Origin of the sequence: Mesonia phycicola (assembly GCF_900141885.1) — a bacterium.
In the GTDB taxonomy this organism is placed as follows: Bacteria; Bacteroidota; Bacteroidia; order Flavobacteriales; family Flavobacteriaceae; genus Mesonia; species Mesonia phycicola.
The window spans coordinates 57,672-173,014 of sequence record NZ_FQYY01000009.1 but is presented as its reverse complement, the minus strand read 5'-3'; the positions used below and the strand labels follow the sequence as shown (position 1 = coordinate 173,014).

Genomic DNA, 115,343 nt, shown 5'->3' with positions numbered 1-115,343 from the left:
TTCATGAAGCGGTAGTAAATTCTAATTTTGAACCTATACTTTACTCGTTTCCAATAAAAGCATTTCATAAAGACTCTACAGCCAATGCTAGTGTAATTGATGTAACAAGTTTATTTGAAAAAGATATACAAGCATTAGGCTTAAGAAACTCTAGAAGAAAAGCTTATAAAATATCTAAAGTAGACAATAACCGTTCTTACGTAGATACTATTAAAAGTTTTCCGGAAAATATTGAAGTAAGACACGTAAAAACATACAATGCTGGCAACCCTCCTTCTAATCAAAGTACAGGCTCTATCTCTTTAGAGTTTAGTAATTCTATGATTTTACTACCAAGCAACCCTATGAAAAGAAGGTATTTTGATGAGCGTGTAGGCTGGTTTGCTAGAAGTCAAACAGATTACGGTCTAGATGCACAAAAGAGTAAGGATGTTAAATTTTTAGATAGATGGAGGCTAGAAGTAAAAGATGAAGATATTGAGAAATATAATAACGGAGAGTTAGTTGAACCTAAAAAACAAATCGTTTATTATATAGATCGTGCTACTCCAGACAAATGGAAAAAATACATCAAACAAGGTATAGAAGATTGGCAAGTTGCTTTTGAAGCAGCAGGTTTTAAAAACGCCATTATTGCAAAAGATGCTCCTACTATAGAAGAAGATCCAGACTGGAGTCCAGAAGATGTGCGTTATTCTGTAGTTAGATATTTAGCATCTCCTATACCAAATGCAAATGGCCCTCACGTAAGTGACCCTAGAACTGGTGAGATTTTAGAGTCTGATATTAACTGGTATCATAATGTAATGACCTTATTAAGAAACTGGTATTTCGTGCAAACTGCCGCTATAAATGAAGAAGCTAGAGGTGTGGAGTTTAAAGACGAGATTATGGGTAGACTTATTAGGTTTGTTTCTTCTCACGAAGTTGGTCATACACTTGGTTTACCACACAATATGGGTAGTAGTGTTGCTTATGATGTAGAAGATTTAAGAGACCCAGAGTTTACCAAAAAATATAGCACAGCTCCATCTATTATGGATTATGCTAGATTTAATTACGTAGCACAACCTGGTGATGGTGATGTTGCTTTAATGCCAAACATTGGACCTTATGATAAGTATGCTATTAAATGGGGATACAAGCCTATTTTAGATAAATCTGCTGAAAAAGAAAAATCTACTTTAGACGCTTGGATATTAGAGCACGCTGGTGACCCTCTTTACCGTTTTGGCTCTCAACAAAGAACTGTAATAGATCCTACTTCTCAAACAGAAGATTTAGGTAGCGACTCTATGAAGGCAAGTGCTTATGGAATTGAAAACTTAAAGAGAATTGTGCCTAATTTAATTGAATGGACAGCAGAAGATGGTAAAGACTACCAAGATTTAGAAGATTTATATGTACAAGTTCTATCTCAATACAACAGATATATGGGTCACGTTACTGCTAATATTGGTGGAGTTGTAGAAACTTATAAAACTTACGATCAAGAAGGTGCGGTTTATGAGCATACCAGTACAGATAAGCAAGAAAGAGCAATGGAGTTTTTACAAGAAAATCTTTTTGAAACGCCAGAATGGTTATTAAATAAAGATATTTTTAATAAAATTGAATTTGACGGTAGCGTAGAAAGAATTAGTGACTACCAATCTAGAACACTTAATAACCTTTTAGACTACGGCAGAATGGCTCGTTTAATTGAAAACACAGAGTTAAACGGAGATAAAGCTTATGGCTTAACAGATATGATGTCTGAGCTTAGACAAGGAGTTTTTAGTGAATTATCTAGTCGTAAAAAAATAGATCTTTATAGAAGAAACCTACAAAGAGCTTACGTAGAAAGATTAGAGTATTTAATGACAAATGAGCAAAAAAGAAGTTCAGGAAGAAGAAATTCTGGTAGTAAGATTAATGTAAATAGAAGTGATATTAAAGCTGTGGTAAGAGCAGAATTAACCACACTACAAAGTGCATTAAAATCTTCTCAATATAGTTTTTCAGATACCATGAGTAAAATTCATATTAAAGATTTAATAGAAAGAGTAGACCTTATATTAAACCCTATTAAATAAATTACCTACCCTTTTACAAAAGCCGGCTTTTTAGTCGGCTTTTTTTATGTTCTGTTGGTAGTAAAAAGCAGGAATTAATAATAAAATTAATAAAGGCTGAATTAAAAATCTGCGTACATAAAACAGTATAAAGTACAAATCTGTACTCATAGAATAAAGCAATAATAAAAATATTGGTAGTAAAACTAACAGTAAAATACCGTAAATAGTTACAGAAAATTTTAAAACACTTTTAGAAAACAACAAAACAATAATTGTAATAGAAATAGAAGAGTTCAATAAATATCGTAATACAGTATGTAAGGTTAATTTCCAATAATTAAAATCTGGTGCCAATGCTCCGCTATAATTTCCTTTAAAAAATTTAATTAAAGGATCGTAAAATAATTCTTCTTGAAAAGACCTAACAGAAGCTAAAGCCAATAAACCTAGTAGAGCCAAAAAATATTTTAAATACCTATTCATCTACATTTTTCTTTTCTGCAGTCGCCATTCTTACCCAAATAATCCATAAAACAAACAAAATACCATAAATCACTAACGGAAAAACAGTGTCATGTAAAAACTCTTGACTCTCCGGATATTCATAAATCCCTATTGCTAGTAAAGCCACACGTACCACATTTAGTGCGTAAATTAAAATACATCCTGCAAGCATATATAATAATGTATCTCTAAAATTGGTATGAAAAGCAATAATAAAACTAACAAAAAGCACTAACACACTTATAGCATTACACCCCTCTACCACTCTAGCTAAATAATCTCCTTCTACATAAAGTTTCATAGAAGCATCATTAGGGTGTGGTTCTATATGAGATTGATATCCAAAAGCTTCAATTACAGCTTCTGTTTGCTGAGATACCAAATGAGTAATATAATCTGGGTAGTAAACCTCTGAACTTCCATAAAACAAATACACTTTATACAAGCCAGCTAATACTAAGTAACAACCAATAAACAACACCAAAAAACGGATTACCGCTTTATTTTTTTCAAAAATTTCTTTCAACACAGCAGATTTAACTAGCACAAAGTTATGTAAATAAGTATTCTTTTTTCTTAAATATTAAATACTTTTGCCTAAAAAATATAGCAATGAATCTTGAAAAATTAAAACCAGAAGTAATTAAAATTTTAGCGCAAGAGCAACTTTCTGTAGAACACCGTTTAGAAGAAATTTGCAATACCCTACGTAATAATATAGAATACTACAATTGGGTAGGTTTCTATTTTAAAAACGGAGATAAAAACGAATTAAAACTTAGCTCTTACGCAGGTGAACCAACAGACCACACCATTATCCCTTTTGGAAAAGGTATTTGCGGACAAGTAGCTGAGTCTAACGCCAATTTTGTAGTACCAGATGTAAAAGCACAAGACAATTACATTGCGTGCAGCATTACTGTAAAAGCAGAAATTGTAATTCCGTTATTTGTAAATGGAGAAAATATTGGCCAAATAGATATTGACTCTAACACCATAGATCCCTTTACAGCAGAAGACGAGCAATTTTTAGAGTTTGTAAATGCAGAAGTAGCTAAAATTTTAGAAAAATAATTTGGGCGTTCCCTGCCGGGACGGGCTCTCGGCAGTCGCTTTTTTATTTTACTTTTACATAACGAGAAAAGTAAAATAAAAAGAGCTTCAACAAATGCCTCCATCCCTAACGCGTTGATGAGTAAATATCAAACACAGCTTACTAAAAAACTAACAAACTCCCAACTAAAAAACTATTCTACATAAAACAAATCTGCAGCAATACCATCACTTAAAAACTTTCCTTTTTTAGTTATTAAAATCTTGTGGTTTTCTTCTTGTAATAATTCTTTATCATAAAAAACTTGCGCTTCTTTCTTAAAATAAGTCGCTAATTTTTTTCCAAATAGATTTTCAATTTCGGCTAAATTTACTCCAAACTGCGTGCGTAACCTTGTCATTACATATTCATTATACCTATCTACTACACTCAACTCTTCTACTTGAGAAGGGAGCTCTTCTTGAAAAATACTTTTTATATACTTTGCATTATTACTTATATTCCAACTACGGTGCTCTCCATTAAAACTATGTGCAGAAGGACCAATGCCTAAATATGGTTTCCCTAACCAATATGCTGTATTATTCTTAGAAAAATAATTCGGTTTCCCAAAGTTTGAAAATTCATAATTTATAAAACCAGCCTCTTCTAGGGTTGTTATCAGTATTTCAAAATGAGATTTAGCTAAATCTTCTTCAACAGGTTTTACTTTACCTGTTTCAATCATTTTTTTAAGAGCAGTTTTAGGCTCTACAGTTAAGGCGTAACTAGAAATGTGCGGCACACCTAAACCTAAAGCAATGGTTAAATTCTCTCGCCACCGCTCATTACTCATGTCTGGTATACCGTAAATTAAATCTATAGAAATATTGTTGAAGTACTGCGTTGCTAACTCTATAGATACTAAAGCTTCTTCTGCATTATGAGCACGATTCATTAACTTTAAATCTTCTTCAAAAAAAGATTGCACACCAATACTTAATCTATTAATTCTAGATGCAGCTAAATTTTTAATTACCTCTTCTGTTAAATCATCTGGATTTGCTTCTAATGTAATTTCTGGATTATCTATAACGGGATAAAGATGAAAAACTTCATTTAAAATTGTATTTATTTCTTCTAAAGAAAGTAAACTAGGGGTACCTCCTCCAAAATAAATAGTTGCTACTTCTCCTACATTTTCTTTCTTTCGAAGCTTAAGTTCTATAAGCAAAGCCTCTACTAACTCTTCTTTCTTTTTTAAAGAGGTAGAAAAATGAAAATCACAGTAATGACAAGCTTGTTTACAAAACGGAATGTGTATATAAATACCAGACATACTATTAATCTTTCAGTTTGTTTTTAGTTTCTATCCACATAGACATATATTTTGTACTTTTTAATGTGTGATGCATTAACATAGCACCAATAAAATTTTGACTTCTATGTTTTTTTAGGTTCTCTTTTACCTCTGTTACTTTATCCCAAAAAGCGGAAGAAAAATGTTCTTTTTGAAATCTACGCTCTAAAATAGAAAACCCGTTTTGCTGGGCGAGCTTCCATCGTTTAGGTTTTTCATAAATTTTCACAGCTTCTTTAGCTATACACTCATCTTTGTTTGCAATTTCTCCTGCCCAAGGGTAAGTTCCACAAATACCTTCTGCACCAATAGTTGTGGTAATACTTGGCGTACCAACAAGCATTGCATCTATAAATTTACCTTTAATACCAGCACCAAACCTTAACGGAGCTAATAATACTCGTGCTTTTTGTAATTCGTCTTTGGCATTTACAGCTCTACCTTTAATTAAAAATCCCTCTTTTTGGTTATGTAACTGCTCTACTTTTTGAGAGGCATACGCTCCGTATATATTTAAATTTGCTTGCGGCAGTTGTTTTTTAATAAGTGGCCAAACTTTACTTTTTAAATAAAGAACAGCATCCCAATTGGGCTGATGCAAAAAATTACCTATAAATATAAAGTCTTTTCTTTCTTCAAAAGTCTTCAAGCTTTCCTGCTCTTTTTCACTTAAAGTTGGTGTTAGTAACGGGATATAATGTAATAAATTAGAATTTACCTGAAAAGTGTTGGTTAACAATTGATGCTCTGCTTCAGAAATAATTAAAGACATATCACACCTTAATATACTTGCAATTTCTCTTTTTGCTTCATCTGTGTGTAAATCTTCTTTTTGTAAATCTCTATTTTTCTTTACCGCTTCGTGACGTGCTTTTCTAAAAAAATGAAGATCTTCTGTATCTAAAATTCTAATTGCATCTGGGCAATTTTCTGCCACTCTCCAACCAAATTGTTCTTCCATCATAAACCTATCAAACATTACTGCTTGTGGCTGTAGCTCTTTTATAAAATCATCAAATGTTGCGCTATTGGTTTTTATCTTTTTAACCTCAACGCCATAATCTTTTAAATCTATAGCAAATTCGCTTTCTTTTGCAGGACTAGCATAAGTAATTTTCCATTGTTTTTGCAAAAATAACTCTATAAGTTGTAGCATTCTACTGCCGGCTGCAGATGAATTTGGCTCAGGCCAAACGTAACCAATAATTAATAGCTGATTCATTTTAAGATTTTTTTCACATTTAATAAAAAGAGAAGCTTGTGTATTATTTGTAATTTTATCGCAAACTTACGTTTATTCATGGCAGAAAACACACATCAAATTAATCCAGATAAATGGGTAGACTCTTATTCTCATTATCTATTTAATTATGCCATAGTTAGAGTAAACGATAGAGAGGTTGCAAAAGATCTTATCTCTGAAACTTTTTTAGCTGGCTTACGCTCTATGAAATATTTTAAAGGCGAAGCTACAGAACGTACATGGCTTATTTCTATTTTAAAAAGAAAAATTATTGATCATTACAGAAAAATAAATTCTAAAAAAGGGCAAGCAGAAGTTAAAATAAATTACACAGATGGAGATCACGAAGGAGAATGGCTAGAAGAAAAGGTAGCAGATAACTTTGAGCAGTCTGCAGAAGACGAACTGGTAAACAATGAATTAGGGGCAGCTATATATAATTGTCTTGATAAAATAAACCCCAAACACGCCCAAATTTTTAAGATGAAAACAATAGATAACTTTGATACAGAAGTTATTTGTAATGAATTTGGTATCTCTGCGTCTAATCTATGGGTAATTATTCACCGTGCAAGAACTGCTTTGGCAGAATGTATGGAAGAAAAATGGTTAAAATAATATGAGTTTTGAGAAATATAATAAACCTTTAAGCAAATGTCTTGAGGTTAACTGCCTTTGCGATAAAGCTCAATATAATGAAGCTGAAAAATGGGAAGAGCAAGAGATAGCAGAGCATTTAGAAAAATGCCCTAAATGCAGAGAATATTCTTTACGTAATACAAAACTTACAGAGCTTTGTAAAAAAGCTAAATTAGAAACTCTAAAAGAAGAAGAAATTATAGAGTTTAAAAAACTACTGAAAGAAAATTTAAAATCTTAAAACAAACTCCCTATCCACAAAAAAAACAACCAATAAATTGGTACTGCTTCTACCCAAAATGAAGCATAATATTTAGATTGTTTTTTATTTCCGTAGTAAATAAATCCTCCTAAAACAATTGTTATAAATAACGTTGGCATTACTACAGTTGCACTACTATTTAAAAAAAGCCCCAACAACATAAAAAGAACAAGTAAAAAATAACCTATTTTTTTCGTGTTATTCTCCCCTATTAATTGCGGTATTGTACCTAACTCTACGTGATCGTAATTTAAATCTCTAATTTCAAAAGGTATCATCACCGCAAGTACAAAAACAAAAATTTGTATAAAATGAAATATTACTCCCCAAGAAAATAACATTTCCCAGTTTTTTAAAGGTAACCAAACCGTGGTACCAGCCCAAACCAATGCTATAATAAAAACTTTAATAGATTTTAAACTTCTTAAATTTTTATGGTTTGGCAAAAAAGGTATTGCATATAATGTAGTAAACAAACCAAGTAGCGCAGTAATTATTAAAACCGTAATTTTTTGATGAATGGTAAAATATACCAACGCTATAAAACACAGTAAAGAAAATAACTGAATAGCTCTTAAATGCTTTGTTAAGCTTATATGATGAAGTCTTGCTATACCTGCATATTTCACGAAATTATAACCTGTAATGGTGCTAAAAAAAATAAAACCTATTAGTATTGGTGTAATATCAGCTTCTAGAAAAAAACCCGTCGTTAAAGTTAATGCACAAACAGCCAGAGCAACATGAATACTGCTATCTAAATAAAATTTTAAAAGATTGGTAAAAACTCGCATGCAATAAAAGTAAAAGAACGTAATAAAGACTTTATTATTCCTTTACTACAAATTAATTCAATTTAAAAAAATTCAATTTAGCATTCAAAATTGATATTTTTTTTGGTGAATATGAAATATCTTATCAAGATGCTATAAAAATTGTCAACAAATCTATTATGAAAGTGAATAACTTCCACAAAAAATCAACTTAAAAATTGTATTTTTGCACACCACAATCACAACAATTTTAAAAGCTAATGAACACAGATTCTTTCGCATTAAGACACATAGGGCCAAGACCTGAGAACATTTCAGAAATGCTTCAAACTATTAAGGTAGATTCACTAGATCAATTGATTTACGAAACCTTACCTGATGACATTAAGCTAGAAAAAGAATTAAATCTTCCAGCAGCCTTAAGTGAGCAAGAATATTTAGAACACATTACTAAATTAGCCAGTAAAAATAAGGTTTTTAAAACCTATATTGGTTTAGGTTACCACCAAGCAATTATCCCTCCAGTTATTCAAAGAAATATTTTTGAAAATCCGGGTTGGTATACCGCATATACTCCTTATCAAGCAGAAATAGCTCAAGGTAGGTTAGAAGCTTTACTTAACTTCCAAACCATGATTGTAGATCTTACTGGTTTAGAGCTTGCTAACGCCTCTTTACTAGATGAGTCTACTGCAGCTGCAGAAGCAATGACGCTTTTATATTCTGTTAGAGATAGAGTTCAAAAGAAAAATAAGGTAGTTAAGTTTTTTGTTTCTGAAGATGTTTTACCACAAACACTTTCTTTATTAGAAACTAGAGCTAATCCATTAGAAATTGAACTAGTTATTGGTAATCACGAAGAATTTGATTTTTCTTCAGACTTTTTTGGAGCATTAGTACAATACCCTGGAGCTTCTGGTAAAGTATATGATTATGCTGGGTTTGTGCAAAAAGCAAAAGATGCAGGAATTAAAACTGCTTTTGCTGCAGATATTTTAAGTTTAGTAAAACTTCGTGCTCCTGGTGAGTTTGGTGCAGATGTAGTAGTAGGTACTACACAACGTTTTGGTATTCCGTTAGGTTACGGCGGACCGCACGCTGCTTATTTTGCAACCAAAGAGGAGTATAAAAGAAACATCCCTGGTAGAATTATTGGAGTTACCAAAGATAAAAATGGAAACTCTGCGTTGAGAATGGCGCTACAAACGCGTGAACAACACATTAAAAGAGATAAAGCTACTTCTAACATTTGTACTGCGCAGGTACTTTTAGCTGTAATGGCAGGTATGTATGCTGTATATCACGGCCCAAAAGGCTTAACTCATATTGCTAATAAAGTACACCGCTCTACCGTAGAGTTAGCAAATGCATTAGAAGAATTAGGCTACTATCAAACTAATGAAACTTATTTTGATACTATTCAAATAAAAGCTAATCCAGAAAAAATTAAAGAAGTTGCAGAAGCTAGTGAAATTAATTTCTACTACCCAGATGCAGAAACTGTTTCTATCTCTATACACGAAGCTACTTCTTTAAACGACCTAAACAATATTATTGCTGTTTTTGCTCACGTAGCAGGTAAAGCTTCTATTAAAATAACAAGTTTAGAGAAAAGTGTATTAGATAACACTTCTGTTTCTAGAGATACAGACTTTTTAACCAACGATGTTTTCAATCTGTACCATTCAGAAACAGAATTGATGCGTTACATTAAAAGATTAGAACGTAAAGATTTATCATTAAACCATTCTATGATTTCTTTAGGTTCTTGTACAATGAAGTTGAATGCAGCTTCAGAAATGCTTCCGTTAAGTTACCCACAATGGGGAAATATTCATCCATTTGTTCCTGTAGAACAAGCAGCAGGATACCAAGAAGTATTAAAAAGACTAGAAGATCAATTAACAGAAATTACTGGTTTTGCAGCAACTTCACTTCAGCCTAACTCTGGAGCGCAAGGAGAATTTGCTGGATTAATGGTAATTAAAGCTTATCACGAATCTAGAGGAGATCACCACAGAAATATTTGTTTAATTCCATCTTCTGCACACGGTACTAACCCTGCAAGTGCAGTAATGGCTGGAATGAAAGTTATTGTAACTAAATCTACCGATAAAGGAAATATAGATTTAGATGATCTTCGAGAAAAAGCAATTAAATATAAAGACAACCTTTCTGCGTTAATGGTTACTTACCCATCTACGCACGGTGTATTTGAGTCTTCTATTAGAGAGATTACTCAAATTATTCATGACAATGGAGGTCAAGTTTATATGGATGGAGCTAATATGAATGCTCAAGTAGGGTTAACCAATCCTGGTAGAATTGGAGCAGATGTTTGTCACCTAAACTTACACAAAACCTTTGCTATACCTCACGGTGGTGGTGGACCAGGTGTAGGACCAATTTGTGTAGCAGAACAACTAGTGCCATTTTTACCAAGTAACCCAGTAATTAAAACAGGGGGAGAAAATGCAATTTCTGCAATTTCTGCAGCTCCTTGGGGTTCTTCTTTAGTATGTTTAATCTCTTACGCTTACATTTCTATGTTAGGCCCTAAAGGATTAAAATCTTCTACAGAACACGCAATTTTAAATGCTAACTATATAAAAGAACGTCTAAGCAATCATTTTGCAACACTTTACTCTGGAGAAAGAGGAAGAGCTGCACACGAAATGATTTTAGATTTAAGACCTTTTAAAGAAAAAGGAATTGAAGTAGTAGATATAGCAAAGCGTTTAATAGATTATGGTTTCCATTCACCAACCGTTTCTTTCCCAGTGGCAGGAACAATGATGATTGAACCAACAGAAAGTGAAAGCAAAGCAGAATTAGATCGTTTTTGTGATGCATTAAACTCTATAAAAGAAGAGATTGATGCTATTGAAGACCAAGAAAACAATCTGCTAAAAAATGCACCACATACTATGGAAATGCTTACTGCTAATGAATGGGATTTACCGTATTCTCGCCAGCAAGCAGCCTTCCCATTACCTTATGTTGCAGATAATAAATTCTGGCCATCGGTAAGACGTGTAGACGATGCTTTTGGTGACCGTAACTTAATGTGTACGTGCGAGCCTATTGAAACTTATATGGATGCGGAATAAAACAGATTTGACAATGTATTAAATTGTCATGCTGAACTTGATTCAGCATCTCATCAAGTTTGAAAATTTATTTTAAAAGCCCAATCGTTTGATTGGGCTTTTTTTATTTTTCTAGTATTATTTTAAATTTTATAAAAGAACTATCTAAATCGTTATTCATTTTCCAACCCACTAATTTTCTACTAAAATTTTTAGTAACAAAAACAGGATCCATTTTGTATATCTGGTCCGAATTTGAGTTTGCTGGGCTTGTTTTATAAGTAATACGATTTTTAGAAAAAATAATTAGACCTAAAAATTTTGTATTAGGATTTAAAACTTTCTCTTCAGACAAATCAAACTTTAACCAACCATTACCATCAAAATTAATTACTTCTTCTTTATTCGCTATAATTTTATTCTCGAATGCAACTACAGATGTGCTATCTAATTTCATCAAACTAATTTCAACAGTTTTTCCTTTAGATTTATTTTTATAACTCCATCCAGGTGTGTTAAATCCTTTAGATATTTTAATTTCTACTCCTACAATTTTTTTAAAATTTATATTATCAATTCTTATTAGATATAAGTTTGCACCTGTGCTTTCAGTTCTTACAATAGAAATACCCTTCGTTTTTATTTCTATAAATTCTTTTTTATGAGATTGAATAAATACTTCTTCATTTTGAAGCTCTGCATTTAATTGATATAAATTATTAATAATCTTAGATTCTTCTAACAATTCTTCATAAAAACTATATTGAATAGTAGGCTGTAAAGTAAAATCTATTTCAGCTTTATTAACGCCACCATGAAGGTTAGGCATTAACACACTTTTATCTGAAAATTGAATTTTATAATCTTTGAGCGTGTCCAAATTTTGAACAAAATAAATTTTATCGTTTTGAGAAACGATAAGTTGATGAAAAAAAAGCATTAGAAAGAAAGAAATTAAATGTTTCAGCATATAATTCATAAATATTAGATTAATCCTCTAATATAAATTTTAAAAAGAAATATACATTCTCGTCATGCTGAACTTGATTCAGCATCTCATCCAGTTGATGTATTGACAAATGAGATATCATAAAAAAGCCCAATCGTTTGATTGGGCTTTTTTTATTGTAAAATTAATTGCATCACAGGAATATTATCTTTAGCTAAATTATACCAATAATTATTTTTTTCATCATAATTAAATCTATAAAGTTTTAAATCACTACTACAATTACCCCCTTTTAAACTAATGTATCCATTTTTAGAATGTATTCCAAAAGCTAAATACTTATATTTATGGTAATTTATATCTTCACTATTAAAACTAAACTCTACCCATTTTCTTATTTTTGGTGGGACTTTAACCGATTTCTGCAACAATAAATCTATACCTTCTATTTTATAATTTTCCGGCAATTTATTGAAACCATATAAATAAACGTCAATATCCTTATTTTTAAGCTTAACATCTTCAAAACCGACAACCTTTTTCTTAAACATCACCCTTATTCCTTTAATTTTTTTCTTATTTAAATCCACTGTATTGATTGATAATAAAATTGGAATATCTAAATAAAATGGATTCGAAAAAATAGAATTTTTAGGCCCCAAAAATATGATTGGCTTATTCGCATTTATAACAACTTCGTCTAATCCTAAATACTTATCTACAAATATTTTACTATTAGAAAAATCTAAAGGCTTTAATTCTATACGATAAAAACTAAAATTTAAAAAAATAGAGTCAGCTTCCCTTATAATACTTTTTTCTATATTAACTTCCCCTTCTTTGTCAGAAAGATAAGAAGAGGAAGTTTGATACTTAAATATTTGTACACTTAAAGACTTATCATTAATAAGCCCTTCATCATCATAAAAACTATATTTCTTTACTTGTGAGTAAGATATAGTTACAAATAATAATAAAAAATATTTAAGCATTCAATGTTAAAATTTAAATTAATCTCTAATTTGCATACCTCCAGCAACCCAATCATTGAAACCACAAGGAACTCCATTAATAGTAGTCTCTGTACGAAATATAAAAAAGCGTACTTTATCAACCTGAACATTATCTCTAGTAAATCCAAGAATATCACCATCACTATCAACTATTGCCTCACAAGGCCCACTAGTCCCTCCAGGAATTTCCTGATAGCACCAAAAGCAATCTGTTACAGGCTCTCCTGTAGTTGGATTAACAGTAATATCACCGTCTTTATTTTCTAGACTATAAAATAGAAAAGCACTTTCTTCTGCTGAAAATACTTCTAATGAAATATCTTCTAACTCCTCAACCTCATAGGTTTCAGGAGTAGCAAAAAAATCTTCCTCAGATACTAATGTTTTAATCTCATTTATTAGTTGAATTTGATTATCTGTAAAACTACCATCAGATTCAGCTAGCAATCTTTTGTATTTATAATCCCATATCAAACTTTTTTCTGCAGCGCTATAATTTTCTTGAAAATCGGTAATCATATCAGTACTTTCTAATAAAGTAAAGTATGCAGATTCTGCATCAAATGCATCAGTAATTGTACTTTGTGTAGAAAGAAGATTACTTCCCTCTATTTCATTAATTTCTGAATTATCTTTCTCACAACTTATAAAAAGTAACTAAACTAACAAAAGGCTAAAAATAAGTTTATTTTTTTCATGTTTTTGGTTTAAAAAAAATTAATTACTAAGATGTGTAGTCTTGAGGCCTCCAGACATTAAGCATCTTTTAAAAAAAGTTTTTAAACCTAAAAAAAAAAATAACAACCTAACTTTTTCGTATAAATTTTAAATTCTCGTCATGCTGAACTTGATTCAGCATCTCATCACGTTTAATAAACACAAACAAAACAGAAGATTGACAATTATCATTTCTTTAAAAAACAAAAAGGTTTATTATTGAATCCTCAAAAAACACATAACACTTCACTTTTTTTTAATGAGTTAAAGAAATAATGCTTAGTTTGGTGTTTTGTTGACATACAATATAAAATTATGAGCATAGAGATAACTGGAGTAGGAAGCTGCATTCCGGAAAAAGTAGTTAAAAATTCAGATTTCTTAAATCATGAATTTTTAAATCAAGATGGAACTCCTATTAAAGGAGAGAATGATGTTATTATCAGAAAGTTTAAAGCCATAACAGGTATAGACGAAAGAAGGTATGTAGAAGATAATTTAACTGCATCTGATTTGGCAGGGATTGCTGCTCAAAATGCAATTAAAGATGCTGGTATAGACAAAGAGACAATAGACTATATTATTGTTGCTCAAAATTTTGGAGATGTAAAGCATAAAAATACACAAAGTGATGCTGTGCCTAGCTTAGCAAGTAGGGTAAAGCATATACTTCAAATTAAAAACCCATCTTGTGTGGGGTATGATTTGGTGTTTGGCTGCCCAGGTTGGCTAGAAGGGGTAATTCATGCCAAAGCATTTATAAAAGCCGGAATGGCAAAAAAATGTTTAGTAATTGGTACTGAAACTTTATCTAGAGTTGTAGATGCGCACGATAGAGATAGTATGATTTTTAGTGATGGTGCTGGTGCTACTATTATTGAAGATACTGGGCGAGATAATGCTGGTATTATAGGTAATAAAAGTGCAACTTATGCTAATGACGAAGCTTATTACTTAGCTTTTGAAGCTTCTTACAACCAAGAATTACAAAGAGAGACTAGGTATATTAAAATGAATGGTAGAATGATTTATAATTTTGCCCTTACTTACGTACCACAAGCCATGAAATCTTGCTTAGAAGAAAGTGGAATTGATATTAAAGATTTGAAGAAAATTTTTATTCATCAAGCAAATGAGAAAATGGATCAAGCTATTTGTGAACGTTTCTACAAACTTTACGACCTAGAAATGCCAGAATATGTAATGCCTATGAGTATTGCAGAATTAGGTAATAGCTCTGTAGCTACCTTACCTACGCTTTTAGATTTAGTAAAAAGAAAACAAATAGAAAATCAAGAAATTAAAAAAGGCGACGTTGTTTTATTTGCAAGTGTTGGAGCAGGAATGAATATTAACGCCTTAACTTATAAAATATAAAATATTTTAATGAATTTCTACATTATCATTCCTGCACATAATGAAGCAGACTGTATTGATAAAACACTTCAATCTCTTGTAAAACAAACTTTTTTACCAAAAAAAATTATTGTGGTAAATGACAATTCTACAGATGAGACGGAAAATGTAGTGCAGAAATTCATAAATCAATATCCCTTTATAGACATTATTAACAATAATTCTTCTGGTGAGCACCTGCCCGGCAGTAAAGTAATTAGAGCTTTTGAAAAAGGATTAGATAAGTTAGATAAAAATTACGATATACTCTGTAAATTTGATGCTGACTTAATTTTCCCTCTAAACTATTTAGAGCGCTTAGCAGAAGAGTTTCAATTAAATAAAAAACTAGGAATGGTTGGTGGTTTTTGCTACATTAAAAAGGAAAACGACTGGCAATTAGAAAGTTTAACTAATAAAGACCATATTAGAGGCGCATTAAAAGCTTATAGAAAAGAATGCTTTAAAGCCATAAACGGACTAAAACCTTCTATGGGTTGGGATACGGTAGATGAACTTCTTTGCCTTTACCACGGTTGGGAAATAAAAACACTACCAGATTTAAAAGTTAAGCATTTAAGACCCACAGGCAACACTTACAACAAAGCTGCTAAGTACAAACAAGGAGAAGCCTTTTATAAACTTGGCTACGGATTTAAAATTACTTTTATAGCTTCTTTAAAGTTAGCCTTAAAAAAGAAAGATATACGCTTATTGAATGATTATTTAATAGGTTTTTATAAAGCGAAACAAAAAAAATTGCCTTCTCTAGTTACACCAGAAGAAGGCAAATGGATAAGAAAATATCGCTGGAAAAAAATAAAAGAAAAACTCTTTTAATTTTCCTGATCTATTATCTTGTGAAGAACTTTTCCTGTCATACCATTAGGGAAAGATATACCTAATAATGCAGAAATTGTTGGAGCAATGTCTATTATTTCTGTTCTCTCTGTAGTTTGTCCATTTTTAATTCCGTTTCCAAAGAAAATAAGTGGTGCGTGCGTATCGTAACTCATAGCACTACCGTGGGTAGAACCTTTTTCTGGATAAGCAATATAAGCAGGGTCAAAAACCACTACCATATCTCCACTTCTTTTTTGGCTAAAACCATTTTGTACTAAAGCTTCTACGCCATTACTAAAACTACTATTTTCTAATGTTTCTCTGGTAAAAACTTTATCTACATGCTCGTAAGTAAGCATAAAAGACTTTAAATTGTTTGCCAAATCTTCCGCAGAAATATTCTCTTCTTTTAAACGCTCATGATTAAAAAAGAATTGATTATTAGAATTGTCTGCAATTAGATCTGTAACTCCGTATTCTTCTCCTATAAAATTATCTATAGCATTTTTAAATGCAGAATTATCAAAATATCCAGCAGGAACACGATGAGACTTTAAATAAGCTGGTACGTTTACCGCCCCGTGGTCTGAAGTTAAAAAAACCGTATACTCGCCCTTCCCTACTTGAGTATCTAAGGCTTCTAAAATTCTTGCAATATCTTGATCTAATCTTAAATAAGTATCTTCTACTTCTTTAGAGTTTACTCCAAAATTATGCCCCACATAGTCTGTACAAGAAAAGCTAACCGTTAACACATCTGTTATTTCATCTTTACCCAAATTTTCACCAATTAAAGCAGCCAAAGCAAAATCTGTAGTAATACTATTACCAAATGGAGTAGATTTAATAATATCATAATTACCATTTTCAATACTAAGCTCTGCTAAGTTATAAGGAAAAGTTGCAGTTTCTTTTCCTTTAAAACCGTGCTCAAAGTTATTTTGATCTGCCCCACTCTCCATATAAGTTTCTATTGGGTAAAGCGTTTCCCAAGTAGTTAAATAACTATCAGCATATTTTTTTGAATTAAAATCTTTTACCCAAGATGGTAAATCTTCTAAATAATAAGAGCTAGAAATAAATTTACCTTCCTCTTTCCCATGAAACCAATAAGCTGCATTTGCTGTATGCCCTGCTGGTAATATAGCTCCACGGTCTTTTACAGAAATACCTATTGTTTTTCCTTTAAATTGAGTATGTAATCTATTTTGATCTGCAAAAGTAGTAGTAAGCATACGATGTGGAGACATTTTTCCTGCGGAAGAATTTGTTCCTACTGGATCTACATTTGAGTCTCCAGCACAATAAACTCCCAAATCTTCAAATTTATCGTACCAATTATTTCCTATAATACCATGATTTTTAGGTGTTGTGCCAGTATAAACTGAAGCGTGACCAGGGCCAGTATAAGTAGGTACGTAGTTAAAATGATTGTTTTTACAATTGTAGCCATCGTTTACTAAACGTTTAATACCATTTTCACCAAACCGATTCCAAAATCTAGTAATATAATCGTAACGCATTTGATCTACCACAATACCTACAACCAGTTTTGGTTGTGCGTGAATTTGTGTAATAGAGTCTTTTTGTTCATTATCTTTAACAGCTATTGTTTCTTGAGTTGATTTACACCCCATAAACAATACGGATAGAAGAAATAAAAATTTAAAATTTTTCATATGATTATCTTTGAGGTGCAAAAATATAAATGTTAGAGATTATAAAGATTAATTGTAAGTTAAATACTTTCCATATTATTTTTTCTATTTTAGCTTTACAAAAACCTATGTGAATGAAGTACCTCCACGATATTGGCGAATATTTTATAATGCTTAAAAAAGTTTTCGGCAGGATGACGAAAACTTCTGTATTAAGAGGTCTCATTTTTAAAGAGGTAGACGATTTAATTATCAGCTCTTTAGGCATTGTTGTTTTTATTTCATTTTTTATTGGAGGAGTAGTCACTATACAAACTGCTCTAAACCTTAACAACCCACTTATACCTAAAAGCCTTATTGCTTTTACAGCAAGACAATCTATTATTTTAGAGTTTTCACCTACATTTATTTCTATAATTATGGCAGGTAAAGTTGGTTCTAACATTACCTCTAGTATTGGTACTATGCGTGTAATGGAGCAAATTGACGCGCTAGAAGTTATGGGTATTAACTCTGCAAACTATCTTATTTTCCCTAAGATTATAGCTATGCTATTATATCCGTTTGTAATTGCTATTTCTATGTTTATGGGTATTATTGGCGCTTATATGGCTGGAGTATTAGGTGGATTTGTAGCGGGAGAACAATTTTTAAATGGTCTGCAAAATGATTTTATATCTTTTCATTTAGTATATGCGTTTATTAAAACATTCATTTTTGCATTAATTCTAGCAACCATCCCTTCTTATCACGGGTATTATATGAAAGGTGGAGCACTAGAAGTAGGGCAAGCAAGCACAACTGCTTTTGTATGGACTAGTGTAGTTTTAATTATTGCTAATTATGTATTAACTCAATTATTATTAAGCTAATGATAGATGTAAAAAATTTACATAAAAGCTTTGGAAGCGAAGAGATTTTAAAAGGAATTGACACTCAATTTTACAAAGGCAAAACCAATTTAATTATTGGGCAATCTGGTGCCGGTAAAACCGTATTTTTAAAATGTTTATTAGGTTTATTTACACCTACAGAAGGCACAATTGAGTATAATGGTTCTGCTTTCTCTGGATTAGATGTAAAAGAACAAAGAGAGTTAAGACAAAAAATGGGAATGGTTTTTCAAGGCGGAGCTTTATTTGACTCTATGACTATTGAAGAGAATGTAATGTTTCCGTTAGAAATGTTTACTAAACAGAAAAAAACAGAAATGATGGACCGCGTGCAAGAAGTTCTTGATCGTGTAAATCTAAAAAATGTAAATCATAAATTCCCTTCAGAAATCAGTGGTGGTATGCAGAAAAGAGTTGCAATAGCAAGAGCTATTGTAAATAAACCAAAATACCTTTTTTGTGATGAACCTAACTCTGGATTAGATCCAAAAACCGCAATTTTAATAGATAATCTTATTCAAGAAATTACACAAGAGTATGACATTACTACCGTGATTAATACGCACGATATGAACTCTGTACTTGAAATTGGAGAAAATATTGTGTACCTAAAAAATGGTAATTTAGCTTGGACTGGCTCTAAAGACGACATTTACAAAACAGACGATAAATCTTTAATTGATTTTGTGTACTCTTCAGATTTGTTTAGAAAAGTTAGAGAAGTTCAGCTAAAAGGTTTGTAAATTACTTATTTAAATAAACCCAACCCTTAATAGGCTTTAAATTTTCTTCTCCCAAATCTATTATGTAATAATATGTAGATGCAGGCAATAACTTTCCATTTAAGGATCTTCCATCCCAAAGCTTATCGTTTTTATCTCCTTTATAAACTAACACACCATACCTAGAAAATATTTTAATTTTAAAATTTGGATAAAAATCTTCTAATTGTAAAATCTGGAAATAATCGTTAATTTGATCATTATTGGGAGAAAAACCTTCTGGAATAAAAAATTCACAACTATTCAGTTGAATATCTACAATGTAAAAGAATGGACATTCAAAAGTATTTTCAAAATACTTTACATAGAGATAATTCCCTTCCTCTAGATTATAATTAGATATATCCAAAATTGGGTCTATAGATAAAGCTGCATTTTCAATTGTATGATAAAAATCATATCCACCATGAAGCCCGAAATCTTTTATGTCATTAACCTTAGCTAAATCAACATATGTACCAAGTGAACTACACTGTTCATAAATTAACGAACCAAGTATCTCTATATCTGAAAAAATAAAATTTACTGGGTATATTGACGCACAGTCTAAATTATTTTTATTAGTTAATTTTATATATAATTTTTGCTCAAAATCTTCAAAAAAATATTCCTGTAAGTTATTTGTATTATATTGAGAGTCTTCTAATGTCTCATAAAAATCTACAAAATAGTTATTTAAATTTTGATTAGACGTAAGACTTAAAAAACTAGAAACAGGAATTGTATTAAAATCTAAATAATTATCACAAAAAATAATATCATCTAAACGACTAATACTGGGCTTTTCTGAAACAATTATATCAAATGAAAATATCTCACTACATTGAGAATTTACTATTTTAACAAAAATAGTTTCACTATTATTTAGCGAATAACTATTTACGTTTTGAATATCATTAATACTATTACTAGCATCATTGTATGTATTATAAAAACCATCTACTATACCCCCATCAATATTTAAAATAGCATTATTCAAATTAACAGTTGTATCTAATCCGTTTTCAACACAAACTTTTAAGGAAGTAAATTCACTTATTATATCGATTAGCATAATATTTGAAGATATTATATTGTTCTCTTCGTGAACCTCTTCTACAAAAGAGTCTCCATTTTGATTCTTGTCAACATTAAATGTGATTGAAAAATTTGTCTGAAAAAAATCAGGAATATTCAACACTAAATTCTCAATATAACTTTCTCCAGCATTTAAGTTTTGAGTGGTATAAAAAATATCGAAGTAACTATTATTTAAGAAGATTGCCACAGGAGTACCAGATGGTATAACACCGTAATTACTTGAATTTAATATTTCAATATCAATTTCGATATTACGATTATCACATAGTTCATTATTACTAATTTGTAAAGAACCAAACTCTGCATCTGGCAGTTCTTTCTCACTTTCTACTGACAAAACAATATTGTGCACAATTACACCATCTTGATTAGTTTCAAGTTCAATATTAGCTGTAGTGTCCCCGTTTTGAATTTCGTTTGTTAAGTAATAAAGATCTAAATCCATGTTATATAGGTTAGTTGAACCACTATAACTATTTGTACCGTTAAACACATTATTTATAGGATTTAAATTAGAGCTCATACTATTCCCATTTATTTTTAAACTTTCCCCTACGGCTAAATTGCTATCTCCATCCCAAACTAAAAAACCTATTTTACTTGTTGCTACATTTTTAGCATTAAAACCTGAAACATTAAAAGAAAGTTTTTTTGATGCCTGATTTACAGTTCTGAAACCATCAAATATACTAATTTGCCTATTCGGTAAATTAACATCTTCATAGACTACCAATATTGACCATCCCGCAAAATTAACTCCAAAATCACAATAGGAAGATAAATTTACACCTAATGCAATATCAGAAAAAGTATAAATCCCACTCCCTGTAGATTTCACCAAGCTTGTTATGTCAGCAAATGCTCCAAAAAAATCTAACCCATTACTTGTCAACGTATTTGTATAAAAAAAACGTTGAGCAGTTATATTACTATTATTAATTTTCACATTAAAGTCTCCATTACCTGACCCTGCCCAATATAAATATGCTGCTTCTATTGTTTGATTCGAAGAGATGTTTAGGTTAGCACTAGACTGTAACATAACATTACACGTCCCTGTTGATCCATTTTCATCAAAATTTAATGTATTACCTATTGCTGTAAAATCATACTTACCCTCGTATTGTCTATGCAGTGAAATGTTTTGAGAAAACATACTCATGCTAATTGTAATAAGTAATAATAATAGCAGTTGACTTTTACATAAGGCTATCATAATAATTAATTTACGTTAAAAATCAGTGTATCTAAATTCAATTTGAATTTTAACCATTCTTGAAGCTTCTTGCTATTCTTTGTTACCTCTGAAGTAGAAATTGAATCTGCCCAAGTTACTCTAAATTCAGGAATTGTATCTAAAGTATTTTGACCTGATATGATTCTATCTGCATAGCTAAACGTTACTAAACCATCATAATTAATTCTAGCTTCTTTACTAATGTTATTAAACGGAATTTGGTGTTCTGCTAATTTTGAAAGTTTAGTAAGCTCTGTTTCTAAATAAGAAATACGTTCATCTTTACTTAAAATACTTAAAGAATCTCTCAGTTTAAACTCCTTCATATATTGAAGCTGATTGTAAGAATCTGTATTTTCATTCTGAAGAATAATTAAAGATGCATCTTTTAGATTTTTATAATTTTTCATTTTTGCTCTCCATAAACCAATCACAGAACTAGGTATTTCTTTTCCTAAAAAAGAAACTTCAATTTTAGGGTCTACCCCTCCATTATAAGTGGCTATAGTTGCATTTTTCTGAATAAATGAGTCTTCATAAATCATTAACTCATTAGTTACAAACTCTTGTGCATCTTGCTTAAAGTAAGACTCTTTCAACATATTATAGAAAAGATAAATACTTGGCACCATTACAATTATTGCAACTAATGATGCAGTTTGCGCAATTACCTTTCTTCGTTTTGAATTTGCGTATTTTACTAACGGAAAACCTAAAAGTTTTGATACCACGAAGGTAGAAAGTGCAATAAATGTTGCATTTATAGAGAATAAATATAATGCACCACCTGCGTCTCTTAAGCTTCCTTGAGCCAAGCCATAACCAACAGTACAAAGTGGCGGCATTAAGGCAGTAGCAATAGCTACTCCAAAAATTACACTTGCAATAGTCCCTTTTTTCGTTTTTGCTACAATTAAAGCAAGACCACCAAATATAGCCACCAATACATCTAAAATTGTAGGGTAAGTTCTTGCCTCTAACTCTGCAGAATTATTTCCTGTTAATGGTGAAACCCAAAAATATAAAAAGGCAGTAAGTACACTTAACACTACCATTACCCCTAAGTTAATTAGAGAACGTTTAAGAGTATCTATATCATTAATTGCTAAAGATAGACCTATACCTACAATTGGCCCCATTAATGGTGAAATAAGCATCGCTCCAATAACTACTGCAGTACTACTTACATTAAGACCTATAGAAGCTACAAAGATGGAGAATATTAAAATCCAAGCATTGTGACCTTTAAAAGTGATATCTTTTTTTACCGCTTCTATTGTAGAGTCTCTGTCTGTATCACTTCTAATATCTAGCAGCTCACTTATAAAACTTTTTAAACTTCCAAAAGTACCTTTAAGCTCATCAGAAAGTTTTTCTGTTTTAGAAGCTGAAAGATTTTCTTGGTTAGAATCTTCTTTATGCTCTTCCATATTAAATTAAATCTTCCCCAAATTTTTCTTTTGCTAAATTTCTTACTTTTTTAATACCCTGCTCATCTCCTCTTGGATAAATAAGTAACACTTCTTCATCTTCTACAATAATGTAATTATGTATATCTTTTAAAACTACTAGTTTATCGCCTAAGGTTCTAACAATATTATTACTAGCATTATCTATTAAACTTTTGGCATTAATAATTACATTATCATGCTCATCACGGTCAAGCTCATCATGCAATGCTCCCCAAGATCCTAAATCATTCCAATCAAAACTTGCAGGAATTACAGCTACGTTATTAGCTTTTTCCATAATCGCATAATCTATAGAAATATTTTCTGCGTCTTCATAATTTTCGTTAATAAATCGCTGCTCTTGAGTTGTATTGTAATATGCTTCTCCTTCAGAAAAAATAGCAAACATTGCTGGCTCATATTTTTCAAACTCTGCAGTAATAGCTTTTGCACTCCAAATAAAAATACCAGCATTCCATAAATAATTTCCTGCAGATAAATAATTTTTAGCGGTTTGGTAATCTGGTTTTTCTTGAAAATTTACCACTTTATTAATATTAGATGCTAAATTTTCTTCAAACTGAATATACCCATAACCTGTATGAGGAAACGTTGGTTGTATACCAAGTGTCATTAACAAATCGTCTTGTGCTTCGCAAGCATCAAAACTACTTTGTAAATCTTTTACAAATGCATCTTCGTCTTCAATCCAATGATCACTAGGTGCTACCACCATTAATGCATCTTCATTTTGTTTTTGAATTTTTAAAGCAGAAAGTAAAATACAAGGAGCTGTATTTCTCATTGCTGGCTCTAATACAATTTGGTTGTCTGTAACAGAAGGTAATTGCTCTTTTACCAAACTATTATACATCCCATTGGTTAAAATAAGAATATTTTCTTCTGGTATTAATTTAGCTAAACGTTTAAATGTAGTTTGTATAAGTGTTTCTCCTGTACCTAAAATATCATGAAACTGCTTTGGCAATTTCTTTTTACTTACAGGCCAAAAACGTGAGCCTACACCACCCGCCATTAGTATAGCGTAATAATTTATATTCATATATTAAACAACTTTAACTAATTCTACCTCTACGTTGGGCTGAAATATATAGACATTTCCTGAAGAAACCTCTCTACACTCATACCGCTTTATTCTTTTCTTTTCTTTTTTAAAAACCTTACCGTTGCTTATTCTAAAAATACTCCCGTAAGGAATTTCAAATATATAATTTTTGTTATTCTCTGCATCAAATTCTTTTAGAGCTACAGAGAGCCTAGCATCTGTATCACTACTTGCCTTAGGATTTTTAAAATGATTAGCAAGCAAGGGTAATAAATGACTTGGAAAAATACTAGGATGAATAAACGGCAACATTAATTGCTGAAAGGTAAACTTCCATTCTTTGCCATGTGGTTTAATAAATCTTCCATATTTTTCAAATGCAACTGCGTGGGCAATTTCATGAATAAGTGTAATTAAAAACTTATAAGAATTAAGATTTGCATTTACTGTTATTTGGTTAACCCCATTTTGCTTTCTATAATCACCGTGCCTTGTTTTTCTTTCATTTACTATTTTTAAATGAATAGCGTTTGCTGTAATTAACTCAAAAGCAGGATCTACTGCTCTCTCAGGAAGGTATTTATTTAAAATTTCTTTCAAACTTATGGTGTTGAGTTAGCAACTTGAAGCATTTTACCGTTATAAAATTCATTTCCGTTTACAGCAAAATCTACAATATAACGAGCCATTGCTTGTGGGGTTGTTGGTGCTTGGTAGCCTGGGAAGGCTTCTTCTAGCATTTCTGTTTGTACAGCTCCCAATGCTAAAACATTAAATGCCGGTCCGTTTTCTTTATACTCTTCTGCCAGTAACTCTGACAATGTAATTACAGCACCTTTACTAGAACTGTATGCTGCTAAGCCAGGAAATTTTAAACTACCTTGTACACCACCCATACTGCTCACCGTCACTACATGCCCATTTTTATCCATAAAAGGGACTACCAATTGAGAAAGTGTAAAAACTCCAAAAACATTTACTTTATACACCTCTTCTAATTCTGTGTAAGAAATTTTAGAAAAAGGTTTATTTACCAATTTACCTGCATTATGTATTAAAACATCTACTGTTTTCCACTCTTGCTCAATAAAGTTTTTTACTTTTTCTTGATCTTCTTCTTTCTGAATATCAAAAGAAAAAGTAGTTACATTATTTAATTGTAATTTTTGTACAGGTTCTTCATTTCTTGAAAGTGCTAAAACATGATGCCCTTTTTGAGCAAAAAGTTTCACCATTTCTAAACCAATACCTCTACTAGTACCTGTAATTATAATTTTTTTCATCACTATTACCTAGTTCAATTTATCAAGTGTAATTTCTTTTACGGCAGAATTTGCCATACCTTCAATTCCAGGGATTACTTCTTCTATCAAATTTTTCATGTGAGAAATATTCATTAAACCAGCCTCATCGTCTACATGGTGATAATATGGAAAGTTAGTAAAATCAAAAGTACAAAGGGTTTGCGATGGTATGTTCATTTCTTTGTAAAAGGCATAATTATCACTTCGCTTAAACAACTGAAAATCTTTAGCTTTCTCAAAAAAACCAAAAACTTTTTTACCTGCATAGCTATTAAATTTAGCCGCCATATTAGATTCTTCAAAACCTGTTAGATATGCTGTATAATTGGTGTTTTTTAGAGGAACACCAATCATTTCAAAATTAAGCATTACATAAACAGGAGCTTTTTCTCTAGCTAATCTTTTTGCAAGATGTTTAGAACCTATTAAACCTTCTTCTTCAGCAGAAAACAACACAAACATAATACTTCTTTTTTGTGGGTTATTAGAAAAGTATTTTGCCAACTCTATTACAGATACGCTTCCGGCTGCATTATCGTTTGCCCCATTAGCAATGGAGTCTCCATTTACTATTTTACTGCCTTTTAGCATCCCTATATGATCGTAGTGAGCTCCAAGAATGATAATTTCTTTTTTAAGTTTAGCGTCTGTACCTTCTTTAAAAGCTATTACATTAAAACCATATTTATTGTTGTGCGCAAAACTGTCACGATAAGTTTTATAATATGGTTTAATATTATTATCTCTAAAGATATTTTCTATGTAATTAGCTGCAATATTAATTTCTTCAGACCCAAATTTTCTTCCTTTTAAGGCGTCAGATGATAAATAATCTAAATTGGTTTTAATAGATTTTTCTGAAATTAGATTTGTTTTTTTTGCAGATTGCGCAAAGCTAAACAGGCCTATTAGACCTATAAAATATATTAGTTTTCTCATAAATTTAAAGATAAAAAAATCCCGCTTAAAAACGGGATTCTTATATATATTATCAAAACCAAAGATTATGCTAACATAGTCACTGGATTTTCTAAATATGTTTTTAATGTTTGTAAAAACTGTGCTCCAGTTGCTCCATCTACAGTTCTATGGTCACAAGCTAAAGTTAGTTTCATTGTATTACCAACTTGAATTGCTCCATTTTTAACTACAGGCTTCTCTACAATTGCACCTACAGATAAAATTGCAGAATTTGGCTGATTAATAATACTTGTAAATTCTGTAATACCAAACATACCTAAGTTAGAAACTGTGAAAGTACTACCTTCCATTTCTTTAGGTTGTAATTTTTTATTACGTGCTTTACCCGCTAATTCTTTTACGTTACCACCAATTTGCGTCATAGACATTTGGTCTGCAAATTTAAGAACTGGCACTACTAAACCTTCATCTACAGCAACAGCAACCCCCATATTAATATGTTTAGCAATTTTCATGCTATCTGCTGTCCATTGAGAATTTACTTGTGGGTGTTTACGTAAAGCCATTGCAGATGCTTTAATTACCATATCATTAAATGATACTCTAACATCTGGCATCTCATTAATTTGTTTTCTTGAAGCAATAGCATTTTCCATATCTACCTCTATCGTTAAATAGTAATGAGGTGCGCTATATTTAGATTCAGAAAGTCTCTTAGCAATGGTTTTACGCATTTGAGAGTTCTTTATCTCATCAAAACTTTCTTCTCCTGCAGGAACGTAAGTTTGGGCAGCTTTTGGAGCTTCTTTCTTAGTTTCTTCTTTTGCAGAAGTAGCAGTACTAGATTTTTCAGAAGGCTTAAAGTTTTCAATATCTTTCTTTACAATTCTTCCGTTTTCACCACTACCTTTTACATTTTGAAGATTAATGCCTTTTTCTTCTGCCATTTTTTTGGCTAAAGGTGAAGCAAAAATTCTGTCTCCTGTATTAGATGTTGTCTCTTCTTGTTGCGCTTCTGTAGTTTCTTCTTTAGAAGAAGACTCTTCTTTTGAAGAGGATGTGCTTTTTGCTTTTGGAGTACCTCCTGACAAAATACCAGAAACATCTGTACCTTCTGGGCCAATAATAGCTAAAAGAGAATCTACAGGTGCACCTTCTCCCTCAGCAATACCGATATGTAAAAGAGTACCAGAATAGAAAGACTCAAACTCCATAGTAGCTTTATCTGTCTCAATTTCTGCTAAAATATCTCCTTCTTCTACTTTATCTCCTTCTTTTTTTAACCAAGAAGCAACAGTACCTTCTTCCATCGTATCAGAAAGACGTGGCATAGTAACTACTTCTACTCCTTCTGGAATTTCAGCAGATGCCTCGCTATTTTCTTCTGAAGAATCTGCACTAGAATCTTCTTTTGGTTCTTCTGTTTCTTCTTCTGAAGAATCTGAAGATTTACCATTACCATTACCATTAATTAAATCTGAAATATCTTCTCCTTCTTCACCAATAATAGCTAAAAGAGAGTCTACAGGAGCTCCTTCTCCTTCTTCAATTCCTATGTATAATAAAGTACCTTCACTAAAAGACTCAAACTCCATTGTGGCTTTATCTGTCTCTATTTCTGCTAAAATATCTCCTTCTTCTACTTTGTCTCCTTTTTGCTTGAGCCATTTAGCAACAACTCCTTCTTCCATCGTGTCGCTAAGGCGCGGCATATTAATTACTTCAGCCATACTAATTATATTTTATGAGGAATAAACGGGTAATCTTCTTGTTCATAAACAATATCATACATTAAGCTAGGGTCTGGGAAATCTGATTCTTCTGCAAATTTCTCACATTCTGACACTCTATCTTTTACACGTTGATCTATCACTTTAATTTCGTCTTCTGTAGCCCAGTTATTTTCTTTAATCTTATCTGCTACTTGAACGATTGGATCTATCTTTTGATATTCTTTAACTTCTTCTTTAGTTCTATATTTTTGAGCATCACTCATAGAGTGACCACGGTAACGGTATGTTTTTAACTCTAAAAACGTTGGACCTTCACCTGCTCTTGCTCTAGAAATTGCCTCGTCCATTGCTTCTGCAACTTTCTCAGGATTCATTGCATCTACAGGGCCACAAGGCATCTCGTACCCTAAACCTAACTTCCAGATATCTTCGTGATTAGCAGTTCTTTTTACAGAAGTACCCATTGCATATCCGTTATTTTCTACACAGAAAACAACAGGAAGTTTCCAGTTCATCGCCATGTTAAAAGCCTCGTGTAAAGTACCTTGACGTGCAGCTCCATCTCCAAAGAAACAAAGGGTTACATTATCTCTTTTGAAATATTTATCTCCAAAAGCCATACCTGCACCTAAAGGAATTTGCCCCCCTACAATACCATGACCACCAAAGAAATTTTTCTCTTTAGAAAAAATATGCATAGAACCACCTAAACCTTGAGATGTTCCTGTTTTTTTACCGTAAAGCTCTGCCATTACTCGTTTAGGGTCTACCCCCATACCAATTGGCTGAACGTGATTACGGTAAGCGGTAATCATACGGTCTTTACCTAATTCCATAGCATGTAGAGAACCTGCTAATATAGCTTCTTGACCATTATATAGGTGTAAAAAACCACGTACTTTTTGTTGAATATATACTTGGGCTAATTTATCTTCAAATTTACGCCAGAATAGCATTTCTTCGTACCAATTAAGGTAGGTGTCTTTAGTTATTTCTTTCATGAATATCGTATTTATTACGCTCAAAAAAATTGCGAATTACAAAAATAAGATAATAAGTTTTAATGAGAAAACACTTTTAAATTTATTAAGGGTAATTTTACAAATACGAACCATTAAATGCTAATGGAAGTATATCTACAAGGGAATTTACCTTAACAACTTTCCCAATTTCTGCCATAAACATTATTTTTATAGGGGTTTCTTGCTTAAATTCATATTCTGCAATAGCTTGACGACATGCTCCACAAGGCGCTGCGGGTATTATTACTTTTTTTCTTTGTGATTTCACAGTAATAGCTATGGCCAATATTTTTTGATCTGGAAATTGCGCCCCCGCTTGGTAAATTGCATTTCTTTCTGCACAAAGCCCTGAGGGGTAAGCTGCATTTTCTTGATTACTACCTGTTACCACCTCACCGTTTTCTAAAAGAATTGCCGCACCTACCATAAATTGAGAATATGGAGCATATGCTTTTTCTCTAATTTCTTGTGCTTTATGCATTAACTGAACATCTTCTGCTTCCATTTCTTCTAAATTATCATATACCTGATAAGAAGTAACTATTTGTTTGTCTATCATTTTTTATGTAATTAGTAGTTCAATATAAAACAAAAAAGCACCGAATTAAAAATTCGATGCTTTGTTTATGTGTTAATTATGCTTTATTTATCTTTCTCTATAATCTTCTCCAAAATTAAAAGTTAAGCTAAACCTTAAACTTCCTTCTAATGGATTACTTACAGATTTTGCAGTAGAGAATAAATAAGATACATCTATAGTAGTAATGTTATATTTAAAACCAGCTCCCATAGTAATGTATTTTCTATATCCTTTTACTTCACTTTCATTAAAATAACCTAAACGGAAAGAAAAACTATCTCTATACCAATACTCTGCCCCTAAAGACAATGTAATTTCTTTTAACTCTTCACTTAAACCATCTGGAGCATCTCCCCAAGAAGAAAAAATTGCTCCAAATGAACTTGTGTTGTTATAATCATCTAATTCTTGCTGACTTTCTTCTGTAAGACCACTCCCATCAGAATAATATGTAAGCTCTGGAGGAGTTGGCACTAATAATTTATTAATTTCTGTATACACTCCCACTGTATTATCTGCATCTAAAATAAAATCAAAACCAGCACCTGCCTTAAAGTTTGTTGGAATAAAACTCTCTGAGCCAGCATCATCATACTTTACTTTAGGACCTATATTAGAAATACTTACACCTGCTCTCCAACGACCATCAAAATCTCTATAAGGAATCTCTTCACTTTGATAAAAAGAAGAAATATCTACTCCAAAAGAATTTACCGCACTAGCATCATTAGTAGAAGTTGGTATTTGTAAACTAGATCTAATATAACGACCTGTAACCGCCATAGAAAAACGTTCACTCAATCTCAACGCATAACTTAAATCTAAACCAAGCTCATTTGGCTCTACAATTTGAGGTTGTTGATCTGGAGAGTCTCTTAATTCTATCTCACCTTGACCAAAATACCTTAAACTTCCAGCAACAGCACTACGCTCATTAAGCCTATTGTAATATGTTAGCACCCCTAAATTTATATCTGTAACAAGCTCTCTTAAATAAGGTACATAAGAAACACCTATACCACTTTGTTTTTCTGCAAAAGCATACTTAGAAGCATTCCATTGTTGAGAGTAAGCATCTACAGGTGTTGCCACCCCTTGATCTCCCAAACCAGAGGCCCTAGCATCTCCAGAAATTAACAAGAATGGAACTGCAGTAGTAATTACCCTATCGTCAATCCCGTTAGTATATGTTTCTGAATCATCTTGAGCATAAACACCACAAGATATATAGCATAATGTAATAAAAGTAAAAATCTTAGTTTTCATATATAAAGTTGAATAGTTGGCAAATATAAATTTTTATTTAAAACTAGAGAATGACCAATTTTTCAAATTTCTCTACCTTTTTATTAGTTAACGTTGATTTTACGGAAAGCTTATAAATATAAACACCTTTTCCTATAGTATCTCCAAAATCATCTTTTCCGTTCCAGGTAATCTCTCTAGACAGAAATCCGTCTGTAGTTATAGTTTGATTTTTTGTCCACACAATTTTACCAGAAACAGTAAACACCTGCACTTGCACCTCTAACGGCTCGTAAGGTCTATTATGATTGAACCAAAATTCTGTATAATTATGAAAAGGATTAGGGTAATTTAAAACTCGATTAATCTCTAAATCATCTTCACCCGCGACAACAAATTGAATTTCTGCAGTGTTAGAATTATTATAAACATCCCAAGCTTTAAAACTTAAAGTATGCAAACCTTCTTCTAAATCTCTTAATTTATAATTAACTGTTCCCGCAGTATAATCATCTAATTCTGTTTCATAATAATCATTAACTACGTACGGGTTAATTTCATCTCCATCTAAAATTGCAACCAAATCATGACCTATACCACTTGCGGTATTTATTCCGTTTTCATCACTTAGCTTCGCTATTAAATAAGGCTCATTATTAGTTATTCCTCCAGAGACAAAATTTTCATCATTCATAAATAATTCAATTTCTGGACCTATATTATCTTCAGGAGCATCTTCATTAATACCACCTATTAATATATCACTACTATACCCTCGCTCATCTTCTAACACATCGTCTCTTTCTGCATAAAAACTAACCCTACCTTCACCAACCGGAACAGTTATATCTTTAGGCACAATAAAATCAAAACTAAATTGCCCGTTTACCACAGACGCTTTTCCTCTAAAAATGATTTCGCCCAATGTTGTAAAATCAAACACGCCATTTCCGTCATTATTTAAGGTATTTCTATCTATTCTTTTATCAAAAATAGTGGTAGATAAATCTCCATTATAGGCTGTTACCAAATTACCGCTAGCATCTTGTACCTCTCCACCTAACTTTATATAACTTAATGCTTTTAAAGTATCGTTTGGCTGAGTAATTGGAACCTCATTAATTGTGGTTAATTTAATTTGCGGGGCCGCCAATTGCAATTTCATAGCAGGATCTCCAAAATAATAAACCACCCTAACATTACTACCACCTATGTCATTTTTTGCTTTTCTAACAGACTCTGCAACAGAGTCATCACTACCATCATAATTAAATAAGTAAGGTGCAAAAAGCTCATTAAAATTGGTTCCTGTACTTACAAATATAGCTCTAGTAGTAGTCACCATAGCCACAGACCCACCTTCACTTTTTTGCAAAACATACTCTCCTGGAGAAAGCTCTGCTGGGTTATCGTATCTTGTAAATTCACAAGTCACCGTAACAAATAAATTGTACTTATCTGTATTTTGCCAGCTTAAAATATCATCTATAGTAACTATCCTTTCTGTAGCCAAACCATTTTCTCCTCCGTGTCCAAAATAATTCACCACAGAAGCTCCTACTTCAATAGCTTCTGTTATAGCTTCATTAACTTCTGGATAGCGAAAACCTCCAGAAGAAGAGATTTGCTGATAAGCATCTGAATGTATTTTTTTTACATTTATAAATGGTTTATTGGCTGATATTTCATCACCAATAGCATCTAAACCTACTTGAAGGTCGTAACCAGAACCACCAGGCTCATCTGCATCGTCTGAGATTAATACAAAATTATTTCTCCAACTACCAAATGAATCTCTACTTTCGTAAGCTATTATCTTGTCTACTAACGTACTCGCCATAGATGGTGTATCTGCTATTATTCTACCAACAGCTATATCTAACAAGCCTGAATTAGAACTCAAGTTACCTTCTGTATCGTCCATCATTCCATAAAAATCATCTGTTGAATAAGCAGAAGGACCTAAACTAAAACTTGACAAAGCGTGGTATGTAGGTACAATGTTGTTATTTTGAGATAATCTATCTTTATAGTCTACAGAAGAATCCCCAAAAAGACAAACATATTTTAATCTTGAAGAAGAATTAATTGCATTATCATAAACATATTTCACAAGATTTCTTATAGCTACAACATCTTGTTTTCCCGAACTAAATTCTTCATAAATATCTTCTATAAGAACCACCTTAACATTTAAGTTATCTTTTTCTGCCCTGTAAACTGCCAACCTAGTAGCTTGCTGGTATAACAATTCTGACGTAATTATTAAATAATCTACATCTTCTTCTGAACCACTGGTAGAAAAAATATCTCCTTTAATATTGATATTAGGAACAGAGGAAACACTTTCTTTTTTGGGAGTGTAGTAATTATTGCCTACCAATGCTATATAATTTCTAACCTCCCCTAAACTTGCTTTAAAAGAAAAATTAGCAGAAGCATCATTATTAGAGATACTATATACTTGCTCAATGTTTGTTATATCCCATACTTCTGTTACATTTTGAGACTCTCTTATCTCGTAAGCCCCTATACCCGAAATAGTAGATACATCTTTATTAGAAAACTCAAATTGATTGCTTCCTGCTATCAATTCTCTTTTAGCCGACACATTAATATAATCTAGATAACCAACACTAGAAGGATTTCCGCTGTTATTATAAGAAATCTCTATATTAATTTCATCTTCATTAGAGTTAAATTGATAAGACCCACTTTTAGCGCTACCATAAATATCATCACTTACGGTATCAAAATCTAAAACCCCTAAAACCTCTTCTCCAGCAGAAAAAGTCATATCTGTACTAGTTTCAGAAACAGCTCCTGCATAAACCTCTACAGTTACAGGCTCGTCAGTAACAATATTTGGAAATTCAAAATCATAATTTTGCTCAACATCTACATCAAATCTATCTGCAAACCATCTTCTTCCTACATTAATAACATTATAATTGTCTACCTCATAATATTGATAATCATCAAAAGTTGTAATTGTTTCAACTACAGTACCACTAGGCTCTGTATAAGAAGAAACTTTATTACCACTACCAGAGTTAATACTTATATAGTAATAAGAACGATCTGCATAAAGATTTAAATTGGTGCCATTTTCTTCACTCCAACTATCATTTACATCTTTTGCATAAAATAATATATAATCATCTGCATCAAAACTACCATCATCTCCGCCTACCACTTTATAAGGTACTTGTGGCGGATCATAATATTCATTTTCATTATTGGTAAGCGGTAGCATATCACCACCATGTCCTACTATTTTAAATTGACTAGAACTCAAAGAAGACACATTTATACCTAAACTAGATAAAAAACTTCTTGTAATTTTATGAACACCCGTATTTTCTACATAGAATTTATACCAATCACCTGTAGCAAAAACAGAATTTGTAATACTATGAGAAGAGTTTATAACATTACCACCTCTATTATTAGTGGGAGAATAACTAACCACAAAAGATGTTACAACATTAATAACCCCATTAACTTTCACCACAGGGTTAAGAGATATGCTAGCATATTTTGTAGATCTTCCAAAATTACTTTTAGATATTAACTGATAATCTTCTGTTACTAAAGACTCATCTAATTGCTGAATAATAGCACGAGAAGCAGGTGTTAATTCTACATTTTTTAGCACTACATTAGTTATATCACTACTTTCTTCCCAATTTACCTGAAAATTAAATAACCTTTTATCAGGGTTATAGTTTAAATTCAAGACACTAGACTCTGCACCATCATCAGAAGTTACTGAAGATTCAATAGACGCATCTACAGCCTGCCAATTAACCGTGAAAGATTTTTGCTGAGCAAAGATTGCGCAGCTACTAATAAAAAAAAATAGAGTAATAATAAACTTCATCAACGGAAATAACGAGAATTAAATAAATGTATTATATTTAGCGCTTCAAAAATACCTTTTTATTTGAAGAAATTAACGAATATGTAAGATTTACATAGACATAAAATAAAAAATATGAAGGTTTAACACTAAATAACAAAACATTATTGTTAATTTAGCGTTAATTACTATATTGCAAACCCAAACTTTACAAACATATTGAGGATTATGAGATTTAATTTTGCTCTTAAAATTATGTTATTTGTTGCGTTTACTACTACTATTGTTAGTTGCAACAAATCAAAAGACTACAAAGACAACTCCAGAGCTACAGGATGGAGACTAGACGGAAGAGATGGCTCTATGAAGTACCAAACAGACTATCAAGGACAAGAAACCGGACCTGGTTTAGTCTTTATTGAAGGTGGTACTTTTACAATGGGGCGTGTTCAAGATGATGTTATGCACGATTGGAACAACAATCCTACACAACAACACGTACAATCATTCTATATGGATGAAACAGAGGTTACTAATAGAATGTACCTACAATACTTAGATTGGTTGAAGTTTACCTTTCCACCAAAAGAGAAAAAATATGCTAACATTTACAAAGGAGCATTACCAGATACATTAGTTTGGAGAAACCGTTTAGGTTACAACGAAACTATGACGAATAACTACTTGCGTCACCCTGCTTACCAAAATTACCCAGTGGTAGGTGTAAACTGGATTCAAGCTACTGAATTTAGCAAATGGAGAACTGACCGTGTTAATGAATTACAGCTAGAAACCAAAGGTTACATTGCTGAAGGTGCTAAGTATGCTGCAGATGCAGAAACTACCTTTAACACAGAAACCTACATCAATGCACCTTCAAACATATACGGAGGAAATGATTCTTTAAATAAAGGTAGAAACAACGAAAGATTAGTACAGGTTATACACGGAGATACAGTACATAACAACGTACAAAGAAAAGACGGTGTTTTATTACCTGCATATAGACTACCTACAGAAGCAGAATGGGAATATGCTGCTCTAGGTTTGGCTGGAATTAGAGAATACAACCAATATAGAGGTAGAAAAAAATACCCTTGGGATGGTCAATACACAAGACAAGGAGGAAGAAGAACAAGAGGAGACCAATTAGCTAACTTTAAACAAGGTAATGGAGATTACGGAGGAATAGCAGGATGGAGTGATGATGGCGCTGACATTACAGCAGAAATTAAAACTTACCCTCCAAACGATTTTGGTTTATACGATATGGCAGGAAATGTTTCTGAATGGGTTGCAGATGTTTATAGACCAATCATCGATAATGAATTTAATGATTTCAACTATTTCCGTGGAAATGTGTACACTAAAAACGCAATCAACCAAGACGGAACAGTAAAAATTGTTACTTCAGATTCTATTATATTTGACACTTTAAGTAACGGAAGCATTATAGCAAGAACATTACCAGGTCAAATACAACAAGAACCTGTAAACTCTGAAGACACTTATTTAAGAACACAGTTTTCTGATAGTGATAACAGAGATTTCAGAGATGGAGATAAAGCTTCTTCAAGAGGATACTTAAGCGGACAAGAGCACAAGAAAATGTACAATTCTCCAGAACATAACGTATCTGCCATCAAAGATTCTACAGGAAGAGCTAAAGGTCTTGACAGACAATACGACCAAAGCTCTAGCAGAACAACGCTTATAAATAACGAAGTTAGAGTATTTAAAGGTGGTTCTTGGAGAGACAGAGCTTATTTCTTAGACCCTGCACAAAGAAGATACTTCCCTCAAGATATGGCAACTGACTATATTGGGTTTAGAAACGCAATGTCTAGAGTTGGTTCTAAATCTCAAAAAGGAAAAAGAGCAAGAGATTAAAAATAATATTATAAAGCAAAAAAGCCCTTTCATATGAAAGGGCTTTTTTTTTATCTTTAATTTATGAAAAACATAGAAAGACTACATAATATATTCTTACAAAGCACAGGCATTTGTACAGACACAAGAAAGCTTAAAGAAGGTAATTTATTTATTGCACTGAAAGGAGATAACTTTGACGGCAACAAATATGTTGATTTTGCTATAAAAAACAACGCCATACATGCAGTAACTGATAATGATAAATCAAAAGATACTAACCATATAACCATTGTAAAAGACGGCTTAAAAACCCTTCAAGATTTAGCCTGTTATCATCGCAAATTTTTAAATATACCTATTGTCGCTATTACTGGCAGTAATGGTAAAACAACCACTAAAGAATTAATTAGAGAAGTACTAAACCAAAAATACCGTACCACCTCAACTATCGGCAATTTAAACAACCATATTGGAGTACCACTTACACTTTTATCTATGAATAACAAAACTGAAATAGGTATTGTAGAAATGGGAGCCAATCACCAGGGAGAAATTAAAATGTTATGTCAGATTGCAAAACCAGATTATGGATACATCACCAATTTTGGTAAAGCACACTTAGAAGGTTTTGGAGGCATAGAAGGTGTTATAAAAGGTAAAAGTGAATTATACAATTATCTAATTGAAAACAACAAAAGAATTTTTATTAATTATGATGACGAATTACAAATCAATAAAACAAAACAAGCCGATGTAATTTCTTTTAGCGAAGGAAATGATGCAACCTACCAAATAACCTTTTTAAAAGCCTCTCCATACATACAAATAGCAACCAAAGACATAAACATTAATTCTCAGTTAATAGGTACCTACAATGCTAAAAATATAGCATCAGCAATATGCATTGGTCTATATTTTAAAGTTAACCCTAAGTCTATTAAAAAAGCTATAGAAAAGTACCAACCAAACAACAATAGATCACAAATTATAAACAAGAATACTAACCAAATAATACTAGATGCTTACAATGCAAACCCCACTAGCATGCAAGCTGCATTAGAAAATATTAAAACAATAGAAGCCAGCAATAAAACTGTAATTTTAGGAGATATGTTTGAAGTAGGCTCAACCTCTAAAGAAGAACACCAAAACATTGTGAATTTACTTGAAAAACTTTCTTTTAAAAATATGTATATCTGCGGAAATCATTTTTACGAATGTAGCACAAATACTGTAAAGAAGTTTAAGGAGTTTTCTCAATTAAGTGAATATATAGACCAGCACAAAATAGAAAACAACACCATATTAATTAAAGGCTCTCGAGGAATGGCTCTAGAAAGAATACTAGACCACCTTTAAAACTAAAAATTTAGGTAATTGCACAAGACGCTTTTACCTAGATTTATTAAAATAACAACTTTAGTTAAGATTGTATAAAACAAAAAATCCTGAAGAAAACTTCAGGATTTTTTTTGGTGGGCAATGAGGGATTCGAACCCCCGACCCCCTCGGTGTAAACGAGGTGCTCTGAACCAACTGAGCTAATTGCCCTTGCTGTTGCAATTCGAGTGCAAATATAAGCCTTTTTTACATTGCACCAAACAAAAAATCATTTTTTTTTAAATTATTTCTGCTACAGTAAATGTACTACCTCCAACAAAGATTAAATCACTACCATTAACAACCTCTAAAGCAGCTAAATACGCGGAGTTGACAGAGAAATAAGCCTCGCCAAAAAGATTATATTTTTTTGAAAATTTTTTCAATTTTTCTGCATCAAGCCCTCTTGGGATATTTGGTTTAGAGAAATAATAAGTAGCATTAGTAGGAAATAACGGTAAAACCGAATCTAAATCTTTATCATTAACTACCCCTAAAACAATATGCAACTCTTTATAGTTTTCTTTTTGAAGTTGATCTAATACAAATTGTAAACCTTCTTTATTATGTGCTGTATCACAAATTACTTTTGGATTAGACTGTAAAATATCCCATCTACCACGCAAACCTGTGTTATTAACAACATTAGCTAGTCCTTTCTTTACAACCTCTTTATTAACTGTGAAACTTTGTGATTTTAAAACTTCAATTACATTTAAAACCGTTCTGATATTATATTTTTGATAACTTCCTTTAAGATCACTTTCTATTTCAGAAAAATTAGTTTCTTCTGCAAAGAAAATAGAACTTTCATTTGTATTGGCCGCAGCTTCAAAAACTACTTTAGTTTCTGGCAATGTTTCTCCTATTACTACAGGTATATTTTTTTTAATAATACCTGCTTTTTCAAATGCTATTTCAGAAAAAGTTTCACCTAAAAACTGTGTGTGATCTAAACCAATATTTGTTATTACAGAAACTTCAGGAATTATGATATTGGTAGAATCTAATCTTCCTCCTAAACCAACTTCTATAACAGCTACATCTACACTTTCTTCTGAAAAGTATTGAAAGGCCATAGCAACACTCATTTCGAAAAAAGAAAGTTGTTCTCTTTCTAAAAAGCTTTTATGTTGCTCTATAAATTCAAGAACAAAACTTTTAGAAACCATCTCCCCATTAATTTTTATACGCTCACGGTAATCTTTTAAATGCGGTGATGTATATAAACCTACTTTATAACCAGCTTCTTGTAATATAGATGCTAACATATGACTAGTAGAACCCTTGCCATTAGTACCACCTACATGAATTGTTTTATAATTTTTATGAGGATGATTTAACCTTTTAGAGAAATTTAAAATATTGGTTAAGTCTTTTTTAAAAGCAGTCTTCCCCTGCCTTTGATACATTGGAAGTTGTTGAAACATCCAATCAAGGGTTTCTTGGTATGAAGCCATGAAATATAAATTAAATACCTATTCAGAAAGTTTAAATTCGTATTCTATGTAACCTGTTTGTTTAACAGGTGCATCAGCATCACTATTAAATTTGGTTGCTAAAGCTGCTCTTCGTGCTGGCTCCATTAAACAACTTGCATTATTTGTAGTTCCTTTAGCTCCTGCTACTGCACTTGTAACTCTTCCTTGTTGATTAACTTCTATTTTAACCACTACAATTCCAGACTCATTACAATCTTGAACAAACTTTTCTTTATTCAAGGCTTTTCTTCCTCCTAAACGGTAATTACCATCACCATCTAATCCTTTTCCTTGACCGTAATAAGAAGTTGCATTAGGGTCTCCATTTGGATTGCCTTTATCTCCAGCTTGACTATCATTACCCTCTCCTCCATTTGCAGTACCATTTTTCTTAGGTCCGTTAATCAAACTATTTAGAGCGTCTGATGTGTTTTTATCTGGTTTTGGGTCTGGTTTTTTCACCTCTTTAGTTTCTTCTACTTTAGCAGGTGTTTTTTTAGTTTCTACTGGTTTTTTTTCTGTTTTTTGCTCTACTTTCTTCTTCTCTTCTTTTTCTTCAATAACAGGTGCATCTTCGGTATCTTGAGTAGTGACCTCATCTGTAATTTCTGGTTGAGTTTCTGTAGGTTGAGGCGGAGTAGCTTCTGCGCTATTTTGTTGTGGTGCAGATTTAATAGGCTCTGTGGGTTGTATATCACCAGAGCCTACATCTGAAGTTCCAAAATTAATAGCAATACCATTTTCTGGAGGTGGATCTAAATAAGTAAAACCAAACAGAAAAAGCAGAATTAATATTAACCCTGAAATGACCGCTGTAATGATAGCAGATTTCTTTTCATATTTAGTTTCAAACATCCCCATAATTAAGGCTTAACAGCCAATACAATTTTATATTTATTTCGCTTAGCAATATCCATTACTGTCACAGCGTCTTGAATAGGCACACTTTGTTCTGCTCTAAGAATAATAGTAGGATCTTCTTCTCCTCTTAATCTTTTTTGAAGCTCTAACTCTAACTGATCTTTGCTTATTTTTTCTGAATTAATAAAAACTTCTAAATCTTTATTAATACTAATAGCTAAATTCTGTTTATTAGTAGTTTTACCTTTTCCTTTAGGCAAAAGTAAATCTAATGCTTCTGGAGTTACGGCCGGAGAGGTAAGCATGAAGAATACCAATAACAGAAATACAATATCTGTCATTGATGACATACTAAACTCTGGACTCACTTTATTTCTTCCTCTTAAATTCATATTAAGCAGGTTCGTTTAAAAGGTCTAAAAAGTCTACAGCAGTAGCTTCCATTTGATGAACCACTTTATCTGTTTTTACTACTAAATGATTATAACCTATATAAGCAATAATACCTACAATTAAACCAGCAACAGTTGTCGTCATTGCTACATAAATACCTTCTGCTAAGCTTCCCATTTCTGCTTGCCCGCTACTTGATGCTAATTCATGAAAAGCTAAAACCATACCAATTACTGTCCCTAAAAAGCCAATCATTGGTCCAGCTCCTGCAATAGTTGCTAAAATAGAAACATTTTTTTCTAGGTTATAAACCTCTAATTTACCTGCATTTTCTATAGCAGTATTAATATCTTCTAAAGGGCTACCTATTCTAGACACTCCTTTAGCAGTTAGTCTAGCTACAGGTGAATTTTCTTGAGCACATCTAATTTTAGCAGCTTCAATATTACCATTAGCTATATTATCTTTTATTTGAGACATAAAGTTTACATCTGTTTTAGATGCTGCTTTGATAGCAAAAAGTCGTTCAAAATAAATATATAATGCTACGACTAACAGCACAAATAAGATGGCAATCACAATGGTTCCTGCCATTCCTCCATCAAAAATTAATTCTATAAAAGAAAGTGTTTTTTCTTCTGGTAATTGCTCGGCTGTTTCTTGAGCCGCTTCTTGCAAAAATGTAGCTAGCATATGTTTAGTTAGTTTATATAGGTAACGTTAAATAATTTCAGAAATTATATTTAAAGTAAAGCTAAGTTATTTATAATTGATTACAAAAAAAACCAAACCCCTAAAAATCCAATTCCTGCTAAAACAATAGTGTATGGCAATGCCATTTTTACCATTTTAAAATACGATAGACTAATAAGCGGAGCCAAAGAAGACGTTAATAAGAATAAAAACGCTGCTTGCCCATTAGGAGTAGCTACACTAGGTAGGTTAGTACCTGTGTTAATAGCTATTGCTAAATTTTCAAACTGCTCTCTAGAGATATCTCCAGCATCAAAAGCAGATTTTACTTCACCGATATAAACTGTTGCTACAAATACATTATCACTAATCATAGACAAAAATCCGTTAGCTACGTAAAAAACAGATGGCTGTGTAGCAGCATCTAAAGAAAGTGCCCAATGAATAATTGGATGAAATAAATGTTGGTCATGAATCATTGCTACAATTACAAAGAATACTACGATTAACCCTGTAAACGGCAATGCTTCTTCAAAAGCTTTACCTATACTATGCTCATCTGTAATACCCATAAATGCAGTTTGTACAATTATTAAGGCTAGACCAATAAAACCTACTGGCGCTAAATGCAATGCTAAACCTATAATTAAAAATACTGCTGATACAGCTTGAACAATTAGCCCATATTTCTGAGATTTTGTTCTTTTCTTATCTTGCTCTTCTGTGTAATTTTCTATAATCTGCCTTGCTACTTTTGGTAGTTTTTGACCAAAACCAAACCAACCTGTTGTTTCTAACACCACTGTTGTTGCCAAGCCTGCAACTAAAACTGGTAAGGTTATAGGTGCCATTTTTACAAAAAAGTCTATAAAATCCCAGCCCATTTTTTCACCAATCAATAGGTTTTGAGGCTCTCCTACCAATGTACAAACTCCACCTAAAGCTGTACCTACAACTCCGTGCATAATTAAGCTTCGTAAAAAAGACTTAAACTCTTCTAAAGTTTCTCCACTTAAATCTTTTCTATCTAAAGTTCCAGACTCATTATAGTCTGTGTCTGCAGATTGAATTTTATGATAAACGCCATAAAAACCAACTGCCACACTTATTAACACTGCAGTTACTGTTAATGCATCTAAAAATGCAGAAAGCAATGCGGCTAATAATAGAAACAATAATGACAGAAAAAGTTTAGATTTTATTTTTGTAAATACTTTACTAAAAATAAACATTAATAGAGGTTTCATAAAGTAAATACCTGCTACCATAAACATTAGCAAGAAAATTACTTCAAAATTCTGTATCACTTCTTCTTTAGCTGCTTCTGGAGAAGTTAGTTTTAAAATTAAAATTTCTAGAGCTAAAAGCCCACCTGTTTGAAGCGGGTAACACTTTAAAGCCATTGCTAAACAAAAAATAAATTCAGCAATAAAAATCCAAGCGGTAACGGTGGGTCCTAATACAAAATTGAATACAATATTTAGAACCAAAAACGATAATATGGTATATTTTAACCATAATGGGCTATTACCCAAAAAATTTTTAAGCATTTTAATATTATGAAAAGGTTAGTATGGGGTTTAAACGAGTTGCTTTAAAGCAATCTCAAAGGCTGTATTACTAATATTAGTTTTACTACTGTTATTGTCAAAAGTATTTTGAATAGCATTTTTAATTGTCATAGAAGTATCGTTAAAAATAGCTTCATCTGTCATTTGCACTCTTCTTTCCATGAAGTAAGCAAAAACTCTCGCCATTCCGCAGTTAGAAATAAAATCTGGAATTAAACTTACACGCTTATCGGTATACTCCATAATACTTCCAAAGAAAATCTCTTTATCGGCAAAAGGCACATTTGCTCCGCAAGAAATTACTTCTAGACCAGAATCTATCATTGTAGAAATTTGTTCTTGTGTAATTAACCTTGAAGCTGCACAAGGTGCAAAAATTTCTGTTTTTAATCCCCAAACTCTTTCATTCACCTCTTCAAAAGGAATCAAATCTTTAGATACTAAAGTATTTCCCTGTTTATCTAAAAATAATTGTTTTATTTCTTCAAAAGAAAAACCATCTTCTTTAATCAACCCTCCAGCACGGTCTATAATCCCAACAACTTTAGCTCCCATTTGTGCTAAATAATAAGCTGCTGCAGAACCTACATTACCAAAACCTTGCACAACTGCACGTTTTCCTTTAATATCCCCTCCGTAAATATCATAATAATGGTGTACTGCTTCTGCTACACCATAACCTGTAATCATGTCTGCAACGGTATATTTTCTAGATATATCTGGAGAATAGGTTGTATTTTCTAACACTTTAATTACACCTTGACGTAATTGCCCTATTCTGTTAATCTTGTCTGCTTCTGTTGGCTGAAAGTGACCTGTAAAAACTCCTTCTTGCGGATGCCATACACCACAATTTTCTGTAATAGGAATCACTTCATGAATTTCGTCTACATTTAAATCTCCACCAGTACCGTAGTAACTTTTTAACAACGGAGAAACTGCTTTATACCAACGCTCTAAAACGCCTTTTTTTCTAGGGTCTTGCGGGTTAAAATTAATTCCTGATTTTGCACCTCCAATATTAGGTCCAGAAACAGTAAATTTCACCTCCATCGTTTTTGCAAGAGAAAGTACTTCATTCATATCTAAACCTTCACGCATACGCGTACCTCCACCAGCTGCACCACCTCTAAGAGAGTTAATTACAGTCCAACCTTCTGCTTCAGTTTCAGAGTCTTTCCAGTTAAAAACAATTTCTGGTTGTTTATTTTCGTATAATTCGAGTAATTCTTTCATAAGTAGGATAATTTTTGCGTCACAAATATAGTTAAACCTAGAGGTGTTTCTCAACGAAATGTTAATTTTTTAATTTCCATAAATTTCTCCTGCAGAATGATCTACAGAAGCCCCCGTTACACTTGATAGCGTGTTTATTTCACCCTCCATTTTTAACACCCCTAACAACCCAAAAATTAAAGCTTCTTTATATTCAACAAGTTCAGAATTTGGTATTACAACTTCTGTTTTAGTTTTTTCCTGAAGTAATTCTATTAAATACTGATTGTAAGCTCCGCCCCCAGTAATTAAAACTTTTTTACCTGAATCTGCTCCTAAATTACTCGCCAACTGCAAAACTATATGCTCTGTAAATGTTGCTATTACTACTTGTGGACTAAGTTGAAACTTCTCTATCAATGGAATTACCGTATTATTTACCCACTCTACCCCTAAAGATTTAGGCGGAATTTCTTGAAAAAACGCCAAACTATTTAATGCTGAAAGTAATTCTGTGTCTGATGAATTATTTCTGGCTATTTCTCCTCCCTCGTCGTAAGGCAAATTTAATTGAGCTGCATACTCATTAAGCACTGTGTTTACAGCACAAATATCGTAAGCCACTCTTTTTTTATTTTCTTCTAGAGAGATATTTGCAAAACCTCCCAAATTCAGGCAAAAATCAAAATCTGAAAATAAAATCTTATCACCAATAGGTACTAAAGGCGCACCTTGACCACCAAATTGCACATCTTGAACTCTAAAATTGCATACTACTTTCTGTTTTAACAAACTGGCTAGCTTAGGTAAATTACCTATTTGAAGGGTTAATTTATTTTCTGGCTGATGCAAAACCGTATGGCCGTGAGAACAAACCGCATCTAAATTCTTAATATTTTTTTTCTGAATAAATTGCTGAATTACTTCTGCTAGAAACACCGTATATTCTTCATCTAAAATAGTTATATCTTTTATAGAAAAGGAAGAAGATTTTTTTAATTTCTGAAACCAATCTTGCGGATAAGCTACTGTCTCTACACAAATAATATCAAATTCCCAATGCTTTGCATACCTAAATTGAATATATGCTAAATCTATACCATCTAAAGAAGTACCAGACATTACGCCTAAAACATAATAACTCTTATTTTTCATATTCTTAAAAACAGCTTATAATTATTGATAATTTCATTACTTAAAGCTATATTTGCGAAGTTTCACTAAAAATTTGACAAACACAAAATATAATGGATTTTAAGCTTACTGAAGAGCATCTAATGATTAGAGATGCCGCTAGAGATTTTGCTAAAGCAGAGTTACTTCCCGGAGTTATAGAAAGAGATAACAAACAACAATTTCCTACAGAACAAGTTAAAAAAATGGGAGAACTTGGTTTTCTTGGAATGATGGTATCTCCAGAGTATGGCGGCGGCGGTATGGATACCATTTCTTACGTGCTAGCTATGGAAGAGCTTTCTAAAATAGATGCTTCTTGCTCTGTAATTGTATCTGTAAACAACTCTTTAGTGTGCTGGGGCTTAGAAACCTACGGTAACGAAGAACAAAAACAAAAATACTTAACCAAATTAGCAACAGGAGAGTCTATTGGTGCTTTTTGTTTAAGTGAACCAGAAGCTGGTAGTGATGCAACCTCACAAAAAACTACAGCAATAGATAAAGGTGACCATTATATATTAAACGGTACTAAAAACTGGATTACTAACGGAGGTAGTGCAGATTATTATTTAGTAATTGCACAAACAGATAGAGAAAAAGGACACAAAGGTATCAATGCTTTTATTGTAGAAAAAGGTTGGGATGGTTTTGAAGTTGGGCCAAAAGAAGACAAATTAGGAATTAGAGGTAGTGATACCCACACCTTAAATTTTAACGATGTAAAAGTTCCTAAAGAAAATAGAATCGGGGAAGATGGCTTTGGTTTTAAATTTGCCATGAAAACACTTTCTGGAGGTAGAATTGGTATTGCTGCCCAAGCCTTAGGTATTGCTTCTGGTGCTTTTGAGTTAGCTAGAGACTATTCTAAAATAAGAAAAGCCTTTGGTACAGAAATTTGCAACCACCAAGCAATTGCTTTTAAATTGGCAGACATGTACACAGAAATTGAAGCTGCTCGTCACTTAGTAATGAAAGCCGCTTGGGATAAAGACCAAGGTCACAACTATGATATGTCTGGAGCCATGGCTAAATTATATGCTTCTAAAACTGCAATGGATGCAACTGTAGAAGCAGTGCAAATTCACGGCGGTAATGGTTTTGTAAAAGAATACCACGTAGAACGTTTAATGCGTGATGCAAAAATCACTCAAATTTACGAAGGAACTTCAGAAATACAGAAAATTGTGATTTCTAGAGGGTTACTTCGCGATTAAGAATCATTATAAATTATTTTAAAACCCAACTTATTGCAAGTTGGGTTTTTTGTTTTTGCAACAATAACTCACTTTTATTCTCATTTCGTGAAATTTCACAACATATATTATTGAATTGTAAATATTTCAAAGTATAGTTAATAAAACTTAAAATAACATATCATTTTAGGAATAATACCTCTTTTTCTGTAACTTATCATTTCGTTTTCACTAATTTTTTAAGTTAAAGAAAAGACTATATGAAACCTAAACAACAAGGACTCTACTCGCCCGAATTTGAACATGATAACTGCGGAGCCGGTTTTATTTGTAATCTAGAAGGAAAACAAACTAACGATATTATACACAAAGCCATAGATATTCTAATACGCTTAGAACATCGTGGCGCAGTGGGAGCAGACGGAAGAACAGGAGATGGCGCAGGAATACTTATTGAAATACCACATCAATTCTTTAAAAAAGTCTGCAGTTTTGAATTACCAGAATTTAAAGAATACGCAGTCGGGATGTTTTTTCTTCCGCAGGCACCTAATCAATTAAAAATTTGTCAAACACTTTTTGAAGAAGAATTACAAAATCAAAAATTAGATTTAATTGGATGGAGAAAAGTACCTATAGACGCTACTTGTTTAGGGAGTATCGCTAAATTATCTGAACCTAAAGTCTACCAAGTATTTATTGCGAAACCAACAAAATGTACTGCAGAAGAATTTAATGGAAAATTATTTGCTGCTCGTAAAATTGCTGAAAACCGCATAAATCAATCAGACCTTTTAGAAAAAGATAATTTTTATGTTTCTAGTCTTTCTACCAACACTATTATCTACAAAGGTTTATTAATGCCAAATGACATTAACACCTATTATCAAGATTTAAATGATGACGATGTAGTTACCAAACTAGCATTAGTTCATCAACGATTCTCTACCAACACCTTCCCGACTTGGGATTTGGCACAACCATTTAGGTATATGTGTCATAATGGAGAAATAAATACGTTACGTGGTAATTTAAGCCGAATGAAAGCCAGAGAAGAACTTTTTAAAAGTGATTTTTTTGGAGAAGACATCAAGAAAATTCTTCCGATTACTATGGAAGGAAAATCTGACTCTGCCTCTATGGATATGGCTTTAGAGTTATTACTACACACAGGAAGATCTTTACCAGAAGCTATGATGATGATGGTACCAGAGGCTTGGGAAAAAAACCCTGTAATGAGTGATGAAAAAAAAGCATTTTATGAATACAACGCATGTATTATGGAGCCTTGGGATGGCCCTGCTTCTATTCCTTTTACAGACGGAAATTATATTGGCGCTCTTTTAGACAGAAACGGATTAAGACCTTCTAGATACACTGTTACAAAAGACGGTTACGTAGTAATGGCTTCAGAAACTGGCGTAATAGATATTAAACCAGGAAATGTGGAGTATCACGGTAGGTTAGAACCAGGAAAAATGTTCTTGGTAGATATGGTAAAAGGAAGAATTATTGAAGATGAAGAAGTAAAATATGAAGTTGTTACCAAAAGACCTTACAGAGAATGGTTAAACAATAATTTACTCCCACTATCTAATATTGCTTATACCGGCAATCAATCTACCATAGAAAAAATAGACCTTAACTCAAGACAAAAACTTTTTGGATATACCTTAGAAGACATCTCTACCATTATTACTCCAATGGCCACATTAGGGAAAGAGGCAATTGGCTCTATGGGTTCAGATATACCTTTAGCTGTACTTTCAGATCAACCACAATTATTATTTAATTATTTTAAACAGTTATTTGCACAAGTTACCAATCCACCATTAGACGGAATTAGAGAAGAAATTATTACAGACATTAGCCTTTCTATAGGAGAAGATCACAATTTATTTGATATTGTTCCCAAGCACTGTAAAAAATTAAGAATCCAAAATCCTGTCATTTCTAACGAAGATTTAGACAAAATAAAATACATAAATCACCCCGATTTTAAGACCGTTAGTATTTCTATTCTCTACGAAGCAGAAAAAGGATTAAACGGATTAGAAAATAGATTAGAAGAAATTATTTCAGAAACAAAAATCGCAGTAGATGAAGGTTGCAATATTCTTATTCTTTCAGACAGAGGAGTTTCAGAAAAACTAGCGCCAATTCCTTGTTTACTAGCCTGCTCGTTTGTGCATCACCGATTAAAAAAACATCACAGAAGATCATCTTTTGGCATCGTGATTGAATCTGCAGAACCACGAGAACCACATCATTTTGCACTTTTATTCGGTTACGGCGCAAGTGCAATTAACCCTTATCTAGTAAATGAAATTATTTATAAACTGGTAGAAGACAGAGATATTAAAATTACAGAACCAGAAGTTGCGGTACAAAATTTTAATAAAGCTATTGGTAAGGGAATTATTAAAATAATGAATAAAATAGGGATCTCTACGCTACTTTCTTACAGAGGTTCTCAAATTTTTGAAATACTTGGTCTTAATCAAAAATTTGTCAACAAATATTTTACAAATACGCCTACCAGAATTGAAGGTATTGGTTTATATGAAATAGAAAAAGAAATTCAAAAAAGATACCACAAAGCATTTAAAACTCAACAAGTAGAAACTGGGTTAGCTTTAGATATAGGAGGAGATTACCGCTGGAGAAGAAATGGAGAACGCCATATGTTTAACCCGGCTAGCGTAGCTAAACTACAACAAGCAGTAAAACAAAATAACCCTACTAGTTACGAAGAATATTCTAAATTAATTAACGAGCAAAACGAACGGTTAATGACGTTAAGAGGTTTGTTTAAATTTAAAGATTTAGACCCTATTTCTATAGACGAAGTAGAACCTTGGACAGAGATTGTAAAAAGGTTTAAAACCGGCGCTATGTCTTTTGGCTCTATTAGCAAAGAAGCCCATGAGAATTTAGCCATCGCCATGAATCGTCTAAGCGGTAAAAGTAACTCAGGTGAAGGTGGTGAAGACCCAGATCGCTTTAACAAAGACCAAAACGGAAATTGGAGAAACAGCGCCATAAAACAAGTAGCATCTGGTAGGTTTGGAGTTTCTATCAATTATTTAAGTAGTGCCAAAGAAATTCAAATTAAAATGGCACAAGGAGCCAAACCTGGTGAAGGTGGGCAATTACCGGGTGCAAAAGTAAATCCAGACATTGCTAAAACAAGAAACTCTACTCCATTTGTTGGGCTTATATCTCCCCCTCCACACCACGATATTTATTCAATTGAAGATTTAGCACAACTTATTTTCGATTTAAAAAATGCAAATAGAGAAGCTAGAATTAATGTGAAACTTGTTTCAAAAGTTGGCGTTGGTACTATTGCTGCAGGAGTTGCAAAAGCAAAAGCAGACGTAGTTCTAATTTCTGGTTTTGATGGTGGTACTGGTGCATCTGCCCTAACCTCACTAAGGCATGCAGGACTACCTTGGGAGTTAGGTATTGCAGAAGCACAACAAACGCTATTGCTTAACAACTTAAGAAATAGAATTACAATTGAATGTGACGGACAATTAAAAACAGGTAGAGATGTAGCTATTGCAGCTCTTTTAGGTGCAGAAGAGTTTGGTTTCTCTACAGCACCATTAGTAGCCACAGGTTGTATTATGATGAGAGCTTGCCATCTAAACACTTGCCCTGTTGGTATTGCTACCCAAGACCCAGAATTAAGAAAGAACTTTAAAGGCACCCCAGAAGATGTAATTAACTACATGTATTTTGTAGCTCAAGAACTTCGACAAATTATGGCAAGTCTAGGTTATCGTACTATGAATGAGATGGTAGGCCAAAGTCAAAAATTAGATATGAATAAAGCCGTTAAACATTATAAAGCGCAAGGCATAGATTTATCTAAAATTTTATACAAACCAAAAATTGATGAAGATATGGCGCTACATAAAACGCAAGACCAAGATCATCAATTAGAAAAAGTGCTAGATTTTAAAATTTTAAGTAAAGCGCACCCAGCAATTTACAGAAAAGAGAAAATGAATCTTAGTTTCCCTATTAATAATATGAATAGAACTACGGGAGCTATTATAAGTAATGAAATTTCTAAAATTCACGGCGCACAAGGCTTACCAGAAAATACACTTACCATTAATTTTACCGGTTCTGCAGGGCAAAGTTTTGGAGCGTTTGCTACTAGAGGCCTTACGCTAAATGTAATTGGTAACACAAATGATTATATAGGTAAAGGTTTATCTGGAGCAACTCTAACAGTAAAAAAACCCACAGCAGCAACCTTTAAATCTCATGAAAATATCATAATTGGTAATGTTGCTTTGTATGGAGCAATTAGCGGAGAAGTTTACATCAACGGAATTGGAGGTGAGCGTTTTTGTGTAAGAAATTCTGGTGCCAAAGCGGTTATAGAAGGGATTGGTGATCATGGCTGTGAGTATATGACTGGAGGTATTGCAGTAATTTTAGGAAAAATAGGAAGAAATTTTGCTGCAGGAATGAGCGGTGGAGTTGCCTATCTCTACAATCCTAATCAAGACCTAGACCACCATAATTTCAACATGGAAATGATTGAACTAGAAGAACCTTCTGAAGAAAATCAAGAAGAAGTAAAACATTTAATTAAAAATCATTTTAAACATACAGAAAGTAAAATTGCTAAAGAAATTATTGAAAACTGGGAAGAACAAAAACATCATTTTATAAAGGTAATGCCTACAGAATTTAAAAAAGCGTTACAAAAAATTGAGGAAGAAAAAAATAACACAACAGCAGAATTAAAAACGGTATAATGGGAGAGTTAAGAGGATTTTTAGCACATGAAAGAAAGACAGAAGAAAACATTTCACCTTCTGAAAGAATTAAAAACTACAAAGAGTTTTCTAAAAAATTAAGTCAACAAACTCTTGAAGAACAAGGTGCGAGATGTATGAATTGTGGTATTCCATTTTGTCACAGCGGTTGCCCATTAGGTAATTTAATTCCAGATTTTAACGATGCTGTTTATCAAAATGAATGGTACAAAGCACTACAAATTTTACACTCTACAAATAATTTTCCTGAATTTACAGGAAGACTTTGCCCTGCCCCTTGTGAATCTTCTTGTGTATTAGGCATTATCGAGCCACCTGTTAGTATTGAGTTAATTGAAAAATATATTGTAGAAAAAGGGTTTGAAGAAGGTTGGATTACCCCTAAAAAGCCTAAAATAGAAACAGGAAAAACTGTAGCAATTATAGGTTCTGGCCCTGCTGGCTTAGCAACTGCGCAACAGTTAAGAAGAGCAGGACATACCGTAACCGTATTTGAAAGAGCTGAAAAAATTGGAGGCTTGCTTCGTTATGGGATTCCTGATTTTAAATTAGACAAAAGCGTTATAGACAGAAGGCTTCAGCAGATGGAAGCAGAAGGTGTAATCTTTAAAACAAATACATACGTAGGTAAAAACTACAATATTAAAGAGTTAAACAATTTTGACGCTATAGTTTTATGCGGTGGAGCAACACAAAGAAGACCACTACCTATTGAAGGCGCAAATGCAGAAGGAGTAATACAAGCTATGGAATTTTTAAGCCATAACAATAAAGTTGTAGATGGCTTAGCTAAAACAGAAGAAAAACTTTCTGCAAAAAACAAACATGTAATTGTTATTGGCGGTGGAGATACTGGATCTGATTGTGTAGGTACTTCTAATAGACACGGCGCAAAATCTGTTACAAATTTTGAAATTATGCCTATGCCTACTACTCATAGAACAAAAGATCACCCTTGGCCTTATTGGCCATTTACGCTTAAAACAAGCTCTTCTCATGAAGAAGGCGTAGACAGAAATTGGAGCATTCTTACTAAAGAATTTATAAAAGATGAAAAAGGAAAACTTAAATCTTTAAAAACAGTAGAAGTAAAATGGATAAAAAACGAAGGAAACAGACCGCAACTAAAAGAAATAGAAGGCTCTGAAAAAGAATGGCCCTGTGATTTAGCTTTATTAGCGCTCGGTTTTACTGGCCCTGAAAAAACATTGAGTGAACAACTAGGTTTAAACACTACAGAAAGATCTAACATTCAGTCTAATAAAAAATACCAAACCAACATTAAAAACATCTTTACAGCAGGAGATATGCGTCGAGGACAATCGTTAATTGTTTGGGCAATTTCTGAAGGCAGAGAAGCTGCACGTGAAGTAGATAAATATTTAATGGGGAAATCTGAATTACCAACTAAAGGCCCAGGGGATTTACCAAATCAATAAACCATAACAAAAAGTTAATAAAGTGTATTCATCGGCATAATAAAGCCTTTAATCGAAAAAAAAAATCATTACGAAATCTATGTACTACATTTGGTGTTCCATAAAATTTTATGGCTAAAATATCAAATTATTTTTCTATGAAAAAAAAGTACACTAGCTACTCAATAATGAAATTTTTAGCACTTTTTGTGTTTTTATTAATTTCATTTAATAATCAAGCTCAAGTTACAGAAATCTATACAGATTACCTAGGTTACTGGAAATCTACCTCTTCAGCAAACAATAGTATTTTACCTGAAGATTCTCATGCAGTATTAGCTTTTACCGCTAACGGTACTACTTATTCTACTGGTGTTAATGATACTAAATTAACCTCTAAAGGAGTTTCTTATACCTCTGCAAATTTTAGAGCATTGCCGGTGTTAGAATTACCTACAACAGGCGGTGGTTCTTATTACATTGGTTTTGGTCAATTAACAGATGGTATTGACAATGGTACTTCTACCTCTTCTTTACCTTTTACAGCTAACCCTACTGGAGCAGAACTTGCATCATATTTAACTGCAGGACCAAATGGCTTAGATTTAGGTACTTATTTTACCAATATTCCTTCAACAAGTACAATTAGATTTGAATTAAGCTCTGCCGGTTTAGACATGATAGATGTTGGAGACGGTATTCCTGATATTTTAGTTTCACAAATTGCTCAAGTTAGTACTACTAAAGACGAATTAAGATTTGTAGATAGTGGAGGTAATACTGTAGGTAACCGAGTAGATGTAACTCTTTCTGCAGCTCCAACCTTAGGAACTTGGCAGACTGATTTATTTAATTTTAACGGTAGTCCTGGACAAGTAAACAATAATAAAACAATCAAGTTTGCTTCAATAGAATTATCTGAGTTTGGAATAACAGCTTCTAACATTACAGATGCTGTAGCATTAATTTACACTCCAAGTGGTAGTACAGATCCTGCATTTATAGCATATAACGAACCATCCATACCTGTTGCTAGTAACTTTAACATAGTTTCTCAACCAACTACATCAAACTGTGATGGTACATTGCCTTCTAGCTTTACAATTCAAGTTACAGATGATGCTGGAAATGCTGTTGCTCAAGCAGGTTTTAATATCACTGCAAATATCAAAACTGGTCCAGGTCAATTATTAGGTACGCTTACAAGAACTACAGATGCTTCTGGACAAGCTGTTTTTGATGATTTATCTTTTGAAGTTGGTGGTGACCACACTATCGCATTTAATAGCTCAAGTCTTAAAGAAGTTATATCTGCTACTATTGCAGATGCAACGAGTTGTGGTGATGCAACGTGGAATGGTAGTGTTGATAACGATTGGAATGATGCCAACAACTGGGACATTGCTGAGGTACCAAATGCTAATTACAATGTAACTATCCCTTCAGGATTAACTAATTATCCTATTTTAGATATTAATACTGGTGCAGATAATTTGATTTTAGGAGATAATACTTCCATTGAATTAAACGGACATTTATTTACTATTCAAGGAACTATTACCACAGGTGTTAACAGCTATATAGATGGTAGTGCAGCAAATTCAGAATTATATATGTCTGGACAAGCACAACAAACTATCCCTTCTGGTTTTATAGATGGTGATTTAGCTAATTTTACTATTGAAAACAATAATGGCGTTGTTGTAAATACTGAAATGAAAATCACAGAGATTTTAACAGTTATTACTGGTCAATTAACAACCAACGGAAATATCACTCTTACTTGTGACTTTACTGGCAACACAGCTCAAATAGGAGAAGTAACTGGTTCAATTTCTGGTGATATTACTGCAGAACAATGTTTTCCTGCAAATAGAGCTTATAGATTTGTATCTTCTTCTATAACAACTACTACATCTATTAGAGCAAACTGGCAAGAAGACGCTGCAACTTATGATGATGCTACAGTTTTACATAATTACGGGACTCACATTACAGGTGTTGGCTCTAACGCTGATGGGTATAATGGTTTTGATTATAACCCTTCTGGTAACCCATCTATGTTTACTCTTAATAACTCTACACAGTCTTGGGAAGCTGCAGCTAATACCACTAGCAATTTAACAGCAGGAGCACCATATAGATTAATAATTAGAGGAGACAGATTTATTGATATTACAGATAATGATACCCCACCTACAGACACAAGACTTAGAGCTACAGGTACTGCAGCTACAGGAAGTGTTACTTTTAACTCTGGTTTTAATTTTACAGAAGGTAGTTTTAACTTCTTTGGTAATCCATACCACGCCATTGTAGATATGGAGCAAGTGATAAATAGTGCGGCAGCATCAAATATTAATCCTTTATACTATTATATATGGGATCCTAACTCAGGTACAAGAGGTGCATATTCTACTATAGAAATATTAACAAACACAGGTACAGTTGGAGATGGAAACAACTTTTTACAACCAATGCAATCTGCTTTCTTTTTAACAAGTAACCTTGGTACTACTCCTTCTATTACATTTGAAGAAAGTTTTAAAACTGTAGAGCAAGAAAGTACTGATATATTTAGAACTGCAAATAATGAACAGAAATATTTACAGTTAAATATTTTTCAAGAAGAACTTTATTACTCTTCAAGCAATTCTTCTGATGGTCTAAAAATAAAGTTTCAAGAAACTGGAGATAATGCATACACTTACAAAGATGCTCCAAAACTATATAACCTAGATGAAAATATTGCTAGAGATGTAAATGGAAACTTAGTATCTATTGAAGTTAGAAATATTCCTACAGATAATGAAACTCTTCAATTATTTACAGACAATTACGTAACTACTAATTATATTTTTAAAGCAGAACTACAAGGTTTAGATGATTACACTGTTTATTTAAAAGATAATTATACTAATAAAAGTACTGTATTAAGCAATGGTTCTATTTATAGCTTTAGAGTAGACGAATCTATTAGCGAGACTTTAAAAACTAATCGATTTATTATAACATTTAATAAATCTACATTAGGAGATGATACGTATGTATCAAATGAAGTACAAGTTTACCCAAATCCAACGCAAGAAATTTTAAACATTTCTACTGAAGACATAGATATTAACGGAGGTACTATTAACATCTACGACACAATGGGAAGAAAAGTAATGAATAAAACTATTAACGAAAACTTTAACAACCAACTTAATATTTCAACATTACCAACTGGGATTTACCTTTTTAACTTACAAACTACCAACGGAAGTATTTTTACACAAAAAATAGTTAAACAATAAGCGTTATGAAAAAGAAAATAAATCAAAGAAAATATATTATTTTATTGATAATACTAATTGCTTCAATTCCTGCAGTTAATGCGCAAATAGGTTTCCCAGATGATGTTGATGATGAAACCGTTGCTGCTCCTATAAATGGTTTAATATGGCTAGCATTAACTTTTGGCGGAGCGTTAGGAATATTAAAATCTAGAAAAAAATAAAATTTAATAATAAAAAGCTGCTGTTAAAAGGTAGCTTTTGTTATATATAGTTACATTATTAATTTAAAATTATTATATGATGAAAAATAAATACTTAAATTATATTTTCACCAGTATAGCAATTGTAATTTTTCACTTACCGTTTATTACAAATGCGCAAAGCGGGCCAGGTGGTGTGGGCTCAGATACAGATAACCGTTTTTGGTTTATTGCTAATTCATTATCTGCAACTACAAATAACGGCGCAACTGTAAATACTGTATTTAATTATGGAGGTAATAGTAATAATGCTACTCAAGGTACTGCTTCACGTAGACCTACTTTTTCTACCAATCAATTAAACGGATTTCCTATTTTAGAATTTGATGGTAGTAACGATTATTTATCTATAGCAGACAATACTGATCTTGATACCGGTGGACCTTGGGCTCAAAGAACATATTCTTTTGTAATAAGAACAGGGGCAGATGTTACAACGAGACAAAACATTTATAATGAAGGAGGGTCTACACGTGGTTTTAATGTATATATAGACAATGGCCTTCTTTATATTGGTGCTTTAAACCTAAATAATGATGGTGCAGATGCTCCATGGGGGTTTACCTCTGCTAACACATCTATCACCGCTAATACCGAGTATATTATTACTTTTACTTTTAACGGTAACACGTCAATGACAGGTACCATAGATACTTACCTAAATGGTGTTTTATTTGGAACATTAACAGGTATTGGTAGAGTTTACAATCATAATCCAGCAAATTTAGGAGCACAAGTAAACGATGGTTATTATCACGATGGTGGAAATAACAACTCCAACCACTTTTTTCAAGGAGGTTTAGCTGAATTTATTTTCTATAATAAAGTATTAAACACTTCAGAACTTAATAGTTTGGAGAACTATTTATCATCAAAATACGATATTAGTATTGGCTCTAAAGATGTGTACACCTATGATAATGCAACTGAAAATTTTGACTATCACTATGTTGCAATTCAAAGAGAAACTTCTTCAGACAATCACCTAGCTACTTCCATAGGAACAGGTATGGTAACAATCACAGAGAATGATGCACTAGCAGATAATGATTTATTAGCTATAGCTACAGATACATTTGATAATTCAGAATTAGAAACATTATCTTATGGTTGTACTGCTACAAATAAATCTCTTTACAAACTTACTAGTAACTGGAGAGCTCAAAAAACAGGAAGCTTTACTACTGCAGACTTTAGCTTATCTTTAGATGATTTTGGAACTACATTTACTTCAGAAGAAGTAATTCTACTAGTAAGTAATGATGCGGCATTTACAAGTCCTACAGAAACTGCAGCTACTAATATTTCTGGGAATATTGCAACTTTTGAAAACATCACTATTAACAATGGAGACTACATTAGTTTTGCTGTATCTCAATTAGAATCTGGAGATTATATCCCAGGAGGTGTAACTTCATTACTAAATACTAGATTCTGGTATCAAGCAAGTAATTTAAGTTTGAGTAATAACACTGCAGTTAGCACCTGGGCAAACCAAGGGCCTAATGGACTTCCATTAGAACAAGCTTCAGCATCAAGACAGCCAATCTATACTGAAAATCAAATGAACGGATTTCCTTCTGTTGTGTTTGATGGAACAAATGATATCTTACAAATTGACGACAATTTAGAGATTAATATTGATGAGCCATATAGTAATAGAACATTTACTATGGTATTTAATTCTGGATCCGATATTACCTCTACACAAATTCTTTATGAAGAAGGTGGTAACACACGAAGCTTACTATTTTTTATCAAAAATGGAAATTTAACTTTTGCTGCCTACAACCAAAGTAATGATGGTGCAGGTTCTCCATGGAACTACACAGATTTAGACACACCTATTTCTGCCAACACCGATTACGTACTTAACTATGTGTATAATGGTAATTCTACTACTACAGGAACTATAGATTGTTATTTAAACGGAGCCTTAGTGGGCACAATTAACAATATTGGTTTATTATATGCACATACTGGAGATATTTCTATAGGAGGAAATGGAAGTAATACCATCATAGTAGACGGATCTTCTCTTACAGCAAATACAAGTTATTTTGAAGGAAGTATTACTGAGTTTACTATGTATGATCTCTCTTTAAATTCTGCTCAAGTAGGAGTTTTACAAAACTACTACTCCGCAAAGTATGATTTAAGCTTAAGTACTAATGATTTATTTGCTTATGACTCTACTACTGAAGGAGATTTTGATCATAATTTAGTAGGGTTGTATAATTCTACTACAGATATCAAAAATCAAAGTTTCGTAGGAACAGGAATTATTAATATCTCTAATCCATCTAATTTAGATGCCGGTGAACATTTATTAATAGCTTCTAATAGAGAAGAAATAGATTTACTAGACACTGATGATATAGATTGTTCTTCTACTCTTGCAGACGACCAAAAACTGGCTACAGTATGGCGTGTTGATGAAGGAGGAGAAACAGGAACAGTAGACCTTAGTCTTTTATTAGATCAAATTAGTTTAAGTAGTTCTATTTATTCTTCTATAGAATTAATAATTAGCTCTTCTTCAAATTTTAGCTCACCTACATTAGTAACAGGTTCTATTGGTTGTAACAAAATTACTTTCAGCGGAATTAACTTTACAGATGGAGACTATTTCACTATAAGATACAACGATGTACAGCCTATTACGTGGGATGGTACAACTTACACCAATGGTTCAGGTACTAATGGAGCACCTAGCGCTATAGATAAAGGTAGAAAATTAGTAATTCTTAATCCTTCTGCAACTTTAACAGAAGATGCATCTGTAGGATGTATACATATTGCTAGCGGAGCAGATGCAACGGTAGATACCGGAGTAGAATTAGCAATACAACAAGATATTTACAACTTAGGTAGTTTTGATGCTTCTCAAGCTCAATTAGTTTTTAATGGTTATTTAAACCAAAGCCTTACAGGTGATAGTATGTCTATAGGTAATTTAGAAATTGACAATCCAAATGGTGTAACTATTGGCTTAAATACAGATGAATACTTATACATTGATGATGTACTTACCGTAACTAACGGAACATTGTCTACAGGAGATCAACTATACTTACGTTGTGATTTCACCAATGGTGCAGCACAAATTGGTGAAGTTGGCGGTATCATTTCAGGTAATGTTATCACAGAACAATGTTTCCCTGCAAAGAGAGCATTTAGATTTATTACCTCTTCTGTAACCACTTCTGCAAATATTAAAGCTAATTGGCAAGAAGGTGCTACAGCATATAACGACGACCCTACTCCTGGTTACGGTACTCATATTACAGGTACAACCATAGATCAAACCGATGGATTTGATGCTACCCCATCAGGAAACCCATCTATGTTTAGTTTTAATAATAGTACAAGTTCTTGGGTTAACATAGCAGATACAGATAATACTAATTTAATAGCAGGAGTCCCTTACCGTTTACTAGTTAGAGGAGACCGCTCAATAGACGTTACATCTAATACTGCAGCTCCAACCAATACCATTATTAGAAATACAGGTTCAGTACTTACTGGAGATGTTACTCAAACTGGATTTAACACAACAGATGGTGTCGCTAATTTCTTCGGAAATCCTTATCACGCAGCTGTAAATATGCAATTAGTAATGAGTAACATTAATACTACTAACGTAGATTCAAATTTCTATTATGTATATGATCCAGATTTAGGAGGTACGCCTGTAACAGGTACTCCAGGAGGACGTGGCGGTTATGTAACGGTAGATTTATCAGACGGTAGTAATAGCAACACTAGCTCTAATGCAAATCAGTATTTACAACCAATGCAAGCTGCTTTCTTCTTAAGCGGATCTGCAGGTACTACTACAAGCTTAGCTTTTACAGAAGCGAACAAAGCGGTACAAGAAGCTGCTACAAGTGTATTTAGAAGTGCAACTACTACAGATACAAAAGAAATTAGATTACAATTATTTACCCAAGATGCATTCACTAACAATCAGACTTCATCAGATGGGTTAAGAATTAAGTTTTCTAATAGTGCTAGTAATGCAGTGAATAATCAAGACGCACCTAAATTCTTCAATTTAGATGAAAATTTAGCTCGTATAGAGCAAGGGAGTTATTTATCTATTGAAAACAGAGAATTACCGCAAGAAGGGGAAGTTTTACAGTTATTTACCAACCAGTATCGTTATACAGATTATACTTTCCAAATAGAAATACCTACTGAATTTGAGAAAGAAGTATATTTAGAAGATGCTTATTTGCAAACCTCTACTCTATTAACTAGCGGTTTACAAACAATAAACTTTCAGGTAGACGAAACTATTGCAGAAAGTATTGCTTCTGATAGATTCTCTATAAGTTTTGGAAAATCTACGCTTGATTTAAATAATTTTGACACTAAATCTATTTCGGTTTATCCTAACCCTGTGGAAGATCAAAGTGTTTACATCTTGCTACCAGAACAATCTGGAAGTAATATTCAAGTTGAAATTTACAATGTATTAGGACAAAAAATTTACAACCGTAAAGCTACTCCAGAATCTAATGGAACACTTCAATTAAATTCTGTTCCATTTGGAGGATCAGGAATATATTTCTTAAAAGTGAAAGACACAGATTCACAACAAGTTTACGAAACGAAACTAATTAAATCTTAATGAAGATTTGTTTCCACAAAAAAAGGTGCTCTATGAGCACCTTTTTTTATTTTATAAATAAACGTTATTAAATTATTTTTGCAGGAACTCCAACTACTGTAGCACCATCTGGGACATCATGAATAACTACAGCACCAGCCCCAATTTTACACCATTTACCAATATTAATTCCCTGAATAACTTTAGCTCCTATTCCTATTTGAGTACCTTCATCTATAGTAACATTACCCGCTAATAAAGCACCAGGAGAAATGTGTACAAAATCACCTAATATACAATCGTGTTCTACCACTGCTGCACTATTAACAATACTATGTTTACCTATTATTGCATTTGCATTAACCACACTGTTTGCAAAAAAAACCGTCCCTACACCTATATTGGCAGATACAGAAACTATTGAAGACTTATGGATAACAGCTTTAGAAAAAACCACCTTATCACTAATTTTAACTGCAACTTTTTTTCTTATTTTATTATCCCCAACACCTATGACAAATTCACTTTGTATAATATCTAAATTAGAAGTATTATGATTAATTGAATAATTCAAACAAGTTTTTTTATTTACATCATCATCCCAAAAATTAACTATACCATTAGGGTAAGAAGACAAAAAACTTTCTGTGATGACTTTGGCATGACCACTAGCGCCGTATATATTTAATCTGCTCATAAATTGCCTTTAAAGGGTTCTGTAGTTGCCTGACCTACTGCACTGATTCCTTCAGAAACAAAAACTTTTTTTATTGTTAAAAATAAAATCTTAATATCTAGCATAAAACTTTGATTCTCTACGTACCAAACATCGAGTTTAAATTTATCCTTCCAAGAAATTGCATTTCTACCATTTACTTGTGCCCAACCTGTAATACCTGGCCTTACTAAATGCCTTTTTTTTTGTTCTTCGCTATATAAAGGTAAATACTCAGGAAGTAATGGTCTTGGTCCAATTAAACTCATATCTCCTTTTAAAACATTGATTAATTGTGGAATTTCATCTAAAGATGTTTTTCTTACAAACTTCCCTATTTTAGTTAGACGTTTTACGTCTGGCAACAAGTTACCTTCACCATCTTTTTTATCAGTCATCGTTTTAAATTTAACGATTTTAAATATCTTTTCCTCCTTGCCTGGTCTTAATTGAAAAAACAAAGGTTTGCCCTGATTAGCTATAAATAACCCAACAAATACAATAAAAAAAACCGGACTTAAAAAGCACAGAAGAGACAATGCAAATAAAAAATCAAAAATTCTTTTAAAAAAGTTTTTATACATAGTGCAAAAGTAGTGAATTAAGCTTTTTCAGAAAGCACTATTTTATAATAAAAAAAATCGTTAGTTTATGACAACAACAAGTTATATTCATCTAACAAAGCTTTCCATACACGTGCTCTTTCATAACGATCTGCAATCATTTTCCTAGAATGCAATTGTAGTTGCCTGTATAACTGTTGTTCTTCTAATAATCGATTCATTGCTTTCTCTAAAAGTTCAATGTTTTTTACGGGGATGATTAAACCATTTACTTGATGGTTTATAATTTCATTACAACCATTAATATCGGTTACTATACTTGGTAACTCCATTGCTCCTGCCTGCATCACTACATTAGGAAAACCTTCTCGATAACTTGGAAAAACTAAAGCTTGACTAATTGCAAAATACGGTCTTACGTCTTCTTGATATCCTACGGACACGATATTAGCATTCTGCTTAATTTCTTGTAAAGTTATGGGTAGTAACGGATCTAATTCTTGTTCTAAAGGGCCAACTAATAAAAGTTTTATTTCTCTATCATCCTCTTGTTCGCTTAAATTTTTAAATGCAGCAACAAGTTCATTTATACCTTTATCCCCTACCAGCCTTCCTACAAATACAAATACAAAATCAGTAGAACTAATAACTAAATCTTCTCGTAATGTTTGTATTTCTTCTTGTCGAAAAAGTTTTGGTTCAAAATAAGAAGTGTCGATACCATTTACATTTCCGTTGGCTAAAATTTTTAGAGGTTTATCTGTAATTTTGTATTTTATTAAATCGTTTTTAACTCCTACTCCTTCTGGGTAAACATTTGTAGCAACTTTGCACAGTAAACGATCCATTTGAATTAGGACAAATTGAAAAAAACCTGTTTTACTAGGAAAGATTAGACCTGTAAATGTATGTAATCTATTAGGTACTCTAGCGATTTTAGCTGCTAGCATACTTAATAATCCTGCTTTAGGTGTTATGCTGTGTACTAAGGTTGGTTTTTCTTTTTTAAATAAAACTACGAGCTTGTACAGAGATTGTAAGTCTTGCAAAAGATGAATTCCTCTTTGCATCTCTACAGGAACAACTTGTACAGATTCTCTAACTCCCACTTTTTTTAAATGATCTCCATTTGCAGAAGAAACCCCTATTACTTGATAATGTTTTGACAAAAAATTTAATTGGCCTTCCAACAATTTATCTAAAGAAATTGGCACCGTTGAAACACGAATTACTTTAGGCAAGAACTTCTTCATACAACTGTATATATTTTTTTACCATAATAGAAATATCATATTCTTCTGCTCGTTCTTGGCATTTTTCTACCACTTCATCATACAAAACTTTATTACCTAACAGCTTTTGGATATGTTCTGCTAACAATTTAGCGTTACCTTGAGGAAATAATAATCCAGCGTCACTCACAATTTCTGATAATCCTGGTACATCTGAGGCTATAAATGGTCTACCGGAAGCCATCCCTTCTATGCTAGACAGAGACATCCCTTCATAGTGAGAAGAAAGCACTATTACATCTGCTGTTTTTAGTAGTTGGGGGATATCGGAACGGTTTCCTAGAAATAATATTCGTTCGGATAGCCCTAACTCTTTTGTGAAAATTTCTAAACCTGATTTTAAAGGTCCATCTCCAGCCAAAAGCAAAATGGTATTTTCTGGTAAATAAGTGAAAGAATTAATTAATGTTTTTTGATCTTTTTGAGGTCGAAATGCTGATACTTGTAAAATTATATTCTGATTTACTTGCTTCAACTCTTGTAATTCTTCAGCTTCGTAAATATTATTTAAATCTACTCCATTTTCAATAACTTTGAAAACAACTTGACTCATTTTAAGTTTTGTATGCCTTTTAATTATTTCATCAATCTCTTTAGAAATAGATACTATTTTATCATATTTTGAATAGAAGTAACGATCTATTACTGCTAAAAATTTATTATTTATTCTTTTATTAGAAGTATTATGTTCTGTAAATATTAACTTGGTTTTTGCCTTACTAAGTTTTTTAGCTAACACTGCCCAATATTGTGCCGGAAATAAATGCACGTGAGCAATGTCATATTTCGGTAAAATTTCAGCAATCTTTAATATATGAATAGGGTGGTAGACAGAACCTCTCCCTAATTTATAAACTTTACAGATATTTAGTTCTTCTAATTGCTGCATAAATGGATAATTTTCATCTCTTAAAACCAAAACATCCGTGGTAATTCCCTGCTCAATATACAAAGGCACGCTATCTAAAATCAATTTCTCTGCTCCTCCTGTACCCAAGCTGTCTATAATTTGTAACACTTTCATTATTGAGAACGTTTATCATTAAAATACATCAAAAGACCTAAAGGAAGAAATGCTCCATAAAAAAGATTTGGTAATTTTTTTAGATTATCTAGAATAGAACTAGAGGAATCATTAAACGAAAACCTCCAAAAATTAATAGTAGCTTTCACCTTTTCTTTTATTGGTATTTTATAAGAAACTAATTCTACATAATGCAACATACTAGCAATTGGAGACTGCATTCTTATTTTAATGATCTTTTGCGTTAATCCTCCCGGTAAATACTCTGTGATATACAAACCTAAATTATAAAATTGTAAATTATAGTACTGTGCTATTCTATTCCAAACTAAAGCTTCAGGGCAAAATTTTTCATTTTCTATTTCTGGAAATTTATATTTTTTTAAAATCTCTGTTTTAAAAATTTCTACTAAATCACCGATTATTTTGTGTTGATAGCGTATGGATACTGAATTTGCTAGAATAGATTTATCAAAGATATTGCCTACAATATTACCATCACTATAAGCTCTTCTTACCGCAACACCTGCTAAATTAGCATTCAACCTACTCTGATCAAGTAACGGATTTAAAACTTCTATAGCTTCTTCTTTTAGATAATCATCCGAATCTAAAATGAGAAAAAAATCTCCTTTTGCCTTTTTCACTCCAAAATTAATGGCTCGATGTTTTCCTCCGTTTTTTTGTTTAAAATAATTAATTGAGAAATCTTGGGTATACTCGATAAATGATTTTACGACTTCTTCTGTATTATCAGTACTACCATCATCTACAATAATCCACTCAAAATTTTTGTAGGTTTGTTTTTGCAAACTAGTAAACACTCTTTTTAAAAGAGACGCTCTATTATAAGTTGGTGTAAAAATAGTAAGTATTTTATTCATAACGATATTCCATATGTTCCCACTGTCCATCCCTATTAAAATCTTGAAAAATACTTTTATACGGCATAAAGTCTCCTCCATCGTACACTAACATTAATCGAAAAAAAATTGCCGTATAATATAAAAAAACAACGGTTTTAAATAGTTTCATTTTTTCTAAAGAAAGTGTTTCTAATATTAAATAAGGTAAGCCAATTACTACAAAAATAAAATAGTACCAAGCAAAACGGATAAAAGTAGCATTGGTCAAACTTAGCAATATAATCAACCCATAAAATAACAATCCATTTAAAATCCATCTCTTATTTTCATCTACATACATTTTGGTTCGATAAGTCAACACTAGAAAAATAACTAAAAAACCTTCTATTAAATAAAAAATATTCACCCCTCCACTTTTATCAGCATAAACCTCTAGCTTTTTATCATCTATATTTTCAATAGCACTCCCTAACAGGAAGTCTCCTATAGGTGATAAACTCACTATACCTGCAATAATACTAATACTAAAAACTTGAAAAAGAGAGAACGCTCTATTTCTAACCAATAAAAAAGGAAGCACCACAATTGCGGTTTTATGCATAAAAACTGCTGCAATTGCTAAAACCCATATCCATATTTTTTTTTCTTTTTTGATAAAAGTAAAGGCTAACCAAACCAACACCATTGCCATCCCTTGCCTTATATATACAAAAGACATCAAATAAAATTTAGCAAAATAGATAAATAAAGAGACGTAAAATAAAGGGCTCAGTTTTTTTATACTATAAAAATGAGTTCCTAAAACAATAATAGAGGAGATTAATAACATCCATTCTCTTGTATCATCTACTTGTTTAATCAAGGCAAAATATGCCATAAATCCAGGGTCAAATATTTGCAACTGAGCAAACTGATCTAGGTCATGCTCAAAAACATCAGAATAGATGTACACATCAAAGCCACCAATCATATCTCTAAAGCCTGCTATTAATATTGCAAAACCAAAAAAAAGATAAATACCAATAGATGGGCTTTGATTATTTTGAAAATAAAAAAAAACAAAACCTACAAATAAAATTAGGTAAACAAGCATAGATTTATTTTAGTTTACACAACCAAAGGAAAGGCCACTTCAAATTGATTAATTGTTCAAAAATAACCAATTTTATAGTTTTATTAGATTTACTTATTGGCAAAAGTTTTTCTTCTTTATATAAAATGAAAATTTTTTTAATATAGTTTAAGGGGTATTTCTCTATATACAAACTATAAAAAAAACCAAGTATTGAATGGGATAAGCGTTCGTGTATTACTTTGTACTCTCTAGAATTTTGTGGATAATTATCTCTAAGTTTTCTTGTATTTAAATGAACATTTATTGAACTCTCTCCTTGTTTTAACAAATGTTCTTTTGACTTTGTTTTCGAAATTGAGTTTTCATTATGTAAATAGCTATAAAAACATTTTTTAATAAATTTCACTTTACTAGCCTTAGAAAAAACTTGTAAATTAAATAAAGAATCTTCGAGACTAACCGATTTTGCTAAAAAAGTAAAATTATTTTCCTGTAAAAATTTTAAGGAATAAATATTATTCCACAGGAATAAACGACCGTCATTTCTATCTAAAAATTCTATTCCATCTACAATTTCCAAATCTTTACCTGGCGGCAAACGATAATCAAAATTTTCATCCTTGTTTTCTTGTCGATAACCTAAATGAAATACATCTACTTCTTCAAAAGCATTAGATAAATTTATAAAAGCATCTTTTGCAATATAATCGTCTGCATCTAACATCCATAAATAGTCTCCTCTCAACTTCTTTAAACCGAAATTTCGTGCTTTATAAACCCCTTGGTTTTTTTGATGATAAACTTTTATGTAGGAATATTTTGCAGCTAAATTATTTATAATATCAGCAGTATTATCTATAGAACCATCGTTTACAATTACCACTTCTAAATCAAACACAGAATTCTGATTTACGATGCTTTTTACACAACGATCTATAAATTTTTCGCAGTTATAGACAGGAATTAAAATGGACAACTTTAATTTATTACTTTGAAGCATCTACTAAAGTTTTATAAAACAAATAATGGTTATTGATAATTTTTTCTCTACTAAAATATGTAAGCACTATTTCTCTGTTGATTTTAATTTCAGTACTTGATAAAAAAGCAGAATTATATGGTAAATTAATGTTAAAAACTTTTATACCTATATCTAAAAAATAATTATAAAGTATATTATCTCCAGAGAGAAAAACTTTTTTTCCTTGCAATAATAGCGGCAAAATATTCCCAACTGCTTGTTGACGTTTATGGTTAAAAAAAGCATAACTACAAGAATTTAGGATATGATTATATTCCTTTAATTTTAAAAAATCAAAGATAGGAACAAATTTATCTCCAAATAAGGATTTCCCAACTTTCACTAACTCTAATTTATATTTTTCATTACCTCCATAACTTAAAGGAACAAATATTTTTTGACCTTCCTCAAGCCCTTCTTTATAAATTTTTCTCATCACTTCTATATGGTTAGATTCATATGTAGAGGAATTACCAATAAAAATATTATTTACATTTTTAGATTCTGGTGAAATAAAATTAGATAATGATTCAATATCCCCATTACCATATGCCAAATACTCTCCCTTAAATGATGGTATTTTTTTAATCAAGTCAAATTCATTTGGAATTATAGGGGAAACAAAATCAACATGTTTGATAACATAAAGAAAAGATTTTTTATACGTTGTACCATATTTCATATAATAAAAAAGTGGCCTTAATATTTTTTTTACATCATATTTAAAAAATTTATGCCTAATATTTTTTGTTTCATTACCATACAATTCTTGTTTATAATAGGGGGAAGAATAAAAATCTACTCCCCACATACTCCAACATACAGATTTAAAATTTTTCATTGAATTATATAAGGCCATGCACTTAAATACTGTCAAGCAATGAATAACTAAAATTTCCACATTAGATTTTTCTATATAACTTTTATATAATTTAAAATTTGGTATAAATGTAACTAAATCTTGATATGCTCTAGATATAAGTTGTGTATCTTCTCCAAGCACCAAAAAATCATGTGAAATTTTAAATTCTATATTAGCTTTAGAACTGATAGCCATCTCAATAGCATAATTAGTAAATTTCTCATTATCAATTAAGTGAAGTATTTTCATTATAAGTTCAAATAAAATTATAATTAAACTTTTGCGCAACTTGTTCCGTGATTGCTTTTATTTCATTGTAATTTTCTTCTCCAAAATATGACACATAATCTTTTACAACCTGCCCCTTAGGTTGAAAATTTTTATCTAAAATATTTGTAATATCATTCTTTTTTTCAAAATCAAATTCATCTAACAAGCCATCAATAAATGTTAGTTTGTCTTCTACAAAATCTTCATACTTAACTAACACACAGTTATCTGAAAAAATATAATTTTCTTGAGAATAAACTTTAACATATAATATTGCAAGATCTCTAACGTATGACTCTCCTGAACTAAAATGAATTTGCCAATCAGGGTGTATAGATTCAATATTAATACTTTTTTTGTTTCCTGGTATATTTAAGCGATTAAGAATAGATCTTATAGTATCTAACGGGTGTCTTGTTATAAAAATGTATTTTTTTAATTTAAATACCTTTTCTATTTGATTAATCATCAACGAAGCTGAAGGTTCTTTAATGATATCTTTAGAAAATGGATAAGAGAACTTATTTATGTGATTATTGAAACATAATTTTTTATTTATAATATCTTTATAATAATCACCCCATAAATATTTAGTATCTAAAGTACAACTCTTTCCAGACCGCGTAGCTAATAAACTTGCTATAGCCGTAGTACCTGTTTTTTGCATACCAAAAACCCACATAGCCTTTTTATTGGGTTTTGTAAATAAATTTAAAACAGGTATTCTCAAACCTAGATATATCATAAGTGAGATTTATAATTACTTTATTTTAATATTAAAAAGACTTAAAAGCGTATGTTTTTCTTCATTGCTCAGTAACAAATTATAAATTATTAAAACATAAGAAATTCCGTAAATTATAGTAAACATTAGTAAGTCTACCCAACTATTTAGGTAGCACAAATCCATTATAAAATAAAAAAAAGAGCCTAAAAATAATGTTACAATAATAAAGGGTAAAAAACTTTCTCTAAAAAATCTCCATATTAAAAAATCAAAAACTTTTTTGTAATAAAGATTCATTAAGATAGAATCAATTACCATTGCTATTAATATGGACATATAAATAGCTTTTAACCCATAGACAGGAGCTAAAAAATACGCTATAATTAATGCTAAACTTGCTGTTACAAAATTTAAAAGAGATTTATATCTATTTTTGTTTTTTGCTTCTAAAATAGACCTTCCATATACTTGAATAATAGGTATAGTTCTTACTAGCATAAATAATATTGCTATATACCAAGCAGGAAGATAGAAATCTCCTACCCATAATTTTATAAATAACTGCCCAAAAAGAAAAAAACCACTTAAAATAAGTAAAAGTATCATTAAAATATAACGAGCTATTTTCACCATATCATTTGTAATTTCCACGGAATTTTTTTTTTGTTCTATCATATTTACAGCTCTTGGCAAAATCATACTATTAATTGCAAAGGCAAAGGCATTATAATACCCCCCCAACATTATCCCTATTGCAAAAACCGCAACAGAAGAAGCTCCTAATTGCCTACCTGCTATAGCTTGCCCACCTTGCCATTGAAACTTTAACACTAAACTTGCTAAAAAAATCCAAAAAGAATAATATAGTATTTCATGCCACAATTTAAAATCTATTTTACTAAACTTCACCTTTACTTTTATTCTTTGTAAACAAAAAAACAATAAACTAGCAGTCATTAATAAATTAAAAAAAGTATCTATTAATACAATTGCAACCGCTTTAAAACCTATATATAAAAAGAAAAAAACGAAAGCTGCCCTCAAAATTGTTTTTAGAAGCATTGTAATTTTTGGAAAAACAAACTTATTATAAGCATGACAGTATGCGGTTAATATAGAAGATGGCAGCACAAGAATTACATTAAAAATAACTAAAGGCACTAATTTACTACCTAACTCAATTTCCTTTACTGTCAAATTTTTACTAAAAAAATTTTCGAAATTTAAACAAATTAAAACCCCTATAATTGAAATAATAATTAGTAAACCTAAGAAATTTAAAGAAATTAGTCCTAAAAAATTAGCTTCACTTTCCTTTTCTGATTTTAATCTATATTTCGTTACATACTTAGCTACTGCGTTATTTAAACCAAAATCTAAAACGGATAAGTATGCTATTATAGAACCAACAAGAACATACACGCCATACTCAGAAGTACCTAATCTTCTTATTATATAAGGTGTTAACAACAACCCTGAAATATTAGTTACAAAAATAGACAAGTAACTAATTAAAGCTCCGGTTTTGAATTGATTCATATAATTAAAATAATTTTATTAAATATATACTTGATTAAATAAAAACTCAAAATTAAAATAATAATTTTAGCATTAGTCTTATTTGTAAATAAACATAATTTAAACCCATTTTTTTCTGTAAAACGATTTTTGTCATATCTTTACACAAAATTTCAGGCGAAGCCCTAGAGGATTAATAAAGAAAAATTATGAAGAAAATTACATTTCTATTATTTTCTGCACTTATTGGATTAACCATGCAGGCACAAGAAGAAGAAAAAGAAACAGGTTACAACAAATGGTCTATTGATGTAGGTGGTGGTCTTAATGAGTCTAGTAGACCTTATGCTGAAGGATACTACTCTCCTACTTTTGGAGCTTGGAATGCAGACCTTGGAGTTAGATATATGTTTAACGATAAATTTGGACTTAAAGCCAATGCTGGAATTAATGATATTTCTGAAGGAGAAGGGGTTCCTGAATTTTCTACACAATTTTACAGAGCTTCTATAGAAGGGGTTTTAAATTTAGGTTCTATTTTAAACTTTAGAGAATGGACTAACAGAATTAACTTACTTGCTCACGGTGGTGGTGGAATGGCGATGATTAAATTTGATGACGCTACATTTGACGACGACTATATGACTATTGTTACTGCTGGTATTACTCCACAAGTAAGATTAAGTAATAGAATTGCTCTATATGCAGATCTTAGTATTGTAGGAAATATTAACCAAAACTATACTTGGGATGGCCAAGAAGAAACTGAAAATTTAGGTTTTGATGGGCTTTTAACTAATGCTTCTATTGGTATTAATGTTTATTTAGGAAAACACAAAACTCACGCTGATTGGGTAGACAAGAGTGAAAATACGGAGTTAAAGAAAGAATTAGACTCCATACAAGATAGAGTTGCCAAACTAGAAGAAGATCTGAGAGATGAAGATCAAGATGGTGTACCTAATTATTTAGATAGAGAACCTAATACAATGAATGGTGTTGCTGTAGACTCTAAAGGTTTCGCGGTTGATAAAAATGAAAATGGTATTCCAGATGAAATTGAGTCTTCTTTAGACCAAAGATATACTTCTAAGCAAGAATTTGCAGAAAGCAAAGAAAACTTTGATATCAAAAAGTTACTTAACGATGGCTACGTAAATGTTTACTTCCCATTAAACAGTGACAAACCACACACATATTCTTTAGAAGCAATTAATTATGTTATTACTTACATGCGAGAAAATCCTTCTGTAAAAGCTGAATTAATTGGTTATGCAGATGAATTAGGAAATGCAGCTTACAATGAAGAATTATCTAATAGAAGAGCAGAACGAGTATACAACATCGTTATTGCTTCTGGTATTGACGCATCAAGATTGAAACACGTTGGTAACGGAGTAGACAGCTCTGTAGATAAAACTTCTGCAGAAGCAAGACAATTAGTTAGAAGAGTTACTTTTAAAATTAAGTAATTATATCAACAACATATTATAATAAAAAAGAGAGCTATAGGCTCTCTTTTTTATTTGTTCTATATTTCAATTAAAGAACATTTACCTACTATATACCCCACAAAGAACAGCAGCAAAAAGTCTAAAATAGACCATACAACAACTGCTTTGTTATCGAAAATTTATATTACTAAGGAAGCCTAAAAGTGTTTAGCAATAGTATCATTAGATATAAAATTTATTATATTGTAATGGAATAGAGTTCTTACTTTTTGTTATTAATTACGTATAAAAAAACCTGAAATATAAATTCAGGTTAATTATAACAAAACAAACTAATATTAGTTTATAAAAAAATTGCTATTTAAACTTAAAGATAGATTTCTTCTTTTGAGTTTCTGTATAAGCGTAACCATAACCATAACCAAAATTAGTATGCCCAGAAACACCATTTAAGGTTATAGATATATTTTTTAGTTTATTTTTAGCATCGATAACTCGAATATGATTCATTAATTTTTTCTCTGTTAAACCTTGCTTAACTACGTAAACCGTAACATCTGCTTCGTTTGCAATTAAAAAAGTATCTGTAACATAAATTGTAGGAGCGGTATCTACCACAATGTAATCGTATTTAGTTTTTAGATATTCTACCATATCTTTAAAGTCCTTACCCATCAGTAATTCTGCTGGATTTGGAGGAACACTTCCTGAAAAAATAATATCTAGATTACTAAACTCTGTTTGAAATTTTTTTATAAAACTTTCTAAAGATTTACTTGGGTTATATAAATAATCTGAAATTCCAGTTATATCTTCTTTCTCCATACCAAAATAAGTATGTAATTGCGGGTTTCTTAAATCGCAACCTAATAGCAGAACTTTTTTACCCGAAGAAGCAATAATTCTAGATAAATTAATTGCTGTAAAAGTTTTCCCTTCTCCTTTTATAGAAGAAGTAACAAAAACAACATTAGAATCACTTTTTAACGTTTTTCCATTAGCCTTATCTATAATTTGCGATAAATTGGTTCTTAATATTCTAAAAGACTCTGCCAAAATACTGTGATCTTGCTGATGTACTAATTTATCATGAGATGAGGGTAACTGAGGAATTTCACCTAAAATATCTATTGCTGGCAATCTACTTTCAATCTCTTCTCTTCGGTATATTTTAGTATTTAAAAGAAACTTCACATACAGAAAAGCAACAGGAATTATTAAGCCTACAAAAAAAGACCCAAACAAAATTAAATTTCTACTAGGCTTAATTGGAGAATTAGAGGTAAAAGCATAATCAACAACTTTCAAAGTAGGAGAAGTAATTGCAAAAGACAATGCTGCTTCTTCTCTTTTCTGAAGCAAGAACAAATAAAGCCTCTCTTTAATTTCTTGCTGTCTTAATATGTTTCGTAAGTCTTTCTCTTTTTGTGGCAAAGTACCTATTTCACCAGTATATTTCCCTTCACGAGATTGAAATTTTTGAAAAGATATTTTCAAACTTGTTAAATGATTGTCTATATTTTTTAACAAATTACCCTTTAGTTGATTTAGTTTTTCATTTAATTGTAAGACCATCGGGTTTTCTTCTGTAGAAGATATTAAAAGCCTCTCTCTATCTAAAATCAAATCATTATAGACACTTGTTAATTGATTTATAGAAGCATTTTCTATACCTAAGTTTGCGGGTAATAATGCAAATTCATCTTGATTTTGCATTAAGTTTTCAAACTCTTCTGCAACAGCAATTTGCGTAGACATCTCAAACCTTTTCTCCTCTGAAACAGATTCTTTAGAAAAAAGCTGTTCTACACTTGACTCTACATCTACCACATCATTAGCCTCTTTAAAACCTACCAAGCCAGATTCTACTGTATCTAACTCACTTTCTAAAAATTGCAAACGATCTATGATAAACTCCATAGTTCGCTTAGATACTAACCTCTTATCTTCGATACCATCTTCATTAAACACTTTTACTAAAGTGTTTAAAATCACCTCATTTCTCTCTTTATTAGGCCCTTGCATACTTGAAGAAAGTATACTACTACTTTTACCCAAAGGGTTAATACTAATCTTGTTAGATAATTCACTAATTTTATTTTCAACAGATGTATTGTAAATAGTATAGACTTGCTTATCATAAGAAGCTAAAGATTCTGTGAAGCCTAGGTTTCTATAAACTACAATAGGATTAGTAAAATTTGAAATTGTATCTCCAAATTTATAGCTATAGCTTTCTCCTTGTTCTAACAATGAAATTTTGAAACTTTGCTCATCTAAAAAAGTAATCTCAAAATTTTGATTTAACGTTAGACTATCATCTACTGGTTTAAGTTTAAAAGGAAGTCCTTTGTTAAAAAGTAACTGTTCTCTAAATCTTAATTGCTTATAATAAGTAGTAGTTAAATCTAATGTACTAATAACTTTATTAATTAAACGTCTAGATTTTAATACTTCAATCTCGTTCTCTAAATTAAGTTTACTATAATTAAATAAAGTTGTAGATTTACTTAAACCCGATAAATCAATTCCGCCCTCATCATCCTTTAAAATTTTAATTTTTGCAGAAGTATTATAAATTGGAGTAGAGTACCTTAAATAGATATATGCACCTGTAAGAAAAGCAAGTACAGATAAGATAAAATATGGCCAATACCTTAAATATTGTAAAATAATATTTTTAATATCTTCACTTTCCTGCAAGGATTTGTCTGAAGCAACATTATTCTCACTCATAAAAATTATTTATCTAAAAATTAAAACAGCACTCGTCAACAAAATAGATATAACGGAGAGTAAGCTTCCTAAATTACCTATAAATCCTGCAGATTTAATTTTTGTTGGGTTAGGCTCCACATAAACCATATCATTTTGTCTTAAATAAAAGTATTCAGAATTCATCCAACTAGTTGTAGTTAAATCTATTCGTTTAGAGGTCAGTTGACCATCAACTTCTCTTAAAACTAAAATTTTTCTACTCCCTTGAATAGTTAAATCTCCAGCCATACCTAAAGCCTGAGTTAAGCTAATTAATTCTTCATCTATAGTATAAGTCCCAGGTATATTTACCTCTCCTAATACTGTAAATTTAAAATTAACTATTCTAACTTTCACTTCCACATCTTTTACATAAACAGATAACTTATCTTTAATTAACTGCTGTACAGCTATAGTTGTTAATCCTTTCACTTCTATATCTCCTAAACCTGGGTAATTAATTGTTCCATTAGTTCTTACTAAATAGCCCTGTAATTTTAATGAAGATCCCTGTATATTATTAGTTTGTGAAATTTGAGTTTTATCAAATCTATATGGCAGTAAGCTTTCTGGCTCTAAAGCTGTTAGATCTATTTTTAAAATATCATTTACCTGAATTTTTGGATGCTGATAAATAGAATCTAAACTAACCTCGCTATCTCCTTGAAAATAAACAATCTCTTTACGGGTTGCACAACTAGCTATAGTAAGAAGTAAAAATAAAAACAAAAGCTTTTTCATAAGCACAAATATAATTAAGTTTCTATCTAATAAAAATATATTAGTCTTTTGAAAAAAGTAACAAAATAATAAAATTGAATTACTGATATAAAGTATTATTTTTGTAAATTATATACCCTACTTAAAAAACATCATTTTCAGTGTCAAATATTGAACTCGTGAAAGAAAAACTGCAGCTAAAAATTTTAGAAATTGGCAAGAAACTTGTAAAAAATTATGTCCCTAGATGGGTGATTTTTTCTATAGATTTATTTCTATGTTTGATTGCTGCCAACTCTGCTTATTTCTTTGTTTCTACTTTGCAACCTGGTGGAATGTCATTTTTCAATTTTAAAATTGAATTGTTAGCTCTTTTACTAATACAGAGTCTCTATTTCTTTGTTTTTAAATCTTATTTTGGCATAGTAAGGTACTCAAGTTTTAAAGATGCCATAAAACAACTGCAAGTAATAGCTTGTTGCGTGTTTACTTTGCTAGTTATTAATCATATTGATTATTATTTATTTGAACATAAAATCATTGTAGATGCAGGGGTATTTATATATGGATTTATAGCTTACTCTTTATTATTCTTTTTTAGAATTGGTGTAAAAAGAGTTTATGAACTTATTAACATATCTAGAAAACCTCTTGACAAAGCTTATATATTGGGAACATCTGTCTCTGACGTTGCAATGGCAGAAGGGCTTATTTCTCAAAATTCTGGCTTTTTTAATGTTGTTGGCTTTATTAATGTAGATGAAAAGAAAACAAATAATAGAATTTTTAACTTACCTATTTTTGATATAAATCAGCTAAAAAGATTCAATAATTATGCTAAATCAATTATTGTTAGCGATAGTAAATTAAAAGAGTTACAACATAGCTCTAACACTATTATTACTGAATTATTAGAGTTGAAAATTAAAATCTATAAACTCCCACAATTACAAGACTGGAATCATACCGATTTTAAAGATTTGAAAGATTTGAAAGAAATTAATATTGAAGACTTGCTGCAAAGAAACCCTATAAAATTAAACAACAAGAAACTTTTTAATAAATACCAAAACAAAACCATTCTAGTTACAGGTGCAGCAGGATCAATTGGAAGTGAAATTGTTAGACAGTTAATCAACTTCAATCCAAAGTTAATATTATTGGTAGATCAGGCAGAAACCCCGTTACACGATTTAAAACTTGAATTAAAAAAGAATCACCCAACACTTAAGTTTGAAAGCGTTATAGCTAATGTTAGAGATAAAAGTAGAATTGAACAAATATTTGATAGATTCTCCCCGCAAATTGTATTTCACGGTGCTGCCTATAAACACGTACCAATGATGGAAGCAAATCCATTAGAGTCTTTAAGTGTAAATTTTAAAGGGACTAAAAACCTTGCCGATTTGTCTATAAAACATAATATTGAACGCTTCGTATTTGTTTCTACAGACAAAGCCGTTAACCCCACAAATATCATGGGAGCAACCAAAAGAGCGGCCGAACTTTATATACAATCGTTAGCTAACAAATTAGATAACAACGTTTTATTTATTACCACTAGATTTGGTAATGTTTTAGGTTCTAATGGCTCTGTAATTCCACATTTTACTAAACAAATTAAAGAAAACGGACCTGTAACTGTAACTCACCCAGACATTACTAGATTTTTTATGACTATAGATGAAGCTTGTCAATTAGTTTTAGAAGCTGGAGCTATGGGGAAAGGTGGAGAAATTTACGTATTTGATATGGGATCTCCAATAAAAATTATTGACCTAGCACATCATATGATTAGATTAACAGGTCTTATACCTAATGAAGACATAAAGATAGAATTTACAGGATTAAGGCCAGGAGAAAAATTATACGAAGAATTATTGGCAGATAAAGAAACTACACTACCTACGCATCATGAAAAAATTATGATTGCTAAGGCTACTCATAATTTTGATACTTCTAAAACTACGTTACTTTTAGAATTGGCTAGTAATATTAAAGCCAATAACATAAATTTATCTTTAAATTGTTTAAAAGATTTAGTGCCTGAATATTCTAACCCTAGTCTGGAATCTAATCCTGTATGCATCATAAAGAAAGCTCAATAAAACTATAAAATACTCTAAAGAGACCAGCCAAAGCTGCTCGTTAAAACTTGTTGTTTCATATGCACTATAACTAAAAATAACCGTAAAAGACCACATCAGCATAAAACGATACTTGGTAAATATAGATATTGCTAATGGTGTAATTAAATACCAAGGATGCACGGTGGTAGACAATAAAAAATACAGTGCAAAAGCAAATAACATACTTGTATATAGCTTTTTTTCTGAGGTATTATTGCAAAACAATGCTAAACCTATTATAAACATAATAATTACCAAAGGAAGAATTTTACCTACGGTACCTATAATATTCCAACCTACGGTTTGAAAACCTACCCATCTAATTAAATAATATACACTAGCGTTAAATTCAAACTTACTAAACCAAAGCACTATAGAACTTGCAAAATTATTTATAAATTCTACCGAAGCAAACGGAGAAAAACTAATAATTACTGTGAGTAAAACAAGAAAATAAAAAAATAATAATTTATAAAAACTTAGTTTTTCTTGTTTTCTAAAGTACTGTAAAAATAGAGGTAATAACATAAGTGGCAGCAACTTTACAGATATAGATAAACCTAATAAAATTGCTGAAAGACACCATTTTTTTTGTAATAGCAAGTACAGAGAAATAACTAAAAACATCACCATTACCCCTTCAAAATGTAGATTACCTGTAAGCTCTATAATTACCAATGGATTTAAAAAATACCAAAAAGCTCTTTGGTTATCTATATTTAATTTCAGAAGTAACTTCCGAAGAAATATAAAAGAAACAACATCTGCTATAATTAAAATTAAACGCATTACCACAACACTTCCTAAAATACTATTAGGACTTATAAATGCCGTAAATACATATATAAATTGAGCTACAGGAGGGTAATTGGTATAATGACTAGCATTAAGACTTTGCATACCTTCTACCAACTCTAAAGATTGATTTACTATACCAAAATTACCAGCATCTATCCATTGTTGTGGTGTAGACATATAAGGATTTAAACCTTGTACAAACAACCTACCATCCCAAATAAAACGGTAAAAATCTTGAGATAGATTAGGGATAGCAACTAGAAAAACTAACCTAAACAATACTCCTAAAGCAAGTAAATATTTCCAATTAAATTTATATAACTGAAGGGTTTTGTAACTTAAAAAAAATAAAGCAGCGTATAACGTAATTAACTTTACAAAATCACTTCTTAATAAATTATAAGCAAAGACGTAATACAACACCAACATAGTAACCAACATAAATATAGTTACCTTATGATGTGATATTATTTTTTTAAACAACTTATTTTCTTTTTTTCAGAAAGTGAAAATTAGACAAAAACGACTCCCAAACCACAAAACCAAAGCCAAAAAACAACATTAAATGAAAAATAATTAAACCAAAATCATCTACCTGAAAAGCACTATAAATAGCAAAAGCAAAGTAAAAAAGCATGCCTAATTCTACAATCTGCGTAAAGCTATAAGTGCTTTTTAAATATTGATTATTTTTCCAACTATCGTTTAAATGAATCACATTGAATTTTGGGGTTCTTACAAAAGATGATTTTTTACCTAAATGACCTTCTAGAATAGCTAAAGTATTGTGTACAGAAAGCCCTAGAGCAATAGAGTAAAAAGAGAAAAACAAAACCAAAAACTTTATAAAACTCATTTTTTCTTTGCCGTGAATTTGCAAAAAAGTAATTAAATAAGCCACAAAGAAGATAAGTGTACTTACTCCCAATGCTGCTAATACATAAAAATAAACACCATATTCTGGGTAAGCTTCTTTAATATATAAAACTGGCACACTCAATACCGCTATTATCAAAACCATTAGAAACATAGAGCTATTAAGCAAATGAAAAAAACCATGAAACTTAGTACTCCAAGATATATTTTTACTCTGAAATAAGAGCTTAAAATTTTTCTGAAAGTTTTCTGCAGCACCTTTATTCCATCTAAATTGTTGTGAACGCGCAGCACTCATAACCATAGGCAACTCTGCAGGTGTTTCTACGTGTTGTAAATACTTAAAATTCCATCCTTTTAACTGTGCACGGTAACTTAAATCTAAATCTTCTGTTAGCGTATCTCCTTGCCAGTTACCTGCGTCTATAATACAATCTTTTCTCCAAACCCCTGCAGTACCATTAAAATTGATAAAATGCTTACCAAAATTTCTCCCTACTTGCTCTAAAACAAAATGAAAATCTAGAGCAAAGGCTTGAACTTTAGTAATAATAGAATAATCTCTGTTTAAATGCCCCCAACGGGTTTGCACCACTCCTATTTTTTTATCTTTAAAATAAGGTATGGTTTGTAATAACCATTCTTTTTGTGGTAAAAAATCTGCATCAAATATAGCTATAAACTCCCCTTTTGCTATTTTTAAACCTTCTTTAAGAGCTCCTGCTTTAAAACCTTTTCGGTTAGTTCTTAAAATATGCTGAATATCTATTCCTTCTGTTTTATAGTTTTCAACCAATTGATGAGTTTGCAAAACAGAATCATCGGTAGAATCGTCTAAAACTTGTATTTCTAACTTGTTTTTTGGGTAATCTAACTGTACAATATTTTTTAATAAACGCTCTACCACATACTTCTCATTATACAAAGGAAGCTGGATGGTAACTACAGGTATTTCTTCTGAATTTTTAAAATTGAATTTTTCTGAAGTATCTTTTACTTTTTTAGACTTAAAGTAATTAAATACCAATTGTAATTGTGCAATAGAATACAGAAAAACGAAAAATAATGCGAATGTATAAAGAGCTAAAACCGTAAGAGCCATATTTATTTAAAACTATATTTAAAAATCCAACTCAAAATTTTTACTCCCGCCATAACTGCCCCTTTTACCGTACCAGAAACTTTAGAAACTCCTATTCTATTTCTATATTTTACAGGTACTTCTGTATACAATAGCTTTTGTTTTATGGCTTTTAATTGCATTTCTACCGTCCAACCGTAGGTTTTATCTTCCATTTTCAAAGCTAATAACTTATCATACTTAATAGCTCTAAACGGACCTAAATCTGTAAATTTAGCACCAAAAAATAATTTCATTAAAAATGTAGCTAACCAATTTCCGAATATTTGCGGAAACGTCATAGAGCCTTCTTCTCGAAGTGCTTTTACCCTAGCCCCAATTACAAAATCTTTCTTGTTTTCTAAAATAGGCTGTACAATATCTAGAAGTTGCTCTGGGTAATCACTATAATCTCCATCTAAAAAAACAATTATATCTGGTTTTTGAGCTTGAGCAGCAACATAGCTCATCCCCTTTAAACAGGCATAACCATAACCTTTTCTATTTTCTTTAAGTACCGTAGCCCCAGCTTTTTTTGCATTAATTTCTGTAGCATCTGTAGAGTTATTGCTTACAACAATTACTTCATTTACCACATTGGGTATATCTTTAATAACTAAAGAAATAGAATCTTCTTCGTTATAAGCGGGGATAATAACTTTAATATTCAATCTAATTATTCTAAGGGGTAAAAATTTTTGAGGTAATTATGTCGAAAATTAAAACAGTACTTACAAAAACTTTATAATTCTACTACTTATTATTTACGTAGTTCATTAAATCTACATCGTTACCTAATAATACATCTTTCGGGTTAATTCTTCCTTTAGGGGTATCATTTTCTAATTTTAAAACTCCACGTGGGCAAACTTCTGCACAAATACCACAACCTACACAAGAAGAACGCACTATATTCTGTCCTTTTTGCGCATAAGCTCTTACATCTATACCCATTTCACAATAAGTAGAACAATTACCACAAGAAATACATTGTCCGCCGTTGGTAGAAATTCTAAATTTTGAAAACAAACGTTGTTGAAATCCTAAAATTGCCGCCATAGGACAACCAAAACGACACCAAGCACGACTTCCAAAAATTGGATAAAAACCTACTCCAATCACACCGCTAAAAACAGAACCTATTAAAAATCCATAGGTGGTTCTAAGTGTTTCTGCTTGAAAAATAAATAACTGACTACCAAACATATAATGAATACCTACTAAACCTAATATAATTACAAAATAACCTATTGCCCCATATTGGGCATCTTTTTGCAACTCTTCTCTTCTGTAAAGCATTGCCCAACCAAACACTAAGGTTAGCAATAAAGCTACTAGACCTAAAAATACATCTTTACTTAACCAATATTTAGATGCATCATAATCTAGGTAAGAATAAATTACTGCTGTTGTCATTAATGTTACAAATACCACTACGCTATGCACAACCCAACGCTCTACCTTCCAAGCCATTTGGCTTTTATCACTTAATTGACGAAAAGGATCTCCAGCAGTTTCTGCTAATCCGCCACAACCACAAACCCAAGAGCAATACCAACGCTTACCATATTTATAAGTAAGAATTGGTGTAATAATAAAGATAGAAATGATTCCGAAGATTAATAAAACAAACCCTATAGTACCAGAGTTTAAAAAACCATCTATTCTGTATTGTTCAAAATTATAGTAATTAAGAGGCCATACATTTTTTAAATCGTAATAAGGCAATTGTAAGCTATCTCCATTTAAGCGAGCCATAAACTCAGGAATAATAAATGCAAATGCTGTTTGAAAAAACATAACAGAAGAAGTTCTTATTATTTCATATCGACTATGGCGATATTTCCAGATAAATTTAATTCCGAAAATTAATATTGAGATGGTGTAAAGCGTACCATACATAAACCATTGGCTAGCAGGATTACCACTTAACATTTTGCTTAATGGATCAAACAAAGCTACTAAGCCTGTATTTTCACCTTCGCTATTTAAACCTATATACTGCGGATAAAAATAAAGTACCACATAAAAAAGAGTCAGAAAAACACCTAAAACCCAACCTAATATTCCTTTTGAGCTTATAGATTTAAACCAAACTCCATCATTTTTTATTCCTGCTTGTTTATCTCCATACAGAGCCCAAGAAAAACCAATTGTACCTACACTAATCCCCCCTAACGATAAGAAAAGCCATAAACCTTTATTAGGAAAATTAACATTAAAAGTAGCTAGTAAAAGAATAGACAAACCTACTAAACCTATAAATACAAAAAACTTTTGCCACATACTTAGCGCCTGTGGCGGTTGCCCCGCTAAAGACATATTATACTGAACTCTACTCATAACTTACAATTGTGGGGATTGTGCTTCTTGAAAAGCTTGTTGAACTTGTTTACTAAACTTTCTTGAAAATTCTTTGTCGAAATTTGCCTCTGGTAATTGCAAAATAACTTGCTGAATTGTCAAATTATTATTTAACCAAGCATCTGCTACCTCATGACGTAAACGAATACCAAAAGAATTAACACCTCTAAATTTCTGTGTTTTAGAATGGTATTGAAAATGAAGAGCTCTTTCTTTTTTAGGGTCTTGCCAATAAAAATCTGAATATTCTTCATCTGGTTTAGAAAAAACCCAACCATAAGTCTGGTATTCTATATCAAAAAATTTAGCTGAATTAAACCAATTACCCGGGTTGTATTTGGTTGGGTTACCACATATAGTTTGTGCTACTGCCTCTCCCATCATTCTGCCAGTATACCAAACTGCCTCTATCGGCTTTCTATTATTAATAGATTGCCTTTGCTGAGCACAATCTCCTATAGCATATACATCTGGCATATTAGTTTCTAGAAATGGATTAACCAATATTCCCATTTCTGTATCTAACTCAGTGTTTTCTAAAAATGAAATACTAGGCTTTACACCTGTAGTAATTCCCACTAATTGGCAATCTATAATATTACCTTGTTTCGTTTTTATTGCTTTAACACGATTATTATCGTCTGCAATAATTTCGTCTAATTCTGTATGGTATAAAATTTTTACTCCGTGACTTTCTATATGATTGCTAATTAACTTCCCTTCTTCTTTAGGTAAAACGCTTCCCCAAAAAACAGATTCTCTAACTAATATAGTTACCTCTATTTTTCTAGAATGTAACATTTCAGCCATTTCTACACCTATTAATCCGCCTCCAACAATTACTGCATGTTGTGTGTTTTTAGAGTTTTTTTCTAGCAATTCTAGATCTTGTTTGCTAACCAATCCCTGAACGCCTTCAAAATGTTGCCCTTTCCAACCTCTAAGATTAGTGATAGAACCAGTTGCTAAAATAAGCTGGTCGTACATTATAGTTTCTCCTTGAGAAGAAGTAAGCTTTTTGTTTTGAAAATCTATTTCTTCAATAAAAGCGTTTTTAAGAGCTATGTTATTCTTCTCCCAAAACCAATTTTCATAAGGCTGTGTATGCTCAAACTTCATATGCCCCATATAGACATACATTAATGCAGTACGCGAAAAGAAATAATCTGTTTCGGCAGAGATTACAGTAATTTTTTTATTTGAATTTTTTCTGATATGCCTTGCAGCAGTAATCCCTGAAATTCCGTTACCTATTATTACAACATGATTCATAGCGCTTTTCCTTAAATTAAATAAGAAGAACTTGTATTAAGACCTTAATATAAAGAAAAGGTTTAAACCTGTTTAATAATACGCTGCTTTTCTATTAGAATCTAGCTTAACAAAGATGAATAGTAAAATAGTGAAGCCCCAAAGACCAGAGCCACCATAACTAAAAAAAGGAAGAGGAATACCTACTGTTGGAAAAATACCAATCACCATCCCTATATTTACTAAAAAATGTATAAAAAATATACCTACAATACTATAACCGTACACTCGGCTAAATTGAGATTTTTGTCTTTCTGCTAAAAAAGTAAGTCTTATTAATAGAGCTACAAAAAGTAAAATCACTGCAGCACTCCCTGCAAAACCCCATTCTTCTCCAACAGTACTAAAAATATAATCTGTATGTTGTTCTGGCACAAAATTACCTTTGGTTTGGGTACCTTGTGTCCAGCCCTTACCTGTCCAGCCACCACTACCAATAGCTATTTCACTTTGATTAGTATTATAGCCAATACCTTTACTATCTACTTCTTTCCCTAATACAATATTGAAACGATCTCGATGACGCTGTTCAAACATATTATGAAAAATATAATTCACTGAGAATGAAAATAAAATGGCTATCGTAGAAACAATAAGATATCTACTATAATGTTTTTTCTTCTTTTTTCTATTGAATAATAGAATAATTAGAGCCAAAACAATAACTCCAATAGTTACCCAAACTGCACTAAAAAGTAGGGTACACACAAATAACACTACTAAAGATAAACCCACTAACAAGTAACCACCAGACAAACCTTCTCTATACAACGGAAAAAAGAAAGCCGCATAAACCAATGCACTCCCAGGATCTGGCTGTGGTACAATTATTAATGCAGGAAGAAATATAATTAAAAAAGCCCCTAATTGATGTTTAAAAGACTTCATGTTTGTTTGAATATCACTCAAGTATTTTGCTAAAGCTAATGCTGTAGCCGCCTTTGCAAACTCTGAGGGTTGCAAACTAAAACTCCCAAATGCATACCATGATGTTGCCCCAGAAATAGTTTTACCAAACACAAAAAGACCTATTAGAGACAGCAAAGAGACTAAATAAATTACACTAGCAAAACGCTCGTAAAATTTAGCTTCTATAGAAAGTATAAATATTATAAGCACTAAACTTAAGCCTATAAACATGGCTTGTCTACCATAGGCTTGTGATAAATCTAAAAAACCTTGAGAAGCTTCATTTAATGAAGCCGAATATATATTAACCCAGCCAAAAAATACTAATAATAGAAATAATAAAATTGTTAGCCAATCAAACCCTATACTTTTATTCATTTACTGATTAATTTTAAAAGGTTTTCCGCTATAAGGTTTTGCATATTCATCTTCTAAACTATGCGATAGTACCCAATTTTCTAAATCTGTTCTAGTTATCTTACCTTTTAAGTATTTTTCAATCATTAAACTTGCTATTTTACCACCATAACCAGAACCAAATCCGCCATTTTCTACAAAAACAGCAATCGCAATTTTAGGATCGTCTTTAGGTGCAAAAGCAATAAAAATAGAATGATCTGTTAGTTGCGTTCTTTCCCCATCTATTTTAGTATAGTTTTCTGCAGTACCCGTTTTTCCACAAATTTCTATTCCTGGAATATTAATATATTTTGCTGTACCATATTTATATACATCATGCATCCCTGCAATAATAGGTTCAAAATTTTCAGCATCAATTGTGGTTATATTTTTAGTGGTATATTTTGGATTTTTTAACGGGTCTTCGTCTATTTTTTTTAGAATATGCGGAGTGTAATACCAACCTCTGTTGGCAATGGCAGCTGTCATGTTTGCTAACTGTATCGGCGTAGTTGCAATTTCTCCTTGTCCAATTCCATTAGATAATGTATAACTAGCTTGCCAACGATCATCTGGATACCACTTATTGTAATATTCTGCATCAGGTATTCTACCAGGCTGCCCAACAGGAAGATCGTTACCTAAAAAATTACCTAAGCCAAAACTAGTTAAATGATCGTGCCAAGCATTCATTCCTGCTTGTGGCGTTTCATATTTCTCTATAATTCTGCGGTAAACTTTACCAAAATAAGCATTACAAGAATGCGCTATTGCAGGTTCCATGCTTAAAGGAGATGCATGTCCGTGACATTTCATTCTAGAAGAACGCCCATAAGAAAAACCGTGATGACACTCAATCCCTTCGGTAGTGCTTATTACATTCTCTTGCAATGCAATTAAAGCTGTCATGGTTTTAAATGGTGAACCTGGCGGGTACATTGCCTGTAAACTTCTATCGTAAAGTGGTCTTGCTATTGTATCGTACCAAAGTTTATTAAAATTTTTACTTCGTTTTCTTCCCACTAGTAAATCAGGATCATAACCAGGAGCGCTTACTAAGCTTAAAATCTCACCTGTTTTAGGTTCTATAGCTACAATTCCGCCCCATTTATGCTTCATTAATTTCTCTCCATAAGCTTGTAATTCTGCGTCTAAAGTAAGAGTGACGTCTTTACCTTTTACAGGTAAAGTATCATAAATACCGTCTTTGTAAGAGCCTATTTCTCTATTAAAATGATCTTTTTGAATATATTTTACCCCTTTGGTACCCCTTAGTAAATCTTCATATTGTTTTTCTACGCCTTGTCTTCCTATTAAATCTCCTGCTTGGTAATATATATTCTTTTTTATTTCTGCATCATTTGCTTCAGAAATATAACCTAAAACATTTGCTCCATAATCTATTTGGTAGTCTCTTGAAGACCTTTTTTGAATATAGAAACCTTCATATTTTCTTAGTTTTTCTTGAAAATAGGCGTATTCTTCTTTTGTTAACTGAGGTACAATAACAGAAGGTAATCTTGGTGAATAAATTTTAGCCTTATCTAGTTGTTTACCTAATTGTTCTATGCTAATATTTAATAATGTAGAAAGCTCTAAAGTATCAAATGGCTCTACCTCTCTTGGTATTGCCATCACATCATAAGAAGGTTGGTTAGAAACTAAAAGTTTTCCGTTTCTATCAAAAATGTATCCTCTTTGCGGATAATCATATTCAATTTTAATTGCATTTTTTTGAGATAATATAGCTAAAGAATCATCTACAATTTGAAGATAAAACAGACGACCTAGAAATACAAAGCCTGTTAAAACTATTAATATGAAAGGAAGTATTCTTCTCATTTTCTATTTTTTCTAAAAAGCACCATCAAGATTAATACCAATATTATTGTAAAAATACTAGAGAAAAGAGTGTCTTTAAGTATTTCAACGATATATGTAAAGTTAAAGTATGCTAATGAGAAAAGAACAAAATGATGTATAAATATTAATAAAGAAATATAAGTTAGCCTTTGAGTGATGGGAGTTTGATAAAATTTAATTGTTTGAAACTCATAACTTACCCCAAATGCAAACTTTAAAATATTTGGCCTAAAATATGCCGCTACAAGACAAGCAGCTGCATTTACCCCTCCACTATCTTGAAAAAAATCTATAGCCAGACCTATTAAAAAAGAATACAACAATACCCTCCATTGGCTTAGCGTAAATGGTAGCAATAAAATAAAGTAGACATATAAGTATGGATTGATAAACCCTAAAAAATCTATATTACTTAGTAGAAGTACTTGTAGCAATACAAGTAAAACAAACCGAATGATATCTGGACTTATTACCTTATTCATTTGGCACTAAAGATTTAATTTCTTCTAAATTCTGATTATTTATCACATACACATAGCCTATGTTGGTCATATCATTAAATAATCTCACATTAATTTTATAGTAGCTTTGGTTTTGATCTAATTCAAAATCGTTTACAATCCCTACAGGTATCCCTTTAGGAAAAATAAAAGATCTACCATCTGTAGTTATAGTATCTCCTTTTTTAATTGGTGCTAATCTTGGTACTTCTTCTAACTGAACTATATTTGGATTGTTACCGTTCCACACCAAACTACCAAAGTGATTCGTGTTTTTTAATTGAACACTAATAGCAGAATTACTATTTAAAATAGAGATTACTCTAGAAAATCCACTACTACTCTCTTCTACAATACCCACAATACCTCTACTTGTAACTACACCTAGATCACTGTACACACTATCGCTTTCTCCTTTATTTATTAAGATATAATTATCTATATTGGAGTATTGATTTCTTATCACTTTAGCTAAAGTAAATTTATACGGACTATCGTAACTAGAAGTATCTTGAAAAACAGTATCTAACTTTTTATCGTTTAGAGACTCCAATCTAGCTCGTAGCATTTTATTTTCTTCTACTAAACGTTGATTGTAGTTTTTCAGATGAAAGTATTCATCTATATCATTTTTTAAGCTATAAACTTCACCTGTAATAAAATTAGCAGAGGTAATAAATTTACTTTTATGATAAGTATGAGATTGAATTGTAAAAATTAGAGAAACAAAAAGTAATAGCAGAAACAATAAGGTATTCTTATATTTTATAAGAAAATTGACAATTTGCTGCATAAACTAACTTTCTACTACTTAATAAGTACACTTTTAAATTTAGAGATATTTTTTAAGGTAATACCAGTTCCACGAACTACCGCTCTTAAAGGGTCTTCTGCAATATAAACTGGTAATTCTGTTTTTTGAGACAGACGTTTATCTAAACCTCTAAGCATAGAACCACCACCTGCTAAGTAAACTCCTGTATTGTAAATATCTGCAGCTAATTCTGGAGGGGTTTGAGAAAGAGTTTCCATTACAGCATCTTCTATACGCAAAATAGACTTATCTAATGCTTTTGCTATTTCACGGTAAGAAATTTCTACTTGTTTAGGTTTACCTGTTAACAAATCTCTTCCTTGCACGCTCATATCTTCTGGCGGAACTTCAAGATCTTCTGTAGCTGCACCAATCTGAATTTTTATTTTTTCAGCAGTTCGTTCTCCAACATAAAGGTTGTGTTGGGTTCTCATGTAATATACAATATCATTTGTAAATACATCTCCTGCAATTTTTACAGATTTATCACACACAATACCACCTAATGCAATTACTGCAATTTCTGTAGTACCTCCACCTATGTCTACAATCATGTTTCCTTTAGGCTGCATGATATCTACACCAATACCTATTGCTGCTGCCATAGGTTCATGTATAAGATAAACTTCTTTACCATTTACACGCTCAGCACTTTCTTTTACTGCTCGCATTTCTACTTCTGTAATTCCTGACGGAATACAAATTACCATTCTTAAAGCTGGGGTAAAAATTTTACGTTTTAAAGCAGGTATTTCTTTAATAAATCTAGTAAGCATTTGCTCACTAGCATCAAAATCTGCAATTACCCCATCTTTAAGCGGTCTAATTGTTTTTATATTTTCATGGGTTTTACCTTGCATCATTGCTGCTTCTTTACCTGCAGCAATAATTTTACCAGTAACTCTGTCTCTTGCAACTATAGAAGGACTATCTACAACTACTTTATCGTTATGAATAACCAATGTATTGGCTGTCCCTAAATCAATTGCAATTTCTTCAGTTAAAAAATCAAAAAATCCCATAAATTATTTTGTAGCTTGTAAGGGTTGTCTGTAAAAGTATGAAAATTAATGCTTAAAATGACGTGTCCCTGTCATAACCATTGAAATATTATTTTTATTGCAATAATCTACACTTAATTGATCTTTAATTGACCCTCCTGGCTGAATTACAGATACAATCCCTGCTTTATCTGCTATTTCTACACAATCTGGAAAAGGAAAAAATGCATCACTTGCCATTACTGCTCCATTTAAATCAAAATTAAATGAATTTGCTTTATCTATACTTTGACGTAAAGCATCTACTCTAGAAGTTTGCCCTGTACCACTTGCGCAAAGTTGTTTGTTTTTTGCTAATACAATGGTATTAGATTTTGTATGCTTACATATTTTTGAAGCAAATAATAAATCTTCTACTTGCTGAGCAGAAGGTTTAGCATCTGTAACTTCTTTTAAATCTTCAGCTACATCTGTTTTCCCATCTTTATCTTCTACTAAAACTCCGTTTAAGCAAGTTCTTACTAGTTTTTCTGGTTGCTCTACTTCTTTTTGAACTAAAATAATTCTGTTTTTCTTTCCTTGTAAAATAGATAATGCTGTTTCTGTAAACGATGGCGCTATAACTACTTCACAAAACAACTGATGTATTTCTTCTGCAGTTGCTTCATCTATTTCTGAATTGCTAATTAAAACACCTCCAAAAGCAGAAACAGGATCTCCTGCCAAAGCATCTAAATACGCCTGTTTAACTGTATCACGCTGTGCTAAACCGCAAGCATTATTATGTTTTAAAATTGCAAACGTAGGCGCTTCTCCTTTAAACTCATTCATCAAGTTTACTGCAGCATCTACATCTAACAAATTATTATAAGAAAGTTCTTTACCGTGAAGCTGATTAAAAATAGCATCAAAATCACCAAAGAAATAACCTTCTTGATGCGGATTTTCTCCGTAACGTAACTTTTTACCTTCTGTTATACTAGCTTTATAAACAACTTCTTCATTATCTGCATTAAAATAATTAAATATAGCAGTATCATAATGAGACGACACATTAAATGCTTTTGCAGCAAAACGCTTTCTATCTTCTAGCGTAGTTTTACCTTCACCTTGAGATATTACATTTAAAAAATCTTCATAATCATTCATAGAAGAAACACAAAGTACATCTTTAAAGTTCTTAGCTGCCGCTCTAATTAAAGAAATACCTCCTATATCTATTTTCTCTATAATATCTTGCTCTGCAGCTCCAGAAGCAACTGTTTTTTCAAACGGATATAGATCTACAATTACGATATCTAACTGCGGAATTTCATATTCATTCATTTCTTTCACATCTCCCTCGTGGTCTTGACGATTTAAGATACCTCCAAAAACTTTTGGATGAAGAGTTTTTACTCTACCCCCTAAAATAGAAGGGTAAGAAGTTACATCTTCTACAGGAACTACGTTAATCCCCAAATCTTTGATAAATTTTTCTGTACCACCAGTAGAATAAAGTGTTACACCTAATGAATTTAGCTTTTTAACTATTGGCTCTAATCCGTCTTTATGAAATACTGAAATTAATGCTGATTTAGCAGTTTTAATATTGCTCATTTTGCTGTGTTGTTTAAAGTTGCAAAAGTAATATTTTCATATAAAAATTTACCCATAAATAGCTCATTTTTATTGAAAAAATGTAACAAACAAATAGACTAAACGTCTTACATTTATATTGCAGTATTAAATTTATGCCTTTGAGCTTATGCTAATTTACTTAAGAGTATTAAAAGAAAGTCTTTTGTTTGCAGTTAACGCATTAACTAACAACAAACTACGCACATTTTTATCTTTACTCGGAGTAACTATAGGTATCTTTTCTATAATTGCAATTTTAGCTGCGGTAGACTCTCTAGAAAAAGAAATAAAAGGAAGTTTAAGTTCTTTAGACACAAATACTATCATTATCATGCGTTTTTCTTTTGCGCCAACAGACATCCCCCAGTGGAAAAGAGAGCAATTTCCAGATGTTTCTTATGAAGAATTTCAGCACTTAAAAAAAACATTACCAAATACCACCGCTGCTACTTATAAACTAAATGTAGCTTCAGAGTCTATTAACTATGGAGGCAAGCAAGTAGAAAGTGTGGGGATAGCTGCTGTGACCAGCGATTATTATTTTATTGAAGCTCTACAATTAGAAGAAGGGCGTTTTTTTAACGAAGCAGAATCTAATAGCGGAGCTCCCGTAGTAGTTTTAGGAAACGAAGTAGCTGAAAATTTATTTGGAAACCCCAATAGCGCCGTAGGTCAACAAGTACGTTTATACGGAAGAAAATTTTCTGTAATAGGGGTTTTAGAGAAAGAAGGTACTAGTATGTTTGGCCCCTCTAAAGATGGCACTGCTTTTTTACCCGTTAATATTACTAGAAGAATTTATGGAGATAATAATAAAAGTACTTTCCCACAAATTATCTTAAAACCTGAAGCAGATGTAGATGACGCCGCCTATATTGCACAAACAGAACAAAACTTAAGACTATTTAGAGGACTAAAACCTGACCAAGTAAGTAATTTTTTTATTAATCAACTAAAAGGATTTACCGATTTTATAGATAACATTACAGGACAAATGAATTTATTTGGACTTATCATTAGCGGATTTTCTTTATTAGTTGGAGGTTTTGGTATTGCTAACATTATGTTTGTAAGTGTTAAAGAAAGAACTAACCTAATTGGAATTCAAAAATCACTTGGAGCCAAAAACAGATTTATTTTATTACAATTTTTATTTGAAGCTATAATTCTATCTATTATTGGAGGTTTAATAGGTATCTTTTTAGTTTGGCTTATAGCAATTATTGCATCTAACTTTACAGGAGATTTTGAGTTTGTACTATCATTTACCAATGTGATGATTGGAATTACCGTATCTGGAATGATTGGATTAATTTCTGGAATTATCCCTGCTGTTTCTGCATCAAAATTAGACCCTGTAGAAGCTATTAGAACCGGAATGTAAATAATTAAGGCAATCTACATCTGAATTTTACAAGTAAATTTCATCAATATTTTCTATTAAAACAGCTCCATCTCTCAAATAAATCAATTAACTTTTATTTAGATTTAATTTAAATAACTTGCGTACATCTTTACGGTTTAATACGTTTGCAAAAAAACATTATTTATATTAGGTCTAAATAAAAACTCATGAAGAAAATTTTATCCCTTTTAACATTTCAACTGCTAGCACTTGCCGCTTTAGCACAAACAGGAAATTTAACCGGTTCAATAAAAGATGCTAATGAAACTCCTATTTTAGGAGCTAACATCTCCATAAACAACACCTCATATGGTACACAAACAGATAGCAATGGCTATTTCAGCATAAATAATATAGAAGAAGGAAACTATATTTTAAAAATATCTTACATAGGATTTAAAACAAAAGAATTACCATTAACTATTACTAGTAACGAAACTTTAAAACTAGAAAACCTTGTTCTTTACGAAGGGAATGAGATTTTAAATGAAATAGTAATTGAAGGAGAAAGACGTAATAAGTTTTCTAGAAAACAAACTGCTTACGTATCTAAACTACCATTAAAAGACCTTGAGAACACACAGGTTTATAGTACAGTGACAAATGAAATATTAGAATCTCAGATTGTTACAAACTTTGATGATGCATTAAAAAACGCAACTGGTGTAGAGCAATTATGGACATCTACGGGTCGTGGTGGCGATGGTGCAGGTTATTATTCTCTTAGAGGTTTTTCTGTACAACCACAATTAGTAAATGGGTTACCAGGTTTAACAAACGGAACCATAAACCCTGCAAATATTGAGCGTATTGAAGTTTTAAAAGGGCCATCTGCCACCTTATTTGGAAACGCAGTGAGTTCTTACGGCGGACTAATTAATGTAGTAACCAAAAAACCATATATAGGTACTGGCGGGCAATTATCTTACACAACAGGATCTTATGGTTTCAATCAAATTGTTGGAGATTTTAACACAGCACTTAGCAAAGAAGACAATCTATATTTTAGACTTAATACAGCTTACACCAACCAACAAAGTTTTCAAGATGCAGGTTTTAGCAAATCATTTTTTGTAGCTCCATCTTTATCTTACAAAGTAAACAATAGACTATCTTTTTCTTTTTACGGAGAAATTACACAAGCAGAGCAAACAAATCCAGTATTTCTTTTCTTAAACAGAAACGCACCAAGTGACGCTAGTAATTTAGAAGAATTAGGCTACAACAATAAGTTATCATTTACTAGCAATGACATAACTTTAGAAAACCCTACTCAAAATTACAGAGTAGAAATGGATTACAAATTATCAGATTCTTGGAAATCACAAACCTTAGTTTCTAGAAGCAACACCTCTACCAAAGGGTATTACACTTATTTATATGACTACGGAATATTAGGAAACAACACGTTTTCAAGATATATAAATAAACAAAATGCAAATACCCAAACTACAGATATACAACAAAATTTTATTGGTGATTTTAAAATAGCTAACTTAAGAAACAGAATGGTTATTGGTTTAGACTATTTTAATGAAACACAAACAGATAACAGTACAGGCTACGCATTTTACGGTAACGTACAAGTAGACGGAACCTCTAACGGAGACAATCCATTTACAGCAGATGTAGAAGAAGATATTTACCCATTATCAACATCTGCTTTAGATGCTGCACTTGCCTCTCAAGGAGTAAGCAACATTAAATCTAAATATAATATCTACAGCATGTATGTATCAGATGTTTTAGATATTACAAATAACTTATCTGCTATGGTAGGATTAAGGCTAGATCATTTTGATACTGAAGGAGATGTTTCAGATTCTAGTGACGATTATGACCAAACTACACTTTCTCCTAAATTTGGTGTTGTATACCAACCTATTAAAGACAAATTATCTGTATTTGGTAATTACCAAAATAGTTTTACTAATGTGGCTCCTCAGTTAGTAGGTGATCCAGAGGCTGGCCCACAAACATTAGAAACTTATAATCCAGAACAAGCTAACCAAATAGAGTTTGGTGTAAAAACAAATCTATTCAATAATAGACTAAATGCAACAATTAGTTATTATGACATTAAAGTAACAGATAGATTAATCACAGATCCGTCTTCAATTTTTAATAAAATTCAAGGAGGAGAAGTTACCAGTAAAGGTTTTGAAGTTGAAATTAATGCAAACCCAATAAAAGGATTAAATATTAGAGCAGGCTTTAGCAATAATGATAGCGAAACCACAAAATCTGACAACACTGAAATTTTAAATAAAAGACCACTAGAAGCAGGACCAGAAACCTTATACAATTTCTGGGCAAATTATGAGTTTCAAGAAGGTAGCTTATCTGGTTTTGGAGTTGGTTTAGGGTTTAATGGGGCTAGTGAACGTTTTGCTATTAACTATGCTTCTACAGGAGATTTTATTTTACCAAGCTACACAATAGCTAACGCCTCTATATTTTATACTGCCAATAAATACAGAATTGGCTTAAAAGTTAATAACGCATTTAATAAAGAATATTACAAAGGGTGGACAACTATAACTCCACAAACACCAAGATCTGTTTTGGCCAACATTTCGTATAATTTTTAATTAAACATAAATAACGAGCAACTTTTTATTAAGTTGCTCATTATTTAAATTATCAACAATGACATTCAAAAAATTCACTTTTCAACTACATAAAATTTTAGGACTTGCTACAGGCATCGTTGTATTTATTGTAGCCATAACAGGTTGTTGTTGGGCATTTAAAGAAGAAATTGAAAGTTTATATAACGATTACAAAAAAGTAACTCCACAAGATCAACCAATTTTAACCCCAAATAAAGCAAGAGAGCTTGCAGAAGCTCATTTCCCTAACAATACCGTTCACGGTACTATTTTCAAAAAAGCAGATGATGCTATTGAGGTAATTTTTTACGATGCAGAGCCTGAGTTTTACCAAAGTGTATTTCTTAATCCATACTCGGGAGAAATTATTCAAGTAGACAATCACCTAACTGGTTTTTTTGCATTTGTACTAAAAGGACATATGAGACTTTGGCTACCTAAAGAGATTGGAGAACAAGTTGTAGGAGTTTCTGTTTTATTATTTATACTTATTATAATTTCAGGTTTTATTTTATGGTTACCTAAAAAACGTAAAAACCTAAAACAGCGCCTAAAGTTTGATTGGAAAAAAACAACCCGTTGGAAAAGAAAAAACTTTGACTTACACACAGTAGTAGGCTTCTATATTTGCTCATTTGCCTTAATATTAGCTTTTACAGGCTCTATGATATCTTATAATTGGCTAAAATATGTAGTGTATAAATCTACAGGAGGAGAAAAGGAAGCACGATTTATAATACCAGAAAATAAAGGAGAAGCTACCACAAAAGACGTAGTCCCGATGGATTTTTTAATAGTAAAACTTTTAGAAGAATCTCCAGAGGCAGAAAGTTATGAATTACATTATCCTAAAACAAAAGAAGAAAGTATTTATGTAGAAGTCTCTAATAGTGAAGGACTTTTTTATAATTCAGACTTTAGGTTTTTTGATCAAAACACTCTAGAAGAGTTAGAAACTTCAAGCATATATGGTAAATACAAAAACGCAAAAATTGCCGATAAAATACAAAGAATGAATTACGATATTCACATTGGTGCTATTGGTGGCATTGCAGGAAAGATAATTGCTTTTATAATTAGCCTATTAACAGCTACACTTCCCGTAACAGGTATTTTATTATGGTACGGAAGAAACTACAAAAAGAAAAAGCAGCATTAAAATTCTATATTTCACAAGCTTAAATACTATTTAGGCTACCAAAAAAACTCTTTACAAGCATCTGTAAAGAGTTTTTTAATTATAAGACAGATTATTATTCTATCGATTTAAAAATTTAACAATTGTAAATTTATAGTTCAAAATCTCCTAAAATCCCCTTTGAAATATCACGTTATTAAACCAAACCCACATTTTTCACATATTATCAATACCATAACTTTAGAGGTTAAAAATTAAGTAAATGTTATTTTTTTGCTAAAAAAATTTTGTGATTACTAAAATGAAACATATATTTGGTTAACCAATCTGGTCAACCAATTTGACGAAAACGATTGAAATATGATTGAAAAACTACTAAAACAAAATCTAAATAGTGTAGACTCATCTTCTGATGAGCAAGTGATTATTATGAAAATCAAAGATTTAATCACTTCTAAACAATTAGAACCAGGAGATAAATTACCTTCTGAAAGAACACTATCTGATAAATTAGGTTTTAGTAGAAGTCAAATTAGATCTGCCATACAAAAATTAGAATTTTATGGTCTTGTAAAAAAATTACCACAAAGCGGCACAGTAGTTTCTAACATAGGGATTACCGCTTTAAACGGAATGATGCAAGATATTTTAAAATTGCAGCAACCAGATTTTAAATCACTAGTAGAAACAAGAATTTTACTAGAAAAAAACATGGTTAAGCTAGCCGCAGAAAGAAGAAGTGAAGAAAGTCTACAAGAACTTAGAGACACGCTAGCCAATTTAAACGATAAAATTTTACGTGGTGAAAATGCTATTGAAGAAGATTTAATGTTTCACCTTAAAATTGCAGAATCAAGTGGCAACAGTGTTATACACTCATTAATGTTAATCATCGTTCCAGAAATCATACTTTATTTTACACAAAACAAAGTATGTTCAGACGTTAAAGGGCAAACACTAATAGATCAACATATTGCTATTTATGAAGCTATAAAAGATCAAAATCCAGAAAAAGCAGAAGAAGCATTAGAGATTCACCTTAGTGATATTTCAAAATATTGTTATGAAAATTAATTAAAAAAACAAAGGATGAGCTGCAACTCACCCTTTATAAATTCGATAATAAAAACAAATTAAGTGGTCTCACTCAATTGTTATACAAAGTTATGAAAAAACTTTAATTCGCTAAAGTTGACACTCATAATCAAGCATACAATTGAATTGAAAAATGGCCACATTTAAACTAACCATTGTTCAATTAAACGATTATGAAATTAAAATTTTTATATGTTTTATTATTTATAAGTTCATTTTATGGCTTTTCTCAGAATAGCTTTGAACTTAGCGGGGTTGTAGTTTCTGCAAAAGATGGTATTCCAATTATTGGAGCCAACATTGTAATTGCAGAAGAAAACAGAGGTACTACTACAGATTTTGACGGAAACTTCAGTTTAACTGTAAGCGAAAACGATGTAGTAACTATATCGTATGTAGGTTTTAAAACACAAACCTTTATTGTATCTGGACCAGAAAGCATAGAAGTCTCTCTAGAAGAAGATGCAAGTACATTAGATGAAGTTGTTGTAGTTGCCTATGGTACACAAAAGAAATCTAGCGTAACAGGATCTGTTGCTAGGTTAGAAAATGAAAATTTAGACGAACTACCTTACAGTACTGTAGATCAAGCATTAAAAGGTAAATTAGCTGGGGTTAGCATACAAAACGTAAGCTCAGAAGTGGGTACATCACCACAAATCTCTATTAGAGGTTTAACTTCTATTAGTGCAAACAGCTCTCCTTTAGTAGTTGTAGATGGCTTCCCTATTGCAGATGGGTTAGAATTTATAAACCCAAGTTCAATTAAATCTGTAGAAGTATTAAAAGATGCTAGTTCTACAGCTTTATACGGTTCACGTGGTGCTAACGGTGTAATATTAGTAACTACTAAAAACGGTAGTACTACCCCTAAATATTCCTTTAAAACATTTACAGGATTTAAAAGTCCATACAAAGAATTAGATGTATTAGATGCTTTTGAATATACAGACTTGTTATTAAATCAACGCCAGTTAGTAGAAGATTATGAAGCTGCTCAAAATGGTACAACTCCACAAACTTTAGATTATTCAGATCGTGAAAGAGCTCAACGTATAGTTGCAGCAGGTTCTGGAGGTGCAGATTGGACTGAAGAAGCTCAACGCTCTACTCCTACTATTAAAAATTACCAATTTGATGTATCTGGTGGTAATAAGCAAACTAAATACTACATCTCTACACAGTGGATTGAAGATGAAGGGATTTTAAAAGATAATTACAACAACCGTTTAAACTTAAGTGGTAGACTTTCTACTAAATTAAGTGAAGATTTAGAAATTGGTTTTAATTTTAGACCTTCTTTTAATAGAACAAGAAGATCTACTGTTAGATTTTCAGACTATGCAAGATCTCATCAATGGTTACCAGTACGTCACAATGAATTTACTTCAGAATTAACAGGGCAAGCTGTTGGTTCTTATGCACACGCTAGACATTTTAACAATACAACGTATAACTATCAAGATCTAGACGGTCAAGACCAAACTTTTACAATTAGTTCTTTATGGGGTACTAGTAACAACAACCCAATTGCTAGAATGGAAAATGAGGCTAGAACGCAATATGACTACAGAATGGTTGCTGATGGTTTTACCAAATGGAAAATTACAGACGACCTTTCATATAGAGGTACAATTGGAGCATATTACAGACAAAGAGATTATGAAATTTTCAGAAACTCTTTAGCAGATAGAACAGGGCAAGCATACGGTTTAAATGAGTCTAGTTTAAGAACAAGAGTAATATCTGAGCATACCTTAAACTACGATTACAGAATTAAAGATCACGATATTGACGCATTAATTGGTAGTACTTACGAGTATACAGGTATAAAAGAAGCAAATATTGCTGGTAATCAATTTCCAACAGATTTGATTGAGACACTAAATGCTGCAACTGTTATAGATGCAGGAGACACTTATACTTACAAAGAAGAAATATCTTTAGTATCATTTTTAGCAAGAGTAAATTATGAATATGATGGGAAGTATTTAGCCTCTGTAGCAGCTCGTTATGATGGTTCTTCTTTATTTGGACCAGAAAACAAATATGGTTTTTTCCCTTCTGCATCTGTAGGATGGAATGTACACAAAGAAAATTTCTGGAAAAATAACATTGGTTTTGTAAATCAATTTAAAATTAGATCAAGCTTTGGTATTACAGGTAATAACAACATTGAAAACTATGCTTTTACCAATCTATTATACCCTAGTAACTATAGTTTAGGTGAAAACGGAGGTGCTGTTGCTTCTGGTTTAGGAGAAACAGGTGCAACTTTAGGAAACAGTGCTATTAGCTGGGAGCAAACTTACCAATATGACACTGGTATAGAGTTAAGTTTCTTTGATAACAAATTATCTCTTATTGGTGATTATTACTACTCTGTTACAGACCAACTTTTACTACAACAAAATGTTTCATACATAACAGGTCACGATAACTATTGGAATAATATTGGAAAAATTCAAAATCAAGGTATAGAACTTGTATTAGCAGCTAGCTTAGGTAATGATAATTTCTCTTGGGATGGTAATATAAATTTCTCAACAAACCAAAATAAGCTTATATCACTAGGTGGTGAAGAGCAATTTATTAATCAAGGTGAAAGAAGCGAGCAATATATTTCTAAAGTTGGAGAAGAAGCTATTCAATTTTACGGATACAAAATGGCTGGTATTTGGCAAAACCAAGATCAAATAGACAATTTACCTAGCTCTTCTGATGATGCTGTAGGAGGTATTAGAGTAGAAGATATAAATGGTGACGGAATAATAGATTCTGAAGATAGAACAACACTAGGAAGCCCTTTTCCAGATTTCACCTGGGGATTTAGCAACACTTTTAAGTACAAAGGTTTTGATCTTTATTTCCTTTTACAAGGATCTCACGGAGCTGAAGTATTTTATGGAGATGGTTACTACACAGAAACTAGATACTTACAAAGAGATTTTGTAGACGGGTGGTGGTTTAATGAAAACTTTGCTGCTACAAAACCTAGAGAAAAATTAGGAAGAGATTGGGTACTTACAGATTACCTAATACAAGACGCATCATACATTTCACTTAGAGAAGTAATTATAGGTTACAGTATACCAAGTAAATGGTTAGAAAAAACAAAACTAGATAAAGTTAGAGTTTTTGCTTCAGGTCAAAATGTGCTTTACTTAATGTCTGATGACTATTACGGGCTTAATCCTGAAGCCTTAAGCACTTCTAGTGAATATAGCTCTCCTTTAATATCAGGTTACCAAAGAGGAGCTTACCCTATTCAGCAGCAATTTTCAGTAGGTGTAGATATTAATTTCTAAAAAAACAATGAAAATGAAAAACACATTAATTATAACAATTGCACTAGTTGTATCCTCTTTATTTACAAGTTGTGATGATACTTTAGATTTACAACCAATATCAGATATTGGTGAAGAAGAGTATTACACTAGCACAGAACAAATAAACCTAGCCGTTGTAGGTATATATAATTCACTTCAAGGGGTAATGGATACAGAATGGATTCTAACAGAGTTACGCTCAGATAACACCTATATGAGTCCACAAAATAGTGAAACTGCAAATATTCCTTACAGACAAGTAGATCGTTTTGTATTAAACTCTCAAAACATTTATGTAGAAGAATACTGGAGCTCTTTATACAGAACTGTTTCATTAGCAAATAATGTAATTACACAAATAGAAATAGTAGAAGACGAAGATCTAAAAAGTAGATATGAAGCAGAAGCACGTTTTTTAAGAGCTCACGCTTATTTTAAGTTAGTAAGATTATGGGGAGGAGTTTTTATTGTTGATCAACCAATATCTGGTCAAGAAGCAAAAACTATGGATAGAAGCAGTGAAAGTGATGTTTATGATTTTATAATTGAAGATCTATTATTTGCTTCAGAAAACCTTCCGAGCGAAGTTGACGGTAGTGAACTAGGAAGATTAACTAGCTGGGCTGCAAAAGCAGAACTGGGTAAAGTTTATTTAACAGCAGAAGGAGGTTACGAGCAAGAAGCAATAGCTCAATTATCAGACGTAGTAAATAATAGTCCGTACACGTACTTAAGTTCTTATGAAGACGTATTTAATATAAGTAATGAATATAATTCTGAAATACTTTTTGCCGTGCGTTACCAATCTGGAAGCGTTGGTCTAGGTGCTCCGTTTGCTAACTACTTCTCTCCGCTACAAAGTGATAGTTACGTTGTGACAGGAAGTGGTGATGAGTTAAATGTACCAACAACAAGTATGTCTAACGCTTACAACATTAGCGATACAAGAAAAGACGTATCTATGGCAGATAGCTGGGTAGGTTTAAATGGGCAAGTAAATGAATTTAGATATATTAAAAAATACAATTCAGATTTTGCTAATGTAGATGATGCTGGTAACGATTGGCCAATTATACGCTACACAGATGTAATGTTGTTATTAGCTGAGGCTATAAATGAAAATGGCGGACCAACTGCAGAAGCTATTAGCTTATTAAACACAGTAAGACAAAGAGCAGGATTAACAGACTACACAAGTAGTGAAGTAGGTACTTATTTCGATTTTAAATTAGCATTAGAAGAAGAAAGAAAATTAGAGTTTGCTTTTGAAAATCAACGTTGGTTTGACCTTGTAAGAACAGGAAGAGCTCTTACAGTAATGAACTCTCATTTTGCTACAGAAGATCAATACAATAATCCAGACGATCCACAATTTTTCACTGGCCCTATAGAAGAGTATCAATTACTACTACCTATACCACAATACGAAATTGATTTGAACCCGAGTATCGCTCAAAACATTGGTTATTAAATTATGAAAAATATATTCACCATATTATTTATAGGGTTTGCATTTATTGCAAATGCTAATAATATAAAGGTAAACACAGAAAAAGAGTTATCTCAAGCCATTAAAAATGCTGCTCCAGGAGACACCATTATTATGGCTAATAAAACCTGGAAAGACATCAAGATTGGGTTTTATGCTAAAGGTACAAGTGATAATCACATTACCCTTAAAGCAGAAACACCAGGAAAAGTATTACTAACAGGTAACTCTAGACTAATAATCTTTGGAGATTACCTAAATGTAGAAGGGTTATGGTTTAAAGATGGTGACACAAATGGTAAAAGCGTAATTACTTTTAAGAGAAATAATGAAGAATTAGCCAATTTTTCTAGAGTAACCAATTGTGCCATTATCAACTATAACCCTATTCAAAGAGATATTGAATATAAATGGATAGAGTTATGGGGTAAAAATAATCGCGTTGACCATTGTTCATTTTTTGGAAAAACTAATAAGGGTCCTGTATTAATTGTAGGTTTAAAAGGAAACGAAGCTAATTATGACAACAACCACCGTATAGATCACAATTATTTTGGGCATAGACCACCACTAGGTTCTAACGGAGGAGAAACTATTAGAATAGGTACTAGTCACGTATCTATGCAAACATCAAAAACGATAGTAGAGTTAAACACATTTGAAAAATGTGATGGTGAAGTAGAAATTATTTCAAATAAAACTTGTGATAATATTTTTAGAAACAACCTATTTGTAGAAAGCAAAGGTACTTTAACTTTGCGTCACGGTAACCGTGCATTAGTAGAAGGTAACGTTTTTATTGGTAACAATCTTCCTAACACTGGAGGAATAAGAGTTATTAACGAAGGGCATGTAGTACAAAACAATATTTTGATAGGATTAAAGGGAGATAGCTTTAGAGCTCCTTTAACTATTATGAATGGTGTCCCTAATGGTCCTGCAAATCGTTATAACCAAGTAAAAGATGCTACTATCCAAAACAACACTTTCATCAATTGTACACCAGTTGAATTAGCAGAAGGAAGTGATGACGAAAGAAGCGCGGTACCAGAAAGTACTACATTTGCTAACAACATTTTCTATTCAGAAGATAAATTAGATTTATTAAGTATTTCTGATGATATATCTGGTATAGATTTTTCAGGCAATAAGATTCAAGGTGACATTAAAGTAGATCAAAAAGGATTTGATAAGGTAACTATTGAATGGGAAAAAACCAAAGCTTACCCAATTCCTACATCATCTAGCAGTAATGCTCTTAAAGTTGAAGCTACTAAAAGTGCTTTAAAAACAGATATTACGGGTGCATTAAGATCTTATGCTACAGCGGGAGCTGTAATTCCAGGTAACAAAACGTTACCATTAGCTCTGAGTACAAAACCTGGAGTAACTTGGCAATTAGAAATACCTGAAGCATACAAAGAAGCTAGCCCTGAAGAATATACTACTATAGAAGTAGAACCAGGTGAAAACACTTTAATAAAAGCTATTAAAAAAGCACAACCTTATAGCCATATAAAACTAAAAGAAGGAGTTTATACGGTGACTAAAGGAATTAAAATTACTAATGATGTAATTATAGAAGGTGCCTCAAAAGACCTTACTTATATTAAAGTAAGCAATAATACTACTAAGGCTCCTACCTATATTTTTAAAGTAGAAGGTGGCAAGAATTTTACCATTAAAAATTTAGAGATAGATGGTAGTGCTAACCTAGAAGCAAAATATGCTATAATTTCACCAAGTGAACCAACAGCTCAGTCTTTTAACTTAACAGTAGATAATGTTAGAGTGAAAAACTTTACTCATAAAGTAGGCTCTTTCTTTAAAGCTTATAAAGGTACGTTTGCTGAAAAAATTGAAATAAAGAATAGTGAAATCATCAACTGCACAAGAGGTTTAAACCTTAGTTATGAAAAAGATGACAAAGGCATATACAATGCAGAAGAGATTAAAATAGAAAACACTCTTTTTAAAGATATATCAGAATTTGCTATAAACTACTACAGAGGTGGTAATGATGAGTCTACCTTAGGTGGTAAACTAGTAATAGATCACTGCTTATTTTATAACAATTCAACAGACACAAACGGAAATGTTTTAAAAACTAACGGAATTGTTTCTGTTAAAATAACAAATTCAATTTTTGCAGGAAGTCCAGAAGCTAAGTATGCAGTAAACCTTAAGGGACACAAAAATAGTATAAGTTACTCTGCTGTGTTTAATAGCGGAGAGGTTAAAACGACCCAAGAAGCTAAAGCTTCTAACATCCTTACTAAAAATCCAAAATTTAGTAATTATAAAACTTTCACTTTAAAAAAGAAATCTAAACTTAAAGGTGCAGGTACAGATGGTAAAGATATAGGCCTTTTAAATTAATAATGTATAAAAACGTTAATGATGAAAAATAAAAACAAACTAATTTTCTTCTCTTTTCTATCACTACTAAGTTTAGCAGTTTTGCTAACTTCATGTGAAGCAGACACAGAGATTGACCAAACTGTAGATGAAATATTATCTGCACAACCAACTATAGAATCATTTTCACCTCAAACTGCAAATATTCAAACAAAAGTAACTGTTACAGGTACTAATTTAAATTTTGCTGAAACTGCTTATATAGGTGGGGTAGAATGTACTATTTCTCAGAGAGTAAACAGTGAAACTTTAGAAATAGAAATTGCACCAGATGCAGTTACAGGTCCTATTAAAATAGTAACCTCAGCAGAAAAAGAAGCTATTTCTCTAGAAGATATTACTGTAACCTACCCTACTCCTACTATTAGTTCTGAATTTCCTGATAATGGAGAAGTAAATGAAAACATTACTATTGAAGGAGAAAATTTAGAGGTAATAACAAGAATCTCTTTTGGAGAAACAGAAGGTACTATCCAATTTCAAGAATCTTTAGCTATGGTTGTAAGTATACCTAACAGTGATACTACTATTGGAGATGTGAGAGCATACTACAACACAAACTCTGGGGAGTCAAGCATTCTTTTAAAAGAAGATTTTGAAATTATAATCCCTACACCAAACATTACTAATTGGCCATCATTAACATCTAGAGATAATGAAGTTACTATTACTGGAGACAACCTAAACTTAGTAAACTCTTTATCTTTTGGAGGAGAAACAGTTACTTTTAACACCTTATCATCAACTTCTTTATCTTTTAATATACCAGCTAATGTAGCTACAGGTTATCACGATATCGTTGTAGATTATGGAGATAGCAGTACCATTACTCAAAATGATGTACCACACATAAATGGTCAGTATGAAAGTTACATTGAGTTTGATGCTTACGATGAGTCTGTATTTACAGTAGATACAAGTAAAGATCCATTAGCAGTTCAACAATTAAACGGAGATGTTGCTCAACCATCATTCCCTGGTGATTATTACTATAACTTACAAATGAACACGGGTACAGGTAGTACAATCGGACGTATGAAAATACACGAAGAAACTACAAATACTACTCTAAATAATATATTAGATGCTGGTAATTTTAGTGATAACCCTGTTCTACATTTCTGGATTAATACAGAAAATACAGAGCCAATATTCAAAATATACATTGGCGGGACAAGCTCTGATAATAGAAGAGAACTTTCTGGATCTAATACCAACACAGGTAACCAATGGAAGCTTTATGCGGTAAGACTAAACGGATTTATACCTAGTATTTCTTCAGTAAGTAATGTTTTTGAAATAAGATTAAATACAGGTTCTAGTCAAGATACTTTCCCAGTAAAAATCAATCTAGACTGGTTTATTGTTACAGATTCTGTTTTAACAGAATTTGGAGCAGAAGATGTTACAGACCTATTTAAAGCAGCAGGCTAAAAGAGAAATAAAAAATATATGAATATTAAACAAATTACATTTTACATTGGGATATGCATAAGTATAATTAGTACTTGTGCATATTCTCAAAGTAAAAAAAATACAAACACAAAACTTATTCTATCTGAAAATGCTGCACAAACTATAGCTAAAGAGATAGAAACTAACTCATTCTTACAAGCCTCGTTCTCTAAGGTAGTAACCAATGCAGATAAAGCATTAGCAAACGGTATAGAATTACCTATACCTAAAGACCCTGGTGGTGGTTATACTCATGAAAAGCACAAAAAAAATTATACAGATATGTATAATGCTGCTTTAAGTTATAGAGTTACTAAAAAAACAGAATATGCAAACTATGTAAAAGATATGCTTTTACAGTATGCAGACTTATACCCTACTCTTTCATTACACCCAAAACGTAAAGAAAATCATCCTGCTGGTAAATTATTTTGGCAAGGATTAAATGAAGCGGTATGGTTATTTTATACCATTCAAGCTTATGATTTAGTTAAAAGTGAAATTAAATCGAAAGAAAGAAAACAAATAGAAAAAAAACTATTTAATAACGTAGTAGAATTTATTAGTGTAGACTCATACAAAACATTCAATAAAATTCATAACCATGGTACTTGGGCTGTAGCATCTGTTGGAATGACAGGATATGTTTTAGGCAATAAAGACATGGTAGAAAGAGCTTTAAAAGGAAGTAAAAAAGACGGAGAAACAGGATTCTTTAAACAATTAGAAGATCTTTTTTCTCCAGATGGTTACTATTCTGAAGGGCCGTACTACCAAAGATATGCAATGTTGCCGTTTATTGTTTTTGCTGAAGCTATTGAAGTAAACCAACCAGAATTAAAAATATTTGAATACAAAAATGAAGTTCTACATAAAGCGGTAGTAACTTTATTACAACTAACTAATAATGACGGTAAGTTTTATCCTTTTAACGACGCTATAAAAGATAAAACATACTTAAGTGAAGAGTTGGTTTTTGCTACCAATATTGCTTATGAACGTTATAACGATAAAAGCTTACTTCCGGTAATTAAAGAACAAGGTAAAGTAAGTATAAGTGATGCTGGTTTAAAAGTAGCTCAAGCACTTGCTAGTAACAAAGTAGAAGGTTATCAGAGATCTTCACAACTTATTAAAGATGGACCAAACGGTAAACAAGGAGGTATTGCTTTATTAAGAGTTCCATCTAACCAAGAAAAACAAGTTAGTGTATTATTTAAATTTGCTTCTCAAGGTATGGGTCACGGTCATTTTGATAGACTAGGCATTATAATGTATGATGAAGGAAGAGAAATATTACAAGACTACGGAGCAGCAAGATTTTTAAATGTAGAAGCAAAAGAGGGCGGAAGATATTTACCAGAAAATAAAACTTTTGCCAAACAAACAATTGCCCACAATACAGTAACTGTAGATGGTATATCTCAATTTAAAGCAAGTGTAAAACAAGCTAGTAAATCATCTGCACAATTAGTTTATGCAAACCTAGATAATGATGATGTACAAATTGTTTCTGCAATAGAGAATAATGCTTACAATGTACAGCAGCAAAGAACAATTTCTATATTAAATATAGAAGGTTATGAGCAACCATTGGTATTAGATGTTTTTCAAATTAAATCAAATCAACCTCATCAATACGATCTTAATTATAATTATATAGGTCACTTGATGGAAACTAGTTTTGAGTATAACAGACCTCAACAACTAACTGCTTTAGGTGAAGCTTATGGGTATGAACATTTATATAATCTTGCACAAGCTAGTGCAGCAAACGGTGTTTCTAAATTAACTTTTTTAAATCAAAATAAATTTTACACCATTAGCACTCTAACTAATAAAGAAGATAATCTATATTTAACAGAAATGGGAGCAAACGATCCTTATTTCAATCTTAGACAAGATAGAGGTTTTATTATTAGAAAAAACAATACAGCTAATGCTACTTATGTGAGTGTGATAGAACCACACGGAAACTTTAATCCGCAAATGGAAACAGTTCAAAATCCTAATTCAAATTTAGAAGATTTAGAACTTGCTTACCAAGATGAAAATTACAACGCCGTAAGGTTTACTATAAAAAATCACGGTACTCACTTATTTGTTTTTTCAACAAAAAACAATGAAAAAAGTAATAATGTTATTAGTATTAATGGCAAAAATTACAACTGGACAGGAAAACACAAACTATTTAAATTATAAATTATGAAAAATCAAAAAATTATCACTGATACATTTTTCGAAACTAGCGGTAATAAATGGGAAAAAGTAGCTGACGGTATTGAGCGTCAATTTGTTGGCTATGATACGCAAATAATGATGGTAAAAGTGAAATTTGATAAAGGAGCTATCGGTTATTTACACGACCATTTTCACTCGCAAGCAACATATGTTGCCAAAGGAGAATTTAAAGTAACTATAGATGGTGAAGATAAAATTTTAAAAGAAGGAGATGGTTTTTATATCCCACCAAATGTTTCTCACGGTGCAGAATGCTTAGCAGACGGACTATTAATAGACGTTTTTAGCCCAATTAGAGAAGATTTTATAGATATAAATGTAATAAAAAAATAAATTTTGAAATTAAAAGGACTTAGATGGTGGGTAATTGGGCTAATTGGTTTAGCTACAATTATCAATTACATAGATCGTTCTGCATTATCTATAATGTGGCCGGCTATGCAGAAAGATCTGGGCATGACAGAGGCAGACTATGGTTTAATATTAAACATTTTTATGTTTTCTTATGCCATAGGTAAGCTTGTATCAGGTAAAATGTTTGATAAAGTTGGTACTAGATTTGGGTATGTTATCTCCATATTTGTATGGTCTCTATCTTCATTATTACATTTTGCAGTAAGAGGGATCATGTCATTAGGAATTTTTAGATTTTTCTTAGGAATTTCTGAAGCAGGTAACTGGCCAGGATCAGTAAAAAGTAATGCAGAATGGTTTCCTATTAATGAAAGAGCTGTAGCTCAGGGTATATTTAACTCGGGAGCAGCTCTAGGTTCTGTAATAGCTCCTTTAATAATTGCTTTTCTTTATGAACTTTATGGTTGGAGATGGACCTTTATTATTATTGGAGGTTTAGGTATACTTTGGATAATTCCTTGGTTAATAATTAACAAAAATAAACCATCTAAACACCCTTGGATTACAGAAGAAGAGAAAAAGCACATCCTTTCTAATCAACCTGAAGAAGACGATTCTAAAGAAGAAGAAAAAGGATTAAGCATCCTACAAATACTTCAACACAAAGAAGCTTGGGGAGTTATACTGTGTAGATTTTTTATAGAGCCAGTATGGTGGTTATTTGTAGGTTGGATGCCTATCTATTTACAAAATACTTATAATTTTGATGTAAAAGAAATTGGGATGTTTTCTTGGTTTCCATACGTTGGAGCTGCAATAGGTAGTATTGCTGGTGGTTGGTACGCTGGTAAATTATTAAACTCTGGTAAATCATTAAACTACTCTAGAAAACTTGTAATTAGTATAGCAGGAGTCTTAATGTTAATAGGTTTAGTTGCCACTATATTAATAGCAGATACACCTTTTAAATTTGTAGTAATTGTAGCTTTAGTTTTATTTGGTTTTCAATTTGCTATTTCAAACATCCAAACCTTATCCAGTGATTTATTTGACGGGAAATCTGTAGGTACCTTAGCTGGTTTAGCAGGAACAATTGCAGCAATTTCTGTAATTATATTAAACTTTTTAATTCCAGTAATTACAGAAAATTCATACCAACCTGCATTTATATTAATAGCGATATATGTTCCATTGTCTATAGCGGCAATCTTTATTTTCTGTAAAAATATAAAACCCTTAAAAATTAATAATTAATCTTTAAAAAAGTAACATGAGTTTAAAAGGAAAAGTAGCAGTAGTAACAGGAGGAGCTAGAGATATAGGTAGAGCTGTTTCTGTAGGTTTAGCAAAACAAGGCGCAAAAGTAGTAGTAAACTATTTTGAAAACGAAGAAGATGCTAACACCACTTTAAAAGCAATCAAAGATGTAAATGGTGAAGGTATCATTGTATATGGTGATATGACTAAGCATGAAGATATAAATAACTTAGTACAAAAAACAGTAGATTCTTACGGTGAAAAAATAGATATTTTAGTAAACGTTGCTGGTGGTTTATTTGGAAGAAAAACTATTAATGAAATTGATGACGATTTTTACAACTTATTAATGGATGTAAACTTCAAATCTGTAGTAATGGTTACTAAAGCTGTTAAACCATATTTAAAAGAAGGTGCTTCTGTAGTTAATTTTGCTTCTCAAGCCGCTCGTGATGGTGGTGGTCCAGGTGCTTCATTATATGCTGCATCAAAAGGAGCTGTGTTAACCTTTACTAGATCACTAGCTAAAGAATTTGGCCCAGAAGGTATTAGAGTAAATGCATTATGCCCAGGGATGATTGCAACAAAATTTCACGATGACTTTACAAAAAATGAGGTAAGAGAAAAAGTTGCTGGAGGTACACCTCTTAGAAGAGAAGGAAAAGCTGAAGAAGTTGCAGATCTAGTTGTATATTTAGCTTCAGATCAAGCTTCGTTCATCACAGGAAATAACATTGATATTAATGGTGGACTAGCGTTTAGTTAAAAAAATATGCAAAGTAAAAAACATAAAGTAGTAACGCTTGGTGAAGTATTAATGCGCCTTATGCCGCCTGATTATCAAAAATATAATCAAGCAAATTCTGCCAATATACATTTTGGTGGTACAGAGGCCAACGTAGCCATTGCATTATCTCATTTAAGTTGTGTTTGTGTCCATGTTACTTCTCTTCCTGATGATTTTATTGGGGAGAGTGTAACTGGTTTTTTAAAGAAAAACAACGTTGACACTCAACACAACACTTTTAACAGTAACCCTTTAGGTCTATACTTTATGGAGCAAGGTGCTGTACATAGATCTAGTAGAATTAGTTATAACAGAAATTACTCTGCTTTTTCAAAAATTAAACCAGAAGATTTTAATTGGGATGAGATTCTAGAAGGTGCAGATTGGTTTCACTGGACGGGTATAACACCTGCAATTTCTAAAGATGCTTATCTTGTTTTAAAAGAAGCATTAGAACTTGCTAACAAAAAAAACATCACGGTTTCTACAGACCCTGTTTACAGAAGTAACTTGTGGAAATATGATGCCAACCCTACAGAAATATTAAAAGAATTAGCCAGTCTTTCTCAAGTATTTATAGGAGGTCCAGAAGAAGTGAATTTGTTATTTAATACCAATTACACTTATAATGATTTTAAAGAATCTGCAGATTTTTTAATGGAAAAACTTCCAAATATTAAACACATTATACACAAAACTAGAATAGCTAAAAATGCATCTAGTCATTCTATTTCTTCTGAATATTATAACGGAACTCAACATTATAAAACAGATGCCATAGAAATTACACACGTAATAGATAGAATTGGTACAGGAGACGCTTTTGCTGCTGGATTAATTTATGGTATGCTTACTAAAAATAATGAAAAAGCATTAGCCTATGCAAATACTCTTTCTGCATTAAAACACACCATACCAGGAGATGTAAGCTTAATTTCAGAAGAAGAGTTAAATCAAGCAGTAGACTCTAATTTAAACGCAAGAATTATTAGATAATATGAAAAATACTAAAGAAAAAAAGCTTTTAGATATATTAGAGCAAAAGCCTATTATGCCCTTATTTTATGAAGATGATATCCAGGAAGCTAAACATTTAGTGGAAGAATGTTATGAAGGTGGGGTGCGTGTAATAGAGTTTGTAAATAGAGGTCCTAATGCACTATCTGTTTTTAAAGAATTACTAAAAATGAAAGATACTTACCCAGATTTATTACTTGGTGTAGGTACAATTAAAACTAAAAAACAGGCTAAACAATTTGTAAAAGCAGGTACAGACTTTGTAGTAACTCCTTTTTTATCTAAAAAAGTAGGTAAAGTATGTATTAAAAATAACGTACCTTGGATTCCGGGTTGTAGCACATTAACAGAGATGTATACCGCACACACCTTTGGTGCAAGTATGGTAAAAGCATTTCCTGTAAGTACTCTAGGTGGTACTAAATTTATAAAAAATGTTTTGGCGCCTTGCCCAGAGTTAAAAATTATGCCTAGTGGAGGTATTCAATCAACACCAGAAGAAATAAACGCATATAAAGATGCAGGGGTTTATGCTATTGGCTTAGGCTCTTCTTTATTTAAGGATAAAAAAAATATTCAAAACCTATGCAAACAATTATTAATGGCATAATAGGTTTTACAATAACAACAAAGGGGGTTTAATATAAAAATAGTACTAACATACTATAATAAACGGTTTAGATTTATCTGTCATATTTATTTTTCTTTAATCTGTGCTACTGTGGGGTGTATTTCAGAATTAAATTAGGAAACTTAAATATCGATTCCGTCTTAAACCCTTTCTTTTTTATAAACGTCTATTTTATTCATTTTAAAATAGGTAATTACTATAGTAATACTTTAGAGTATTTTATTAGCCTCTTCCCTTTTCTAATATTAAATCTCAAATTATGGTAAAGTATATCACTGTTTTGCTAATTGTTTTTAATGTAAGCTTCGCAAACTCACAAACCTTACTAAAAGCAAATGGTGCAGAAGATACTTACCAATTAATTAATAAACATCTATCTTTAAATGCCAACGTTGTAGAAACTCCTGATTGTATTCATACTAATTTTGGAGAACACATTACCCAAGAATGGGATAACGAATTAAAAGAATATGTATTTGTATTTCACATACATTTAAATATTGACAATGACAGATGTAAAAAATTTGATAGACAACGAACAGAGATTAAAACCTATAAAAAATCTCCTGAAAATTTAATTGCTAAAAAAGGAGATAAGTTTGAATATTCGTGGACATTTAAATTAGAAAACAACTTCTCCCCTTCTAAAAGATTTACGCATTTACATCAAATAAAGGCAATTGGTGGCACAGAAGACAAAATACCCAACATTACCATTACTGCAAGAAGAATTAAAAATAACAAAGAAGAATTACAGCTATTGTATGCAGAACAACTAAATCAAGAAAAACTACTTTCTGTAGATTTAGATAAAATTAAAGGTAAATGGCTACAAGTAATGGAAATAATTACTTTTGAAGAAAAAACAAAAGCTTCATATTATTTAAAAATCACAGATTACTCTACCAATAATATTATTATTGAATATAATAATGATAATCTTAGAATGTGGAAAACCGATGCAGAAGTTATGCGTCCTAAATGGGGTATTTATAGAAGCATTCTCTCTCCAGAAAATCTAAAAGATGAAAAAGTAAAATTCAACAACTTTAGCATCAAAAAATCAAACTAAAAAATACATACTTTTTATAGTTAATACTGTCCATTAAAAAAAAGTTAAATCATTTTTTAAAACTAACCAATTAGTTAGTTTTGTTAAACAATACAAGTAGATGCCAAGATTAAAAAAATATAACGAAGAAGAAGTAATTGAAAAAGCTATGAATTTATTCTGGCTAAACGGTTATAAAACTACTTCTATGCAAATGCTAGAAAAAGAAATGGGTATTAATAAGTTCTCCATCTATTCTAGTTTTGGTAATAAAGATGGTATTTTTTTAGAAAGTATTAAATGCTACAAAAAAAAACTTGGAAAGCTTATACAAAAGCTACAAAAATCTGAAAGCGGTATAGAAGGTATTAAAGAATATTTTTATGAGTTTATTGAGTTTTCAAAAGATAATGATATTGCCAAAGGCTGTTTTGTAACTAATGCAGCTAATGAGATTGGCCAAGAAGCAAGTACTCAAATAGCTCAAGCATTAACTAGTTTTACACAAAATGTAAAAGAAAGTTTTTCTATTGCTTTAAAACACGATAAAAGTAAACAACAAAACATTATAGAGCAGCAAGCAGATTATTTACTAATTGCTATGTTTGGTCTTTCTTCTGCTACTAAAATGTTCAATAAAGAACAATTAGACAATTATATAGAGAATACGTTTAAAAATTTATAAAAAATCACACTAACTAATCAGTCACTTAGTTCTTAATTAATAATTAAAAAAGAAACTATGAGTACTACAAAAGAAGAAAAATTAACTATTCACACTATTGAATCTGCACCAGAAAAAAGTAAAGATTTACTAGAAAAATCAAAAAAAGCCTACGGCTACATTCCTAATTTACATGGAGTATTAGCAGAAGCACCAGGGCTTTTAGAGGCATATCAAAATATGCATGAATTAGTGATTAATTCATCATTTACTACAGAAGAATTTACTGTTTTATGGCAAACAATTAATGTAGAGCATAATTGCCATTATTGCGTACCAGCACACACTGCAATTGCAAAATCTATGAAAGTAGATGATGCAATAACAGATGCATTAAGAAATGAAACAGAATTGCCTACTAAAAAATTAGAGATTCTTAGAAAGACTATATTATCTATGGTAAGAAACCGAGGTAATGTTAGCCAAGTAGAAACACAAGCTTTTTATGAGGCAGGCTTTACCCAAAGACAATTGTTAGAAATTGTATTAGGGCTAGCTCAAAAAACAATTAGTAATTACACCAACCACCTTGCAGAAACTCCTCTTGACGAAGGGTTTAAAAAATTTGATTGGAAAAAACAATAAGTAACCCCACAAAGGCTGATGGTATTAAACCAGCAGCCTTTGTTTTTTCAACTAAACCAATTTTAACTTAAATATGAATTCTAATAAAAGAGATTTTATTAAAAAAGTAGGCATGCTAGGCTTATCAGGTATTGTAGCCCCAAGCGTAATTTATAACAGTAATAAAAAAACCAATATGGAAAATTTATCTAGACCAAAAGTTTTATTTTTTGATGTAAACGAAACTTTACTAGACCTTACTCAAATGAAAAAACAAGTAGGTAAAGCC

87 protein-coding genes and 1 tRNA gene (2 of these 88 cut by a window edge) are annotated in these 115,343 nt (G+C 31.7%); 37 read left to right on the top strand and 51 right to left on the bottom strand.

Annotated features, from left to right (window positions below; all coding sequences use genetic code 11):
* Positions 1-2,075: the 3' portion of a zinc-dependent metalloprotease gene (locus tag BUC03_RS13625; protein ID WP_073153214.1), read on the top strand. The gene continues 400 nt to the left of window position 1, outside the view; only the last 2,075 of its 2,475 coding nucleotides appear in the window; its start codon lies off the left edge, out of view; it ends in the stop codon at positions 2,073-2,075.
* 30 nt (positions 2,076-2,105) lie between these two features.
* On the opposite strand, the gene BUC03_RS13620 is transcribed toward BUC03_RS13625, so the two are convergent.
* Both BUC03_RS13620 and xrtF read right to left on the bottom strand, forming a co-directional pair.
* Entirely contained in the window at positions 2,106-2,540 is a 435-nt protein-coding gene (locus BUC03_RS13620; RefSeq protein ID WP_073153211.1) for an exosortase F system-associated membrane protein, read from the bottom strand.
* Positions 2,533-3,087: an exosortase family protein XrtF gene (gene xrtF / locus BUC03_RS13615; protein ID WP_073153209.1), complete on the bottom strand. Its 555-nt coding sequence runs from the start codon at positions 3,085-3,087 to the stop codon at positions 2,533-2,535. Before xrtF ends, BUC03_RS13620 begins: the two co-directional genes overlap by 8 nt.
* 86 nt (positions 3,088-3,173) lie before the next feature.
* Here xrtF and BUC03_RS13610 point away from each other — a divergent pair, with 86 nt between their 5' ends.
* A complete protein-coding gene (locus BUC03_RS13610) occupies positions 3,174-3,635 on the top strand; it encodes a GAF domain-containing protein (protein WP_073153206.1) in 462 nt (153 codons plus the stop codon).
* 173 nt (positions 3,636-3,808) lie between these two features.
* Here the strand turns inward: BUC03_RS13610 and hemW are convergent, their stop codons facing one another.
* Positions 3,809-4,933 carry a radical SAM family heme chaperone HemW gene (hemW, locus tag BUC03_RS13605; protein WP_073153203.1) on the bottom strand — a complete coding sequence of 375 codons (1,125 nt, stop codon included), beginning with the start codon at positions 4,931-4,933 and terminating at the stop codon, positions 3,809-3,811.
* A gap of 4 nt (positions 4,934-4,937) precedes the next feature.
* Positions 4,938-6,176, bottom strand: a complete 1,239-nt coding sequence (locus BUC03_RS13600) for a glycosyltransferase (RefSeq protein WP_073153201.1) — start codon at positions 6,174-6,176, stop codon at positions 4,938-4,940.
* A gap of 78 nt (positions 6,177-6,254) precedes the next feature.
* Between BUC03_RS13600 and BUC03_RS13595 the strand changes: the two genes are divergently transcribed.
* Positions 6,255-6,815 (top strand): sigma-70 family RNA polymerase sigma factor, encoded by a 561-nt coding sequence (locus BUC03_RS13595; protein WP_073153198.1) that lies wholly within the window; start codon positions 6,255-6,257, stop codon positions 6,813-6,815.
* Position 6,816: 1 nt separating this feature from the next.
* A complete protein-coding gene (locus BUC03_RS13590; RefSeq protein WP_073153195.1) occupies positions 6,817-7,077 on the top strand; it encodes a hypothetical protein in 261 nt (86 codons plus the stop codon).
* Here the strand turns inward: BUC03_RS13590 and BUC03_RS13585 are convergent.
* The gene (locus tag BUC03_RS13585) at positions 7,074-7,892 is read right to left on the bottom strand and encodes a UbiA prenyltransferase family protein (protein WP_073153192.1); all 819 of its coding nucleotides are present in this window, start codon (positions 7,890-7,892) and stop codon (positions 7,074-7,076) included. The genes BUC03_RS13590 and BUC03_RS13585 overlap by 4 nt on opposite strands.
* Before the next feature lie 239 nt (positions 7,893-8,131).
* On the opposite strand from BUC03_RS13585, the gene gcvP reads away from it, so the two are divergent.
* Positions 8,132-10,981, top strand: coding sequence for an aminomethyl-transferring glycine dehydrogenase (gene gcvP, locus BUC03_RS13580; RefSeq protein WP_073153190.1), 2,850 nt, complete (start codon positions 8,132-8,134; stop codon positions 10,979-10,981).
* A gap of 103 nt (positions 10,982-11,084) precedes the next feature.
* On the opposite strand, the gene BUC03_RS13575 is transcribed toward gcvP, so the two are convergent.
* The 3 genes from BUC03_RS13575 to BUC03_RS13565 all read right to left on the bottom strand — a co-directional run bounded on the left by BUC03_RS13575 (position 11,085) and on the right by BUC03_RS13565 (position 13,441).
* Positions 11,085-11,840 (bottom strand): hypothetical protein, encoded by a 756-nt coding sequence (locus BUC03_RS13575; protein ID WP_143159204.1) that lies wholly within the window; start codon positions 11,838-11,840, stop codon positions 11,085-11,087.
* A 242-nt stretch (positions 11,841-12,082) separates the two neighbouring features.
* Positions 12,083-12,901, bottom strand: coding sequence for a hypothetical protein (locus BUC03_RS13570; protein WP_073153184.1), 819 nt, complete (start codon positions 12,899-12,901; stop codon positions 12,083-12,085).
* Between the two features lie 18 nt (positions 12,902-12,919).
* On the bottom strand, positions 12,920-13,441 hold the full coding sequence (locus BUC03_RS13565; protein WP_073153181.1) for a bacteriocin fulvocin C-related protein: 522 nt from the start codon (positions 13,439-13,441) through the stop codon (positions 12,920-12,922).
* 513 nt (positions 13,442-13,954) lie between these two features.
* On the opposite strand from BUC03_RS13565, the gene BUC03_RS13560 reads away from it, so the two are divergent.
* Together BUC03_RS13560 and BUC03_RS13555 are read left to right on the top strand one after the other, a co-directional pair.
* A complete protein-coding gene (locus BUC03_RS13560) occupies positions 13,955-15,016 on the top strand; it encodes a 3-oxoacyl-ACP synthase III family protein (protein WP_073153178.1) in 1,062 nt (353 codons plus the stop codon).
* 9 nt (positions 15,017-15,025) lie between these two features.
* Positions 15,026-15,874, top strand: a complete 849-nt coding sequence (locus tag BUC03_RS13555; protein ID WP_073153175.1) for a glycosyltransferase family 2 protein — start codon at positions 15,026-15,028, stop codon at positions 15,872-15,874.
* Here the strand turns inward: BUC03_RS13555 and pafA are convergent.
* On the bottom strand, positions 15,871-17,556 hold the full coding sequence (gene pafA / locus BUC03_RS13550; protein ID WP_073153172.1) for an alkaline phosphatase PafA: 1,686 nt from the start codon (positions 17,554-17,556) through the stop codon (positions 15,871-15,873). The genes BUC03_RS13555 and pafA overlap by 4 nt on opposite strands.
* A gap of 113 nt (positions 17,557-17,669) precedes the next feature.
* Between pafA and BUC03_RS13545 the strand changes: the two genes are divergently transcribed.
* Entirely contained in the window at positions 17,670-18,407 is a 738-nt protein-coding gene (locus BUC03_RS13545; protein ID WP_073153169.1) for an MlaE family ABC transporter permease, read from the top strand.
* Positions 18,407-19,171, top strand: a complete 765-nt coding sequence (locus BUC03_RS13540; RefSeq protein ID WP_073153166.1) for an ABC transporter ATP-binding protein — start codon at positions 18,407-18,409, stop codon at positions 19,169-19,171. The genes BUC03_RS13545 and BUC03_RS13540 overlap by 1 nt, the downstream gene beginning before the upstream one ends.
* A 1-nt stretch (position 19,172) precedes the next feature.
* On the opposite strand, the gene BUC03_RS13535 is transcribed toward BUC03_RS13540, so the two are convergent.
* The 11 genes from BUC03_RS13535 to porU form a co-directional block, all read right to left on the bottom strand.
* Positions 19,173-21,446, bottom strand: a complete 2,274-nt coding sequence (locus BUC03_RS13535; RefSeq protein WP_159432720.1) for a T9SS type B sorting domain-containing protein — start codon at positions 21,444-21,446, stop codon at positions 19,173-19,175.
* A 65-nt stretch (positions 21,447-21,511) separates the two neighbouring features.
* The gene (locus tag BUC03_RS13530) at positions 21,512-22,957 is read right to left on the bottom strand and encodes a DUF389 domain-containing protein (RefSeq protein WP_073153161.1); all 1,446 of its coding nucleotides are present in this window, start codon (positions 22,955-22,957) and stop codon (positions 21,512-21,514) included.
* 1 nt (position 22,958) lies between these two features.
* A complete protein-coding gene (locus tag BUC03_RS13525) occupies positions 22,959-24,041 on the bottom strand; it encodes a mannose-1-phosphate guanylyltransferase (RefSeq protein WP_073153158.1) in 1,083 nt (360 codons plus the stop codon).
* Between the two features lie 3 nt (positions 24,042-24,044).
* Entirely contained in the window at positions 24,045-24,644 is a 600-nt protein-coding gene (locus tag BUC03_RS13520) for a SprT-like domain-containing protein (RefSeq protein WP_073153156.1), read from the bottom strand.
* 2 nt (positions 24,645-24,646) lie between these two features.
* Positions 24,647-25,327 carry an SDR family NAD(P)-dependent oxidoreductase gene (locus BUC03_RS13515; protein WP_073153153.1) on the bottom strand — a complete coding sequence of 227 codons (681 nt, stop codon included), beginning with the start codon at positions 25,325-25,327 and terminating at the stop codon, positions 24,647-24,649.
* A 9-nt stretch (positions 25,328-25,336) separates the two neighbouring features.
* On the bottom strand, positions 25,337-26,287 hold the full coding sequence (locus BUC03_RS13510) for a M20/M25/M40 family metallo-hydrolase (protein WP_073153150.1): 951 nt from the start codon (positions 26,285-26,287) through the stop codon (positions 25,337-25,339).
* 65 nt (positions 26,288-26,352) lie between these two features.
* Positions 26,353-27,999: a pyruvate dehydrogenase complex dihydrolipoamide acetyltransferase gene (locus BUC03_RS13505; RefSeq protein WP_073153147.1), complete on the bottom strand. Its 1,647-nt coding sequence runs from the start codon at positions 27,997-27,999 to the stop codon at positions 26,353-26,355.
* Between the two features lie 5 nt (positions 28,000-28,004).
* Positions 28,005-29,003, bottom strand: coding sequence for a pyruvate dehydrogenase (acetyl-transferring) E1 component subunit alpha (gene pdhA / locus BUC03_RS13500; protein WP_073153146.1), 999 nt, complete (start codon positions 29,001-29,003; stop codon positions 28,005-28,007).
* 97 nt (positions 29,004-29,100) lie between these two features.
* The gene (cdd, locus tag BUC03_RS13495; RefSeq protein WP_073153143.1) at positions 29,101-29,583 is read right to left on the bottom strand and encodes a cytidine deaminase; all 483 of its coding nucleotides are present in this window, start codon (positions 29,581-29,583) and stop codon (positions 29,101-29,103) included.
* An 87-nt stretch (positions 29,584-29,670) separates the two neighbouring features.
* Positions 29,671-30,870, bottom strand: coding sequence for a type IX secretion system outer membrane channel protein PorV (porV, locus tag BUC03_RS13490; protein ID WP_073153140.1), 1,200 nt, complete (start codon positions 30,868-30,870; stop codon positions 29,671-29,673).
* Positions 30,871-30,913: 43 nt separating this feature from the next.
* Positions 30,914-34,732: a type IX secretion system sortase PorU gene (porU, locus tag BUC03_RS13485; protein WP_073153138.1), complete on the bottom strand. Its 3,819-nt coding sequence runs from the start codon at positions 34,730-34,732 to the stop codon at positions 30,914-30,916.
* 207 nt (positions 34,733-34,939) lie between these two features.
* Here porU and gldJ point away from each other — a divergent pair, with 207 nt between their 5' ends.
* Positions 34,940-36,601 (top strand): gliding motility lipoprotein GldJ, encoded by a 1,662-nt coding sequence (gene gldJ, locus BUC03_RS13480; RefSeq protein ID WP_073153135.1) that lies wholly within the window; start codon positions 34,940-34,942, stop codon positions 36,599-36,601.
* A gap of 63 nt (positions 36,602-36,664) precedes the next feature.
* Positions 36,665-37,942 carry a UDP-N-acetylmuramoyl-tripeptide--D-alanyl-D-alanine ligase gene (locus BUC03_RS13475; RefSeq protein ID WP_073153132.1) on the top strand — a complete coding sequence of 426 codons (1,278 nt, stop codon included), beginning with the start codon at positions 36,665-36,667 and terminating at the stop codon, positions 37,940-37,942.
* Positions 37,943-38,056: 114 nt separating this feature from the next.
* Here the strand turns inward: BUC03_RS13475 and BUC03_RS13470 are convergent.
* From BUC03_RS13470 to BUC03_RS13435, 8 genes are all read right to left on the bottom strand, one after another.
* Positions 38,057-38,134: transfer RNA gene (locus BUC03_RS13470), tRNA-Val, on the bottom strand.
* Positions 38,135-38,202: 68 nt separating this feature from the next.
* The gene (locus BUC03_RS13465) at positions 38,203-39,423 is read right to left on the bottom strand and encodes a bifunctional folylpolyglutamate synthase/dihydrofolate synthase (protein WP_073153130.1); all 1,221 of its coding nucleotides are present in this window, start codon (positions 39,421-39,423) and stop codon (positions 38,203-38,205) included.
* 18 nt (positions 39,424-39,441) lie between these two features.
* Entirely contained in the window at positions 39,442-40,305 is an 864-nt protein-coding gene (locus BUC03_RS13460; RefSeq protein WP_073153127.1) for an energy transducer TonB family protein, read from the bottom strand.
* Positions 40,306-40,307: 2 nt separating this feature from the next.
* Positions 40,308-40,697, bottom strand: a complete 390-nt coding sequence (locus BUC03_RS13455; RefSeq protein WP_073153124.1) for an ExbD/TolR family protein — start codon at positions 40,695-40,697, stop codon at positions 40,308-40,310.
* A gap of 1 nt (position 40,698) precedes the next feature.
* A complete protein-coding gene (locus tag BUC03_RS13450; protein WP_073153121.1) occupies positions 40,699-41,391 on the bottom strand; it encodes a MotA/TolQ/ExbB proton channel family protein in 693 nt (230 codons plus the stop codon).
* A gap of 80 nt (positions 41,392-41,471) precedes the next feature.
* Positions 41,472-42,941 carry a sodium/proton antiporter NhaB gene (gene nhaB, locus BUC03_RS13445; RefSeq protein WP_073153118.1) on the bottom strand — a complete coding sequence of 490 codons (1,470 nt, stop codon included), beginning with the start codon at positions 42,939-42,941 and terminating at the stop codon, positions 41,472-41,474.
* A gap of 30 nt (positions 42,942-42,971) precedes the next feature.
* The gene (locus tag BUC03_RS13440; RefSeq protein WP_073153116.1) at positions 42,972-44,198 is read right to left on the bottom strand and encodes a Glu/Leu/Phe/Val dehydrogenase dimerization domain-containing protein; all 1,227 of its coding nucleotides are present in this window, start codon (positions 44,196-44,198) and stop codon (positions 42,972-42,974) included.
* Positions 44,199-44,267: 69 nt separating this feature from the next.
* Complete coding sequence (locus BUC03_RS13435) at positions 44,268-45,332, bottom strand: anhydro-N-acetylmuramic acid kinase (protein ID WP_073153114.1); 1,065 nt, start codon at positions 45,330-45,332, stop codon at positions 44,268-44,270.
* Between the two features lie 92 nt (positions 45,333-45,424).
* Here BUC03_RS13435 and BUC03_RS13430 point away from each other — a divergent pair, with 92 nt between their 5' ends.
* The 6 genes from BUC03_RS13430 to BUC03_RS13405 all read left to right on the top strand — a co-directional run bounded on the left by BUC03_RS13430 (position 45,425) and on the right by BUC03_RS13405 (position 60,940).
* On the top strand, positions 45,425-46,567 hold the full coding sequence (locus BUC03_RS13430; protein WP_073153113.1) for an acyl-CoA dehydrogenase: 1,143 nt from the start codon (positions 45,425-45,427) through the stop codon (positions 46,565-46,567).
* A 239-nt stretch (positions 46,568-46,806) separates the two neighbouring features.
* Positions 46,807-51,327: a glutamate synthase large subunit gene (gene gltB / locus BUC03_RS13425; protein ID WP_073153111.1), complete on the top strand. Its 4,521-nt coding sequence runs from the start codon at positions 46,807-46,809 to the stop codon at positions 51,325-51,327.
* Complete coding sequence (locus BUC03_RS13420; protein WP_073153109.1) at positions 51,327-52,787, top strand: glutamate synthase subunit beta; 1,461 nt, start codon at positions 51,327-51,329, stop codon at positions 52,785-52,787. The genes gltB and BUC03_RS13420 overlap by 1 nt, the downstream gene beginning before the upstream one ends.
* 137 nt (positions 52,788-52,924) lie before the next feature.
* The gene (locus BUC03_RS13415; RefSeq protein ID WP_159432719.1) at positions 52,925-56,062 is read left to right on the top strand and encodes a T9SS type A sorting domain-containing protein; all 3,138 of its coding nucleotides are present in this window, start codon (positions 52,925-52,927) and stop codon (positions 56,060-56,062) included.
* Between the two features lie 5 nt (positions 56,063-56,067).
* Entirely contained in the window at positions 56,068-56,265 is a 198-nt protein-coding gene (locus BUC03_RS13410) for a hypothetical protein (protein WP_073153104.1), read from the top strand.
* Between the two features lie 76 nt (positions 56,266-56,341).
* Positions 56,342-60,940 (top strand): T9SS type A sorting domain-containing protein, encoded by a 4,599-nt coding sequence (locus BUC03_RS13405; RefSeq protein ID WP_084112961.1) that lies wholly within the window; start codon positions 56,342-56,344, stop codon positions 60,938-60,940.
* A 67-nt stretch (positions 60,941-61,007) separates the two neighbouring features.
* Here the strand turns inward: BUC03_RS13405 and BUC03_RS13400 are convergent, their stop codons facing one another.
* From BUC03_RS13400 to BUC03_RS13355, 10 genes are all read right to left on the bottom strand, one after another.
* A complete protein-coding gene (locus BUC03_RS13400) occupies positions 61,008-61,616 on the bottom strand; it encodes an acetyltransferase (RefSeq protein ID WP_073153098.1) in 609 nt (202 codons plus the stop codon).
* Entirely contained in the window at positions 61,613-62,218 is a 606-nt protein-coding gene (locus tag BUC03_RS13395) for a sugar transferase (protein ID WP_073153095.1), read from the bottom strand. Before BUC03_RS13395 ends, BUC03_RS13400 begins: the two co-directional genes overlap by 4 nt.
* A gap of 65 nt (positions 62,219-62,283) precedes the next feature.
* Positions 62,284-63,450 (bottom strand): glycosyltransferase family 4 protein, encoded by a 1,167-nt coding sequence (locus BUC03_RS13390; protein WP_073153092.1) that lies wholly within the window; start codon positions 63,448-63,450, stop codon positions 62,284-62,286.
* Positions 63,431-64,513 carry a glycosyltransferase gene (locus BUC03_RS13385; protein WP_073153091.1) on the bottom strand — a complete coding sequence of 361 codons (1,083 nt, stop codon included), beginning with the start codon at positions 64,511-64,513 and terminating at the stop codon, positions 63,431-63,433. Before BUC03_RS13385 ends, BUC03_RS13390 begins: the two co-directional genes overlap by 20 nt.
* Positions 64,513-65,397, bottom strand: a complete 885-nt coding sequence (locus BUC03_RS13380; RefSeq protein ID WP_073153088.1) for a glycosyltransferase family 2 protein — start codon at positions 65,395-65,397, stop codon at positions 64,513-64,515. The genes BUC03_RS13385 and BUC03_RS13380 overlap by 1 nt, the downstream gene beginning before the upstream one ends.
* On the bottom strand, positions 65,390-66,472 hold the full coding sequence (locus BUC03_RS13375; protein WP_073153086.1) for an EpsG family protein: 1,083 nt from the start codon (positions 66,470-66,472) through the stop codon (positions 65,390-65,392). Before BUC03_RS13375 ends, BUC03_RS13380 begins: the two co-directional genes overlap by 8 nt.
* A gap of 4 nt (positions 66,473-66,476) precedes the next feature.
* Complete coding sequence (locus BUC03_RS13370; RefSeq protein ID WP_073153083.1) at positions 66,477-67,454, bottom strand: glycosyltransferase; 978 nt, start codon at positions 67,452-67,454, stop codon at positions 66,477-66,479.
* A complete protein-coding gene (locus tag BUC03_RS13365) occupies positions 67,441-68,586 on the bottom strand; it encodes a TDP-N-acetylfucosamine:lipid II N-acetylfucosaminyltransferase family protein (RefSeq protein WP_143159203.1) in 1,146 nt (381 codons plus the stop codon). The genes BUC03_RS13370 and BUC03_RS13365 overlap by 14 nt, the downstream gene beginning before the upstream one ends.
* 7 nt (positions 68,587-68,593) lie before the next feature.
* A complete protein-coding gene (locus tag BUC03_RS13360) occupies positions 68,594-69,352 on the bottom strand; it encodes a sulfotransferase (RefSeq protein ID WP_073153079.1) in 759 nt (252 codons plus the stop codon).
* A gap of 15 nt (positions 69,353-69,367) precedes the next feature.
* Entirely contained in the window at positions 69,368-70,873 is a 1,506-nt protein-coding gene (locus BUC03_RS13355) for an oligosaccharide flippase family protein (protein WP_073153077.1), read from the bottom strand.
* Positions 70,874-71,061: 188 nt separating this feature from the next.
* Here BUC03_RS13355 and BUC03_RS13350 point away from each other — a divergent pair, with 188 nt between their 5' ends.
* Positions 71,062-72,324 (top strand): OmpA family protein, encoded by a 1,263-nt coding sequence (locus BUC03_RS13350; protein WP_073153075.1) that lies wholly within the window; start codon positions 71,062-71,064, stop codon positions 72,322-72,324.
* Positions 72,325-72,663: 339 nt separating this feature from the next.
* Here BUC03_RS13350 and BUC03_RS13345 read toward each other — a convergent pair whose 3' ends face one another.
* Complete coding sequence (locus BUC03_RS13345; protein ID WP_073153073.1) at positions 72,664-75,042, bottom strand: GumC family protein; 2,379 nt, start codon at positions 75,040-75,042, stop codon at positions 72,664-72,666.
* A 9-nt stretch (positions 75,043-75,051) separates the two neighbouring features.
* Entirely contained in the window at positions 75,052-75,804 is a 753-nt protein-coding gene (locus tag BUC03_RS13340) for a polysaccharide biosynthesis/export family protein (RefSeq protein WP_073153071.1), read from the bottom strand.
* 158 nt (positions 75,805-75,962) lie between these two features.
* On the opposite strand from BUC03_RS13340, the gene BUC03_RS13335 reads away from it, so the two are divergent.
* Positions 75,963-77,891 (top strand): polysaccharide biosynthesis protein, encoded by a 1,929-nt coding sequence (locus BUC03_RS13335; protein WP_234971628.1) that lies wholly within the window; start codon positions 75,963-75,965, stop codon positions 77,889-77,891.
* Here the strand turns inward: BUC03_RS13335 and mptB are convergent.
* The 11 genes from mptB to purH form a co-directional block, all read right to left on the bottom strand.
* Positions 77,823-79,193 carry a polyprenol phosphomannose-dependent alpha 1,6 mannosyltransferase MptB gene (gene mptB / locus BUC03_RS13330; protein WP_234971627.1) on the bottom strand — a complete coding sequence of 457 codons (1,371 nt, stop codon included), beginning with the start codon at positions 79,191-79,193 and terminating at the stop codon, positions 77,823-77,825. The genes BUC03_RS13335 and mptB overlap by 69 nt on opposite strands.
* Before the next feature lies 1 nt (position 79,194).
* Positions 79,195-80,688, bottom strand: a complete 1,494-nt coding sequence (locus tag BUC03_RS13325; RefSeq protein ID WP_073153064.1) for a cellulose synthase family protein — start codon at positions 80,686-80,688, stop codon at positions 79,195-79,197.
* 2 nt (positions 80,689-80,690) lie between these two features.
* Positions 80,691-81,377: a glycosyltransferase family 2 protein gene (locus BUC03_RS13320; RefSeq protein ID WP_084112959.1), complete on the bottom strand. Its 687-nt coding sequence runs from the start codon at positions 81,375-81,377 to the stop codon at positions 80,691-80,693.
* A gap of 82 nt (positions 81,378-81,459) precedes the next feature.
* On the bottom strand, positions 81,460-83,049 hold the full coding sequence (locus tag BUC03_RS13315; RefSeq protein WP_073153058.1) for a 4Fe-4S binding protein: 1,590 nt from the start codon (positions 83,047-83,049) through the stop codon (positions 81,460-81,462).
* Positions 83,050-83,052: 3 nt separating this feature from the next.
* Complete coding sequence (locus tag BUC03_RS13310; RefSeq protein WP_073153055.1) at positions 83,053-84,342, bottom strand: NAD(P)/FAD-dependent oxidoreductase; 1,290 nt, start codon at positions 84,340-84,342, stop codon at positions 83,053-83,055.
* A gap of 72 nt (positions 84,343-84,414) precedes the next feature.
* Positions 84,415-85,668 (bottom strand): rod shape-determining protein RodA, encoded by a 1,254-nt coding sequence (gene rodA / locus BUC03_RS13305; protein ID WP_073153052.1) that lies wholly within the window; start codon positions 85,666-85,668, stop codon positions 84,415-84,417.
* Positions 85,669-87,531 carry a penicillin-binding protein 2 gene (gene mrdA, locus BUC03_RS13300; RefSeq protein WP_073153049.1) on the bottom strand — a complete coding sequence of 621 codons (1,863 nt, stop codon included), beginning with the start codon at positions 87,529-87,531 and terminating at the stop codon, positions 85,669-85,671.
* Entirely contained in the window at positions 87,528-88,034 is a 507-nt protein-coding gene (locus tag BUC03_RS13295; protein WP_073153046.1) for a rod shape-determining protein MreD, read from the bottom strand. Before BUC03_RS13295 ends, mrdA begins: the two co-directional genes overlap by 4 nt.
* Positions 88,027-88,845 (bottom strand): rod shape-determining protein MreC, encoded by an 819-nt coding sequence (gene mreC / locus BUC03_RS13290; RefSeq protein ID WP_073153043.1) that lies wholly within the window; start codon positions 88,843-88,845, stop codon positions 88,027-88,029. The genes BUC03_RS13295 and mreC overlap by 8 nt, the downstream gene beginning before the upstream one ends.
* 14 nt (positions 88,846-88,859) lie before the next feature.
* The gene (locus tag BUC03_RS13285) at positions 88,860-89,888 is read right to left on the bottom strand and encodes a rod shape-determining protein (protein WP_073153041.1); all 1,029 of its coding nucleotides are present in this window, start codon (positions 89,886-89,888) and stop codon (positions 88,860-88,862) included.
* 45 nt (positions 89,889-89,933) lie between these two features.
* The gene (purH, locus tag BUC03_RS13280) at positions 89,934-91,466 is read right to left on the bottom strand and encodes a bifunctional phosphoribosylaminoimidazolecarboxamide formyltransferase/IMP cyclohydrolase (protein WP_073153038.1); all 1,533 of its coding nucleotides are present in this window, start codon (positions 91,464-91,466) and stop codon (positions 89,934-89,936) included.
* A gap of 148 nt (positions 91,467-91,614) precedes the next feature.
* On the opposite strand from purH, the gene BUC03_RS13275 reads away from it, so the two are divergent.
* The 18 genes from BUC03_RS13275 to BUC03_RS13190 all read left to right on the top strand — a co-directional run.
* Positions 91,615-92,871: an ABC transporter permease gene (locus tag BUC03_RS13275; protein WP_073153035.1), complete on the top strand. Its 1,257-nt coding sequence runs from the start codon at positions 91,615-91,617 to the stop codon at positions 92,869-92,871.
* A gap of 188 nt (positions 92,872-93,059) precedes the next feature.
* Positions 93,060-95,483 (top strand): TonB-dependent receptor, encoded by a 2,424-nt coding sequence (locus BUC03_RS13270; protein WP_073153033.1) that lies wholly within the window; start codon positions 93,060-93,062, stop codon positions 95,481-95,483.
* Positions 95,484-95,541: 58 nt separating this feature from the next.
* On the top strand, positions 95,542-96,663 hold the full coding sequence (locus BUC03_RS13265; RefSeq protein WP_073153030.1) for a PepSY-associated TM helix domain-containing protein: 1,122 nt from the start codon (positions 95,542-95,544) through the stop codon (positions 96,661-96,663).
* Between the two features lie 339 nt (positions 96,664-97,002).
* Positions 97,003-97,716, top strand: a complete 714-nt coding sequence (locus BUC03_RS13260; RefSeq protein WP_073153027.1) for a FadR/GntR family transcriptional regulator — start codon at positions 97,003-97,005, stop codon at positions 97,714-97,716.
* A gap of 194 nt (positions 97,717-97,910) precedes the next feature.
* Positions 97,911-101,045, top strand: a complete 3,135-nt coding sequence (locus BUC03_RS13255) for a SusC/RagA family TonB-linked outer membrane protein (protein ID WP_073153024.1) — start codon at positions 97,911-97,913, stop codon at positions 101,043-101,045.
* Positions 101,046-101,058: 13 nt separating this feature from the next.
* Positions 101,059-102,537: a RagB/SusD family nutrient uptake outer membrane protein gene (locus tag BUC03_RS13250; RefSeq protein WP_073153266.1), complete on the top strand. Its 1,479-nt coding sequence runs from the start codon at positions 101,059-101,061 to the stop codon at positions 102,535-102,537.
* A gap of 3 nt (positions 102,538-102,540) precedes the next feature.
* Positions 102,541-104,934: a polysaccharide lyase 6 family protein gene (locus BUC03_RS13245; RefSeq protein ID WP_073153021.1), complete on the top strand. Its 2,394-nt coding sequence runs from the start codon at positions 102,541-102,543 to the stop codon at positions 104,932-104,934.
* 18 nt (positions 104,935-104,952) lie between these two features.
* The gene (locus BUC03_RS13240; protein WP_084112955.1) at positions 104,953-106,407 is read left to right on the top strand and encodes an IPT/TIG domain-containing protein; all 1,455 of its coding nucleotides are present in this window, start codon (positions 104,953-104,955) and stop codon (positions 106,405-106,407) included.
* An 18-nt stretch (positions 106,408-106,425) separates the two neighbouring features.
* Complete coding sequence (locus BUC03_RS13235) at positions 106,426-108,630, top strand: alginate lyase family protein (protein ID WP_073153016.1); 2,205 nt, start codon at positions 106,426-106,428, stop codon at positions 108,628-108,630.
* Positions 108,631-108,633: 3 nt separating this feature from the next.
* Positions 108,634-109,002, top strand: coding sequence for a cupin domain-containing protein (locus BUC03_RS13230; RefSeq protein WP_073153013.1), 369 nt, complete (start codon positions 108,634-108,636; stop codon positions 109,000-109,002).
* Positions 109,003-109,005: 3 nt separating this feature from the next.
* Positions 109,006-110,277, top strand: coding sequence for an MFS transporter (locus tag BUC03_RS13225; RefSeq protein WP_073153011.1), 1,272 nt, complete (start codon positions 109,006-109,008; stop codon positions 110,275-110,277).
* A 16-nt stretch (positions 110,278-110,293) separates the two neighbouring features.
* Positions 110,294-111,046, top strand: coding sequence for an SDR family NAD(P)-dependent oxidoreductase (locus BUC03_RS13220; protein WP_073153008.1), 753 nt, complete (start codon positions 110,294-110,296; stop codon positions 111,044-111,046).
* Positions 111,047-111,052: 6 nt separating this feature from the next.
* Entirely contained in the window at positions 111,053-112,063 is a 1,011-nt protein-coding gene (locus tag BUC03_RS13215) for a sugar kinase (RefSeq protein ID WP_073153005.1), read from the top strand.
* 1 nt (position 112,064) lies between these two features.
* Entirely contained in the window at positions 112,065-112,694 is a 630-nt protein-coding gene (locus BUC03_RS13210; protein WP_073153003.1) for a bifunctional 4-hydroxy-2-oxoglutarate aldolase/2-dehydro-3-deoxy-phosphogluconate aldolase, read from the top strand.
* 280 nt (positions 112,695-112,974) lie between these two features.
* Positions 112,975-113,787, top strand: a complete 813-nt coding sequence (locus tag BUC03_RS13205) for a hypothetical protein (protein ID WP_073153000.1) — start codon at positions 112,975-112,977, stop codon at positions 113,785-113,787.
* Between the two features lie 100 nt (positions 113,788-113,887).
* Positions 113,888-114,451, top strand: a complete 564-nt coding sequence (locus BUC03_RS13200; protein WP_073152997.1) for a TetR/AcrR family transcriptional regulator — start codon at positions 113,888-113,890, stop codon at positions 114,449-114,451.
* 57 nt (positions 114,452-114,508) lie between these two features.
* The gene (locus tag BUC03_RS13195; RefSeq protein WP_073152994.1) at positions 114,509-115,075 is read left to right on the top strand and encodes a carboxymuconolactone decarboxylase family protein; all 567 of its coding nucleotides are present in this window, start codon (positions 114,509-114,511) and stop codon (positions 115,073-115,075) included.
* A gap of 73 nt (positions 115,076-115,148) precedes the next feature.
* On the top strand, positions 115,149-115,343 hold the beginning of the coding sequence (locus BUC03_RS13190) for a haloacid dehalogenase type II (protein WP_073152991.1). 597 nt of this gene lie beyond the right edge of the window; 195 of the gene's 792 nt are visible here — the first part of the coding sequence; it begins with the start codon at positions 115,149-115,151; its stop codon lies beyond the right edge, outside the window.

Excerpts from the sequence above, each read along its gene's own strand:
- BUC03_RS13620 (WP_073153211.1), bottom strand. The coding sequence starts at position 2,540 with ATGAATAGGTATTTAAAATATTTTTTGGCTCTACTAGGTTTATTGGCT.
- BUC03_RS13610 (WP_073153206.1), top strand. The coding sequence starts at position 3,174 with ATGAATCTTGAAAAATTAAAACCAGAAGTAATTAAAATTTTAGCGCAA.
- hemW (WP_073153203.1), bottom strand. The coding sequence starts at position 4,933 with ATGTCTGGTATTTATATACACATTCCGTTTTGTAAACAAGCTTGTCAT.
- BUC03_RS13600 (WP_073153201.1), bottom strand. The coding sequence starts at position 6,176 with ATGAATCAGCTATTAATTATTGGTTACGTTTGGCCTGAGCCAAATTCA.
- BUC03_RS13595 (WP_073153198.1), top strand. The coding sequence starts at position 6,255 with ATGGCAGAAAACACACATCAAATTAATCCAGATAAATGGGTAGACTCT.
- BUC03_RS13590 (WP_073153195.1), top strand. The coding sequence starts at position 6,817 with ATGAGTTTTGAGAAATATAATAAACCTTTAAGCAAATGTCTTGAGGTT.
- BUC03_RS13585 (WP_073153192.1), bottom strand. The coding sequence starts at position 7,892 with ATGCGAGTTTTTACCAATCTTTTAAAATTTTATTTAGATAGCAGTATT.
- gcvP (WP_073153190.1), top strand. The coding sequence starts at position 8,132 with ATGAACACAGATTCTTTCGCATTAAGACACATAGGGCCAAGACCTGAG.
- BUC03_RS13570 (WP_073153184.1), bottom strand. The coding sequence starts at position 12,901 with ATGCTTAAATATTTTTTATTATTATTTGTAACTATATCTTACTCACAA.
- BUC03_RS13565 (WP_073153181.1), bottom strand. The coding sequence starts at position 13,441 with ATGATTACCGATTTTCAAGAAAATTATAGCGCTGCAGAAAAAAGTTTG.
- BUC03_RS13560 (WP_073153178.1), top strand. The coding sequence starts at position 13,955 with ATGAGCATAGAGATAACTGGAGTAGGAAGCTGCATTCCGGAAAAAGTA.
- BUC03_RS13555 (WP_073153175.1), top strand. The coding sequence starts at position 15,026 with ATGAATTTCTACATTATCATTCCTGCACATAATGAAGCAGACTGTATT.
- pafA (WP_073153172.1), bottom strand. The coding sequence starts at position 17,556 with ATGAAAAATTTTAAATTTTTATTTCTTCTATCCGTATTGTTTATGGGG.
- BUC03_RS13545 (WP_073153169.1), top strand. The coding sequence starts at position 17,670 with ATGAAGTACCTCCACGATATTGGCGAATATTTTATAATGCTTAAAAAA.
- BUC03_RS13540 (WP_073153166.1), top strand. The coding sequence starts at position 18,407 with ATGATAGATGTAAAAAATTTACATAAAAGCTTTGGAAGCGAAGAGATT.
- BUC03_RS13535 (WP_159432720.1), bottom strand. The coding sequence starts at position 21,446 with ATGTTTTCTCAAAACATTTCACTGCATAGACAATACGAGGGTAAGTAT.
- BUC03_RS13530 (WP_073153161.1), bottom strand. The coding sequence starts at position 22,957 with ATGGAAGAGCATAAAGAAGATTCTAACCAAGAAAATCTTTCAGCTTCT.
- BUC03_RS13525 (WP_073153158.1), bottom strand. The coding sequence starts at position 24,041 with ATGAATATAAATTATTACGCTATACTAATGGCGGGTGGTGTAGGCTCA.
- BUC03_RS13515 (WP_073153153.1), bottom strand. The coding sequence starts at position 25,327 with ATGAAAAAAATTATAATTACAGGTACTAGTAGAGGTATTGGTTTAGAA.
- BUC03_RS13510 (WP_073153150.1), bottom strand. The coding sequence starts at position 26,287 with ATGAGAAAACTAATATATTTTATAGGTCTAATAGGCCTGTTTAGCTTT.
- BUC03_RS13505 (WP_073153147.1), bottom strand. The coding sequence starts at position 27,999 with ATGGCTGAAGTAATTAATATGCCGCGCCTTAGCGACACGATGGAAGAA.
- pdhA (WP_073153146.1), bottom strand. The coding sequence starts at position 29,003 with ATGAAAGAAATAACTAAAGACACCTACCTTAATTGGTACGAAGAAATG.
- cdd (WP_073153143.1), bottom strand. The coding sequence starts at position 29,583 with ATGATAGACAAACAAATAGTTACTTCTTATCAGGTATATGATAATTTA.
- porV (WP_073153140.1), bottom strand. The coding sequence starts at position 30,870 with ATGAAAACTAAGATTTTTACTTTTATTACATTATGCTATATATCTTGT.
- porU (WP_073153138.1), bottom strand. The coding sequence starts at position 34,732 with ATGAAGTTTATTATTACTCTATTTTTTTTTATTAGTAGCTGCGCAATC.
- gldJ (WP_073153135.1), top strand. The coding sequence starts at position 34,940 with ATGAGATTTAATTTTGCTCTTAAAATTATGTTATTTGTTGCGTTTACT.
- BUC03_RS13475 (WP_073153132.1), top strand. The coding sequence starts at position 36,665 with ATGAAAAACATAGAAAGACTACATAATATATTCTTACAAAGCACAGGC.
- BUC03_RS13465 (WP_073153130.1), bottom strand. The coding sequence starts at position 39,423 with ATGGCTTCATACCAAGAAACCCTTGATTGGATGTTTCAACAACTTCCA.
- BUC03_RS13460 (WP_073153127.1), bottom strand. The coding sequence starts at position 40,305 with ATGGGGATGTTTGAAACTAAATATGAAAAGAAATCTGCTATCATTACA.
- BUC03_RS13455 (WP_073153124.1), bottom strand. The coding sequence starts at position 40,697 with ATGAATTTAAGAGGAAGAAATAAAGTGAGTCCAGAGTTTAGTATGTCA.
- BUC03_RS13450 (WP_073153121.1), bottom strand. The coding sequence starts at position 41,391 with ATGCTAGCTACATTTTTGCAAGAAGCGGCTCAAGAAACAGCCGAGCAA.
- nhaB (WP_073153118.1), bottom strand. The coding sequence starts at position 42,941 with ATGCTTAAAAATTTTTTGGGTAATAGCCCATTATGGTTAAAATATACC.
- BUC03_RS13440 (WP_073153116.1), bottom strand. The coding sequence starts at position 44,198 with ATGAAAGAATTACTCGAATTATACGAAAATAAACAACCAGAAATTGTT.
- BUC03_RS13435 (WP_073153114.1), bottom strand. The coding sequence starts at position 45,332 with ATGAAAAATAAGAGTTATTATGTTTTAGGCGTAATGTCTGGTACTTCT.
- BUC03_RS13430 (WP_073153113.1), top strand. The coding sequence starts at position 45,425 with ATGGATTTTAAGCTTACTGAAGAGCATCTAATGATTAGAGATGCCGCT.
- gltB (WP_073153111.1), top strand. The coding sequence starts at position 46,807 with ATGAAACCTAAACAACAAGGACTCTACTCGCCCGAATTTGAACATGAT.
- BUC03_RS13420 (WP_073153109.1), top strand. The coding sequence starts at position 51,327 with ATGGGAGAGTTAAGAGGATTTTTAGCACATGAAAGAAAGACAGAAGAA.
- BUC03_RS13415 (WP_159432719.1), top strand. The coding sequence starts at position 52,925 with ATGAAAAAAAAGTACACTAGCTACTCAATAATGAAATTTTTAGCACTT.
- BUC03_RS13410 (WP_073153104.1), top strand. The coding sequence starts at position 56,068 with ATGAAAAAGAAAATAAATCAAAGAAAATATATTATTTTATTGATAATA.
- BUC03_RS13405 (WP_084112961.1), top strand. The coding sequence starts at position 56,342 with ATGATGAAAAATAAATACTTAAATTATATTTTCACCAGTATAGCAATT.
- BUC03_RS13400 (WP_073153098.1), bottom strand. The coding sequence starts at position 61,616 with ATGAGCAGATTAAATATATACGGCGCTAGTGGTCATGCCAAAGTCATC.
- BUC03_RS13395 (WP_073153095.1), bottom strand. The coding sequence starts at position 62,218 with ATGTATAAAAACTTTTTTAAAAGAATTTTTGATTTTTTATTTGCATTG.
- BUC03_RS13390 (WP_073153092.1), bottom strand. The coding sequence starts at position 63,450 with ATGAAGAAGTTCTTGCCTAAAGTAATTCGTGTTTCAACGGTGCCAATT.
- BUC03_RS13385 (WP_073153091.1), bottom strand. The coding sequence starts at position 64,513 with ATGAAAGTGTTACAAATTATAGACAGCTTGGGTACAGGAGGAGCAGAG.
- BUC03_RS13380 (WP_073153088.1), bottom strand. The coding sequence starts at position 65,397 with ATGAATAAAATACTTACTATTTTTACACCAACTTATAATAGAGCGTCT.
- BUC03_RS13375 (WP_073153086.1), bottom strand. The coding sequence starts at position 66,472 with ATGCTTGTTTACCTAATTTTATTTGTAGGTTTTGTTTTTTTTTATTTT.
- BUC03_RS13370 (WP_073153083.1), bottom strand. The coding sequence starts at position 67,454 with ATGCTTCAAAGTAATAAATTAAAGTTGTCCATTTTAATTCCTGTCTAT.
- BUC03_RS13365 (WP_143159203.1), bottom strand. The coding sequence starts at position 68,586 with ATGAAAATACTTCACTTAATTGATAATGAGAAATTTACTAATTATGCT.
- BUC03_RS13360 (WP_073153079.1), bottom strand. The coding sequence starts at position 69,352 with ATGATATATCTAGGTTTGAGAATACCTGTTTTAAATTTATTTACAAAA.
- BUC03_RS13355 (WP_073153077.1), bottom strand. The coding sequence starts at position 70,873 with ATGAATCAATTCAAAACCGGAGCTTTAATTAGTTACTTGTCTATTTTT.
- BUC03_RS13350 (WP_073153075.1), top strand. The coding sequence starts at position 71,062 with ATGAAGAAAATTACATTTCTATTATTTTCTGCACTTATTGGATTAACC.
- BUC03_RS13345 (WP_073153073.1), bottom strand. The coding sequence starts at position 75,042 with ATGAGTGAGAATAATGTTGCTTCAGACAAATCCTTGCAGGAAAGTGAA.
- BUC03_RS13340 (WP_073153071.1), bottom strand. The coding sequence starts at position 75,804 with ATGAAAAAGCTTTTGTTTTTATTTTTACTTCTTACTATAGCTAGTTGT.
- BUC03_RS13325 (WP_073153064.1), bottom strand. The coding sequence starts at position 80,688 with ATGGCTCTTACGGTTTTAGCTCTTTATACATTCGCATTATTTTTCGTT.
- BUC03_RS13315 (WP_073153058.1), bottom strand. The coding sequence starts at position 83,049 with ATGAGTAGAGTTCAGTATAATATGTCTTTAGCGGGGCAACCGCCACAG.
- BUC03_RS13310 (WP_073153055.1), bottom strand. The coding sequence starts at position 84,342 with ATGAATCATGTTGTAATAATAGGTAACGGAATTTCAGGGATTACTGCT.
- rodA (WP_073153052.1), bottom strand. The coding sequence starts at position 85,668 with ATGAATAAAAGTATAGGGTTTGATTGGCTAACAATTTTATTATTTCTA.
- mrdA (WP_073153049.1), bottom strand. The coding sequence starts at position 87,531 with ATGAGAAGAATACTTCCTTTCATATTAATAGTTTTAACAGGCTTTGTA.
- BUC03_RS13295 (WP_073153046.1), bottom strand. The coding sequence starts at position 88,034 with ATGAATAAGGTAATAAGTCCAGATATCATTCGGTTTGTTTTACTTGTA.
- mreC (WP_073153043.1), bottom strand. The coding sequence starts at position 88,845 with ATGCAGCAAATTGTCAATTTTCTTATAAAATATAAGAATACCTTATTG.
- BUC03_RS13285 (WP_073153041.1), bottom strand. The coding sequence starts at position 89,888 with ATGGGATTTTTTGATTTTTTAACTGAAGAAATTGCAATTGATTTAGGG.
- purH (WP_073153038.1), bottom strand. The coding sequence starts at position 91,466 with ATGAGCAATATTAAAACTGCTAAATCAGCATTAATTTCAGTATTTCAT.
- BUC03_RS13275 (WP_073153035.1), top strand. The coding sequence starts at position 91,615 with ATGCTAATTTACTTAAGAGTATTAAAAGAAAGTCTTTTGTTTGCAGTT.
- BUC03_RS13270 (WP_073153033.1), top strand. The coding sequence starts at position 93,060 with ATGAAGAAAATTTTATCCCTTTTAACATTTCAACTGCTAGCACTTGCC.
- BUC03_RS13265 (WP_073153030.1), top strand. The coding sequence starts at position 95,542 with ATGACATTCAAAAAATTCACTTTTCAACTACATAAAATTTTAGGACTT.
- BUC03_RS13260 (WP_073153027.1), top strand. The coding sequence starts at position 97,003 with ATGATTGAAAAACTACTAAAACAAAATCTAAATAGTGTAGACTCATCT.
- BUC03_RS13255 (WP_073153024.1), top strand. The coding sequence starts at position 97,911 with ATGAAATTAAAATTTTTATATGTTTTATTATTTATAAGTTCATTTTAT.
- BUC03_RS13250 (WP_073153266.1), top strand. The coding sequence starts at position 101,059 with ATGAAAAACACATTAATTATAACAATTGCACTAGTTGTATCCTCTTTA.
- BUC03_RS13245 (WP_073153021.1), top strand. The coding sequence starts at position 102,541 with ATGAAAAATATATTCACCATATTATTTATAGGGTTTGCATTTATTGCA.
- BUC03_RS13240 (WP_084112955.1), top strand. The coding sequence starts at position 104,953 with ATGATGAAAAATAAAAACAAACTAATTTTCTTCTCTTTTCTATCACTA.
- BUC03_RS13235 (WP_073153016.1), top strand. The coding sequence starts at position 106,426 with ATGAATATTAAACAAATTACATTTTACATTGGGATATGCATAAGTATA.
- BUC03_RS13230 (WP_073153013.1), top strand. The coding sequence starts at position 108,634 with ATGAAAAATCAAAAAATTATCACTGATACATTTTTCGAAACTAGCGGT.
- BUC03_RS13220 (WP_073153008.1), top strand. The coding sequence starts at position 110,294 with ATGAGTTTAAAAGGAAAAGTAGCAGTAGTAACAGGAGGAGCTAGAGAT.
- BUC03_RS13215 (WP_073153005.1), top strand. The coding sequence starts at position 111,053 with ATGCAAAGTAAAAAACATAAAGTAGTAACGCTTGGTGAAGTATTAATG.
- BUC03_RS13210 (WP_073153003.1), top strand. The coding sequence starts at position 112,065 with ATGAAAAATACTAAAGAAAAAAAGCTTTTAGATATATTAGAGCAAAAG.
- BUC03_RS13205 (WP_073153000.1), top strand. The coding sequence starts at position 112,975 with ATGGTAAAGTATATCACTGTTTTGCTAATTGTTTTTAATGTAAGCTTC.
- BUC03_RS13200 (WP_073152997.1), top strand. The coding sequence starts at position 113,888 with ATGCCAAGATTAAAAAAATATAACGAAGAAGAAGTAATTGAAAAAGCT.
- BUC03_RS13195 (WP_073152994.1), top strand. The coding sequence starts at position 114,509 with ATGAGTACTACAAAAGAAGAAAAATTAACTATTCACACTATTGAATCT.